105 protein-coding genes (1 of these 105 running past the window's edge) are annotated in these 115,343 nt (G+C 54.1%); 59 read left to right on the forward strand and 46 right to left on the reverse strand.

The genetic code is table 11. The features are described from left to right. Window positions 1-240 (reverse strand): 2Fe-2S iron-sulfur cluster-binding protein (locus Y017_RS13430; RefSeq protein WP_035461441.1); only part of this gene is annotated, 240 nt, incomplete at its 3' end. A gap of 127 nt (window positions 241-367) precedes the next feature. Here Y017_RS13430 and Y017_RS13435 point away from each other — a divergent pair. Next, complete coding sequence (locus Y017_RS13435) at window positions 368-1,411, forward strand: AraC family transcriptional regulator (RefSeq protein WP_035461443.1); 1,044 nt, start codon at window positions 368-370, stop codon at window positions 1,409-1,411. Window positions 1,412-1,587: 176 nt separating this feature from the next. Here the strand turns inward: Y017_RS13435 and Y017_RS13440 are convergent, their stop codons facing one another. Then, on the reverse strand, window positions 1,588-2,193 hold the full coding sequence (locus Y017_RS13440; protein ID WP_197017573.1) for a TetR/AcrR family transcriptional regulator: 606 nt from the start codon (window positions 2,191-2,193) through the stop codon (window positions 1,588-1,590). Between the two features lie 181 nt (window positions 2,194-2,374). Between Y017_RS13440 and Y017_RS13445 the strand changes: the two genes are divergently transcribed. From Y017_RS13445 to Y017_RS13490, 10 genes are all read left to right on the forward strand, one after another. Further along, window positions 2,375-3,307, forward strand: coding sequence for a metal-dependent hydrolase (locus Y017_RS13445; RefSeq protein ID WP_011587494.1), 933 nt, complete (start codon window positions 2,375-2,377; stop codon window positions 3,305-3,307). Continuing rightward, the gene (locus Y017_RS13450; RefSeq protein WP_197017574.1) at window positions 3,304-4,143 is read left to right on the forward strand and encodes an SDR family oxidoreductase; all 840 of its coding nucleotides are present in this window, start codon (window positions 3,304-3,306) and stop codon (window positions 4,141-4,143) included. The genes Y017_RS13445 and Y017_RS13450 overlap by 4 nt, the downstream gene beginning before the upstream one ends. Before the next feature lie 38 nt (window positions 4,144-4,181). Continuing rightward, entirely contained in the window at window positions 4,182-5,141 is a 960-nt protein-coding gene (locus tag Y017_RS13455; protein WP_035461449.1) for an alpha/beta hydrolase, read from the forward strand. Further along, window positions 5,138-6,736 carry an NAD(P)/FAD-dependent oxidoreductase gene (locus tag Y017_RS13460; RefSeq protein ID WP_011587491.1) on the forward strand — a complete coding sequence of 533 codons (1,599 nt, stop codon included), beginning with the start codon at window positions 5,138-5,140 and terminating at the stop codon, window positions 6,734-6,736. The genes Y017_RS13455 and Y017_RS13460 overlap by 4 nt, the downstream gene beginning before the upstream one ends. Before the next feature lie 393 nt (window positions 6,737-7,129). After that, complete coding sequence (locus Y017_RS13465; RefSeq protein ID WP_035461451.1) at window positions 7,130-8,494, forward strand: OmpP1/FadL family transporter; 1,365 nt, start codon at window positions 7,130-7,132, stop codon at window positions 8,492-8,494. A gap of 33 nt (window positions 8,495-8,527) precedes the next feature. Beyond that, window positions 8,528-11,614 carry an Ig-like domain-containing protein gene (locus Y017_RS13470; protein ID WP_035461453.1) on the forward strand — a complete coding sequence of 1,029 codons (3,087 nt, stop codon included), beginning with the start codon at window positions 8,528-8,530 and terminating at the stop codon, window positions 11,612-11,614. 266 nt (window positions 11,615-11,880) lie between these two features. Then, window positions 11,881-12,765 (forward strand): alpha/beta fold hydrolase, encoded by an 885-nt coding sequence (locus Y017_RS13475; protein WP_035461455.1) that lies wholly within the window; start codon window positions 11,881-11,883, stop codon window positions 12,763-12,765. After that, on the forward strand, window positions 12,762-14,288 hold the full coding sequence (locus Y017_RS13480) for an NAD(P)/FAD-dependent oxidoreductase (RefSeq protein WP_035461458.1): 1,527 nt from the start codon (window positions 12,762-12,764) through the stop codon (window positions 14,286-14,288). The genes Y017_RS13475 and Y017_RS13480 overlap by 4 nt, the downstream gene beginning before the upstream one ends. After that, the gene (locus Y017_RS13485) at window positions 14,285-15,151 is read left to right on the forward strand and encodes an SDR family oxidoreductase (protein WP_011587486.1); all 867 of its coding nucleotides are present in this window, start codon (window positions 14,285-14,287) and stop codon (window positions 15,149-15,151) included. The genes Y017_RS13480 and Y017_RS13485 overlap by 4 nt, the downstream gene beginning before the upstream one ends. Before the next feature lie 40 nt (window positions 15,152-15,191). Then, window positions 15,192-16,076: a metal-dependent hydrolase gene (locus Y017_RS13490; protein WP_035461460.1), complete on the forward strand. Its 885-nt coding sequence runs from the start codon at window positions 15,192-15,194 to the stop codon at window positions 16,074-16,076. A 788-nt stretch (window positions 16,077-16,864) separates the two neighbouring features. On the opposite strand, the gene Y017_RS13495 is transcribed toward Y017_RS13490, so the two are convergent. The 9 genes from Y017_RS13495 to doeB form a co-directional block, all read right to left on the reverse strand. Then, the gene (locus Y017_RS13495) at window positions 16,865-18,478 is read right to left on the reverse strand and encodes a GMC family oxidoreductase (RefSeq protein WP_035461462.1); all 1,614 of its coding nucleotides are present in this window, start codon (window positions 18,476-18,478) and stop codon (window positions 16,865-16,867) included. Then, complete coding sequence (locus Y017_RS13500) at window positions 18,465-19,580, reverse strand: acyl-CoA dehydrogenase family protein (protein ID WP_035461464.1); 1,116 nt, start codon at window positions 19,578-19,580, stop codon at window positions 18,465-18,467. The genes Y017_RS13495 and Y017_RS13500 overlap by 14 nt, the downstream gene beginning before the upstream one ends. A gap of 8 nt (window positions 19,581-19,588) precedes the next feature. Continuing rightward, on the reverse strand, window positions 19,589-20,749 hold the full coding sequence (locus Y017_RS13505) for an acyl-CoA dehydrogenase family protein (RefSeq protein ID WP_035461466.1): 1,161 nt from the start codon (window positions 20,747-20,749) through the stop codon (window positions 19,589-19,591). 50 nt (window positions 20,750-20,799) lie between these two features. Next, on the reverse strand, window positions 20,800-22,365 hold the full coding sequence (locus Y017_RS13510; protein ID WP_255346571.1) for a long-chain-fatty-acid--CoA ligase: 1,566 nt from the start codon (window positions 22,363-22,365) through the stop codon (window positions 20,800-20,802). Between the two features lie 32 nt (window positions 22,366-22,397). After that, window positions 22,398-23,333, reverse strand: a complete 936-nt coding sequence (locus Y017_RS13515) for a PaaI family thioesterase (RefSeq protein WP_035461470.1) — start codon at window positions 23,331-23,333, stop codon at window positions 22,398-22,400. 18 nt (window positions 23,334-23,351) lie between these two features. Next, window positions 23,352-24,332 carry a BtrH N-terminal domain-containing protein gene (locus tag Y017_RS13520; protein WP_035461473.1) on the reverse strand — a complete coding sequence of 327 codons (981 nt, stop codon included), beginning with the start codon at window positions 24,330-24,332 and terminating at the stop codon, window positions 23,352-23,354. A 29-nt stretch (window positions 24,333-24,361) separates the two neighbouring features. Then, window positions 24,362-25,240, reverse strand: a complete 879-nt coding sequence (locus tag Y017_RS13525) for a metal-dependent hydrolase (RefSeq protein WP_011587478.1) — start codon at window positions 25,238-25,240, stop codon at window positions 24,362-24,364. 182 nt (window positions 25,241-25,422) lie between these two features. Further along, window positions 25,423-27,108: a dihydroxy-acid dehydratase gene (gene ilvD / locus Y017_RS13530; protein ID WP_035461475.1), complete on the reverse strand. Its 1,686-nt coding sequence runs from the start codon at window positions 27,106-27,108 to the stop codon at window positions 25,423-25,425. 18 nt (window positions 27,109-27,126) lie between these two features. Next, complete coding sequence (gene doeB / locus Y017_RS13535; protein WP_035461477.1) at window positions 27,127-28,116, reverse strand: N(2)-acetyl-L-2,4-diaminobutanoate deacetylase DoeB; 990 nt, start codon at window positions 28,114-28,116, stop codon at window positions 27,127-27,129. Between the two features lie 101 nt (window positions 28,117-28,217). On the opposite strand from doeB, the gene gmk reads away from it, so the two are divergent. The 5 genes from gmk (at window position 28,218) to Y017_RS13560 (ending at window position 32,743) form a co-directional block, all read left to right on the forward strand. Beyond that, window positions 28,218-28,841 (forward strand): guanylate kinase, encoded by a 624-nt coding sequence (gmk, locus tag Y017_RS13540; protein ID WP_035461479.1) that lies wholly within the window; start codon window positions 28,218-28,220, stop codon window positions 28,839-28,841. Between the two features lie 150 nt (window positions 28,842-28,991). Next, window positions 28,992-29,255 carry a DNA-directed RNA polymerase subunit omega gene (gene rpoZ / locus Y017_RS13545; protein ID WP_011587474.1) on the forward strand — a complete coding sequence of 88 codons (264 nt, stop codon included), beginning with the start codon at window positions 28,992-28,994 and terminating at the stop codon, window positions 29,253-29,255. A 254-nt stretch (window positions 29,256-29,509) separates the two neighbouring features. Continuing rightward, a complete protein-coding gene (locus Y017_RS13550) occupies window positions 29,510-31,621 on the forward strand; it encodes a bifunctional (p)ppGpp synthetase/guanosine-3',5'-bis(diphosphate) 3'-pyrophosphohydrolase (RefSeq protein ID WP_035461481.1) in 2,112 nt (703 codons plus the stop codon). A gap of 319 nt (window positions 31,622-31,940) precedes the next feature. After that, window positions 31,941-32,327 (forward strand): RidA family protein, encoded by a 387-nt coding sequence (locus Y017_RS13555; protein ID WP_011587472.1) that lies wholly within the window; start codon window positions 31,941-31,943, stop codon window positions 32,325-32,327. 179 nt (window positions 32,328-32,506) lie between these two features. Next, on the forward strand, window positions 32,507-32,743 hold the full coding sequence (locus tag Y017_RS13560) for a DUF2789 domain-containing protein (protein WP_011587471.1): 237 nt from the start codon (window positions 32,507-32,509) through the stop codon (window positions 32,741-32,743). A 97-nt stretch (window positions 32,744-32,840) separates the two neighbouring features. Here the strand turns inward: Y017_RS13560 and Y017_RS13565 are convergent, their stop codons facing one another. The 4 genes from Y017_RS13565 to Y017_RS13580 all read right to left on the reverse strand — a co-directional run bounded on the left by Y017_RS13565 (window position 32,841) and on the right by Y017_RS13580 (window position 36,384). After that, complete coding sequence (locus Y017_RS13565) at window positions 32,841-33,419, reverse strand: TVP38/TMEM64 family protein (protein ID WP_035461613.1); 579 nt, start codon at window positions 33,417-33,419, stop codon at window positions 32,841-32,843. Window positions 33,420-33,537: 118 nt separating this feature from the next. Beyond that, window positions 33,538-34,644, reverse strand: coding sequence for an ATP-grasp domain-containing protein (locus tag Y017_RS13570; RefSeq protein ID WP_011587469.1), 1,107 nt, complete (start codon window positions 34,642-34,644; stop codon window positions 33,538-33,540). 44 nt (window positions 34,645-34,688) lie between these two features. Beyond that, window positions 34,689-35,180, reverse strand: coding sequence for a 5-(carboxyamino)imidazole ribonucleotide mutase (gene purE / locus Y017_RS13575; RefSeq protein WP_011587468.1), 492 nt, complete (start codon window positions 35,178-35,180; stop codon window positions 34,689-34,691). A gap of 376 nt (window positions 35,181-35,556) precedes the next feature. After that, a complete protein-coding gene (locus Y017_RS13580) occupies window positions 35,557-36,384 on the reverse strand; it encodes an NAD-dependent epimerase/dehydratase family protein (protein ID WP_035461483.1) in 828 nt (275 codons plus the stop codon). Between the two features lie 137 nt (window positions 36,385-36,521). On the opposite strand from Y017_RS13580, the gene Y017_RS13585 reads away from it, so the two are divergent. Both Y017_RS13585 and recG read left to right on the forward strand, forming a co-directional pair. After that, window positions 36,522-37,424 (forward strand): hydrogen peroxide-inducible genes activator, encoded by a 903-nt coding sequence (locus Y017_RS13585; RefSeq protein WP_035461615.1) that lies wholly within the window; start codon window positions 36,522-36,524, stop codon window positions 37,422-37,424. Between the two features lie 120 nt (window positions 37,425-37,544). Beyond that, window positions 37,545-39,656 carry an ATP-dependent DNA helicase RecG gene (gene recG / locus Y017_RS13590; RefSeq protein WP_035461485.1) on the forward strand — a complete coding sequence of 704 codons (2,112 nt, stop codon included), beginning with the start codon at window positions 37,545-37,547 and terminating at the stop codon, window positions 39,654-39,656. A 186-nt stretch (window positions 39,657-39,842) separates the two neighbouring features. On the opposite strand, the gene phoR is transcribed toward recG, so the two are convergent. The 4 genes from phoR to Y017_RS13610 all read right to left on the reverse strand — a co-directional run bounded on the left by phoR (window position 39,843) and on the right by Y017_RS13610 (window position 43,843). Then, entirely contained in the window at window positions 39,843-41,153 is a 1,311-nt protein-coding gene (phoR, locus tag Y017_RS13595) for a phosphate regulon sensor histidine kinase PhoR (protein WP_011587464.1), read from the reverse strand. Between the two features lie 90 nt (window positions 41,154-41,243). Continuing rightward, on the reverse strand, window positions 41,244-41,948 hold the full coding sequence (gene phoB / locus Y017_RS13600; protein WP_011587463.1) for a phosphate regulon transcriptional regulator PhoB: 705 nt from the start codon (window positions 41,946-41,948) through the stop codon (window positions 41,244-41,246). 325 nt (window positions 41,949-42,273) lie between these two features. Then, the gene (gene ubiA, locus Y017_RS13605; protein WP_011587462.1) at window positions 42,274-43,146 is read right to left on the reverse strand and encodes a 4-hydroxybenzoate octaprenyltransferase; all 873 of its coding nucleotides are present in this window, start codon (window positions 43,144-43,146) and stop codon (window positions 42,274-42,276) included. 82 nt (window positions 43,147-43,228) lie between these two features. After that, the gene (locus tag Y017_RS13610; protein WP_011587461.1) at window positions 43,229-43,843 is read right to left on the reverse strand and encodes a chorismate lyase; all 615 of its coding nucleotides are present in this window, start codon (window positions 43,841-43,843) and stop codon (window positions 43,229-43,231) included. Window positions 43,844-44,079: 236 nt separating this feature from the next. Between Y017_RS13610 and rd the strand changes: the two genes are divergently transcribed. The 5 genes from rd to Y017_RS13635 all read left to right on the forward strand — a co-directional run bounded on the left by rd (window position 44,080) and on the right by Y017_RS13635 (window position 48,149). After that, entirely contained in the window at window positions 44,080-44,244 is a 165-nt protein-coding gene (gene rd, locus Y017_RS13615; protein WP_011587460.1) for a rubredoxin, read from the forward strand. A 49-nt stretch (window positions 44,245-44,293) separates the two neighbouring features. Then, the gene (locus Y017_RS13620; protein WP_035461488.1) at window positions 44,294-45,442 is read left to right on the forward strand and encodes a rubredoxin--NAD(+) reductase; all 1,149 of its coding nucleotides are present in this window, start codon (window positions 44,294-44,296) and stop codon (window positions 45,440-45,442) included. Between the two features lie 161 nt (window positions 45,443-45,603). Further along, entirely contained in the window at window positions 45,604-45,981 is a 378-nt protein-coding gene (locus tag Y017_RS13625; protein WP_035461490.1) for a hypothetical protein, read from the forward strand. A 211-nt stretch (window positions 45,982-46,192) separates the two neighbouring features. Next, complete coding sequence (locus tag Y017_RS13630) at window positions 46,193-46,834, forward strand: hypothetical protein (protein WP_035461492.1); 642 nt, start codon at window positions 46,193-46,195, stop codon at window positions 46,832-46,834. A 211-nt stretch (window positions 46,835-47,045) separates the two neighbouring features. After that, complete coding sequence (locus Y017_RS13635; RefSeq protein ID WP_051428783.1) at window positions 47,046-48,149, forward strand: GGDEF domain-containing protein; 1,104 nt, start codon at window positions 47,046-47,048, stop codon at window positions 48,147-48,149. Here Y017_RS13635 and Y017_RS13640 read toward each other — a convergent pair. The 3 genes from Y017_RS13640 to znuC all read right to left on the reverse strand — a co-directional run bounded on the left by Y017_RS13640 (window position 48,106) and on the right by znuC (window position 51,141). Next, window positions 48,106-49,395, reverse strand: coding sequence for an MATE family efflux transporter (locus Y017_RS13640; RefSeq protein WP_035461494.1), 1,290 nt, complete (start codon window positions 49,393-49,395; stop codon window positions 48,106-48,108). The genes Y017_RS13635 and Y017_RS13640 overlap by 44 nt on opposite strands. Before the next feature lie 191 nt (window positions 49,396-49,586). Next, a complete protein-coding gene (znuB, locus tag Y017_RS13645) occupies window positions 49,587-50,369 on the reverse strand; it encodes a zinc ABC transporter permease subunit ZnuB (protein WP_035461496.1) in 783 nt (260 codons plus the stop codon). Continuing rightward, on the reverse strand, window positions 50,362-51,141 hold the full coding sequence (gene znuC / locus Y017_RS13650; RefSeq protein WP_011587453.1) for a zinc ABC transporter ATP-binding protein ZnuC: 780 nt from the start codon (window positions 51,139-51,141) through the stop codon (window positions 50,362-50,364). Before znuC ends, znuB begins: the two co-directional genes overlap by 8 nt. Before the next feature lie 238 nt (window positions 51,142-51,379). Here znuC and Y017_RS13655 point away from each other — a divergent pair, with 238 nt between their 5' ends. The 7 genes from Y017_RS13655 (at window position 51,380) to Y017_RS13680 (ending at window position 56,657) form a co-directional block, all read left to right on the forward strand. Continuing rightward, on the forward strand, window positions 51,380-52,243 hold the full coding sequence (locus Y017_RS13655; RefSeq protein WP_035461498.1) for a metal ABC transporter solute-binding protein, Zn/Mn family: 864 nt from the start codon (window positions 51,380-51,382) through the stop codon (window positions 52,241-52,243). Window positions 52,244-52,545: 302 nt separating this feature from the next. Further along, window positions 52,546-53,649, forward strand: a complete 1,104-nt coding sequence (locus tag Y017_RS13660; RefSeq protein ID WP_035461501.1) for a cellulase-like family protein — start codon at window positions 52,546-52,548, stop codon at window positions 53,647-53,649. 554 nt (window positions 53,650-54,203) lie between these two features. Then, window positions 54,204-54,410 (forward strand): cold-shock protein, encoded by a 207-nt coding sequence (locus tag Y017_RS13665; RefSeq protein WP_007149147.1) that lies wholly within the window; start codon window positions 54,204-54,206, stop codon window positions 54,408-54,410. 187 nt (window positions 54,411-54,597) lie between these two features. Then, window positions 54,598-54,768, forward strand: coding sequence for a hypothetical protein (locus Y017_RS15265; protein ID WP_155849272.1), 171 nt, complete (start codon window positions 54,598-54,600; stop codon window positions 54,766-54,768). Window positions 54,769-54,809: 41 nt separating this feature from the next. Continuing rightward, window positions 54,810-55,361 (forward strand): hypothetical protein, encoded by a 552-nt coding sequence (locus tag Y017_RS13670; protein ID WP_035461503.1) that lies wholly within the window; start codon window positions 54,810-54,812, stop codon window positions 55,359-55,361. Continuing rightward, entirely contained in the window at window positions 55,348-56,271 is a 924-nt protein-coding gene (locus Y017_RS13675) for a hypothetical protein (protein ID WP_011587448.1), read from the forward strand. Before Y017_RS13670 ends, Y017_RS13675 begins: the two co-directional genes overlap by 14 nt. Next, complete coding sequence (locus Y017_RS13680; protein WP_035461505.1) at window positions 56,268-56,657, forward strand: DUF393 domain-containing protein; 390 nt, start codon at window positions 56,268-56,270, stop codon at window positions 56,655-56,657. Before Y017_RS13675 ends, Y017_RS13680 begins: the two co-directional genes overlap by 4 nt. A 105-nt stretch (window positions 56,658-56,762) precedes the next feature. Here Y017_RS13680 and Y017_RS13685 read toward each other — a convergent pair whose 3' ends face one another. The 3 genes from Y017_RS13685 to Y017_RS13695 form a co-directional block, all read right to left on the reverse strand. Beyond that, complete coding sequence (locus Y017_RS13685) at window positions 56,763-57,617, reverse strand: crotonase/enoyl-CoA hydratase family protein (protein WP_035461510.1); 855 nt, start codon at window positions 57,615-57,617, stop codon at window positions 56,763-56,765. Window positions 57,618-57,886: 269 nt separating this feature from the next. After that, complete coding sequence (cobS, locus tag Y017_RS13690) at window positions 57,887-58,672, reverse strand: adenosylcobinamide-GDP ribazoletransferase (RefSeq protein ID WP_035461512.1); 786 nt, start codon at window positions 58,670-58,672, stop codon at window positions 57,887-57,889. A 195-nt stretch (window positions 58,673-58,867) separates the two neighbouring features. After that, window positions 58,868-59,752 (reverse strand): LysR family transcriptional regulator, encoded by an 885-nt coding sequence (locus Y017_RS13695; protein WP_035461514.1) that lies wholly within the window; start codon window positions 59,750-59,752, stop codon window positions 58,868-58,870. 151 nt (window positions 59,753-59,903) lie between these two features. On the opposite strand from Y017_RS13695, the gene Y017_RS13700 reads away from it, so the two are divergent. Then, entirely contained in the window at window positions 59,904-60,680 is a 777-nt protein-coding gene (locus tag Y017_RS13700; RefSeq protein WP_011587443.1) for a ferredoxin--NADP reductase, read from the forward strand. Window positions 60,681-60,789: 109 nt separating this feature from the next. Here Y017_RS13700 and Y017_RS13705 read toward each other — a convergent pair whose 3' ends face one another. Next, entirely contained in the window at window positions 60,790-61,779 is a 990-nt protein-coding gene (locus tag Y017_RS13705) for an AraC family transcriptional regulator (protein ID WP_231483522.1), read from the reverse strand. Window positions 61,780-61,960: 181 nt separating this feature from the next. Here Y017_RS13705 and Y017_RS13710 point away from each other — a divergent pair, with 181 nt between their 5' ends. Then, entirely contained in the window at window positions 61,961-62,821 is an 861-nt protein-coding gene (locus tag Y017_RS13710; RefSeq protein WP_011587441.1) for a metal-dependent hydrolase, read from the forward strand. Window positions 62,822-62,925: 104 nt separating this feature from the next. Here Y017_RS13710 and Y017_RS13715 read toward each other — a convergent pair whose 3' ends face one another. The 4 genes from Y017_RS13715 to Y017_RS15350 all read right to left on the reverse strand — a co-directional run bounded on the left by Y017_RS13715 (window position 62,926) and on the right by Y017_RS15350 (window position 66,379). Next, complete coding sequence (locus Y017_RS13715) at window positions 62,926-63,654, reverse strand: hypothetical protein (protein WP_155849273.1); 729 nt, start codon at window positions 63,652-63,654, stop codon at window positions 62,926-62,928. 247 nt (window positions 63,655-63,901) lie between these two features. Further along, window positions 63,902-64,102 carry a YheV family putative metal-binding protein gene (locus Y017_RS13720; protein WP_011587439.1) on the reverse strand — a complete coding sequence of 67 codons (201 nt, stop codon included), beginning with the start codon at window positions 64,100-64,102 and terminating at the stop codon, window positions 63,902-63,904. 74 nt (window positions 64,103-64,176) lie between these two features. Further along, the gene (gene prlC / locus Y017_RS13725) at window positions 64,177-66,210 is read right to left on the reverse strand and encodes an oligopeptidase A (protein WP_035461525.1); all 2,034 of its coding nucleotides are present in this window, start codon (window positions 66,208-66,210) and stop codon (window positions 64,177-64,179) included. Further along, entirely contained in the window at window positions 66,188-66,379 is a 192-nt protein-coding gene (locus Y017_RS15350) for a hypothetical protein (protein WP_035461527.1), read from the reverse strand. The genes prlC and Y017_RS15350 overlap by 23 nt, the downstream gene beginning before the upstream one ends. A gap of 43 nt (window positions 66,380-66,422) precedes the next feature. Here Y017_RS15350 and Y017_RS13735 point away from each other — a divergent pair, with 43 nt between their 5' ends. Beyond that, window positions 66,423-66,959, forward strand: a complete 537-nt coding sequence (locus tag Y017_RS13735; RefSeq protein ID WP_035461529.1) for a gamma carbonic anhydrase family protein — start codon at window positions 66,423-66,425, stop codon at window positions 66,957-66,959. A 96-nt stretch (window positions 66,960-67,055) separates the two neighbouring features. On the opposite strand, the gene Y017_RS13740 is transcribed toward Y017_RS13735, so the two are convergent. The 7 genes from Y017_RS13740 to Y017_RS13770 all read right to left on the reverse strand — a co-directional run bounded on the left by Y017_RS13740 (window position 67,056) and on the right by Y017_RS13770 (window position 73,165). Next, window positions 67,056-68,036 (reverse strand): lipid A deacylase LpxR family protein, encoded by a 981-nt coding sequence (locus Y017_RS13740; RefSeq protein ID WP_035461532.1) that lies wholly within the window; start codon window positions 68,034-68,036, stop codon window positions 67,056-67,058. 63 nt (window positions 68,037-68,099) lie between these two features. Next, complete coding sequence (locus Y017_RS13745) at window positions 68,100-68,546, reverse strand: ion channel (RefSeq protein ID WP_101235032.1); 447 nt, start codon at window positions 68,544-68,546, stop codon at window positions 68,100-68,102. Window positions 68,547-68,552: 6 nt separating this feature from the next. Beyond that, window positions 68,553-69,389, reverse strand: coding sequence for a shikimate dehydrogenase (aroE, locus tag Y017_RS13750; protein ID WP_035461534.1), 837 nt, complete (start codon window positions 69,387-69,389; stop codon window positions 68,553-68,555). Next, window positions 69,386-70,294 (reverse strand): oxygen-dependent coproporphyrinogen oxidase, encoded by a 909-nt coding sequence (gene hemF / locus Y017_RS13755; RefSeq protein WP_035461537.1) that lies wholly within the window; start codon window positions 70,292-70,294, stop codon window positions 69,386-69,388. The genes aroE and hemF overlap by 4 nt, the downstream gene beginning before the upstream one ends. A gap of 29 nt (window positions 70,295-70,323) precedes the next feature. Further along, window positions 70,324-70,872, reverse strand: coding sequence for an L-threonylcarbamoyladenylate synthase (locus Y017_RS13760; protein ID WP_035461539.1), 549 nt, complete (start codon window positions 70,870-70,872; stop codon window positions 70,324-70,326). Window positions 70,873-70,958: 86 nt separating this feature from the next. Next, window positions 70,959-72,020 carry a DNA-processing protein DprA gene (gene dprA / locus Y017_RS13765; RefSeq protein ID WP_011587431.1) on the reverse strand — a complete coding sequence of 354 codons (1,062 nt, stop codon included), beginning with the start codon at window positions 72,018-72,020 and terminating at the stop codon, window positions 70,959-70,961. 74 nt (window positions 72,021-72,094) lie between these two features. Next, entirely contained in the window at window positions 72,095-73,165 is a 1,071-nt protein-coding gene (locus tag Y017_RS13770; protein WP_231483530.1) for a LysM peptidoglycan-binding domain-containing protein, read from the reverse strand. Between the two features lie 148 nt (window positions 73,166-73,313). Between Y017_RS13770 and def the strand changes: the two genes are divergently transcribed. The 9 genes from def to Y017_RS13815 all read left to right on the forward strand — a co-directional run bounded on the left by def (window position 73,314) and on the right by Y017_RS13815 (window position 84,519). Next, window positions 73,314-73,820 (forward strand): peptide deformylase, encoded by a 507-nt coding sequence (gene def / locus Y017_RS13775; RefSeq protein ID WP_011587429.1) that lies wholly within the window; start codon window positions 73,314-73,316, stop codon window positions 73,818-73,820. 190 nt (window positions 73,821-74,010) lie between these two features. After that, window positions 74,011-75,003 (forward strand): methionyl-tRNA formyltransferase, encoded by a 993-nt coding sequence (fmt, locus tag Y017_RS13780; protein ID WP_035461541.1) that lies wholly within the window; start codon window positions 74,011-74,013, stop codon window positions 75,001-75,003. Continuing rightward, window positions 74,960-76,303, forward strand: coding sequence for a 16S rRNA (cytosine(967)-C(5))-methyltransferase RsmB (gene rsmB, locus Y017_RS13785; RefSeq protein WP_051428784.1), 1,344 nt, complete (start codon window positions 74,960-74,962; stop codon window positions 76,301-76,303). Before fmt ends, rsmB begins: the two co-directional genes overlap by 44 nt. Continuing rightward, entirely contained in the window at window positions 76,300-77,676 is a 1,377-nt protein-coding gene (trkA, locus tag Y017_RS13790) for a Trk system potassium transporter TrkA (protein ID WP_011587426.1), read from the forward strand. The genes rsmB and trkA overlap by 4 nt, the downstream gene beginning before the upstream one ends. Window positions 77,677-77,787: 111 nt before the next feature. Beyond that, window positions 77,788-79,239 (forward strand): TrkH family potassium uptake protein, encoded by a 1,452-nt coding sequence (locus tag Y017_RS13795; RefSeq protein WP_011587425.1) that lies wholly within the window; start codon window positions 77,788-77,790, stop codon window positions 79,237-79,239. A 409-nt stretch (window positions 79,240-79,648) separates the two neighbouring features. Next, complete coding sequence (locus Y017_RS13800) at window positions 79,649-80,194, forward strand: fimbrial protein (RefSeq protein WP_035461544.1); 546 nt, start codon at window positions 79,649-79,651, stop codon at window positions 80,192-80,194. Between the two features lie 55 nt (window positions 80,195-80,249). Further along, complete coding sequence (locus tag Y017_RS13805; RefSeq protein ID WP_035461546.1) at window positions 80,250-82,712, forward strand: fimbria/pilus outer membrane usher protein; 2,463 nt, start codon at window positions 80,250-80,252, stop codon at window positions 82,710-82,712. Next, window positions 82,712-83,422, forward strand: a complete 711-nt coding sequence (locus Y017_RS13810) for a molecular chaperone (RefSeq protein ID WP_050731492.1) — start codon at window positions 82,712-82,714, stop codon at window positions 83,420-83,422. Before Y017_RS13805 ends, Y017_RS13810 begins: the two co-directional genes overlap by 1 nt. Further along, on the forward strand, window positions 83,419-84,519 hold the full coding sequence (locus Y017_RS13815) for a fimbrial protein (protein ID WP_035461548.1): 1,101 nt from the start codon (window positions 83,419-83,421) through the stop codon (window positions 84,517-84,519). The genes Y017_RS13810 and Y017_RS13815 overlap by 4 nt, the downstream gene beginning before the upstream one ends. A gap of 87 nt (window positions 84,520-84,606) precedes the next feature. Here Y017_RS13815 and Y017_RS13820 read toward each other — a convergent pair whose 3' ends face one another. Next, window positions 84,607-85,755, reverse strand: a complete 1,149-nt coding sequence (locus Y017_RS13820) for an alkane 1-monooxygenase (RefSeq protein ID WP_011587420.1) — start codon at window positions 85,753-85,755, stop codon at window positions 84,607-84,609. Window positions 85,756-85,915: 160 nt separating this feature from the next. Between Y017_RS13820 and Y017_RS13825 the strand changes: the two genes are divergently transcribed. Beyond that, window positions 85,916-86,581, forward strand: coding sequence for a GntR family transcriptional regulator (locus tag Y017_RS13825; protein WP_035461551.1), 666 nt, complete (start codon window positions 85,916-85,918; stop codon window positions 86,579-86,581). A gap of 164 nt (window positions 86,582-86,745) precedes the next feature. Here the strand turns inward: Y017_RS13825 and Y017_RS13830 are convergent, their stop codons facing one another. The 3 genes from Y017_RS13830 to Y017_RS13840 form a co-directional block, all read right to left on the reverse strand. Next, on the reverse strand, window positions 86,746-88,161 hold the full coding sequence (locus Y017_RS13830; protein WP_035461553.1) for an amidase: 1,416 nt from the start codon (window positions 88,159-88,161) through the stop codon (window positions 86,746-86,748). A gap of 91 nt (window positions 88,162-88,252) precedes the next feature. After that, on the reverse strand, window positions 88,253-89,083 hold the full coding sequence (locus Y017_RS13835; protein WP_011587417.1) for an HAD family hydrolase: 831 nt from the start codon (window positions 89,081-89,083) through the stop codon (window positions 88,253-88,255). A gap of 627 nt (window positions 89,084-89,710) precedes the next feature. Further along, window positions 89,711-90,583 (reverse strand): LysR family transcriptional regulator, encoded by an 873-nt coding sequence (locus Y017_RS13840; RefSeq protein ID WP_035461555.1) that lies wholly within the window; start codon window positions 90,581-90,583, stop codon window positions 89,711-89,713. A gap of 101 nt (window positions 90,584-90,684) precedes the next feature. Here Y017_RS13840 and Y017_RS13845 point away from each other — a divergent pair, with 101 nt between their 5' ends. Together Y017_RS13845 and fghA are read left to right on the forward strand one after the other, a co-directional pair. Continuing rightward, a complete protein-coding gene (locus Y017_RS13845) occupies window positions 90,685-91,794 on the forward strand; it encodes an S-(hydroxymethyl)glutathione dehydrogenase/class III alcohol dehydrogenase (RefSeq protein ID WP_035461558.1) in 1,110 nt (369 codons plus the stop codon). Window positions 91,795-91,872: 78 nt separating this feature from the next. Continuing rightward, window positions 91,873-92,718, forward strand: a complete 846-nt coding sequence (fghA, locus tag Y017_RS13850) for an S-formylglutathione hydrolase (RefSeq protein WP_035461560.1) — start codon at window positions 91,873-91,875, stop codon at window positions 92,716-92,718. Between the two features lie 31 nt (window positions 92,719-92,749). On the opposite strand, the gene Y017_RS13855 is transcribed toward fghA, so the two are convergent. Beyond that, window positions 92,750-93,760 (reverse strand): AraC family transcriptional regulator, encoded by a 1,011-nt coding sequence (locus Y017_RS13855; RefSeq protein WP_035461562.1) that lies wholly within the window; start codon window positions 93,758-93,760, stop codon window positions 92,750-92,752. Window positions 93,761-93,893: 133 nt separating this feature from the next. Here Y017_RS13855 and Y017_RS13860 point away from each other — a divergent pair, with 133 nt between their 5' ends. Beyond that, the gene (locus Y017_RS13860) at window positions 93,894-94,814 is read left to right on the forward strand and encodes a sterol desaturase family protein (RefSeq protein ID WP_035461564.1); all 921 of its coding nucleotides are present in this window, start codon (window positions 93,894-93,896) and stop codon (window positions 94,812-94,814) included. A gap of 8 nt (window positions 94,815-94,822) precedes the next feature. Here the strand turns inward: Y017_RS13860 and ruvX are convergent, their stop codons facing one another. The 4 genes from ruvX to gshB form a co-directional block, all read right to left on the reverse strand. Continuing rightward, window positions 94,823-95,224 carry a Holliday junction resolvase RuvX gene (gene ruvX / locus Y017_RS13865; RefSeq protein ID WP_011587411.1) on the reverse strand — a complete coding sequence of 134 codons (402 nt, stop codon included), beginning with the start codon at window positions 95,222-95,224 and terminating at the stop codon, window positions 94,823-94,825. Window positions 95,225-95,303: 79 nt separating this feature from the next. Next, window positions 95,304-95,864: a YqgE/AlgH family protein gene (locus Y017_RS13870; protein ID WP_035461621.1), complete on the reverse strand. Its 561-nt coding sequence runs from the start codon at window positions 95,862-95,864 to the stop codon at window positions 95,304-95,306. A gap of 173 nt (window positions 95,865-96,037) precedes the next feature. Continuing rightward, entirely contained in the window at window positions 96,038-96,916 is an 879-nt protein-coding gene (locus Y017_RS13875; protein ID WP_011587409.1) for a TonB family protein, read from the reverse strand. Window positions 96,917-97,034: 118 nt separating this feature from the next. Continuing rightward, on the reverse strand, window positions 97,035-97,988 hold the full coding sequence (gene gshB, locus Y017_RS13880) for a glutathione synthase (RefSeq protein WP_011587408.1): 954 nt from the start codon (window positions 97,986-97,988) through the stop codon (window positions 97,035-97,037). Window positions 97,989-98,300: 312 nt separating this feature from the next. On the opposite strand from gshB, the gene pilG reads away from it, so the two are divergent. The 13 genes from pilG to Y017_RS13945 form a co-directional block, all read left to right on the forward strand. Then, the gene (gene pilG / locus Y017_RS13885; RefSeq protein ID WP_011587407.1) at window positions 98,301-98,684 is read left to right on the forward strand and encodes a twitching motility response regulator PilG; all 384 of its coding nucleotides are present in this window, start codon (window positions 98,301-98,303) and stop codon (window positions 98,682-98,684) included. Between the two features lie 32 nt (window positions 98,685-98,716). Continuing rightward, entirely contained in the window at window positions 98,717-99,085 is a 369-nt protein-coding gene (gene pilH / locus Y017_RS13890) for a twitching motility response regulator PilH (RefSeq protein ID WP_011587406.1), read from the forward strand. An 11-nt stretch (window positions 99,086-99,096) separates the two neighbouring features. Further along, entirely contained in the window at window positions 99,097-99,645 is a 549-nt protein-coding gene (locus Y017_RS13895) for a chemotaxis protein CheW (RefSeq protein WP_035461566.1), read from the forward strand. Between the two features lie 58 nt (window positions 99,646-99,703). Next, entirely contained in the window at window positions 99,704-101,731 is a 2,028-nt protein-coding gene (locus tag Y017_RS13900) for a methyl-accepting chemotaxis protein (protein ID WP_035461568.1), read from the forward strand. 31 nt (window positions 101,732-101,762) lie between these two features. Continuing rightward, window positions 101,763-102,641: a protein-glutamate O-methyltransferase CheR gene (locus Y017_RS13905; protein WP_035461570.1), complete on the forward strand. Its 879-nt coding sequence runs from the start codon at window positions 101,763-101,765 to the stop codon at window positions 102,639-102,641. 156 nt (window positions 102,642-102,797) lie between these two features. Continuing rightward, complete coding sequence (locus tag Y017_RS13910; RefSeq protein WP_035461572.1) at window positions 102,798-109,895, forward strand: Hpt domain-containing protein; 7,098 nt, start codon at window positions 102,798-102,800, stop codon at window positions 109,893-109,895. Further along, window positions 109,892-110,923 carry a chemotaxis protein CheB gene (locus Y017_RS13915; protein WP_035461574.1) on the forward strand — a complete coding sequence of 344 codons (1,032 nt, stop codon included), beginning with the start codon at window positions 109,892-109,894 and terminating at the stop codon, window positions 110,921-110,923. Before Y017_RS13910 ends, Y017_RS13915 begins: the two co-directional genes overlap by 4 nt. Before the next feature lie 72 nt (window positions 110,924-110,995). Continuing rightward, window positions 110,996-111,451 carry a chemotaxis protein CheW gene (locus tag Y017_RS13920; RefSeq protein ID WP_035461577.1) on the forward strand — a complete coding sequence of 152 codons (456 nt, stop codon included), beginning with the start codon at window positions 110,996-110,998 and terminating at the stop codon, window positions 111,449-111,451. Further along, window positions 111,448-112,455 (forward strand): MBL fold metallo-hydrolase, encoded by a 1,008-nt coding sequence (locus Y017_RS13925; protein WP_035461578.1) that lies wholly within the window; start codon window positions 111,448-111,450, stop codon window positions 112,453-112,455. Before Y017_RS13920 ends, Y017_RS13925 begins: the two co-directional genes overlap by 4 nt. Further along, a complete protein-coding gene (locus tag Y017_RS13930; protein WP_011587398.1) occupies window positions 112,448-113,446 on the forward strand; it encodes a lysophospholipid acyltransferase family protein in 999 nt (332 codons plus the stop codon). Before Y017_RS13925 ends, Y017_RS13930 begins: the two co-directional genes overlap by 8 nt. Window positions 113,447-113,509: 63 nt before the next feature. Beyond that, window positions 113,510-114,064, forward strand: coding sequence for a cytochrome b (locus Y017_RS13935; protein ID WP_035461579.1), 555 nt, complete (start codon window positions 113,510-113,512; stop codon window positions 114,062-114,064). Window positions 114,065-114,359: 295 nt separating this feature from the next. Further along, entirely contained in the window at window positions 114,360-114,848 is a 489-nt protein-coding gene (locus tag Y017_RS13940) for a peptidylprolyl isomerase (RefSeq protein ID WP_035461581.1), read from the forward strand. Between the two features lie 216 nt (window positions 114,849-115,064). Next, on the forward strand, window positions 115,065-115,343 hold the 5' portion of the coding sequence (locus Y017_RS13945) for an NfeD family protein (RefSeq protein ID WP_011587395.1). The gene runs 195 nt beyond the window's last position; 279 of the gene's 474 nt are visible here — the first part of the coding sequence; it begins with the start codon at window positions 115,065-115,067; its stop codon lies beyond the right edge, outside the window.

Below are 115,343 nucleotides of genomic sequence, written 5' to 3' on the forward strand. Positions count from 1 at the left end.
TTTTGCACGCTCAGGTGTCATGGACAACATTTGTTCTTCAGCATCATTAATCGGCCCGGTTTTATCGAACCATTCTTCTGGAACAATCAGGTGACAGGTACCACAGGCACACTCCCCGCCGCAATCCCCATCAATACCGGGAACGGCGTTGTCTAAGGCAACTTGCATCAAAGTAATACCTGCCTCAAATTCTGTTACATGTTCAGTTTTATCATTCTCAATAAAGGTGATTTTTCCCACAGCTGCATTCTCCTACCAAAAGTCTGTATGAAACCTAGCTTGTCGCTGTATAGCCATGCCGGCGAGGACATTTCTTGACAGCATGGGGACATTTCAAGACAATCAAGGTCATTCCCAAGGAGTGATTATGCCAAAAACATCACAGCAAGAGGGCCCCCAAACCCCCGAAGCTGACATTCCGTCGAATTATTCACGACTGATTGCACGTGAACTTGGTCTCGCTGCCCGGCAATTACCAAAGTTACTGCGCGGCACAGGCCTCGACGTTGAGCAGCTTTTGAAAGAAGACAGCTTACTCACTGCGACCCAGCAGATTCGCATCCTGCGCAATGCTCTGGCCTTGTCTGGCAAGCCTGAGTTCGGATTACGACTAGGCTCGCGCCTAACACCCGCAACCCATGGTGTAATGGGCTTGGTAGCCTATAGCAGCCCGGACCTACTGGCCGCACTACAGGCATTTCATACCTTCCTGCCCACGCGCGCAAGCTTCATCCAGTTACATTTGCAACAGGTTGATGATCTCCTCGTATGCTTGGCTAACTTCCAAGTGGTGGTAGATGAAGATGTTGAGCGATGTTTGGCGGAGGCCGTTATCAAAGCGTTCTTCGAAATGGGCGAATTCATCGTGGGGCACCCCTTATACGAAGCCGAGGTCTATTTTCGCCATCCAGCCCCCACATACCAAGCTGTATACCCAGATTATTTGCCTGGGTCGATTCATTTTGGCTCCAATCAGCTAAAACTCACTTTCCCGATGGAGTTATGCCGGATACCAAACGCTTCAGCGAACAATGAAAACTATAGCCTCGCCTTTCAGCAATGCGAATCTATGCTTGCTCGACTGCAAAACCATGAACCAGACTATCAAACCCTACTCAAAAAAATGATGCTGTCTCATCCAGCCGGCACACTATGCGAAGAAGAGGCGGCCGGCGCTTTATTCATTAGCAAGCGCACCCTCTCGCGTAAACTCAAAGAAGAAAATAGTAGTTTTCGAAAGGTTCGAGCTGAAATTCTTTCCCGTCAAGCTTCCGCTTACTTGCGCGATACCCAATTATCCGTAGAGGCTATCGCTTCACTGCTAAACTATCACGACACTGCAAGCTTTAGGCGAGCCTTTAAGCGCTGGTTTGGCATGCCGCCCGATCAGTACAGGCAGCGCACTGATTAGCAGGCTAAGAGGGGTCTGTGGACGACCAGGGGAGCGCCCCTCGCAGGCTACTGAAAACGAGCCCCTGCTCTACGGGGAAGGCGATCCCAAGATTCGTATGTTGATCGGATCGTACGCCGCGATATTCAGACACACCTTTGACCAACCGACCTCAATCCACAAACCAAAGCGCCCACCTACCGCTTAATTACCCCATCTTTTATTACCGCCCAGACAAAGTCACCGATATCCTTCACGGTATACCGGCCGTCTTCGTTAAACCACGTTGCCACCCAGTTTAACGCTCCGAGCCCAATAAGACGCAGAAGATCACGATCCACATCAGCACGAATAAGTCCTTGAGATGACAAGGATTTCAACATAGCAGACCATAGAAGTTCGTATCTGTCCCGGAGATCAATCATTTCTTGGCGTGACACACCATGTAAGGAGCGCCATTCAAAAAGCAACACATAGACCTTATCCGACCCACCAACCAGCAACTCAAGGTGGGCATTGATCCCCAGCCGCACCTGCTCAAGGGGATCACACTCCCCCTTAATTGCCTCAGACAAGGACCCCGACGCCTGCTCAAGTGCCAGCCGCATTAGGTCTACCAGGATGCTCTCTTTAGAGGGATAACGATAATGCAGGCTACCAGGCAACATGCCACAAGCTTCGGCGATCTCCTTTACGGTAGTTTTATCAAAGCCCTTTTGCCGAAACAGACGAGCTGCAGCTCCAAGCACAAACTCTCGATCCGTCTCGGCCACCGACATCGCCTGATTTTTTTTTCTTCCCACAAGCCACTCCCATGCTGTAAGTCTTTGATTCTAACATTCCTTTTGGAGGCGGCCCAGCCTTGCTCTCAGATCGCTCCACCTAGGCTATACATAAACAAGAACACTGTTTAGCCCATAATATTGAATTTGGTTGGTCATACAAATAAAGTCTAGATAATGAACTCTATATCGGAGCAATCCAATGGCCCTAGCAAATCGCAAGATCGGTTACGACGAGGTTGTAACCCGTGACATTCACTTTCCCATGAATATCGAAAACGTGGCCCGCCACTGGTTCGGTAATGACCCTTGGTCCACCCACTGGATGAACGCCATCCTTGCCGCCGTCCCAGACGGCGAGCGCTGGGTTATGAACTCAGCCAGGCGACAGCTTAGCAAGCTTGACGACCCGGAGGTGCTCAATGCCGCCAAGGAATTCATTCGCCAAGAGCGCATTCATGCTCGCGAGCACGACGAAATGAATGCCATCGGAGTGCAGCATGGGGTTCCCATCGACAAAGTCGAAGGCGTCTTCAAACTGATTCGAAAGCAACTCCAGCACCGTCTCAGTGACGACATGCAGAGCTCCATCGCTGCGGCGTTCGAGCATTTCACTGCGATTATCTCCTCGGTACTCCTTGAGCATCCGGAACTTTTTGACGAGACCCACCCAGAACTGCGCGCCATGCTCTATTGGCACTTTGTTGAAGAAACCGAGCACAAGAGTGTCAGCTACGACGTGTTCGTCGATGCCAGTGGCGGCGGCTTTCGCAGCTACCGGTTGCGCGCCAGTGGCATGCTACTAGCCATCGCCCTGGGTTTTCCCCTCATGATTGGCAACCAGACCTATCTACTCTACAAAGATCGCCAGATTCTGAATCTGCGCTCAGCAGCAAAAATGACCAAGGTGTTGTTCTGGCGGCCCGGCATTCTCTCCAAGGTCCTCGGTGGTGTAACACCCTACTTCTCACCCACCTTCCATCCTTGGGACGATGACAACCGTGATGTGATTCGTATCTGGAAGCGCGCCTACGAGAAAACCGGCGATGCCCAGAAGGCGTACCAGGCACTGCGAGATCACCGCGCCAAGCACGCACCGGAAACACTTTCTGCACCACAGGCTGAGCCCGCATGAGGAGAAGCATGAAAAAGAAACCGTTACCCCCGTCCACCCAAGCGGCCGCCGTCATCACCGGTGCCGGCAGTGGCATCGGTCGTAGCTTCGCCTACGAAGTGGCCCGCCGCGGTGGCTCGGTGCTGTGTGTCGATATCGATGCAGAATGTGCCGAACAGGTGGCCAGCAACCTGCGGGCTCTCGGCAATCACGCCATCGCGCAACAATGCGACGTGGGCGATCAAGCGCAGATGGAGTCCCTGGCGGAGAATGCCGAGTCCCTGCTCGGCCGGCCGGTGACACTGTTGATCAACAACGCGGGGGTCGGTCTCGGCGGTCCGATCGGTGAAGTGTCGCTTGAAGACTGGCACTGGTGCATGAACGTCAATCTCTGGGGCGCTATTCACGGCTGCCATTTTTTTGCCCCGGCCCTGCGCGATCTCGGTTACGGAGGCATCATCAATGTGGCCTCCGCGGCCGCCTTCGGATCTGCTCCGGAAATGACCGCCTACAATGTTACCAAAGCCGGCGTGCTAGCCTTATCGGAAACGCTTTCTTCCGAGCTGGCTGGAACCGGTGTGCAGGTCACCGCCCTGTGCCCAACGGTGGTTCCGACCAATATCGTCGAGAATGGGCGCCTGCCTGAACGTCGACGTGACTTTGCCAGTTCAGCGATGACCCGCTTTGCCCTGACCAACGCTGACCAAGTTGCTCGCCAGACCCTCAATGCCCTAGACCGTGGAGATCTGTACATGCTGCCACAAATCGACGGCCGCATTGCTTGGAGACTGAAACGCTTGACACCAAGACTATACGCCCGCGCCATTGGCGAAGCTTACCGAATACTGGCTGATTAACCGCATTCATGGGAAAGAAAAATTCAAGGAACTAACATATGGCCTCTATTCCCGCACACCTCATGAAGTTGCTTCTTCGTGCCGGGGTCAAGCGCGATATACGCGACCCGGACAAACTGGTAAAGCACCTGCGCAGAGCAATGAACGCTCCTTTGGCGCCCTCACCGCTTCCACGCGGAATACGGTTACAGCGAGGCAAGGTTGCCGGGACGGCAGGCCACTGGCTCAGCCCCACCGACCCACAAACAACCATACTCTACCTGCATGGTGGCGCGTTTATTGGTGGCCGCCTTGCAACCTATCACAACTTTTGTGGCCATCTGGCCCGCACGCTTAACGCGCGGGTTTTTCTTCCAGATTACAGACTCGCGCCAGAGCATCCGTTCCCGGCAGCGACGGATGATGCCTTTAATGTTTATCGTGAACTAATGGCTGATCCCCGCCCTATAGTCATTGCTGGAGACTCCGCAGGAGGCAACCTGACTCTGGTCACGCTACTACGCGCCCGAGATCACAAGCTGAGAATGCCGGCCTGTGCCGTAGCCATCTCCCCAGCATCAGATGCCCGAGGCAATTTGATGTCCCGACAGGCGAATAGCGACAGTGATGCCATGCTATCTCACTGCATGATTGAGGTCGCAACGGATGTCTACTTGGCAGGCGCTGATCCCGCCCACCCATATGCTTCACCAATCACCCAAGACTTTACCGGCTTGCCACCTCTACTTTTCACTGTAAGCAGCGAAGAGTGCCTGCGCGACGATGCCTATGCAGCCGCTCACTGCGCCCGACAAGCCGGCGTGCCTGTGCAGCTTCTGGAACGCAAAGATATGCCACACGTCTGGCCCGTATTCACTTTCCTGCTGCCGGAGGCAAAACAGGACCTTCCCACAATCGTCCGTTTTCTTCGCAAATATCTTGCCAGCACAGCCCCCTACGAGGAGGCATTTCACACTGCAAACGAGGGCGACACGACAATCCCGGAGATATCGTCATGAACATGGCTGCTTTTGCAACCCAGAATCCTCGCTATAACATTAGTCCCGATCATGAAGTAATCATCATTGGCGCTGGCATCTCCGGCATTGGTGCCGCCATCCAGCTACGTGCCGATGGCATCAAGGACATTCTGATCCTTGAGCGCAGTGAGGATGTGGGTGGCACATGGCGCGATAACCGTTATCCGGGGATCGCTGTCGACATTAGCTCTTTCACTTACTCATTTTCGTTCGAACAGAACGCAAATTGGTCGCGAGTATTCGCTCCGGGAAACGAGCTTTACCAGTACACTCGGCAGGTAACAAGCAAGTATGGCATCTACCCTCTTATTCGTTTTGGCGTCGAAGTCACTCGCGCCAGCTTCGATCTTGCTAACCATCTCTGGGTGCTTGAGCTTGGGGATGGGCGACAACTTCGAGCGCGGCATATTGTTTCGGCTTGCGGCGGGCTGATCTCGCCCAAAATGCCGGATATTGAGGGACTGGAGAAGTTCCAAGGCGAAGTCATTCACACTGCCCGCTGGCCGGACGATCTGGATCTCAGTGACAAGCGGGTTGCCGTGATAGGCACCGGAGCCACCGCAGTGCAACTGCTTCCGGAAATTGCCGTCAAGGCCCGCCAACTCGATGTCTACCAGCGCACCCCTATCTGGGTTCTAAAAAAACCGGATCACACCCTGCCCGGCTGGCTCAAGAGCCTGTTCCGAACCGTACCGGGTCTGCAACGCACCCTGCGCGGAGCCACCGATACCGCCAGTGAAACCCTGATGGTGCTTTCAACAATTTATTACCGCCAAGCCCCTTGGCTGGTGCGCATGTGCGAAAAAGCGGGCATCGCCAACATGCGTAAACAACTGCCCAACCGCAAGGACCTTTGGGAGAAACTGACACCGAAATACGGGTTCGGCTGTAAAAGGCCCACGTTCTCCAACGAATATTTCCGCACCTTCGCCCGGGACAACGTTGAGCTAGTCACTACGCCGATTAAACACATCACCTCCAGCGGCATTACCACCGATGATGGTCGCTCACGACGCATCGATACCTTGATCCTGGCCACCGGCTACAAAACTTTTGAGAAAGGAAACATCCCCTCTTTCGACGTAATCGGCAGCAACAGCATTAATTTGGGCGATTTTTGGCATGACCATCGCTACCAAGCCTACGAAGGCCTGACCATCCCAGGCTACCCGAACTTCTACATTATGCTCGGGCCCTATGCTCTTATCGGGACTTCTTATTTCAAGATGGTCGAGGGTAATGCTATCCACCTCTCACGCTGCATCCGCGAAGCCAACCGGCGTGGCGCCACCCAAGTGGAAATTCGCCAGTCAGTACATGACGATTATTTCCGCAATATTCAGAAGCGCCAGCAGAACACAGTGTTCCTCAACCACAATTGTGCGCAGTCAAACAGTTACTACTTCGACCACCACGGTGACGCGCCGATGCTGCGCCCATCTACCTCTTTAGAAATGCTGTGGCGGGCCAAACATTTGCCAATGAACCATTACCAGTTCAGTCGACTGGGCGATCACCCAAATCCCACCACCCCCAGCACAGTGGAAAGCAAACGGGTTAGTCGCATACCCTGACCCCCTGCAAAAGGCGCCCTGACGGAAAACAACCTTCTAACCTAGCGTGCCACTGGGCACGGCAAAATAACTAGGCTATTCTTCGGGGCTATGCTGATGCAAACTGCATTACTATTATAATTTGCTAACTCTTCTAACCACATCACAGACGTGAGGTACTGGATACGTTAGCCCGGTCGAGAAACCACGATTTAATCGACCGCTATCACTGTAACTGTTAGGCACTTCCACATACACTCTAGTCATCTGTCAATAATCATATGTGGGAGGGCAAAGACAGGCGCTGCGTAGACATAGACACAAGACAAGAAATCTGACAAATTTGAAATTTGCTTGGTTGTATGGCCAAACAAAATAAATAACCAAAAAAAAGACACCCCCCTTAAGGAGCCCATGATGCCTTCAACAAAAACAAAACGGTTGCCTCTCATTGCTGTTATTTGCGGCACCGCACTACTCTCTCCTAGCTTAACCATTGCTGGTGCTGGCGACGGAGCCTCCAACTACGGGCTTGGCCCCATGAATGTAGGCTCTGCCCTCGCATTCAGCCCTTTTACGTCCAACAGCTGGTCGGTTTACTATAACCCTGCAGCAATGGCCCGCTCAGAGGAAGGCGAACTGAGTATCGTTGCACAATATGGCGACCAAGAACTACGAGGCAAATCACTAGGGGGCTCCGCGCCTTTAGATCGCGAGAACGATGTACTCTCCGACAGCAGCTCCGAGTTGCTATTAATCGGCTTCAAAAGCCGCATAGCCGGCATCAGCAGCACCAAAAGACCGATCTATTTCGGGCTTAACGTTGGTACCGATGAATACACATCCAACCTCTTGCCATACCAAGCCAATACCTCACAAGAAGGGCAGTTCCTACGCTACGAGTCGCAACCACTTTATCTTGCGTTTGGTGGCGCTGTCAGCAATATCATAAGAGGCGTTGACGTCGGGGCCTCCGCCCGCCTGACCCTGGAAGCTAAAGCAAAGCTGGAAACAGTCTCCGACCTGGGCGGCAACACTGACTCGGAAAATCTTTCCCTTGAAGCGTCCCCCTCACTATCCCCAGCATTAGGTATCAATATCCGTTCTGGCGAAATGTTTTGCGGTTCCAGTGAATGCATGCCTTTTGGCATGGACAAACTCGAAGTTGCGCTATTTTGGCGTGATGAAAGCAGCTACGAGGTTTCCGTCGATGCAAACGTAGTCGTGCCTGGGGTTATACCTGAACCAGGGCTGAGTCTGGCATTGAGCACCATCGACACCTATCAACCCGAGGTTCTCGGCGCGGCACTCCTGCTTCCGGTAGGTAAATTCGAACTGACCGCCGGCATTGAGCAACATAAATGGTCTGCTCTTGAACGCGAGTTCGCCAGTGATACCATCCGTGACCAGGCCAACCTGGCATTTGACGACATCACTATTCCCCGTATTGGTGTCAGTTATCAGTGGTCGGAATCAATGAAACTATTTGCTGGTGCAGCCCTGGAGGACTCCCCCTTAAAGTCCAACCGGTCCCAAGATGTTAATTACCTAGACACCGATAAAAAAGTCTTCGGCTTAGGTGCAAGCTACCGCCTAGCAAACGCGCCGGTATTGCATATGCCGCTAGAACTTGCCTTCGCATACCAGTATCAAATGCTGGATGAAGCAGACTTTGAGTTAACGTCTATCAACTCCCCCTCTAACCCCAACTCTTACGAGACCCTACGAGCCGATGGCGAAATCCAAGTATTTTCTTCCTCTCTATCGCTGAAGTTTTAACAGCTGCCGTGCGATAATACCTGGAGAATAATAATGAATGAAAAAAAAACTAATATTTATCAATTATTTACCGCCCTTCTCATCGCAACCATAGCTAGCATCCTATATGGCTGCGGAGGCGATGATGAGGGCGATGTGACAACTACAACTACGTGGCAAGCTCCTGATAGCCTGATTTTCTCTTATCCTTACCCTGATCAAATAGAAGTACCATCTTCCGCCCCGGTGGTTTTGCGTTTTTCCACTGAGCTTGATCAAGAGGTGATTGACGACATTGATACCCGGCTGCTGTTGGTAAGTGATCTCGATGACAGCACAGTCGCGGTTGAATATCAGGTGACGGATAACGGCAGGGGGCTGGTTCTGCACCCCCTGTCCCCCCTGCTTCCAGCGGAAACTTACCACTTAGCCGTCAGCGGAGCCGGCCTCGGAGCCATTGATGGTGATTCCGTGGCCCGCGTGCAATTTAGTACCGCCGGCAACCAAGGTGGAGCAATGGACGCCATGGGTGTCGGCCCCTTCGCTTTACTCTCTGCCCCACCCTTAGACCAACCACAATTGCTCGCATCGAACGAGGACGCCAGTCGCCCCAACGACATGAGCACTTTCAGGATGTCATTCAACCAGACACTTGACCCTACCAGCACAAGTTATGGCGAAAACGGAACCGTCCAGCTGCGTGACAACCTGGGCAAGCTCGTTCCAGCCTCCATGTTCATGCGAGGCCGATACCTGACCCTTGACCCCTCCCAAGATCTGGAACCGGTCGAACACACATTGACTATTACTGGGCTGCGCGCTCAAACAACCGGTGCTGAGTTACCAGAATACAATCGTACGTTTGTTCCTATCTCAACACTTCCCCGCGCAACATCCATTCTCAAGGTAGGTAGCCTTGGCGCTGAGCAACCCGATCTGACCTCTGCATTAACCGGCAATCCAATCAACCAGGTCCCCGTTCAGTCTTTTGTGCTGGGCAACGACTCTTTTACGGCATTGAGTGGCGACCTTGCTGCCGACCTAGGCTTTGCTCCGGATTTTCCTGGTGCTGTGCCATTGCGAGTGCCCGCCGGCTCTGTGCTCCGAGGCTCTCCCGTCGATGTCAATATTTTGGGCAAAATACCCTCCGGCCTTGAGACGGGTGAAGTTACCATCACACTGCTCAGTGATGCCAACGGTTACCTGATTCCCAATCCGTTCAGTGACTCACCGTCAGTTCCCCGTTATGCCCTGCTTAATATGGACGCGGCAATGAGCGCAGAAGGACTGGCCCCGAACGGGGCCCTCAGCCAAAACCTGCTCAATGTACAGGTGGCCGGGCTAGCCGTTGTTGAAGATGGGGTGCTGGTACTGGATGCAGTCAGCGTAGTCGAACCCGAGGTGTTAGGCTTGGAGAGAGCATCAGGCTTACTTTCATTCCGCATGGAGGCCTACGAAAACCAACGCCAAGCGCCTTCACCAACCCCCGATGCACGCCCCCTGGAACTTCACTCTTGGGTACCGGGAATCTACCAACCCAATGCTCGTCCCGGCGATCCAATTATCTTGAACTTCAATAAACCACTGGACCCTGCATCAGTATTTCTAGACGGTGCCGTACAAATTACCGTGGATGGCGTACAACTGTCCTCATTCCCGATGAGGCATGACGGCGCTACCCTGGTTATCGGCGAAGACATTATTGAACATAACAAAGACATCCAGGTGACACTGACCAGCCTGCTTCGGGACACTCAGGGCAATTCACTTAGTCAGGATCAAACCCTCGATATTCGTCTGCCGGATTTTGACCTCCCTAATGACAACCCTGATGAGTTGCGAGCACCGCTGGTCGCCGCTGTTTTCCCCGGCTACCCTTGCGCGATGACCAACCCTATACTCACTGGTCCACGCGAAAACTGGCGCAATGGCCGCTGCACAGGTGGCAATGATACCGACCCTCTTACCCCGGTCTCCAACCTTTACAAAGACTTTAGCCTCCGGGCTGTCTTCAGCCGCAGCATTGACAAAGCCACCATCAATGACAACACCTTCGTTGTGGAACATTTCAACGACAACGCATGGCAACCAGTCGCCGGAAGATTGCAATTATTCGCACAGCGTGCGGAATTTTTCCCAGATAGCCCTTGGCGAATTGGTGACCTTTACCGTTTCACCTTACATTCCGAAGAAGGGACGCCGAATTGCGGTGTTAACGCCATTTGTTCGACAGATGGAGCCGCAATACAAACCCGTCAAATATCACAGTCGAGCTCCACCGCACCAGGGCTGAGGCAAGGGGGCCCAGACCTAACCAATCACTTTGTAGTTACCGGTGAAGATGATCGCATTACGCGGGTAACACTGCGTGGACTACCCACTTCCGATACGAACGCAAACCTTAGGCTCGATGATAGCGAACAAGGCGCCGTGCCAGATGGCAACGGTGGAGCCTCCGCAGAGGCCAACTTCCTACAACTTGGAATGAAAGATACCTCTGGGGTTGTTTCCGACGCAAACATTGGGTGTAGCATAGGTGAGGATTGCCCGGAAAAGCGGTTTTCGTTTATCGGTTCCGGCGGTTTGCAAGCGGGGGTAAGCTATTACGATCCAGATGTCGTCGTTAACCGCCGCCTCATCGATGGCAACCCTGACACTTCCAACGAAATCACAGGGAGTATGATAGCCAAGGTTTACCCGACCGTCCTCTCAACAACCAGTGTTTTCCTAGAAGCCCGAGCCTTGGGACTCATCACCATACCGCTAGATACCGGCCCCTTAGTGCTCCGTCTACAACACGAGAACAACCACGCCATTACTGGTTATGTTAGCGAAACGCCTGATGGCCCATGGTTCAGCACATCATTTGATCTTATGATCGATGCTCCTGAGCTAGAGCCCCGACTGCTCATTGAGCTTGGCCATGATCTGCGCAGCAAAGTGATTAAGAACGTCATCGTGGAAGGGCCGCTACGCTTCGTTGAGGACGGTCGACTCATCCTTAAAGTTCGCAATCCTGATCCTCTCGTTATAGCAGCGGAGATTGACCTTCTTGGTATAGGCCTAGGTGGGCTCGAATTGGAGGTACCCCCTCTAGGCGTAGACCTGACCTTTACCTTTTTGCCCGTGAAAAACTTCTAAATTAACTTCCCCTAGTGCTTATGCACTTTTAGCCCCCATTATTGGGGGCTTTTTTTGGCCCGGACAATATTAGCGAACCCTCGCTGATGTTATTCCAACAACACCCACCACCAACTATCTTGCATCGAACCCTACTTTCTTTCTAATCAATAAATTGCTATTGTTTGGTTGAGCAACCAAACAATAGGATGACAATGCTTAGTCGAGATAACCTCTCAGAACACAATCCTAGCCGTACCAATGAGCCCCTTGGGGTAGGCCAAGATATGCAGTTCGAGGGACATCAGGGCTTAAAGTTGAGCGCAACCCGATTCGGGGACCCTCAAGCTCCGCATGTTCTACTGCTGCACGGTGGGGGCCAAACACGCCATGCATGGACGCATACAGCAACCGTTCTAGCGAAGGCTGGGTATTGTGCCACCATCATAGACGCCAGAGGACATGGTCAAAGTCAATGGTGTCCACAGGGCGACTATAGTGCTACAGCCTTAATGGGGGATCTACGCGGGATCATCCAGTCTCTCCCGTCATCGCCCTATATTGTTGGCGCGTCAATGGGTGGACTCACAGCCATGCTCTTACTCGGTGAAGAGCCTGCTCTAGCTTGCCGCGGTTTAGTGCTTGTGGATGTGGCGCCTCGACTAGAGCCCAGCGGGGTCCGGCGGGTTATTGATTTCATGCGCCGCCACCCTGATGGATTTGACTCGCTTGAGCAGGTCCAGGATGCAGTGGCAGCCTATAACCCAACACGAACAAAACCCGCAAACCCAAACGGCCTTCGAAAAAACCTGCGCGAGAACGAAGACGGACGCCTTCATTGGCATTGGGACCCCGCGTTTCTTGATCATGCCGCGATACCTGATGCTGATGAAAGCATGTTTGGATACTTCCGGCTTAAGAACGCAAGTAGCCATCTTAACCTGCCCCTCTTGCTTCTCCGTGGCTATCACAGTGACGTACTCAGTGAAGCAGGAGCACAAGAGCTTTTAACCTTGGTCCCTCAAGCTCAATACCAGGTGATTGATCAAGCTGGCCATATGATCGCCGGTGACCGCAATAGCATTTTTACGGAAGCTGTGATGGATTTCCTTGAGTCGATTGATCCGCCCATTCAACAGATACGCTCCACTGAGCGGAGAATTAAAACATGAAGCACAAACATCTAGACGTCCTAATAATAGGTGCTGGCCTATCCGGCATAGGCGCAGCTTGCCATCTTAACCGCGACTGCCCTGATCTACGCTACGAAATTGTCGAGCGTCGTAAGCGAGTAGGCGGCACATGGGACCTATTTCGCTACCCCGGCATTCGTTCGGACTCAGATATGTTTACTCTCGGCTATAACTTTCGGCCTTGGACAGACACAAAAATGCTTGCCGACGGTCCCTCCATCCGCAAGTACATCGAAGAAACTGCCGAACAGCATCAGGTCGTTGACAAAATTCACTTCGGTCTCAAAGTTCTTTCCGAGGAGTGGAGTAGCGAGAGCAATCGCTGGACCGTCACCGCCCAGAACGAGGAAACCGGTGAAGAGGAAACCTTCACAGCCGGATTTGTGCTCAATTGCACTGGCTACTACAACTATGATGCTGGCCACACACCCAAAATACCCGGCATAACGCGCTTTGGGGGCGACGTCATTCATCCTCAGCACTGGCCTGAAAATTACGATTACAGTGGTAAACGGGTGGTCGTAATCGGTAGCGGAGCCACAGCTGTAACGCTGGTACCGGCAATGGCAGACAATGCCTCTCATGTGACCATGCTACAGCGTTCACCCAGCTATGTTGCATCCGTTCCGGAGCAAGATCTAATCTCTAAAAACCTGCGTCGTGTATTACCAGAAATGGTCGTTTACCGTATGGCTCGCGCGCGCAACGTTTTACTTCAGAGAAGCGTATTCCAACTGTCAATCCGAAAGCCCAAGGCTATCCGCAGATTACTGTTAGCCGCTGCCCGTAAGCAGCTTGGGCCAGATTTCGACATGAAGCATTTCCAACCGCACTACAATCCTTGGGAAGAGCGGTTGTGCGCGGTGCCAAAGGGCGATCTCTTCCGGGTTCTTCGTGAAGGCAAAGCCTCGGTGGTAACAGATCATATAGCTAGCGTGACTAAAACTGGCATAAAGCTTAAATCCGGAGAACTTCTTCCCGCAGATATCATCGTCACAGCCACCGGTCTGGATTTGCAAATGTTCGGCGGCGCAAGCATTCGTGTGGACGGTAAGGAACCCAGTATTTCAGACACCATGATGTACAAAGGGTTAATGCTTGAAAACATCCCCAATATGGCATTCGTCTTTGGTTATACCAATGCCTCCTGGACCCTAAAAGCCGATATCGCTTCCGAGTTTGTTTGTCGCCTACTCAAGCATATGCAGAAGACCGGCGCTGACAAGGTGACACCCGTTGACGAAGAGGACTGTGGAACTGACGTCAACTTCCTCAACCTTCGGTCAGGATACATTCAGCGTGCCGATGATCGCCTACCACGCCAAGGAACCAAACAGCCTTGGCAAACACTGAACGATTACCTGCGCGACCTTCCCGCCCTTCGTTATGGGAAGCTTGATGATGGCTACCTGCATTTCGAAGGCAAAAATCTCCATAAACCTAAGCGCAAACTGGTTCAACAACTACTCGGCAGCGCGCTAACCAAAGAGGCACAACGATGAAGTCATTTTCTGGAAAAGTTGCCGCCATTACAGGAGCGGGCTCCGGTATCGGCCAGGCCACAGCCATTGCACTGGCAAAAAAGGGATGCCATTTGGCTATCTCAGATATAAGCCAAGAAAGCCTCGAGAAAACCATCAAGATGCTTGCCCATTATCCTGTGAAAGTTAGCAGCCATGTCGTTGATGTCAGCGATCGCGAAGCGGTCTATAAATACGCGGACGACACCGTTACTGAGCACGGCAAGGTCAACATCATCATGAACAATGCGGGTGTTGGTCTTGGTGAAACCGTAGAAAACATGAGCTACGAGAACTTTGAATGGCTTATGAACATCAATTTTTGGGGTGTGGTATACGGCACCAAAGCATTCCTGCCGCACCTGAAGCGTGCTGATGAAGGGCACATCATCAATATCTCAAGCGTGTTCGGCATTATCGGCGTACCGACTCAATCTGCCTACAATGCCGCTAAATTTGCTGTACGCGGTTTTACAGAATCGCTGCGCGAAGAGCTTGATATAGAGGGCGGCCGCGTCAGCGCTACTTCAGTTCACCCTGGAGGGGTCAAAACCAATATCGCTCGCAACAGCCGCATGGGCGACATGGGTGACATGGGTATCGGCGACAAAGAAGATATTGCCGATATGTTTGAAAAAATCGCTATGACCACACCAGAAACCGCAGCAAAAACTATTCTAAAAGCTGTACGCAAGAACCGGCGGAGAGTATTGGTGGGCGGCGATGCCATCATGCTCGACACCACCCAGCGCCTGATGCCCACAGGCTATCAGCGGCTGCTCGAGGTTATGTTTAAAAAGCAGCAAGGCAAGAATAGCAAAACCGCCCGCAAGGGCATTGCTTAACATCCTTTAATTAACCATTACATTTAACACTGGAGGCGATATGCGCTCTTCAAACCCTGTCAAAAGCATAAAAAAACTCAGCGGAGCCCTCGTTGGCATTCCGCCTAGACATATTAATTTTAGTTTCCCAGAAACTATGCCGAAATACTTCTACGCAGGAAATGCAACTGCCACGACATTTTTCGCAATGCTTTCGGGATTTTTTCCGCCGGGCGAACGATACTTCATGGAATCGGTAAGACACTTTCGAAATGAAGTTAAAGACGAAACTCTGCGCGCAGAAATTTCAGGATTTATGGGTCAGGAAGCCATCCATGGTCGTGAACATGACCGACTCAACAACATCCTTTCTGAGTACGGCTTTGACATGCAGGCCCCGGACCGTTTCGTTAAAATTGGCCTAGCCATACTTGAAAAGTTACCCCCGAGCACGCGACTTGCGGCCACGACTTTTATGGAGCATTTCACTGCCCTTCTAGCCGAACAGCTCCTTAACGATGAACAATTCGTACAGCAAGCTGACCCTGAAATGATCAAGATATGGCAGTGGCATGCACTTGAAGAACTTGAACACAAATCTGTTGCTTATGACGTTTACGAGCTGATCGGGAACAGCCGTATCGAAAGAGCCGCCGCAGCACTGGCGTCCGTAGTAGTATTGCTTCCGATGCTAGGAGTAACTTGGAGCTGGATGCTGGCAAAAGACGGCCAGCTAGGTAATTTAAAAGATAATATCAAAGGTCTTAACGTATTATTGGGTCGCAATGGTTTTGTATCACGAATACTATCAAGGCTTCCCGAATTCGTAGAACCGAATTTCCACCCCAATCAACACAATACCAAACAGCTGGAGAGCAATTGGCGAGATAAGCTATTTGCCGTAGGCGGAGCATTGCATGATCAATATAGCAATTCAGCTGCCTGATTATGTTAGCCCGTCACCTGGACGTAGGTAGGGTGGCAGCATAAAAGATTCACCACGAAACCCCGGGAAAGCGGCTTTTATCCTCATTAAGATATAGTCACTATCCCGGGTATCACCACCATTTTATCTTGATAAAATGGTTCCAGTCGTTCATTTTTTACGCCTTCTTTTCTTTGGGAAACCCGCAAGCGGACTACGTTGATCCTGCTTCAAACTATCCGGGTTGCGAAACAGTAACAGCGCGATTACTTTACTCGTATTCGCGTAGCCTTGTTATTACATGGTTTTCTGGCTTGTCCCACCCTCCACGCGACCCAACACTACCCTGCCGAATTTGGCAATCACAAATCACATGGAACAGCTCATAAACCACAGAGGCACAGTGGGCAGAGCTCAGCATCCACTGCCACGCAGCCTTAATCAGGAATTTTGGAAAAGGGCATACTTATCTATGCACATGAATAACCTGTGCTCGCTCCAGACGTGCCTTTTCGATCGCTTTTAGAGTGTGCCAATATACGCTGTCAGGAGGTGATCTGTTTGAGTGGAAACCGCTGCGATGCGTGTAATCGAGATCAAGTTAGCGCTGAATTAAGCACTCAAAGACAGAAACGCGGGGTAAATACTGGGGAGAATACCTTTCTACCGGTTAACGAAAAATAACATGTGTCATATAGCGTAACAGCTGAGTTCTTATTCTGCTTGCTGCCTCTCATTTCATCCTAATACACGATGGTTTTAGCCCCAAGGCCTAGTAGCTAGCCTTGGGGCTAATTTTCGAAGAAAGCTTAACAAGCCGCCCCTTCAATATCGCTTAAGATAAACTGTGCCGCTCGCTCACCAATCATCATGCATGGTGCATTCGTATTACCACTGATCAATAATGGCATGATCGAAGCGTCCGCAACACGCAAACCCTTCACTCCGTTCACACGTAAACGAACATCCACCACCGCACGATCATCACTGCCCATTCGACAAGTACCAACCGGATGGTAAATGGTTTCAGCACGCTGACGAATATCAGCATCAATATCCGCATCGCTTACAATGCTTGAGTTAGGCTCATCGTCCCCCCCAAAAGCCGGCTGAAACGATTTGCTGTGGAAGACCTTTCTCGCCAATTTCACCCCCTCACGGAGCACACTGACATCCTCAGGATCAGAGAGGTAATTCGGATCAATGATTGGTGCTGCTAATGGATCGCTATTGGCTAAACGAATCCACCCTCGACTTTTGGGTCTAAGCTGGCAAACATGGATAGTGCAACCGAAACCCGGGGTCAACTGGCGGCCATGATCACGAAGGAACGCCGGCAAAAAGTGAAACTGAGCGTCGGGCCGATCCTCATCGCTGAGCAAACTAACAAAGGCCCCTGCTTCTGCAGCATTGCTGGCCAAAAATCCGCGCCGATGACGGAAATACTGGTAGAAAGCACGAATCAATCGGGGCAAAAAGAAAGGCGACATCCCAATAGACTGCCGACTTCGATCCTTTATTAAGACCGTCATATCCAGATGGTCCTGAAGATTAGCTCCAACCTCCGGCAAATGATGTAGGCAATTGATCCCGACTTCATTTAGGTGTTTTTTATCTCCAATACCCGACAACATAAGCAGCTGAGGAGTGTTGATCGCGCCACCGGACAGAACAACCTCTTTATGTGCGCCTATTTTCGTGACATTCCCATCACCATCACGTATTTCAACCCCAATCGCCCGGCCATCATCAAACAGCACTCTTCTTACCTGAATCTCAGTCATTATTGTCAGGTTTTTTCGGCCACGTGCTGGGTCCAAAAAGGCGCGCGCTGAACTCCAGCGCCGCCCATCCTTTTGTGTTACCTGAAAACGCCCAAAGCCTTTTTGATCTGGCCCGTTAAAATCATCATTACGGGGATAACCCAGCTCCTCGCCAGCGCGGATAAACATAGGGGTCAAGGGATTAATATCCTTCACCCGAGTTACATTTAGAGGCCCACCAACACCATGGAAGCTATCTTTGGGGTATTCTTCGTTGTTCTCGTGCGCGTTGAAAATAGGCTGCACATCCTTCCATGCCCAACCTGACGCGCCCTCCGCCGCCCAATCATCATAATCCTGCTGTTGTCCACGAATATAGACCATAGCATTAATTGAACTACTGCCACCCAGCGTTTTGCCACGGGGCCAATAGAGGCTTCTATTATTAAGATTCTTCTGTGGCGCTGTGTCATAACCCCAGTTTCGCTTGCCTTTTTTGATCAAACCAATAAGGCCAAAGGGAATATTTACGAAGCCACTATTGTCATGAGGGCCTGCTTCAATCAGGCACACGGAGTATTTCCCACTCTCGCTTAAACGGTTGGCAAGCACGCAGCCGGCCGAGCCCGCGCCCACAACGATGAAATCAAATGCCTCCATGTGCACTATCTCCTACTTGGCTAAAGCGCGTTATGTGATGTTCCCGGTCACCATGACTCAATGAACAATGAGTAATAAGGCGAAAGTAGTGCCCGATATTAAGCTCTTCAGTAACGCCAACCCCACCATGTATCTGGATGCCTTGTTGGGCAATAATCACCGCTTGGCTCGCGTAGTAGGCCTTTGCTCCCGCAGTAGCTCGAACACGCTCGGAAATGCAGTCACTTTCCGCTTTTACCGATACCATCAGAAGCATCGATTCAAGCTGCTGTAGATCGATAAAAAGATCGACAAGATAATGCTGTATCACCTGAAAACTGCCAATGGCAGTGCCAAATTGCTTCCGTGTTTGAGCATATTCCAGCGTTGACTGAAATACCTGACGAGAAGCCCCATACATGCGTGCACAATCCAGCGCACAGAGATAATCGTACCAAGCAAGAACAGCCTGCTTAGCGTCCTCTCCACGACACAAAATCATTTCTTCACTGATTTCGACATCATCGAGGGTCAAACTGGCAGCACGACTTCCGTCCAACAGCCGATACCGCTCAACATCACAAGCCTCAATAGGCAATGCGATAATCACCAGCTCATCACCAGACATCGCAGACAACAATACGGTATCCGCACAACCACCATCTGAGACGATATGCTTCTGGCCTGAAAGGCGCCCGCTATTAAGCCTTAATGAGGGCTTCAGTATATTGTAGCCGGCATGCCGATCGTAAAACCCACATGCCACTCGTGCATCACCGGCAATCACTTTCTCAAGCAATGACAGTGATGTTGATGTGTTTACGTGCTCCAGCAACTTTCCAGGGGAGACGATCAAATCGACATAAGGGTCAAGACAGAGAGCTGCCCCCATCTCCTGCACGATCGCTGACACATCCAATAGCGTGCCACCGTATCCGCCAACAGACTCCGCAAAAGGAAGACCGAACCAACCCAAATCTGTCATTGCCTGCCAACGGCCTTCGTCCAAATGGTTGCTCTCATCAAGCTGAGCAATATAGGTATCGAACGAGTAATTATCTTTTAGATAACGGCGCGCCGTATCGGCAATCATCGTGGTATTTTCAGGTAACTTGAAATCCATGCCTCACCTCACAATCCGAGCAGCATCTTTGCCAATACGTTTTTCTGAATCTCGTTAGATCCACCATAGATAGTGCAGGCACGCAGGAAGTTATAGCGGCGACTGGCTTGATTAAATACTTCGTCACCAATCGGTTGCTTATTATCCCATGGCAGAGACATCAGCCCACCGATCTCAACCATCGCCTGAGAAACCCTTTGCTGTAATTCGGTGCCTTTAATTTTCAGCCCTGAAGACTCTGGCCCAAATGGCTTACCCTCATCGGTCGCAGCTACGGTACGAAAATTGGTGTACTCCAATGCCATCAAGTCTATTTCCAGAGATGCCAAGCGCCGTTGAGCCTGCTGCCGCTCATTTTCAGTGGGCAGACTTTCCATGGCTGATTTGAGACGATTTATTTCATGATGAATATCAGCCACGCCAGCAATAGTCGTACGTTCGTGAGTAAGCAGGAACTTAGCGATGGTCCATCCCATCCCTTCCTTGCCCACAAGGTTTTCCACTGGAACCTTCACATCTGTGAAATACACTTCGTTAAGGTGGTGATGTCCATCGATCGAGTAAATCGGTCGCACCTCAAGCCCAGGCGTTTTCATGTCGATCAGTAGGAATGAGATGCCCTGTTGTTGCTTCACGGTGTTATCTGTACGCACTAGGCAGAACATCATGTCCGCCCAGTGTGCCTGCGTCGTCCAGATCTTCTGGCCATTTACCAAATAATGATCACCGTTAAGCGTGGCACGCGTTTTCAATGAGGCCAGATCCGAGCCAGCATTAGGTTCGGAATACCCTTGGCACCAGAGCGTTTCTCCACTTTGGATACCTGGCAACCAGCGCTCCTTCTGTTCTTCAGAGGCAAAGGTATAAAGCACCGGCCCAACCATGGCTACCCCAAAAGGACTCGTCGGTGGCGCACCGGCCAAAGCCCGCTCTAGGTCGAAAATATAGCGCTGAGTTGCGGTCCAGCCAGGGCCACCATATTGCTCTGGCCAAGTCGTTGTCAGCCAGCCTTTGCTTCCAAGCAAACGCTCCCAGCGCTGCTGCATGCTCTTATCCGGCATCGCCCCGCGGGCGGTACAGCTGCGAACATCTTCAGGGACGTTTTCAACCATCCATTGCCGGATGCTTTCACGAAATTTCTTTTCTTCTTCGTTGAAATCCAGATTCACGGAAGTCTCCAAGCTATTATCTGTTTCGTGATACGGGTGAAAAACTCAATTCAGTTAACCCGCATACTCTTATCTTCCCAGTAAGGGGATCGAAGTTCATTTTTTAATACTTTTCCTGCCCCACTGATGGGTAACGGCTCACTCCGAAACTCAATCGAACGAGGCACCTTATAGCCAGCTATTTTTTCTCTACAGTGATCAATGATATCTGTCTCACTGGCACTACTTCCTTCACATAACACCACTATCGCATGAACAGATTCTCCCCATTTTTCGTCAGGGATTCCGATCACTGCGCATTCTTGTACTGCCGAATGACTATATATAGCGCCTTCGACCTCAACCGAGAAAATGTTCTCACCGCCACTAATAACCATATCTTTGGCGCGATCAACAATGAAAACGAAACCATCCTCATCCATGTAAGCAAGATCCCCTGTATGCAACCATCCGTTGCGCAGAGTTTCTTCCGTGGTGGACTCCATACCCCAGTAACCACGCATGACATTGCCACCACGCACACAGATTTCACCAACTGTGCCACGAGGTACTTCTTCATCGTTTTCATTTACAACCATTACCTCAACACCCAAGGCCGCACGCCCTGCGCTCCGTAACTTTTCGCCACCAGCAACATGAAACTCAGGAGCAAGCGTGGTAATGATTGGTGAAGCTTCAGTCTGGCCATAGCCCTGGGCGAACGAGGCTTTCGGCATTTGCTCCATCGCGCTTATCAACACCGCTTCTGGCATCGGTGAGGCTCCATAAAGCATTCGTCTTATGCTGCTTACATCGTAATTAGCAATACGCCCAGATGAGGCAAGAAGATTAACCATGGTTGGCACAAGCAAGGCGTCTGTGATTTTCTCGCGTTCTATGAACGCCAAAACTTCATCAACATCAAAACGAGGCACAATTCCATGGGTTCCTGCTGCAAGGGTTACAGCAAAAGTGCTGGCCATGTCAGCCAGATGGAACATTGGAGCAGCATGCATATAGACAGTGTCACGCCCATACCCCATTTCTGCGACGACATTCAGTGCGTTGAATACTAGGTTGTCGTGACTAAGCATTACCCCTTTCGAGCGCCCCGTAGTACCGCCGGTATAAAAAAGGCCAGCAAGGTCATCTCCGCCCGCGTCTACATCACTCATTCGCTCGGATTGAACAATAAGCGATTCATAATCAATACAACCTTCCGGACACTCACCATCACCAATAAAAACCACATGCTTTATTGATTCAAGCAGTGGTCGGAGTATCGGAAGCAACGCTGAAAAGGTGTCATCAATGAACAGAATTTTCGAACCTGAATCATTTAACGTAAATGCAATTTCCGGCGGTGCGAGACGAATATTGATAGGGTTTACCGCAGCTCCCGCCCAGGGAACCGCATAAAAATACTCCATATAGCGGTCACTATTCAGCGATAGGATCGCAACCCTATCGCCCGACTCAACCCCCAGCCCTACCAGACCATTTGCAAGGCGTGCGATACGATCCTCAAACTTCTTCCAGGTTTGTCTCCGGCCAGCAAAAATAGTGGCCGTACCTTCTCCATTTAACTGAACAGCACGACGCAAGGTCTGTGTGATATACATGACTGGACGCTCCATTGAGGATTTTAAGAAAGTTTTATTGTAATAAATCAGATTGTTTCCAAGGCTCTCTTGTATATAAACCGACCCTGCGAAACTTTATTTTTTTCAATAAAGAGGTCCACGACAACGATAATGAAGCGTCTACCTTCTCTAATAATTCTTGGTTCGGCTCGCAATGTTCCGGCGAAGGCAGGCCTAAGATAATCAAAGGTCATGCTTGAGCATATCGACTTATCATTAATCCCATTATTCGATGTCAAATAGCTTCCAGCAACGATCTCTGCAAAGCTGGCCAAGATGCCGCCGTGGAAAGTTTTGATTAACGGATTACCGACATGTTTGTCGCGAAACGACATTTCGTAGGTTTTTACGCCATCATCATCACCTAACCATATGCCAAGAAATTTCGAGTATGGTGATTCATCAGGGAGTGCATGATGGGAAGGAGGATCCTCATTTCTTATATCAGAGCCAGCTTCCCCCGACTGCTCTTTCGGCACATCTTTTTTATTATCTTTTTCTTTTGCAATTGGTTTATCAAACGAAGGGCCTAATGTTCCGATCGCAAAGCTGCCAGAAACTGATGCCAACACATCATCTCCAGAACGGCCGAATGCCTCTCCACGGACATAGGCGATGTCCCCTTCAATAGCAAAGCATACGACTTTGCAATAAATCGCCTCATTGATACCCGGCATAGTGATGAAATCGACACGTAGATCGATAGTGGCGATTGGCCGCATATCTCCGAGACGAATAAAAATCGCCAAGCCACAAGTCGTATCCATCAATGTAGCAATTGCACCACGGTGTAACACACCGTTGCTATCACACATATCAGGCACACAGGGCATGCCCATAACCACCCCGTCAGGGGCAACTTCTTCCATCTCGATTCCGAAAGCCCCAAACAAAGGGTGTGAGGCACCAAAAAAACCACTCGCGGCAAGAAGATCTTTAGATATTGAATTTACAGCCGTCATATTAGCAACTTTCGTTCTTCATAATGTCAACGCGGCGTCCACATACCGCAATTCTGCTTCTCTCACCTTGGCTATGGCTTCACGGATCATCTCAGTAGGAAACGTCTCACTTTCAGAACCCAAGCGAAGACAATCAGCCAATGCAGACCACGCACTGGCAGAGTCGCGCATCAAATCAGACAGGCCCATTTTTTTGAGTGCGGGGATTACCTCCTCTGCCTCATCAATAAACTCTGCATACATAGTGCGGAAACCACCGCCGCCAGTACCGCGCTTCTCTATCACTTGATACGCAAAACGCAGCAACCAAGGCCATTTTTCAAAATCTTTCCAGCGATGAAGATCATTGATCCAAGTATTCAGTGCTTCAATACCCTGGTTTTTATCACCATCTTTAAGCGTTTGCGCATTACGAATAATCGCACTCTTGACCTGCTCGGGAGAGATTTCAACTGAGATATCTTCCGGAGCGAACAGAGAGCCGTGATGAATAAAAGGTGGCGTCAAAGAAAAGCGCGCCAGCGCCAGCTTATCGCGCGGCACCTCAAGAAGCTCAGGCCGCTCGGTATCACTCACCAAAACCGTTTTCCCATCATCAGTCCGCTGCCAAGCAACAATTGCATGACCGGGGAAATGGGTACTACTTTTAAAATAAGGAAGGTGATATATATCGGTTAACAAGAGAGCAGGACGACCAGCATCAAGATATCCATCTAACGCCTTCGCAGCGTCCTCTTTATCCTGCCAAGATTCCCAATGAAACGGCACTCCCAGTGTTGAGAACACCGCCTCTTCAAAACCCATTGAGCGAACATGAACAATAAAAGGCGTATCAGAATTTGGTATTTCCACATAGGTAATACCAAGCCCCGCACCCAGGCCAAAACAGAAAGCCTCAGTCAGGTTAAGCCCATGAAATTCGAGCAGATCTCTGATGGCTGAGCTACCACAATGACGTCCAGGCCTATGAGTGTGCTTATGATATTCGGCGCCACTCATGCCAGCCTCCTCCGGCTTTCTTTTCGGCATTAGGCCACCACTTTTAGGGAAACAGGACCAACAGGGCCGTAAATTGTTTCCGATGCCTGCATCGGGTCGCCATGCTCCTCATACTCCGAAAGCCAAGCAGCAACCTTTTCTGGCATACCCGTATCCCAGGGGTGAAAGCCTGGACGGAACCAATCTAAAAATTCAGGCAACATCCCAGTAAGAATGCCTTTTCGGCCATATAATTTGTTAAGGCCTCGCAGAATCACACCCGGCTTTCGCGTAGCACCGTCGAGCCTGAGCATATTCCAGAATACTGGAGCTACAACAAGATGAACCATCAGAGTAGCAACAATTAGCGCCGACGCGCGGGTTAGGTAACCGCCACCAGCAGCACTCTGGTAAAGATCGTAAGCAACAGCCTTGTGCTCCACTTCTTCTACGCCATGCCACAGGAAGAGTGCCCGCATGACCGGGTCAGCATCCCGAAACATATCACTATCTTCACTAACCATTGCCTCACCAAGGGTTGCAGTGAAGTGCTCAAATGCCGCAGTCATCGCTAATTGGTACTTTTTAGGCAGGTACTTTTGTGTAGTGCGGATAAATGTTCGCAGATTCGCAGTTACCTTCTCCACGTCCACACCCTGACCAACCATCACATCATTGAAACGATCATGGACAATCCCGTGCTGACCTTCCTGACGAATAAAATGACGAATATCTTCACGCAGACGGCTATCTGTTACTTGATCCTGAAAGTTACGCACAGATTGGATAAAAAACCGTTCGCCTTCCGGGAAATGCACTGACAGCGCGTCAAAAAAGCGAGTAAGAACGGGATCGCCCGCATTCCAGTGCCGCGGAACAGAGGAAACATCAAATGCGACCTTGCGCGGCTGGATAGGTACAGAATTCATAATTCCTCCGAATGAGCAGTTACCATTGCATGGTTTAATGCAATTATCTTATTTGGCCAAACGACCAAATGTCAACACCCAAGCCCATCCCCCTCTGACTGCTAGGGCTCTATCAGCGATCAAATCATCGGAGGGTGAGGCCTAAGTCGGCGGGAGCAAGGAGCCTCGAAAACGGCAACAGATTAACCTAAGTCCGTCAGCGCGCCTTCGCTGGCCGAACCCACCAGCCGTGCGTATTTGGCCAGCACACCACGGGTATAGCGTGGTGCTGGCTGTTGCCAGTTAGCACGGCGGCGTGCCAACTCCGCATCAGACAGCGCCACGACCAGGGTGTTGGCTTCGGCATCAATGGTAATTTGGTCACCGTTTTCCAATAATGCCAGCGGACCACCATCGAAAGCTTCTGGGGTCACGTGGCCTACCACGAAACCATGGCTGCCGCCGGAAAAGCGACCATCGGTAATCAGCGCCACCTCGTCACCCAGGCCGCGCCCCATGATGGCAGAGGTGGGGGTGAGCATTTCACGCATGCCTGGGCCGCCGCGGGGGCCTTCATAGCGGATCACCACCACATCCCCGGACACCACAGTGCCATCATTGATCCGCTGCTGCGCTTCTTCTTCCGAACCGAACACCCGGGCCGGGCCGGAAAAGTGGGTGCCTTCCTTGCCGGTGATCTTGGCCACTGCGCCATCCGGCGCCAAATTGCCATAAAGGATGCGCAGGTGACTTTCTGCTTTCAGCGGCGCAGACAGTGGCGCGATGATCGTCTGATCCAGTGGATAAGGACTGACATCCGCCAGGTTCTCAGCCAAGGTACGGCCGGTGACCGTCAGGCAATCACCCTGCAGCAAACCCGCCTCCAACAGCACCTTCATCAACGGCTGAATACCGCCGATGGCCACCAACTCGCTCATCATGTAATGGCCGCTGGGGCGCAGGTCCGCCAGCACCGGCACCCGCCTGCCGATCTCGGTAAAGTCATCCAGCGACAGCGGCACCCCCACGGTGCGCGCCATGGCGATCAGGTGCAGCACCGCATTGGTGGAACCGCCCAGGGCGATCACCACAGTGATGGCGTTCTCAAATGCCGCCCGGGTCATGATGTCCGAGGGCTTGATGTCCTGTTCCAGTAGCGCCAACACTGCTTCGCCGGCGCGCAGGCAATCATCACGCTTCTCTTCCGACACCGCATTCTGTGCGGAGCTGCCCGGCAGGCTCATGCCCAGCGCTTCAATAGCCGAGGCCATAGTGTTGGCCGTGTACATGCCGCCGCAGGCACCGGGCCCGGGAATGGCAGTTTCTTCTATCTGCTTGAGTTCGATTTTGTCCATGTCGCCGCGGGAATGGGCTCCCATGGCTTCGAACACAGAAACAATATCCGTGTGGCCCTTGCCGGGCATGATGGTGCCGCCGTAGACGAAGACGCTGGGGCGATTCAGCCGCGCCATGCCCATTAGGCAACCGGGCATGTTCTTATCGCAGCCACCAAGAGCTACCAGGCCGTCAAAGCCTTCACAAGCCGCCACGGTTTCAATGGAATCGGCAATCACCTCGCGGGAGACCAACGAATACTTCATCCCTTCGGTACCATTGGCGATGCCATCGGAGATGGTGATGGTATTGAAAATCACCCCTTTGCCGCCGGCCGCATCGGCTCCAGCGCAGGCTTTTTCGGCGAGCTCACCGATATGGCTATTGCACGGCGTCACCTGACTCCAAGTAGAAGCAATGCCCACCTGGGGTTTATGGAAATCCTCATCGGTAAACCCCACCGCCCGCAGCATGGCCCGGCTGGCGGATTTACCGGGGCCGTCCACGACCTTTGCTGAATGGCGGCGACGCGGATCGCCCTTTGAGTCACTCATATGTTCTCCTGATTCCAGTTAACGCTTCACCGCCAGCACGGCAAAGGTGTCGCCCACGTCCACCCGTGCCGGGTGGCGGCGGCCGATCAACATGCCCGCAAACGGCGCCCGATAGTCCACCGGTGGCTCACCGGTACGTTCCAGGGAGTACACGCGGGCAAGCACGTCACCCTGTTGCACCCAGTCACCCAGGTCCACCGCAAATTCCAGCAGGCCACGATGCTGACTGACACGGTAATAGTCTGCGCTGGGGATCTCCAACGCCTGCGATGCCACCGGCAGCGGATCACCGGGCAAGATGCCGGCAAAACGCAACACATTGTCCACGCCTTGCTCCGCCAATGCCACGGTGCCCGGGGTGGTGGTGCCGCCTCCACGCAGCTCGGTGCTGATGAAGACCCGGCCTAGGCTTTCCACCACGCTGTCGAATAGGGCGGCCTCTTCCAGCTCCGCCATAAACAGGGTGTACGGTGCGCCAAAAGCTTGGGCCCCGGCCAGGCAACAGGCGCCAAAGGTGGCGTCGGCCAGCCGATGGGTGGCCGCGAAGGGCAATAGATCCAGAGTACGCCCACCGGAATGCATATCCAGCACCACGTCAGCCAACGGCACCAAGTAGCGGGTGAAGTAATCGGCGATTTTTTCGGTAAGGGTTCCCACGGGGTTGCCTGGGAAGGCGCGGTTCAAATTGCCGCCATCCAACGGGGAGGTGCGTGTGCCGTTCAGCACCGCTGGGTGGTTCATCATTGGCACAATGATGACTCGGCCACTGATCTCTTCCGCGCCTAGCCGGTTGGCCAGCTTGAGCAGGGCGGTGATGCCTTCGTATTCATCACCGTGGTTGCCCCCGGTGAGCAGCGCGGTGGGGCCCTCGCCGTTACAAATCACCGTGATCGGGATCATCACATTGCCCCACGCCGACTGGTCATGGGAGTACGGCAGCTTGAGGAAACCATGTTGCACGCCGTCCTGATGGAAATCCACCGTGGCGCTGATCGCGCTGTCCTGCATAGCGAGTCCATTATCTCCGAATCAGAGTGCATATGACGCACCCGGTTCTTTACGCCTATAATGCGCGCTTTACCAGGATCGCGAACAGGACATTCCTTAATATGGCCGACAAAGGCACGCTGTACATCATTTCCGCCCCGTCCGGCGCCGGCAAAACCAGCCTGGTGGCCGCACTGGTCGACAAGCTTGCCCAGGTACGCATTTCCATTTCGCACACCACCCGGGCCATGCGCCCCGGTGAAAAAGACGGCGTGAACTACCACTTCACCGACCGCGACTGTTTTGTGCGCCAGGTGGAGCAGGGTCGTTTTCTGGAACATGCGCAAGTGTTCGGCAATCTCTACGGCACCAGCGCTGACTGGGTAGCCCAGACCCTGCGCACCGGCGACGATGTCATTCTGGAGATTGACTGGCAAGGCGCCACCCAAATACGCAAACAGCTCCCGGATTCAGTCAGCATCTTCATTCTTCCGCCCTCCCTGGAGGCACTGGCTGGCCGCCTGCGCGGCCGGGAAACCGACGACGAAAGGGTTATTCAGCAACGCCTAGACGGCGCACAAGAAGAGATGAGCCACTACGGAGAATTCGATTATCTGGTGGTCAACGATGACTTCCAGCGTGCCCTTTATGAGCTGGAAGCCATTGTCGAAGCTCGCCGGCTGGTGACAGCACGACAGGCCGCGCGCCAAGCCGCCACCCTGCAGAACCTGCTCGCCCGGCGCTGATCGCCCGGCGCCGCGCTTGCCACGGCACCGCCGTTCGGCGGCCGGCACTGGACTTGCCCCGCCCTCAGCCCGTAAAATCGCCTCCTTGCGAATTATCAGACGGCGCGGGCTCATGTCGAGCCCGCCTCGTCAGCTTGTCAGGAGAGCAACATGGCACGAGTTACCGTAGAAGATTGCCTGGAAAAACTGGATAACCGCTTTGAGCTGGTGCTGGTTGCCGGCAAGCGCGCCCATCAATTGCAGAGCGGCGGTAAAGAGCCACGTGTAGCTTGGGAAAACGACAAACCCACCGTTGTCGCCCTGCGCGAAATCGCAGAAGGCCTCGTCACCGCTGAATCCGTGGATAACCCCATCGCGGACCGCAGTGCCGACGTGGACGAGCTAGCGCTGCTGACCCAGTCTTTCGGCGAGTAATAAGTACCCGCCCCCCCTGTTTTATTGCGATAGCAAAAAGCAGACAGAGAAACGCAGAGGCTTAGATTAGAGCCTCTGCGTTTTTTTGTGGGCAGCACACGGTGCCCCCATTACTCTTTACGATCCCCCATTGTTTTTACCCAGCCGAATAATAGTTCGTCGCTATCCGCCTTATCGTAGACAAACCCCGCCCTCAAATCTAAGCTAAGAGTCATCTTAGAACCTGCTACTCGCCAAGGGCGTGACGAGGCCTTTTGCCCACCATTCATAATTTGGAAAAACGGTTACGTAGTTATCTGGACGATGATCAAATCGCCCAGGTCGTACACGCTTACCATTTTGCCGAGCAAGCCCATGAGGGCCAGTATCGTCGCACCGGCGACCCCTACATCACCCATCCACTGGCAGTCGCAAACATCCTTACCGACATGCACATGGACCATGCCTCGCTTATGGCGGCCATGCTGCACGACGTAATCGAAGACACAGGCATCAGCAAGGAGCAGCTGGCAAACGAGTTCAGCGAGGAAGTGGCCGAGCTGGTCGATGGCGTTTCCAAAATCGCCCAGATCAAGTTCGAATCCAAGGCCGAGCAACAGGCAGAAAACCTGCGCAAGATGATGCTGGCCATGACCCGGGATATCCGCGTTATTCTTATCAAGCTGGCCGACCGCCTGCACAACATGCGCACCCTGCATGTAATGCGCGCGGAAAAGCGTCGCCGTATCGCCACCGAAACCATAGAGCTGTACGCCCCCATCGCCTTCCGCTTGGGCATGTACAACATGCGGGTTGAATACGAAGACCTGGCCTTTCACGCCATCTACCCCATGCGAGCCAAGCTGATTGGGCAGGCTGTTAAGAAGGCTCGCGGCAACCGCAAGGAAATCCTCTCCACCATCAAGACTAGCCTCGAGCATTGCCTAGAAGAGGAAGGCATCGAAGCACGCGTGCTGGGCCGCGAGAAGCACCTGTTCAGCATTTACTGCAAAATGAAAGAGCAGCACAAACCGTTCGTGGATATCATGGATGTGTTCGGTTTTCGTATCATCGTGGACCGGGTAGATACCTGCTACCGCGTGCTTGGCGCCGCACACAACTACTTCACCCCGATTCCTGGGCGCTTTAAAGACTATATTGCCATCCCTAAGGCCAATGGCTACCAGTCCCTGCACACCACGCTGAAGGCTCGCTCCGGGATCCCGCTGGAAATGCAGATTCGTACCGAAGAAATGGAAGCCATGGCTAACAATGGAATCGCCGCCCATTGGCTTTACAAGTCCGATGACGAGCCTGGCTCGCCCACCCACAGCCGCACCCAGAGCTGGATGCAACGGTTACTTGAGCTGCAGCAAAAAACCGGCAATTCCATGGAGTTCATCGAAAATGTGAAGGTGGACCTATTCCCGGACGAAGCCTATGTGTTCACCCCCAAGGGGGATATCAAGGAACTCCCCGCCGGTGCCACAGCCGTGGACTTCGCCTACGCGGTGCACACCAAAGTGGGTAACAAATGCGTCGCAGCACGTATCGATGGCAAGCTTGCCGCTTTGTCCACACCACTGGAGTCCGGGCAGACCGTCAAAATCATCACCGCACCCAGCGCCACGCCAAACCCAGCATGGTTGAACTTCGTAGTTACTGGCAAGGCACGCACCAACATTCGCCATTTTCTCAAGAATCAACGCCGCGAAGATGCGGTCGAGTTGGGCCAACGGCTATTGGAAAAAGCCCTGCATTCCTACGAGATCGGCATGGATGATTTGCCTATCGGCCGCGTGGTCAGTGAACTGGCCGGTAACGGTTATGTGGAGCTGGATGGCCTACTAGAAGATATCGGCATGGGCAATCGCCTAGCGCCACTGGTCGCGCGCAAACTTGCCGGCGCCCGCGATGACGACGAACGCCAGCACGAAGAGGACCGACGCCCACTAGCCATCCGCGGCAGCGAAGGCCTGATGGTCAGCTACGCGAAGTGTTGCTGCCCTTTACCCGGCGACACCATCATCGGCCACCTTAGCGCCGGGCGCGGCATCGTAGTCCACCGTGACACCTGCAAAAACCTGCTGGCGGAAATGCGTAACGCCCCGGAGAAATGCATTGCCTTGCGTTGGGATAAACAGGTGGAACAGGAATTCACTGCCACCCTGCGTATCGAGCTAATCAACAAGCGCGGCGTGCTCGCCATCCTGGCCAACAGCGTGTCGGAACTGGGTTCCAACATCGACACCATCGACATGGCTGAGAAAGACCCCACCCTCACCATTCTCAATGTGACCATGACCGTAAAAGATCGGATCCACCTAGCGCGCATCATCAAAAAACTACGCACCCTAGACAGCATAGTAAGAATTCACCGGCTTTAAGAAACGCTTCTCGCAAGAGCTGAGCATACTCAAACGCTCCCTATTACGCGCTGATAGTTCGGAGCGTTCTGACGGTTACCGAGGCCTCCCACCTCATCACAGGCAACGTCCTTGTGGCATGAACGATAATATGGAGGCGGTCTCACTTTGAGAGCGGACAAGCAGTTTACCTGTACGTTCGCACCAACTTGACTCGGTGCTATCCTCTAACGCTCTTTTGGTTGCGCCTCAGGGCATCCCATGCAAGCATAACGGCCTTAAATTATTCTGCTCGCTCAATGGCATCCAGCCAACAGCTCAACTATTGAAGATTCAGACCATGTCCAACCATTCTGTAATCAGCACCGACAAGGCCCCACAAGCCATTGGCACCTATTCCCAGGCCATCAAGGCTGGCCCCACCGTTTACCTATCAGGCCAAATTCCACTGGTACCAGACACGATGGAACTGATTGATGGGGACATGGAAGCGCAGATTGAGCAGGTGTTTAGCAATCTGACAGCCGTCTGCGAAGCAGCCGGAGGCAGCCTGCAGGATATCGTAAAACTCAATATCTTCCTCACCGACCTGAGCCACTTTGCGCTTGTCAATGAAGTGATGGCACGACATTTTAGCCAGCCCTATCCGGCCCGAGCAGCCATCGGTGTGGCCGCACTACCCAAGGGCGCTGGCGTGGAAATGGACGGCATCCTGGATATCGCCTAGCCCCCCTGCTGAACACACTACTATGCCACGCACACGCTCGCCCATTACGAGCGTTTTTGTTAGCTCACCCCCTCCGAAAGGAGGGGGAGACAGTACGTTTCAAAAAGCGCAGCATAGTAAAAACGGTCAGCGGGCCAACGCCCGTTTTCGTTAATCGGGCAACATCTAGGGAGAGCGATATGGATACCGCGACCCGCGACCTCAACACCTTGTTTGATCAGCTCGGGCTCGCCAGCAGCGACCACGACATCGAAGATTTCATCCACCAGCATGGCGGCACGCTCGCCGACAGCATGCACCTACACCAGGCCCCTTTCTGGAACGAATCCCAGTCAAAGTTTCTCGTCGAAGCGGTTCGCGAAGACGCAGAGTGGGCAGAGACCGTAGATACCCTCAGCGCGCTGTTAAGGCACTGATAGTAGCCCAGCGGAGATTCCTTAGGTGTGCAGTTCTGCTAGGTAAGGCAAGCTTAAAAGCCCCTTCCCCGGTGCTACACCGTGTTGACGATTGCCACTAGTCAATCGGCAGTAGCAACAGTATTCGATCAAAGAATAGACAGTAGAGCAGCAGGGGCACCGGTAGCCCAATCACAGTACCCAGCATGTAGTGACGTAATTTTACTCCGCTGAGCGACAGCGTGTAATTAAGCGCAGGCATCGTCTGAAATAGTAAACGCAACAAGGCGACACTGCGTATTGGGTGGCTGTCCAAGCGTGCCAGAATTTGCCTAGCGAAAGGGTTCTGAATGTCGCGCAACGCACTCCCCCCAAGCCCACGCACCAGCACATAGGTTGCCAGACAAGAAATGCACGCTGCCACATAGGTTGCTAGCCCGCCCATCACCGTACCCAGAGCCAAAATGGCCGCCGCCAAGAAAATCCAGCCCGGTAGCTGTATAAGATTACCAATCACGAAAACCACAACAAAAGCGATAAACCCGCTCACCGGGTTGGCTTCAAGCTGCGCCCGCAGAAACGACACTGACATCTGCTCACGCAACCCTGACAGCTCCACCGTTATCAACACCAGCGCCAATATCACGACCAACATAATCAAACGGCGATAGCGAGCGAGTGAAAAAGAAAGCGCCACAGCAACAATTCCAGAAAGGGTCAGTAATTCAGTGTAAATCATTACAGACGGGGAAGAGCGTGAAGGAGTAAAACGCTATTGATTCCCAGCTTCACGCTGAAGCTGAGATCTTGGTTTTTCAGCCCAGAGCCCGCTCGGAATCCAGCACCTGCTGATACCCCTCCGGCAGGACATCAGCCCAGGCATCAAGCCCCTGGCGCAAATCGTCCAGAGAGGAGGCCGCGAGATTAGCATGGCCCACCTTGCGGCCCGGACGCACACTTTTACCATACCAGTGCACCACACCCGGATGCTGGAGCCAGGCGTTTTCAAATGGAGTACCGATCAGATTTACCATGGCAGACGAGCCATGCACATTCAGAGCATGGAGCGGTACGCCGGCCAAAGCATGAACGTGTAGGTCAAACTGAGACCAATCCGCACCTTCATGGGTCCAGTGCCCGGAGTTATGTACCCGCGGGGCAATTTCGTTGACCATCAGCTGGCCATCCACTTCAAAAAACTCCACCGCCATGACGCCGGCATAATCCAACTCTTCCATAATGCACTTGAGCATTATTTCCGCCGGCGCCTGCAGATCGGAACAGGCATTCGCCGGTGCCAGACTCAAGCGCAGAATACCATCCACATGCCAGTTTCGGGTCAACGGGTAGAACAATGTTTCGCCGGTAATACTGCGCGCGCCGACAATGGACAGCTCGCGGCGGAACGGAATTTTCTGTTCTACAATCGCTTTGCCAGCCAACTCAACAGCAGGCACTGCACTCAAATCACCACCTTCGCCGACGATCCAGGTGCCCCGCCCGTCATAACCGCCACTGCGGGCTTTTACCACTACACCACCAAAGTCCGCCACCGCACGAGGCAAATCTTCAGCCTGGTCCAGCATTACCCAAGGGGCAGTGGGAATGCCCAGCTTGTCCAACATGGTTTTCTGGGTAAATCGATCGGGAATGACCTGCAGGGCCCCGCGCGCTACACAACGATCACTCTGGGCTAATTCAGCGGAGAAACCGGTTTCTGGAAACGCTTCACGTTCCACGGTGATCACCGGGTAGCGCTCTTGGCACTCTTCCCAACTAATCGGCACAGCCAAATCAGAAGTACCCGGCAACAGCAGCGCCCGCTCGGGATCGTAACGGTCTACCACTAGACCCAAACGGGCCGCAGCTTCTGCCATCATCAAGCCAAGCTGGCCACCACCGAGAACAAGTACGCGATTCATAGCAGATCCGTCAGAGCAAACAAGGAAAGGAGCAGCGCAGGGAGTTAACCCTGCCCCAGCTCGGCATTGGCCAACACTTCATCCGCACGGGTGGCTTTCCAGTCGGCAATCGCCTGCAACAACGCCGGATTTTCCGTCGCCAGCATCTGCGAAGCTAACAGGCCCGCATTCCAGGCCCCCGCCGCGCCAATGGCCAACGTACCCACCGCCACGCCTTTGGGCATTTGCACGATAGACAGCAGGCTATCCCAACCGGATAGCGTGCGGCTTTTCACCGGCACACCCAGCACCGGCAGCGGGGTCAAAGACGCAATCATACCGGGCAAATGGGCCGCACCGCCGGCACCGGCAATGATCACCTTGTAGCCATTTTCATGGGCGCTTTTGGCAAAATCATACATGCGCTGGGGCGTGCGATGGGCCGAAACCACCTCGGCTTTCCAGCCCACATTGAAATGGGTCAGGGCGTCACAGGCTTCTTTCATGGTTTCCCAGTCAGATTGGGAGCCCATTACCACGGCAACCGGCGTGCTCATTCGCATTACTCCATTGCGCCCATTACAGGCTTTTGCGGGCGCATCAGAACCAAGCCACGCCAACACAGAAAAAATTGAGGCGCACACTTTACTAATGCCAGCGCCGGAGGCAAGTCTATCGACGAAAAAATGATCGACGATGAAGCTCTCAGCCGACAGATGGCGATTTTAGCGTGATTTGGTTGGGAATGCGCTTCTGCCCTTGCCGCCTGCCCACGCAACTCCCTTCAATTACAGAACAGAGGCGTAAGCGACAACCCACAAAACAAAACGGGCCATGATCATTATTTGAAATGCCGCCGCCGCATCATCCCGAATAAGAAATGATGCGCAGACACTGCATTGGATTCACTCAAGGATAAAGTCATGTGGCCGCTTACCTCCCTGCCAACACCTGAGCATAGCCGTCCTGATAGCCGGGATATTGCAGGGTGTAATGGCCCTGCTGGATATATAGGCTCGTCACCTGCTTGCCCACTGCCGGTTCATCCGGCACCGCCAAGGTCAACCCTTGCTGGTCTGCCAACCATTCCAATACATCCAGATTACGGCCGCCCACCGCATCGGTGCCAATCACCAACGGTGGCATTTCATGGCCACCCAGCCAGCCTAGCACCACGCTACGCAGTAGCCCCACGCAATCGTCACGGTGGATCCGATTGGTCCACTGGGGGGCAGGTAGACTTTCTTCGCCACGGGCCAATCTGGCTGCCTTGTCGATCTGCCGATATCGTCCCGGCCCGTAAATACCGGTAAAGCGCACCACAGTACTCAGACTACGAGTGCTAATTTCCTCTTCCGCCGCGAGCAGCACCTTGCCGTTATAGCGGCTCGGACGAGGAGGGGTTAGCTCATTGACCACCCCTTCCACGTCGCCAAACACCGCGCTACTGGAGACAAACACTACCGGGGACAGCGGCTGCTGGCCTTCCAGAGCATCCAATAACATTAGCGGCGCCCGTACATAGGCCTGCAAATACCCTTCTTCACTGTACTCGCTCGGAGTCATGATGATGACAAGTAAATCCACCGGATCCGGCGGTAGCATGGCCACCCCTACAGTCAAATCTTGGCTATACAATTCCACTCCACCCGGCGCCTGTTCACCGCGGCGAATGGCACTGATGCGATGCCCGTCTACGATTAATTGTTTGGCCAAGCCGCTGCCTAGGTCACCCAGACCGGCAATCAAAATATGAGACATGAAGGCTCCTTGCGTACCGCCAGTAACCCGATGCCGGATGGCGAACGCAGGCTGTTCTTACGTTAGTCATCCGGCACCTAGCGTACGACGCCGTTAATATGCACAATGGTATTCAATCGAATAAGCGTATCAATGCCATGACATTAACAGAACTTCGCTATCTGGTCGCCTTAGCCCGGGAACGCCACTTTGGCCACGCGGCCCAAGCCTGCAACGTAAGCCAGCCAACCCTGAGTGCTGCCATTAAAAAACTGGAAGAGCAGCTGGGCATGCCACTGTTCGAGCGCCGCCCCCGGGAAGTGGTGGTTACGCCTCAGGCCGAACCCATTATCGCGCAAGCCCAGCGCGTGCTGGAGCAGGCGGACCTACTTTCCCAGATGGCAATGAGCCAGCGCGATCAGCTTGGCTCACCGCTGCGGGTTGGCGCAATCTTTACCGTTGCCCCATATCTCTTTCCCACCATGGTGCCGCGGGTCCGCAAAGCCGCAGCGGAAATGCCGCTATTTATCGAAGAGAATTACACCCACGTATTGCGGCGCAAGTTAGAGCACGGCGAGCTGGACGCCATCATCGTTGCCCTGCCATTCTCCGGTGGTGGTTTGGTGCGTGCGCGCATGTACGAGGAGTCTTTTTCGGTATTGCTACCGGCAGACCACCCCTGGACCAAGCAAAAGAAAATTGCACCTGAACAGCTGCTTAGCGAGACTCTGCTATTGCTCGGTGAAGGCCACTGTTTCCGCGACCAAGTACTGGAACTGTGTCCCGCCATCGATTCTCAACACCAACGCAACCTGGTGCAAATCGAAGGCGGCTCGCTAGAGACTTTGCGGCATATGGTCGCGGGCGGCCTGGGCATCACCGTGCTGCCCAATTCTGCCTTGCACCAACATGGATACGACAAGCACACTTTTGCGGTTCGTCCATTTGAAGAACCAGTGCCCTCGCGGACCATCGCGCTAGTTTGGCGCGATAGCTTCCCACGCCCCAAAGCAATCGAAGTATTGCGACAGGCCGTACCCAAGGAAGGATTGTCAGGATAACAACGATGAACAGGCCGGTTTTTCCCTGTAAGAGCTCCTGTAGCGATGCGAACCGACTTGCCGGCACGCCTCCAAGCACCCTCTGCACCTCAACAGGTGCGGTTATGGCGACCTAACATCATGGCCGGTGACTCCCTCTCCAGCCTACCCCTGAGCCGCCTCAAGGGCGTCGGCCCCGCCGCTGCGGAAAAACTGGCCAAGCTGGGCCTGCATAACCTAGAAGATCTGCTCTTCCACCTACCGTTCCGTTACGAAGACCGCACTCGCATTTCCCCCATCGGCAGCCTGCGCCCGGAAACCGGCGTGGTCATCGAGGGTCAAGTAATGGCCGCCGATGTGATATTTGGCCGACGTCGCTCCCTGCTTTGCAAAGTGGCTGACGGCACCGGCATGGTGACGCTGCGTTTCTACCATTTCAGCGCAGCACAGAAGAACACCCTAGAGCGCGGGCGGACTATTCGCGTCTATGGCGAGCCCCGTCCTGGTTCCGCCGGGCTGGAATTTTATCATCCAGAATACCAGCTAGATTATGCTGACAGCGGCCTGCCGCCACTGGAAAAAGCATTGACCCCGGTCTACCCCACCACCGACGGTGTCAGTCAGAAAACCCTGCGCAACCTCACCGGGCAGGCCCTGAAATACCTACAGGCGCACCCTCCCCAAGAGCTGATTCCTGCCCAACTGCTGGATCAGAGCGGCCTGCCCAGCTTAGCCGACGCCTTGAGCAAACTGCATAATCCACGACCAGATGACCCGGTGAACTTACTGCTGGAAGGCAAACATCCGGCAGTAAAACGGCTGGTGATGGAAGAAATGGTGGCTCACCAATTAGGCATGCTGCAAAAACGCGCCGGACAGAAAGCCTTCCATGCCCCGCGCCTTGGCGGGCAGACACTGTTTGAAAAACTACAGGACAGCCTACCCTTTAACCTCACTGGCGCCCAAAAACGAGTCATCGGTGAGCTGATGGGCGACATGAAACAAGCCCACCCCATGTTACGTCTGGTACAAGGCGATGTGGGCTCAGGCAAAACCCTGGTAGCCGCCGCCGCCGCCCTTGCCGCCATTGAGTCCGGCTATCAGGTCGCGTTAATGGCACCTACGGAGCTGCTGGCGGAACAGCATCGAGAAAACTTCCACCACTGGCTGGCGCCACTGGGTATAAAAGTACACTGGCTGGCGGGCAGCCTCGGCGTAAAAGCCCGCCGGGAAACCAACGCAGCGCTAGCCGATGGCAGTGCGCACATCGTGGTCGGCACCCATGCTTTGTTTCAGGAGGCCGTACAGTTCCATCGCCTTGGGCTCACCATCATTGATGAGCAGCACCGCTTCGGTGTGCAGCAGCGGCTGGCCCTGCGTGAAAAAGGGCGCGAGGATAACGCCCATGGCATTCAGGTTCCCCACCAATTAGTCCTCACCGCCACGCCCATTCCCCGCACCCTGGCCATGAGCGTCTATAGCGATCTGGACACATCCGTGATCGACGAAATGCCACCGGGCCGCAAGCCCATCGACACCTTGGTGCTTCCCGAGAGCCGACGCCCCCAAGTAATCGAACGCATTAACGATGCCTGCCGTCCCTCTGCTAAAAAGAAAAACACTCAGGCCTACTGGGTCTGCACTTTAATTGAGGAGTCTGAAGAACTGCAGGCTCAGGCAGCGGAAGCAACATTTGCGGAATTACAGATCGCCTTGCCGGAGCTGAAGGTGGAGCTGGTACACGGGCGCATGAAGGCGAAAGAAAAAGCCGAGCGTATGGCACGTTTTTCGCGGGGAGAAGCGCAATTGCTGATTGCCACCACCGTCATCGAAGTGGGCGTGGATGTACCCAACGCCACCCTCATGGTAATGGAAAACGCCGAACGGTTGGGCCTCGCGCAGTTACACCAGTTACGCGGTCGCGTAGGCCGTGGAGCCGAGCAAAGCTACTGTTTACTGCTATACAAAAACCCTCTATCGCATACTGGCAAGCGACGCCTGGCGGTAATGCGCGATACCACCGACGGTTTTGTTATTGCCGAAGAAGATTTGAAACTACGTGGACCCGGCGAATGGCTGGGCACTCGCCAGACCGGCGACCTGGCCTTTCGCATCGCCGATCTGGTTCGTGATGAAGCGTTAATGGAGCCCGCCAAAGAGATCGCCAACAAACTAATGCAAGACTACCCACAGTGGATCGACCCCCTGTTACGTCGCTGGCTAAAGGGCGGGCAGAACTTTGCCGACATCTGACACAAACGAAGAATCCCCAAGATCAGGGGCGTTGTCACCGGGGAATGACAAAGGGGTCTTGCTCCTTTTTATAAAGCAAAAAAACCGAAGCCAAAACATACCATTCTCGAAAACAATAATGTTGAGAACGTCCTGACAAAAGAGATTTCAACAGCCGGCTAGAAACACACCTCTTGAACCTGAAATTCAACCCGCCACTGCCGTTGGCTTGCTAACCAGCCGCTCCGCCGGGAAATGACAGGTAAAGGTGCTGCCCTTGCTCAGTTCGCTGACGATTTCCAAGCGCCCATCATGGCGAATCATTACGTGTTTAACGATGGCGAGGCCCAGGCCGGTGCCCCCGGTTTCTGTAACGCGGCTATTGTCTGGCCGGTAAAAACGTTCCGTTAAGCGCGGGATGTGGGCGGGGTCGATGCCAATCCCGTTGTCTGTGACAGAAAAGTGCGCGCCGCAAGAATCTTGCCACCAACGGATACGGATGGTGCCGTTGGCCGGCGTATATTTCACTGCATTGGTAATCAGATTGCCGAAGGCACTTTCCAGTTCAGCCGGATTGGCGATCAAGCGTGCGTCGAGAGGAACATCCAGCTCGATCTGGTGATCCTTGTCGCTGCCTATAGCCAACGCATTTTCTTTCATCCGATTAAGCATGCCATGAACGGGTACCGCCTGACGTACACTGTCAGCTTCCGTTCCTTCTAATCGGGCCAGTAATAACAAATCGGCGACTAGGGCTTCCATGCGGTTGGATTGATTGTCCATTTGCATCAATGCGCGACGCAGACGGGCCTGTTCTTCCGGGAGGGTATCGAGCAGGGTTTCCAGGTAGCCTTTGAGCACGGTAAGCGGCGTCTTTAATTCATGGCTCACATTGGCTACAAAATCTTTGCGCATTTGTTCCAAGTGATGCAGCCGCGTAACGTCACGAGCAATCAATAATTGTTCGCCGATACCAAACTCAGTTACGCGGAACTGCAGGATACGGTTGTCATTCACCGGTGAAGGGATTTCCAGCGGGTCCTGAAAATCCCCTTTGCTTAGATAACCGGTAAACCGAGGATGGCGGATCAGGTTTGTCAGTGGCTGGCCCAGATCTTGGCTCGCATTAAAGCCCATGGCACGTTCGGCGGCATGGTTCCAATATTCCAGATAACCGTGTTGGTCGATGAGGATGACTACATCGTCAAGGGCGTTCACTGACTGTTGGGCGCGGTGGATGATGCCTTGCAGGTTTTCCTGGGCGCGACGTTCTTTTTGGAACAAGTGCTCAAGGCGGGTATAAAACTCACCCCACAGCCCGATACTGTCTGGTGGCTCGGTATGATCGTCGCGCACCAGCCAGCTGTACAGGGCGAACAGTTGCCGGGTGCTCCAAATAATATAGCCCCCCAGCCCTACCAGCAGTGGCCAAGTGTGGCCCACTGCCAGGGCAGCCAGAGCGGCCAGAAATATCAGGCCGGCAATGCGATTAACTTCCTTGGCCAAGCTGGCTTTCATGGGTATTCCACCGCAATTACTTTGCTCGTTAGCCGGTATCGGGGGGGGGCGACGGCGCTGCCTAGTATAGGCAGCCGCATGCCTGCCGTCTCAACCTGCCTTGGCCGATTTCACTGAAAACCGGTAGCCGGTACCGCGCACGGTCTGAATAAAACGATCGTAGCCGAAGGGAGCCAGCGCCTTACGCAGACGGCGGATATGCACGTCGATGGTACGGTCTTCCACATAGACGTTAGCACCCCATACTTGGTCCAGTAGCTGGGTGCGCGAATAGGCCCGCTCTTGGTGGCTCATGAAAAATTCCAACAGCCTGTATTCGGTGGGCCCCATGTCCACGGGAGAATCGTTGGCGCTAATGCGGTGACTCACCGGGTCCAGGCACAGACCTTCTACTTCAATGGCCTTTTCCGCCGCGACACTAGACGCGCGCCGCAGCACGGCTTTAATGCGGGAGATTAGTTCACGAGTGGAGAAGGGTTTGGTGATGTAATCATCGGCGCCAACGTCCAGCCCTTGAATCTTGTTATCTTCTTCGCTTTTCGCAGTGAGCATGATGATGGGCACCTCGTTGGTAGTCTCATCACGCTTCAGCCGGCGGGCCAGTTCGATACCCGTGACCGACGGCAGCATCCAATCCAGCAGCACCAGATCCGGGCGCTCATCGACGATGATCTCATGGCCACGTTGGGCATTCTCTGCCTCCAGCACATCGAAATCGGCCAGTTCAAGGGCGACGGCGACCATCTCACGAATAGCGGGCTCGTCATCAACAATCAATATACGGTTTCGGGACATGGCTTCCTTCCTTGCCTGTCTTGTGAGTGGCGTGTGCCGCTCGGGATGTTATCTATTAGATTGCTTTTTTATGACATGTGTATGACAGATAGAGCCCCGCCACGCAACAACGCAGGTTAAGACGAACGGAAGGCCTGCAACCATCTGGCGACAGCCCCAAGCCACAAACGACAACACACGCCAGGCCTTAAGATACGGTAATAATATGCCCTCGATTAGCCGCTCAGGTGGACCGAATTATCCCTTTCGTCCCCCTTGAATCGCGGCGCCGAACACCATTAGGTGGCACTCTAAGACACCCCCGCTATAGGGGACTTGTAGCGATTCAAAAATACTGAAAATACAACCCGATAAACACGCATGCTCCGGCCCAATGATTATTCAGAAATGCGTGAAAGCTGGGCCAGCGTTCACGGTAGCGGATCAAGCTGTGCTGAAAGGCAAAGCTAAGGCTCATTCCAACCAAACCAGCGTACCAGGGCCAGGAAAAACCCAGCCGGTGGCCGACCATAATCAATGCCAATAGTGTCAGGGCTTGAAGGATGGCGATCATCAGGCGGTCGGCATCGCCAAACAGGATGGCGGTGCTTTTGATGCCTAGTTTCAGGTCATCTTCACGGTCACACATAGCGTATTCAGTGTCGTAGGCCACCGTCCACAGCACATTGGCCACGTACAGCAGCCAAGCGATTTCCGGCACTTCACCGGTTTCAGCGGCAAACGCCATGGGGATGGCCCAGCTGAAGGCAGCGCCCAAGAAAAGCTGCGGCATAAAAGTGAAACGCTTGGTAAAGGGATAAAGCACTGCAAGGCCCAAGCCGCCGAAAGACAGCCAAAAGGTCAGCTCATTGAGAAACAGCACTAGCCCAAAAGCCAATAGACCTAAGCCGCCAAACAGGGCCAGAGCCTGTTTGGCGCTGAGTGCACCGGTGGCCAGCGGACGTCCCTGAGTACGTTCTACGTCGCCATCGAAATTCCGATCGGCAAAGTCATTAATCACACACCCCGCCGCCCGCATGATCACCACGCCCAGAAAGAAAACCACAATAACGGTCAGGCTCGGCGTACCGGCCCCAGCAATCCATACCGCCCACAGCGTGGGCCATAGCAGCAACAGCGTGCCGATGGGGCGATCAAGGCGCATTAACTGAATGTAGGGCCAGAGAGTCGGGTAACGCTGTTCAACAAAGGCAAACATGGGGCATCCGAGTTGTCAGGGCGAAGATGAGTTTCAAACGACAAGCGACAAGTTTCAAGACTCGAGCCAGGAGGATAACCAATTAAAAACGCGACAACCGCACCGCGTCCGTTGGCTCTCCCCTAATAGATGCATAGAGATAAGCTTTGTCGTGTAGCCACGACGCTTGCACACAACGTGCGACGTGCAGCTTCTCCCACAGCGCGGGCAGAAAATACTCCGCCACCAGCAGGGGCGCGCCGCGTTTGATAAAGCGCGATTGGCGACCCCAGCATAGCGAATGATGTTGGTCAGTCGAAGCGAGTCGGGCCCACACCTGATCCCGCTGGCAGATCGGGCGGTTATACAGTTCAAGGCCAAGGGAGCGGCTACCCATGTGCCCCAGGGAGCGGTTTGCACCGGCAAGGCTAGTGAGCGGCAGCACACTGCGGGCAGCAACCACCGGGGTATCATCCAGGTGCAGTGTCACTTCACGGATCAATGCAGCGCGCCTTACCGGCAGCGATAACAGCCTCCGTTCATCGGCTCGAGGCAAGGCAATAGCATGTAGGCCGGGAACCACACTGAAGTGGCCGTAGCGCTTGAGACGCCGTGTCAGAGAGTCTGGATCAGCCATCCAGTCCCGAATAATCGGGGGCAGTACCAGCTGTTCCAGTGGGCGCCAAAGGCTATCGGGGTGCAGGGCGGCAGGCAACATGGCTCTCTCATGATATCGCGCACTATCGCGGGCGGCAGGACTATGGCCCATGTCTTACGGTAGAGCAAGCGGCGCCCTAGTGCTTCAGGAATCAGAGAACAGCAACCTTGAGCTTATGTAAGACGGTGCCGGCTGGCATTGATTTTTTTGCCTTACGCCGATAGGTTAACGCCCCCTGAGAACGCCCTGTATGTAGCACAGTAAGTAAGAGCTTACTTTACCTGACGAGGTTCACAATGAAGAAGTGGGAATGTGTAGTGTGTGGTTTCATCTATGACGAAGCCGAAGGTCTGCCCGATGAGGGTATTGAGCCGGGTACCGCCTGGAACAACGTGCCGGAAGATTGGGTCTGCCCCGATTGCGGCGTGGGCAAGGACGACTTTGAAATGGTAGAAATTTAAACCACTACCTCAGTCACTCCGCCTGTCCATTAATTGTTAAGGATTACTCATGCATCCTATTGTCATCGTCGGCACCGGCTTGGCCGGTTTCAACACCGTCAAGGAATTCCGCAAGCTGGACAAAGAAACCCCCATCGTCATGCTCACCGCAGACGACGGTCGTAACTATTCCAAGCCTATGTTGTCTGCCGGCTTCAGCAAGGGGAAAACCGCCGATGACCTGTGCATGGCCACCCCGGAAAAAGTGGCTGAGCAACTTAATGTTGACGTTCGCACTGGCGTGCATGTAGCCGGCATTGATGCCGCTAACAAGCGCGTACTGCTGCCCGATGACCACCTGGACTACAGTAAACTGGTACTGGCGCTGGGTGCCGACACCTGGACACCGCCGCTGGAAGGCGATGCAGTGGGCGAAGTGTTTTCCGTCAACGATCTAATGGACTACGGTAAGTTCCGAGCAGCCGTGGAAGGCAAGAAGACCGTGACCATCCTCGGCGGCGGTCTGATCGGCTGTGAATTCGCCAACGACTTATCCAACGGCGGATTCAAGGTATCTTTGGTTGAGCCCATGGGCCGTTGCCTACCATTGCTACTGCCTGAGCAAGCCTCAGAGGCGGTGGGCCGTGGGCTGGCGGATCTGGGCGTGCAGTTCCACTTTGGCCCATTGGCCAAGGCGGTACATCATGGCGATAACGGCCAGTTGGTGACCGAATTGTCCGATGGTAGCCAACTGGAGTCCGACGTAGTGTTATCGGCTATCGGTCTACGCCCGCGTATCAGCCTGGCCAAGGAAGCAGGGCTGGATACCAATCGCGGCATCCTGACCGACAAGAGCCTGCGTACCAGCGCGGAGCATATCTATGCGCTGGGCGATTGCGCTGAGGTGCAGGGCCATGTGCTTCCCTACGTTCTACCGTTAATGGCGTCTGCCCGTGCCTTGGCAAAAACCCTCGCGGGTGAGACCACTGAAGTCAGCTACGGCGTCATGCCGGTAACCATTAAAACCCCGGCATGCCCAGTAGTGGTATGCCCTGCTGCAGAAGGCAGCGAAGGCGCCTGGGAAGTGGAAGCCGAGGGTAATACCGTGCAGGCTCTGTTCCGTAGCAAGGATGGCAGCCTGTTGGGTTATGCGCTCACCGGTGAAGCGGTCAAAGAGAAAATGAAGCTCAACAAGGAACTACCGGCAATAATGCCGTAACAGCCACAAGCTGTTAGCGACAGGGCGCGGGCGGGATAAGTAAGCGAGACGAATTCTCTTGCCCCGCGCTACACTATGGAACAGCCATAGAAGTCATTGGCTTGCATGGCCTATTTCCGTATTGCAGTTTGACGCTTGCCCCTGACAGACAAGGATTTCTCATGAAATTTGCACTGGTATTGCTGGTTCTTGGTTGGCGGTTACGCTGGTTGGCGTGGCGTAACACAGGCTTTCAAAAGCAGCTGGAGAACCGCAATGTGGTGATGCAGTGGCGCACCTTCGCGGGCAAGCCGGCGCGCAGTTTTCATTTCATGCCAGGCAAGGTCGTGTCCAAGGCGGGTATTCACGGCAAGCCCACGGTAACCCTAAATTTCAAAGACGCAGGCTATGCCTTCCGCACCTTGCAGGAAGCGGGCAAAAACCAGATGGCGTTCATGGAAGGCATGCAGGCCGGTAATATCAAGATCGAAGGCGATCCGGGCCAGCTTATGTGGTTTATGACTTTAATGAAATTCATCATGCCCGGTGGCAAAAAGTAAACGCTGCCCCCTTACTCTGCTCTTTGCGCGCAACCTAAGGCTACATGCTGGATTACGCACGTAAGGAGCTCTTGTAGCTCGCGTGCACCCAAAGGACACAGGCCCTAAAGGCGGAACGTCACAACCCGCCGCGCTCAGGCAAAGACCCTGGCCTGAACCGAGAGCCTCAGTAGCCAAACGCTCTCCAATCCATTTGCTTCAAGGACGGTATATGTTGATGGCTCAACGTGTTTTTGCATTCTGCTCGCTCCTATTGCTGGCGGCCTGCGCCACCACCACCGAAACCAATTCCACCTGGCAAACCAAAACCGACGAACCACGGCCGAGCTTTGCCCACCTGTATGTGCTGGTGCTGTCAGAAAACCCAGTGGCCTCTGCTGCTGTAGAACAGCAAGTAAAGAAGAGCCTGGCCAAGCGCAAGGTGGAGACCACCTTAGGCAGCACCACGTTGCCGGCAACTAACCGGCAGGCAGCGGATTTTCGAAGCAAGGTTGAGCAGGCTGTAAAAGATAGCGACGCCGATGGGGTCATGGTGGTGACACTATTAAAGAGCCAAGAGCGTGACGAATACATGCCGCCCACGGTGGATTACCTGCCTATGGCTTCGGCGCCCATGTATCTTGGCTATGGCCCCTATGTAAGCTACAGCCATCGCGCGCTGTACCAGCCAGGTTATTATCAGAGCGCCACTGACTATTACCTGCAAACCCAGCTTTACAGCGTCAAAACGGCGAAGCCCGTGTGGCAAGCTCAATCTCGCAGCATGAGTCCCTACAGTCTGAAAAGCGGTGCCGAGGGCTACGCCAAGAGCGTGGTAAGTAAGCTTGACCGTGATGGCGCCCTGAAAAGATGATCTTGCCTAGCCGGGAGCCAGAGCCCGGCCTAGCCCCCCCTTGCTTTGACTCTATCTCAAGCTCTACCTTCCGATTCTGATTCTGACCATTGGTCCCCCACCGTGATTCTATCTCGCTTGACGCTATGGCGATCACCATGCCGAGGGTATGATTAAGGGTACTAGTAAGTTTGCATGGGCCAGGAGGCCCGTTGAGGCCAGAGGGGACGGCATGCATTCAACCATGAAAACGCTGCTTGAGCAGATGCGAATCACCGAGATGGATATCGATGCTCGAAAGCGTCTGCTGGATTTCAATGATGATGATGTGGACGCGCTGCTACAGTGCCGACCCCATGTGGAGAGCCGCCTCGATGATATCGTTGAGATATTCTATGGCATTCAAACCAGCAACCCGGATATTGCTGCGCTGATTGGGGATGTCGATACTTTAGAGCGACTGGTGAACGCCCAGCGTCATTACATTCTGGACCTATTTTCCGGCGTCTACGACTTAGAATACACCAACAACCGCCTGCGAATTGGCTTGGTGCACAAGCGAATTGGCGTTGAGCCAAAATTCTACCTTTCCGCAGTGCATTTGCTGCACCGGTTGCTGGTAAAAAACATTACCGAAGCCATTGATGCCAGTGCAGAGCGAGACCGCGCCTTGAAGGCGCTGGACAAGCTAATTTACTTTGACGTCACCTTGGTGTTTGAAACATATATCTTAAGCTTAGTGTCGGAAATCGAAACGGCAAAGGATCGTACCGAAGAATATGCGCGGGCACTGGAAGAAACGGTTGCCATGCGTAATGGCCAATTACGTATCGATGCCCTCACCGGCCTGACAACCCGCCGTTACCTTAACGAAGTCCTGCACCGAACGGTGAAGGCCGCTCAACGCCGCAGAGAACCAGTAGCGCTGATTTTCGTGGACGTGGACGCCTTCAAAGAAATCAATGATCGGCGCGGTCATGCCTATGGTGATCGAGTCCTTGTTGAGCTTGGCAAGGTGCTAAAAGAAACCGCCCGAGGTGAAGATACTTGTGTGCGCTATGGTGGCGATGAGTTCTGCGTAGTGTTGGCCAACAGCACTGAAGAGCAAGCGGAACTTGCCTATTGCCAACGGACTCGACGACTGCTGGCGGAGCGATTGCCAGAGGTCAGTATTAGCATGGGCGTGGTGCAGACGGGGCCGGATCATTTCGAAGACGTGGATGCATTGCTGTACTCTGCTGACCAGCGCATGTATTTGAACAAACCTAGCCGGTGTGAACTAAACGCTGAGATCATGCATGATGGCGACGTCGACCCCATAACACCCAGGCCATGAATACTCCCCGGGCTGCCATGAAGCCATTCATGGTTAACCACAGGCCATGGTTATCCCAGCCACGGGAGCATACCCAAAGCATAAAGAAGACCCCCACTGACGCCAGCATGGTGTTGCGCATGGCGGTACCCCTGGTGGCGCCGACAAAGATCCCATCCAACCAAAATCCGGCGCTAGCGGTAACGGGCAGCAATAATACCCAAGGCAGATACTCGATGGCCGTGTCACGGATCGATTGCAGGTCGGTGAGTAAACCAATCAACGGTGCGCCGCCTAAGCAGAACCCCAGCAGGCCCACCAGCGCACAGCCGATGGTCCAGCGGCCGGTAGCCGCCACGGCGTCTGCAAAGGCTTGGTGATCCTGCCTGCCCTGAGCTTCCCCCACCAACGCTTCCGCAGCATTGGCAAACCCGTCCAGCAGGTTACTCAGGATTAGTAGAAAGGTAATCAGTACCGCATTGGCCGCTAGCGTAGCATCGCCGAGCCGTGCGCCTTGGGCGGTGAAGAAAAAGAAACACGTCAGCAGCGCCAAGCTACGAATAAAAATATCCCGGTTCACGGCCATCAGTGCCCACATAGCCACAGGCTGCCACACGGTTTCCCTATGCGCGGGCGGTCGCAGGGCAGCGCGCAGCCAGAACAGACCACCGGCCAAGCCCACATATTCTGCGCAGGCGCTCGCAATGGCCACACCACGGACATCCAGATTCCAGACCTGTACCAGCAATATATCCAGCAACGCATTGGTACTGTGCATCAACACCGTCATTTTTAAGGGCACGCGGGTGTTGTGGGTGCCGATGGCAAAGCCAATAAGGGCAAAATTGGCCAGCGCGGCAGGAGCACCGAGAATGCGGATGTTGATGTAATCCCGCGCCAGCCCCTGCACCGCATCACTGCCGCCCAGTAGCCACAGGCCCGCATCGCGCAGCAGCGGTGACAACAGAATCAGGGCAAACCCGAGCAGGGTCGATAGCAGCAAGCCACGCAGTAACACCACACGGGTGTCCCGCTTGCCTCCCTGCGCTTGAGAAGCAAAGCCGGTGGTACCCATGCGCAGGAAGTTGAATGAAAAATACAAGAACATGAAGAAATTGCTGCCCAACGCCACCGCCGCCAGGTAGCGAGGATGCGCCAGATGGCCTACCACCGCCGTATCCATAAGTCCCAGCAACGGGGCGGTCAAATTGGACAATAACAACGGCCAGGCCAGCATCCAGATACGTTGGTTGAGGGTCACACTCATTCAAACTCCGGAAAAACCCTTCTACTACGCCGCTGTAGGCATTCTCATTCAGGGGCATGAATCTTGCTCAGCACGGCATCAACCTGAAGGCCCATCAGTCATGCCAGGGTGCGACAGGTTCAGGCCGATATCCGATTGCTCGGCGAGGGTCTGGTTCGCACCTTAAGAGGTGCTCCTACCAAAGAGGCTTGTCATGACCCCCTGCGCAACAGCGTCAGCACAAACAAGCTGCTGGCGGCCACCACGATGGATGGACCCACCGGCGTGTTGGCGTACCAACTTACCGCCAACCCGACCAGCACCGACAAGGTGCCCAGCACGCTGGCCACCGCAGCCATCTGTGCTGGCGTATGGGTCAGACGGCGGGCGCTGGCGGCGGGAATCACCAGCAACGAGGTAATCAGCAGCACGCCCACGGTGCGGATGGCACCGGCGATCAGCAGGGCCAGCAACAACATCAGTAATAGCCGGGTGCGTTGTACTGCGATGCCTTCCACCTGGGCCAGTTCTTCGTTGACGGTAATGCTGAGCAGTGCCCGCCACTGCCACAGCATCAGCATCAGAATGACCATGGCGCCTACCCACAGGCCGGTCACATCCTGCCAGCCTACGGCGAGCAAATCCCCGAACAAGTAGGCGAACAGATCCACCTGGATGCCGGTTTGCAGGCTAATGGCGATGACCCCGAGTGCCAGGGTGGTGTGGGCGACAATGCCAAGCAGGGTGTCTCCGGCCAGTTGCCGTTGCCGCTGCAGGCCGCTGAGGGCGGCAGCCAGCCCCAGGCACACCGCCACCACCGCCACATACAGGCTGATATCCAGCGCTAGCGCCAGCGCTGCGCCCAATAGCGCGCCGTGGGCCAGGGTGTCGCCAAAAAACGCCATGCGCCGCCACACTACAAAGGCACCCATGGGGCCGGAGACCAATGCCACGGCCAGCCCGGCCAGTAATGGCGGCAGTAACAATTCAATCATGATTGCAGGGCCCGTTGTGATCGTGGGAATGCGTGGCATTGCCGTGCAGATCATGGTCGTGATCATGATCGTGGGTGTATAGCGCCAGGTTAGGTGTACCGGCACCGGGGCCGAACAACTCGTGGTAGGCCGGGTCCCGGCTTACCGACTCCGGGCTGCCGGAACAGCAAACGTGGCGCTGTAAGCAAATGACTTCATCGGTGGCCGCCATGACCAGATGCAGATCGTGTGAAATCAACAGGATGGCACAGCCCAGCTCGTCACGAACGGTCTTGAGCAGGCCATAGAGAGCATTCTGCCCGGCCACATCCACGCCCTGGGCAGGCTCGTCCAGTACCAACAGATCCGGCTTGCGCAGCAAGGCGCGGGCCAGCAGTACCCGCTGCATTTCTCCGCCGGACAGCTGCTGCACCCCGCGCCGACGCAGATGGGCCACCCCGGCCCGCTCCAAGGCCGCCCGGCGGGAGGCCGTAGGCCCCGGTGCCGCCAACCACAAAAAACGGTCCACTGTGAGCGGCAGGCTGTCGTCGATCTTGATGTGCTGGGGCATGTAACCCACCCGCAGGCCTTTACGGCGGATCACCGTGCCATGGTTACTGTCTGGCTGCACTAGCCCCAGTACAAGCCGCGCCAGCGTGCTCTTACCGGCGCCGTTGGGGCCAATCAGCGTAGTGATGCGACCGGGGGCCAGGCTCAGGCTGACGTCAGACAGCACAGCATTGCCTCCTAGCGTAACCGACACCGACTGCACAGTGACCAAAGGTTCTGGCATAAGAAAAGGGCCCGAAGTACAAAAACGTAATGATATACTGCCGCTCTTTCGCCTGCACTGAAGGGCGAGTTAACCGCAGCAAACGACAAGGTGCGCCATAGGCGATGCAGGCTGCCTCCGCCAGATAGGGTTTCTGTTGTCGGTGCGGCTGAGTCGTTATTCGAGTGGAGCTACGCCCATCCCGCACCTTGCGACTTGGAGGTTGCTCCTGCTGCGTCATTTCAATTCAAGGAACCCCATGCGTCATTTCTGGTTAATCCTTTTGTTATTCCTTGGCTCCCCCGCCTGGAGTCAGACCGTGGTAGCCAGCGTGGAGCCGTTGGCGAAGGTACTGCGCAGCCTCTATGGTGAAAAGATTACGGTCACTACTTTAATGCAGGGCAACCAGAATCCGCATCAGCTGGCATTATCCCCTCGCCAAGCGATGGCGGTGCAGCAGGCGGATCTGGTGGTGTGGTTGGGCGCGGACGTGGAGGCTCCACTGGCGCCTCTGGTGGCGCGCCGTAAAGGACGGACTGTGGCCTTACTGGAATTGGAAGGCGTGTACCGACGCAATGGTGAGCATCAGCACCATGAGGACCATGACCATGAGGGGCATGCTGCCAGCACCGACCCTCACCTGTGGTTATCCGTGGATAATATGGTGTTACTGGCGGGCGCCGTCGGTCAGCAATTTCCGCACGGGCTAACGCCGGGCCAGCCCCAATTGTGGCAGCAGGAGGCCAAGGCTCAGTTACAAGCCGAGAAAAAGCAGTTGATGCCATTGGCGCAGGTACCCTGGCTGAGCTATCACCAGCCTTGGGGTTATCTAACCGAAAGCCTTGGGTTGGCCAACCCGTTGGTGGTATCAGAACAACTGGGGGCCGGGCCGGGTAGCCGTCGTTTTGTCACCCTGGCGGGGCAGGTGCGAGACCAGCAAGTGCGTTGCGCGGTTCAGGAACCGGAAGCTCGGGCCGGCCTGCTCAAACGTCTGTGCCCAGACTGTTACGTACAGCCGTTGGATCCGTTAGGACGCGACTCCTTACAACAGAAGTACCTGCCCTGGTTGTCAGAATTGAGTAGTGGGTTTGCTCAATGCTTACAAGCCGCCAAAGACACCTGAGATTCCAGCTCACCGAGGGGACGTGTGGCGCAACATTGTCCGGCGGTGCGGTGTCTGAGCATTGTTGGGCAATCTAAGCCAGACCTGAGGCCAGAAGGAATGCTGCTAGTACCATTTTAATGTTTGCGATCATAGTGTTACTGGTCCAGCCGCACTATTTAATGGTAATTCGTAACGCGCCATTTTGGCCATGTGTCGGGAAGTCAGGGCGGGTCAATAGAGGGTAACAAAGAGTTGAGTCATTGAGGCAACCTCCGAAACGAGTATGCTGATGCGCTTGATCTAAAAAACGGTAAGCCTGGATGTCGCATAACAACACACAATCATTGGCGATCGCCTGCTGGGATTTATCCTGGCTGCTTCAGCGCGATATTCGCGATGGTGCTTTTGCTTCGCTGGAGCGTGTGTTCGATGAGACTCAACAACGGGGCTTTAATACCCTGCGGTTGGACCCCTGCCCCCACTTGATCGCTACCCCTGAAAACGGCATCCATATGGATCGCTGTGAACTGATGCCCCAAGGTGCGCCTGCGACTGAGGTAAAAATTCGTCATCAGCTCCAGCAGGTATTGCAATCGGCCCACGAGCGGGGACTGAAGGTTTGGTTCAGCAGCCGTTTCATTAATGACAGCCGCGCCCGCCGGTCCTTTGTGCGGCGCCCGGAAGATTATGTCCGGGTATGGAGCGAAACCCTCTCGCTGATAGAGCAGTGGGGCTATCTGCACGATGTAGCAGGGGTTGATTTCTGCTACCAGTTTCCTTCCCTACCCTATGCCCACGGCGTGGCCAGGCGGGTTTTCAAGCGCTCGCCAGAGCGCTCGTTGCCATCGCACTGGTCCGCTGCCGCCGGCGAGCGACTGGAGGATTACCTGCGCGAAGTCCCCCGCGCGTTGCATGCCTTGTTTCCGTCGGTACCCGTCGGCCTGAGCACCACCGTGGCGCTCAGCGAACAGTTTCGACAACTGGACACCAGTGAACTGGATTTCCTCGATTTCAGTGTGTGGCTAGATAATGATCCACGCTATCGACTAGCCAGCGGCGACGCCCTGCCGGCTTCCGGCATGCTAGGCAAACTGGCCAACCCTATGAAGCAGCTGTTGCTGGATGCCGGCGGTATGCACTGGCAGCGGCGGCTGGAAGATCAGCTGCAACGGCGCATGGCTTTTACTCGCTTGCGTCGGCTACAACCGGTAATCAGTGAAGGCTTCGTGCGCCAGCCGCAGAATCTGCACAAGCTGCCTACCGGCTGGGCAGACTTGCACGAAATGATGGTAGTAAATGCCTTGACCCAAGGGGTGGAAACGCTAACCCCGACCTCGTTAGCGTGTCCAGATTACCCCTGGTTGTGGCAGGAAGAAGAGTACCTCGCCCATCTGAATCACCTTATTCTATCTGGTCATTCATAGCCCCAAGCCACATCGTGCCAAGGTCTGGTGATTTACAATAGCCACTGGCGTCGCGCCAGAAACGTTAGGGCCTGTTTGCCATTGAAACCTGATCAAGCTGTTGGGGACCAAACACGCGGTCATCCAATATATTTGGCGCGTAGGAAGTCATAGCCTTATTTTAGAAGAACTAAAAATGCGTGGCGGTGAAAACGAAGCTTCTGTGAACAGCACGATCAAATCAACGCCGTTTGCCCCTCTGTTGGGCCGCCCAACCAGCATAGCGCCGATACTCGCACAGTGGGCGCAAGTCGTGGTGTGGGCACCGGAATCACCGGCCTGAATAGAAAAATCATCGTAAATCACCCCTCCAAGCATCTTTAAGATGCAATTTAGCTGTACACGAAGGAGGAATCCGGGTATCTTCACTCCCAGCTAAAAGATCGTACTTGAATCACGCACTTCATTTCGTTGTTTTCTCTGTATAACTCGTCCTGCAGTTCCGAAGTCCAAGTCCCCGTTTTTCAGCTACTTACGCCATTGAGGCGAAACTTCATTTTTTCAGGAATAGTGTTATGTCTACAGTTAAAGGCACCGTTAAGTGGTTCAACGAAGCAAAAGGTTTTGGTTTCCTAGAGCAGGAAAACGGCCCAGACGTTTTCGCTCACTTCAGCGCCATCACTGGTTCCGGTTTCAAAACCCTGGCTGAAGGCCAAGCGGTTGAGTTCACCGTAACCCAGGGCCCTAAAGGCCCACAGGCTGAGAACATCGTCGCTCTGTAAGCGATCGTTCCAGTTAAAAAAGGCGCCCTTGTGGCGCCTTTTTTGTGTCTAATTTGCTCTAACGCATAAGCATCTCATGGCATAACCCTTACCCACATTGCCCCATTTGGGGTATACCCTGGCTTAACACCAAGCGCCATAATCATCATTGCATTCGCCTGAACACTTATCTGATAGGGAACTTGTGATGAAGAAACTCACCTACGCCACCCTGGCTCTGGCCATTTTTGCTGGCGCCGCAATTGTGTCTGAAGTGCCTCTGGTCGATGAAGCTCGCGCAGAATGTAGCAGCATCTGGGCCAGCTGTTCCGAATCAGAAACATCTGAGCTGCAATCCGAGCTAGATAATGCCGGCTGACCTCTCCGGGCCGCCCGCTTGGGCGGCCCATCCCCGCCAAAATGAAACAGTTTTTTTCTAGCAGAAAGTATGCAGAAGCGCGCCTTTTCCTTTTACTGGTGGCGGGCTCTCTGGCGATTCTTTTCAACCATTTCTACCACGTAACCTATAGCGACCTGTCCCAGTGGAAAGGCGGAGGCATGGGCATGTTCTCCACCCAGGACGCCCCCGGCACCCGGGTAGTTTCGATTATGCTTGAAACCCCAGAGCAACAATTTCTTGCCAACAGCCAAGCTTTAGGTCGGCCACTTGCTCATTTCAATGCCATGCCGACGATAGAGAACCTTCTATCCCTTTGTCACTATGCAGCCAACAAAGTGTGGCTACCTAGTGGCACCGTGAGAACCGTTACCCTGAATGACCAAACCCTGCGCAGCTACGCTGTCGCCGGCCTTTCCGGAGACAAAACCAGCAGTCATCAGCCTCTAGCCGTAACAGGCTTGCAGCTGGTGGCATGGAAAACCTTGCTTGACGTGCCCACCGGCGCCCTTACCCGCACCCCTCTGGGCAGCGCCTACTGGAATAACGCGGAGGGCTGCCGTGTTAAACACTGACGCCATCAACCGGCGACTGAGCACCACCCTCACGTCGCCGCTATTGGAAAAGTTGTGTGGCCGGGAGCAACAGGATTTTCTTGCCGTCGTTGGGGCTTTAACTCTGGGCATCCTGATTTTTCATGGCTTTCCCCATGTCTATTTCGCCATCCCTTTCCAACTGTTGGTCATCAGTTACCTGGTCTGGCCAGCGCTACTGCGACAAGGCCCCTTCTGGTTTGTGGTCTTTTTATTCAGCTCCGCAGCCTTATGGTTGAACTGGACACACGCGGATAACCACAAATACCTGCTTTGTTACTGGGTATTCAGTCTGTTTCTAGCATTCGACAACACGATTGATCGGCCCGCTTTTCTAAGGCGCTGTGCTCGTTATCTGCTTTTCTTCACCATGATGATGGCCGTGGTACAGAAAACCCTCTCTCCGGATTACCTAAGTGGCGATTTCTTTGAGTTTATTCTCATGACAGATAGCCGCTTTAGTGCTCTGGGCTCACTGGTAACGGGGATGGATGGCGATATTTTCTCTGAAAACCGCCAACTTTATGTACGGGCACTAGACCCCTTACTTGCCGACCAACCCACCGCCACACTGCACAGCTCTGAGGCCTTGCATCGCTTGGCGTTGGTGATTACTTGGGTCAACTATGTAGACCAAATTGCCATTGCCGTCATGTTACTGCTTCCACTCTCCCGGCGCGGTGAAATTTTCAAACATCTGCTGTTGATGGCTTTTATCATTCCTGTTTACGCAGTAGCTCCGGTCATCGGGTTTGGCTGGTTGATCATCATTTGGGGATATTGTCTGGTGCCTAACGACGTGGCCGGCTTAAGGCTAGGCTACTTGGGGTTATTCCTGTTACTTTGTATCTACGAGTTTCCTTGGCTGAGCCTCTTGGTTTATTCCCCATGACCCCCAATCCAAACGACACCTATCTGGTTTACGATGGCGAATGTCCCGCCTGCCGTAACTATGTGCGCTTTATCCGTTTCCGTAACACGATTGGGCCATTACATCTAATTGATGCCCGCCAAGCGCCGCAATGGGTAGCCCATATGCAGGAAAAGGGCATTTCCTTGGATGACGGCATGGTATTACTCCTCAACGGTCACTATCTCCATGGCGCCGATGCGGTGCACCATATCGCCTTACTCAGCAGCCCAAGCGGCCTATTTAATCGCATTAATGCTTTTGTGTTTCGCTCCCGCAAGCTGTCTCGTTGCCTTTATCCTGTGCTTAAAATATGCCGCAACACACTGCTGTTTCTTATGGGGAAAAAGCCGCTAAATACCCACTAACCTCTACCCATTTACCCCGCTCCAAACCCCTTACCAGCATATCGAATACCGTGGTGCGCTAAACACAGATTTTCTATACTTAGCGGCTCACCGGTTCAGGGCGGATCAAGACTCAAACAATTCTTTGATGGGCATCAAATCCGGGTATTGCGCCTGTTCTTTCTTCGCCTGGGCCTGAAAGGTCAACATCATATCGTCGGGCCGGAACATACCCGCTTGCCATGTAGCCATGTATTTCAGGCTATCCTCAACACTGTGGTCACGGCTGTAATTAAGCATTTCCTTGCAGCCCATCACCGCCAGCGGAGAATTCGCAGCTATATCCGCAGCAATGCCCATCACGGCCGCTAGCATGTCATGCGTATTACCGTAAACACTATTGACCAGCCCTTGCTCCGCCGCCTCTTGGGCGCCAAACTTGCGACCGGTATAGGCCAGCTCCCTCACCAGGCCTTGGGGCATCAACTTAGGCAGACGCTGAAGTGTGCCCACATCCGCAGTCATACCTAGCGGGGTTTCCTTGATGGTAAAGAACGCGTCCTCTGTGCAGTAACGACTGTCCGCCGCACATACCAAATCCAATGCGCCACCAATACAGCCTCCCTGAATCGCCGCCAACACTGGAATTCGCACCTGCTCGAGCACACTCAGACAATCTTGCAGCTGCAGCACCACCCGGCGAAGGTTCTCTGCCATTCGTCCCGGATCCCCTCCCATTGGGACACCACTAGGATCCGAAAACACCGCCAAATCCATGCCCGCAGAAAAGTGTTTGCCTGTGGAAGAAATCACCACCACTCGAGCATCAGTGCTCGCCTCTATATCCCGCAAGCAACGGGGCAACTCCAGCCAAAAATCCTTGTTCATACTGTTCAGCGATTCAGGACGGCTGAATTGCACGTGGGCAATAAAATTTTGCACGGTAACATCAAACGAGCGGTATTCAGGTAACGCAGACATGCGTCTTCTCTCCCATTGTTATAAGCACCATTGCCAATGGCTTCCGGCATTTGCAACACAGCCTTACCCAATCTGCCCACATTGAACAGATCCGATCACGCACTAAACTGTGCTCATGACGACATTTTAGAATTCGCCCCCCACCATTAGTACCCAATCCATTAACCACCATTTAGTGTTCCTAGAAACACCATAAAAAACGGCGCGGGGAGCTGGCGCGCCGTTTTTCCTCTGCGTGCTTTCAAGGCACGCAATGATCAATTCATCTCTCATCCCCAAAGCAATAAGAACACCAGCTCGCACAACACCACGCTGGCCCCAAGCGTATCACCGGTATAGCCGCGTAGGTGTCGCCAAAGATATCCACCCCACAGCAACGCCACCACAACAACAGATAACAGCGCAGGAATTACCGCACCCGCCAGAGCCGCCACAACCACGGTCAGCGCGGTAGCCACACACAACCGTTGCGTACTAAACCCTTCTGCCACCGGTTTGCTTTTACTGGTATTTGGATCCGTTACATACGGCAAAAATCGCATTAACCACAATGGCGTTAACCGGCTAACGACCGGGCTCAGCAATAAGGCAAGCCAGACCGTTTTCGCCTCCGCCAGCAACAGGCCCTTTAACCCCAACGCCATGATCAGCGCCACCGTCCCATAGGTGCCAATGCGGCTATCTTTCATGATTTCAAGGCGCCGGGCCACGGTATAGCCACCCCCTAGCGCATCCACGCTGTCCGCCAGCCCATCCTCATGAAAAGCCCCGGTGATCCACAGGTGGAACACCAATATTAGCGCCACACAAATTCCAGTGGCCCAGAAAGCATCGAGCAATACAAATAAGCCCGCGTACAGCGCGCCCAGCAACAGCCCCACCAGAGGAAAATACACGCTGGAGCGATTCATTAAGGTCTGGCTGTAATCAATACGTACCAGCATCGGTATTCGGGTGAGAAAACCCACCGCCAGCCAGAACGCCTGCCACTCTTCTTGCCAGTCTCTGTGGGTAAACCTTTGCTGCGCGTGGTGATGACTTTGATGCTTCTTCATTAGGCTTCCTGCTATCAATCACGATAAGGCTATCTCTTTTCCCGCTGCGCGACGCCATACCGAACAAGGCGCACAACTAGGCGCCCAGGCTAATGATAAAATGCGACGTGGAGACGAGAAAGAACGCCTTCCTCTCGCCCTCGGGGGCATCCCCCCGCTGGCCAAAACAACGCAACGGCCTGGCGCTGTGACACATTACTGCACGGAAGCGCGGCATAACTCCAGCCATCGTTCGATCCCCGGGCTACGGTACTTTTGGCGGTGCAACACAAAATAGAATTCCCGATTGAAGTCACGGTGTGGCACCGACAACTCCACCAAAGACCCTCGCTTGAACGCCTCTTGCAAGCACACCCGCGACAGACAACTAATCCCCAACCCTGTTTCCACCGCCCGTTTAATGGCCTCAGTGTGTTCCAGCTCTAGGGCCAGATCTAACTCAGCCACCAGGCCATGCAAAGCCCGCTCGAAGGTCTGACGAGTACCCGAGCCCGACTCACGGACAATCCAGTGGGCCGCGCGCAGGTCCTCATCAGTAAGCGCTTGCTTACTTGATAGCGGATGATCCGGGCTACAGAAGACCACCAGCTCGTCCTCCCGCCAAGGTAACAGCTCCAGATCTGGATGATTCAGCTCACCCTCTATCAGGCCCAGATCCAGCTCAAAGCTCAGCACCCGATCAACAATGGAGCGAGTATTAGCCACCTCCAAGTGCACCCGGGCGCCGGGCTGCTGAGCCATGTAATCCGCCATAATCGCCACCGCCAGATAATTGCCAATGGTCAGAGTGGCGCCCACATTCAGACGTCCCAAGTCCCGGCGGGATTGCAGATCGGATTCCAGCTCACGGGCCTGGGCCAGCAGCGCTTCTGCACGGGGCCAGAACTGGCGGCCCAGCTCATTGAGCTTCAATCGCTTGCCGGCCCGCTCAAAAAATTTTATATCGTAAAGGCCTTCCAGTTCCTTAAGTGCCCCGGAAGCCGCCGACTGAGACATGCTCAGATGGAGAGCCGCATGGCTCACATTTTCAAAGTGCGCAATGGCCAGAAAGACTTCCAGCTGCCTGAGGGTATAGCGCATGACCATCTCCTTATGGTTGAATGAGAATTATTATTAAATATAATATATCGGATTTCCCGATAACATCTATCGGTATAACCCATTTTACCGATAACCTCCATTCGGTTAAATTTCCACCATCTGGAATTTTGGAATAAGCGCTGATTTAATTATGTCTAATTTGAATACCGAAACCGTCAAAAGCGTTCGCCACTGGAACGACACCCTGTTCAGCTTTACCACCAGCCGGGACCCGGGTTTCCGTTTCAAAAACGGACATTTCACCATGATTGGTCTGGAGCAGGACAACGGCCGCCCACTGCTGCGCGCCTATTCCATTGCCAGCGCGAACTATGAGGAAGAACTGGAATTTTTCAGCATCAAGGTGCAAGACGGCCCGCTGACGTCCCAGCTGCAAAACATTCAGCCGGGCGACAAGATCTACGTGAGCCGCAAGCCCACCGGCACGCTAGTCGCCGACCACTTGCTGCCGGGCAAAAACCTGTGGTTGCTATCCACTGGCACGGGCCTCGCACCGTTCATGAGCATCATCAAGGATCCGGAGGTGTACGAACAGTACGACCGCGTCATTCTCACCCACGGGGTGCGTCATGTCTCCGAGTTGGCCTACCAGGACACCATTGAACACGAGCTGCCAAACAACGAGTTCTTCGGTGAGTTCGTTAACGGCAAACTGCTCTATTACCCCACCGTCACTCGAGAGCCGTTCCGCAACGAAGGTCGCCTCACCGACCTGATGACCAGCGGCAAGATTTTCGAGGACCTGGGCCTGCCCAAACCAAGCCTGGAAAACGACCGCTTCATGCTGTGTGGTAGCCCGGCCATGCTCAAAGACACCACCAAGATCCTCGACGACTGGGGCTTCAAGGAAACCCGCGGTGGCGAGCTGGGTGAGTACGTGATCGAACGAGCGTTTGTAGAGAAATAACACAAGACGCAACATGTTTTTCGCTGTATTCAATACGCGATAGCAAGCGTTTGACGTTCACCGCCACTTTTTTGGGGTCTGCCTCATTCTACGCAACGCAAAAACTTCGTTAGGCATGCCGCTCTCGCCACTGGCTGGGCGTCATGCCCATCGAGACCTTAAAAGCGCGGGTGAAATTGGCCGGGTCGGCAAAGCCCAGCAACTGGCTAATACGCTGAATTTCCATATCGGACGCTGCCAGCAGATGGCAGCTGTCACGGCGTCGGGCTTCTTCTAGCAGCGACTGAAAGCCCAGCCCCCTTTCCTGCAAACGGCGCCGCAAGGTACGTGATGTTAGGTGTAGATGTTCGGCAAGCTGCTCCGGCGTCGGGTAGCCCTCAGCATCGAGAACTAACAGCTCACGCACCTGACGCAGCAGGGTATCGCCTGGGGCCAATAAGACACTCTCCCGCTCACATTGGATCAAAGCCTGACTCAATGCTTCCGGGTTTGCCGTGGGCAACGGGCTGTCCAGCCACCGCACCGCATCCGCCGCCCATATACCTGCCCTAGCCTGACGATAACGCACCAAAACCACACTATCGTCCAGGGTTTGGGCTGACGCCATCGGCTCGCCCTGCAACCAAATTTCCGGCATCAGCGACAGGCCCGGAAGGATAAACCGCATGCCACTGGCCATGCTGCCCAGCATGGAGCCCAGCACCAGATCTCGCACTGTGGCTGGCAACATCACTTCCGGCAGCAACTCAAAAAACAGGCCGCTACCTTCGACCTTTACTTCAAGGGCGGCACTACGGCCCCGCAGGTCCCAGAAACGTTCCAGCAGGCCAATCGCTTCCCGGGCGGTACCCGCACACATGAGCAGGTAGCCTAAGTTGCCATGGGCAGTCAGAGGCATACGCTGCCCCACGGCCAAGCCAATGCCGTTGTCGCCGGTCGAGGCTGCCGCGGCCGCAAATACCTGAACGGTCTCCTGCAAAGACACTTGCCCAGAGGGGTCGTCCAACCGTGACGGGGCTAACTCGGCCCGCGCCAGCAGCGTATCCCGATCGACTCCCCGCTGAACAGCCACATCCACACACATGCGTGGATAGGTCACCGGCTGATTCCTTTGGCGAGTCCAGTCGGGGAATTGTGTCCAGGGTATGGTTGTTTTCGGCTCAATCAATTTGGCCACCAATGACAAGTGCTTTGTCCGCCAAGCATCTCACGCTCCCACTGCACTCACCAGTACCGTATAGGCCATCTCCCACCGTTCCTTTTCCGCCAGGAGGCTCAATATGAATGCACCGGCAAAGCCGCTTCACGATAATCCCGCCGATAGCCGACCGGCCATGATGATTCCCACCGTCCGCCGCCCGGAGTTCGACCTAGCTGACGATGTGCCTAAATACTGGTGGGATAGCGACCCGGTTAAAACCTTGATGCTCAGCGCCCTGTCTGCCAGCTTTCCCGCCGGAGAGCGATTTTTCATCGACTCAGTGCGCCATTACCAAGACCGCATTAACGACCCGGAGCTGAAAACGGCGGTACACGCTTTTATCGGCCAAGAAGCCCACCACTCCAAAGAGCACAAACTGCTCAATGGCTACCTGGAAGAGCGAGGGGTTGGCCTTGGCCGCTTAGATCGTGAAATTCAGGTTTTTATGGACTGGATGCGCAAGAACCTGTCGCCGGAACGGCAGCTGGCCCACACCGTGGCAGTGGAACATCTCACCGCATTAATGGCCGAGGAGTTTCTGCTCAAGTATAGCGCTCTGGATGAAATGGATCCGCGCATGGCGCCGATCTGGGCTTGGCATGCCATTGAAGAGTCCGAGCACAAGGCAGTGGCGTTTGATGTGTACAAGCAAATCGGGGGCAGTGAACTCACCCGCATCACAGAAATGGCCTTCGTGAGCGTTCTATTCCCGCTCTTTTCTACCCTGCATTTGGCACAACTAATGAAGGAGCAGGGCGAGTTGACCAATGTGAAGTCGTGGCTGGGCGGCCTCAATTATATGTGGGGCAAACCTGGGGTATTCCGCAAGCTGCTGCCCTCCTACTTCAGATTCTACAGCCCGAGCTTCCATCCCTGGCAGCACGATTCCCGCGACCTTGTGGAAAAAGCCAAGAAAAAATGGCTCGGTAACTGGGCCTGATTTTCATTTTTTCGGGAGACCACACGTCCGGGTGCCTGATGCCTTAAATCACAGATACAAACTTAAAAAAATTGTGTTTTATGGCCTCCGGCGCCCGGGGAGTCTCATTCCACTTCGACCAGATCAAAGCTCTGTTTAATCTTCCCTCCCTCACGAATCGAGGTAAGCACGCTATTCAAGCGTGTCGGATCAAACGCCTGCGTCTGCAACTTGGCAATCTCGACATACAGGTTGGTTGCCGCTAGCACATTACTGGAGATGTCTTGGTCGCTATGTACCACGCCAAAACTCACGTCCGGGCCGATCAGGTCGATAGTCTTGTTATCCAGCAACAGAGTATCGAACTCTGAGACTAGCGCGTGGGTAACGGTGTATTGTCCAGCCGGAGTGGTAATTACCTGGGGCGTTTCAAATTCGATGGTTTCTCGTGATTTCACATAGGTCCCTGGCGCCGCTACCGCCATGGGCAAGGCAAGACCAAAGCGCACCGATTTCGCCTTGGCGGATTTCACGTTGCCCTCTTTGTCGATAACAAATTGACGGCGCAGACCCGGTTCCATGCCCAGCGCCATCACCCGCCCCGTTTCATCCTGCCAAGAGAGTCCTACTTCATAACCGTCATCAAATTCCTGCAACACTTCCCAGATAATAATCTGGTGTCCTCTGGCTGGATTTTTTATAACCGACTTGTCACCGACCTTTGCATCTTCATGGATATAAACGTGATCCGGCGCTTCCATTGCCGCAACCATGGGTACTTCCAGCAGGGAACAACCCTGCAGCATAGCCAGAGCAGAAAAACCTGCCATGTAGGCAAATCGACATTGCGTCATTAACCCCATACCTTCCCCCGATTAAAAATGCGCCGCAGCACTAAAAAGATAACATTACCGTATAATGTCGGACTACTGCGTTAATTTTTTATTCATTTTGTATGAGATCAGGTGGAGCAAGAGATCGCTATCACTTGTCCAACGACAAGCTCCACGTTTAGAGTCTGCAGAACACGGGGCATCACATAAAATGTTGGCGGGTAGCGAAGACGCATGCACACCGCGCCAGTTTATTCACCGGGTAGCGCTATTTTTTCGAGCTAGGCTGTAAGGTTACCGGCCGGGCTAATGCATCAGTGGCTTGCGGTGGTTTTTCGTCTAGGTCTTTTCGGGCGCCGCAGGCAACACATTCCATCCATTGCTGATCACCCTCTATGACGCGCTGTATCTTGTCCATCTGCCCACACTCAGGGCAGCTAGCACCAGCAATAAATTGGCGTTTCATCATCTCTCTCTAGTTAACGGCAAGCGCCCGGTGCCACACGTATTCGCGTCGACTCCGGGCGTTCGGTATCAGGTATTTTATCCATTAATCCCGCAATGACGTAGCAACGGTTCTACGCTCGGTTCACGACCACGGAACGCCTTGAAAAGCTCCATGGGTTCGCGGCTACCGCCTTTGGCAAGAATTTCCGTACGAAATGCCCGTCCGGTTTCTTCGTTGAACTCGCCCTCTTCTTCAAAGCGAGAATAGGCATCCGCCGATAACACTTCTGCCCATTTGTAACTGTAATAACCTGCGGCATAACCACCGGCGAAAATATGCCCGAAGCTATTGGGGAAACGGTTAAATGAGGGCGGCCGAATCACTGCTACTTGTTCGCGCACCTCATCCAATATCTGATAAATATTCAGCCCCGGCTGGTATTCAGCATGGATGCGCATGTCAAATAGAGAAAATTCAATCTGCCTCACCATCTGCATGGCACCCTGAAAGTTTTTTGCGGCAAGCATTTTTTCCAGCTTTTCCTTCGGTAACGGCTCGCCAGTTTGATAATGACCGGAAATCAGAGCAATGCCTTCCTCGGTCCAGCACCAGTTTTCCAAAAACTGGCTAGGCAGCTCCACCGCATCCCACGCCACACCATTAATCCCGGAAATACCGGACACATCTTGCTCGGTGAGCATGTGGTGTAAACCGTGGCCGAATTCATGGAACAGGGTCACGACTTCGTCGTGGGTCAACAAACCCGGCTTACCACCAGCCGGCGGGGCGAAATTACAGGTCAGGTAAGCCACCGGGGTCTGCACGCTGCCATCAGGCTGACGACGACGGATGCGAGCATCATCCATCCAAGCCCCCCCACGCTTGCCAGTACGGGCATACATATCCAGATAGAACGCCGCACGGACACCGCCATCGTCATCCACCAACTCGTAGAAGCGCACATCCTCATGCCAAGTGTCCACGTCTTTGCGTTGTTTAAACTGAATGCCGAACAGCTTGCCGACCACCGAAAACATGCCATTGATTACCGTGTCTGCCGGGAACCAGGGGCGCAACTCTTCTTCTGAAATGTCGTAGCGGGCTTCGCGTAAACGCTCACTCCAAAAACCAATATCCCATGGATTCAAATCCCCCACACCTTGCTCGGCAGCAAACGCTTTGAGTTCCGCTAGCTCCTGCTCCGCCTGGGGTTTGGCGCGGCGCGCCAAGTCTTCGAGAAACTGTACAACCTCACTAACATCTCTGGCCATTTTCGTCGCCAAAGACTTTTCCGCGTAGTTAGCGAAACCCAATAGCTGAGCCTGTTGATGTCGCAGCGCCAGGATCTCATCGATAATTTTCGCATTATCAAACTGGCCAGCTTGTGGACCTTGATCAGAGGCCTTGGTGGTCCAAGCGGTATATATCTCTTTACGCAGTTCTGCGTTCTTACAGTGGCTCATCACCGCAATAAAAACCGGGGCGTCCAGGGTCAGTAGCCAACCCTCTTTGTCCTCTGCTTTAGCCCGATCTGCGGCGCCGGCCTTCGCGCTTTCGGGCAAGCCATCGAGTTCATTTTCATCGGTGATGTGTTTGCTCCATGCTTGAGTAGCATCAAGCGCGTTATCCGAGAATTTGCTGGTCAACTCAGATAACCGTTTTGAATTTTCCATGTATTGCGTTTTCTTTTCTTCCGGCAAGTCCACACCGGACAAACGGAAATCGCGCAGAGTATTGTCGATATCTTTTTGCTGGGCTTCACTCAGCGTGGCCCACTGATCGCTATCGCGCAGCGCCTGATAGGCAGCACAAAGGGCCGTATTCTGCCCCACTTCAGTACCGTATTCGCTAAGCAGCGGCAGGCAACTATTATAGGCATTACGCAAGGTTTCATTCTGGGCCACGGCATTCAAATGCCCGGCCGGGCCAAATGCCTTGCCGAGACGGTCATCTTCCTGATCCAATGCCTGTACCAGGTGGTCATAATCGAAATCACCTTCGGCCAGCACCTGCTCGATACGGGCACGGCCCTCTGCTACCAGCTGCTCCACGGCAGGGAGAACATGTTCTGGCCGGATCTGTGAAAAAGGGGGAAGTGCTGGATAATCAATCAGCGGATTGTTGCTCATGGGTGTCCTGTCCTGCTTCGGGTTCAGCGTGTGTCTGCGCGGGCGGCAGCCGGTGACGAGCAGTGTCGTCCGGCTGCAACAGCATCTGGAATACCAGCCACTTGCTTAGCAGAAAAACGCCAAGCAAGATCAGTATGGCTAACATTATATGGGCGGGCTGGCGTTGCATGCTCGTCCCTGGCCATTGAAATGAACTATCGAGTGTATCAGTGATGGGGATTCGCCGCTTTGAAGACAAGGCCCCGCAGTTGGGGAAACGGGTATTTGTAGATGAGGACGCCACCGTGATTGGCGAGGTCATACTGGGCGACGATTGTTCGGTGTGGCCCAAGGCTGTGATTCGGGGCGACATGCACGCTATTCGTATCGGTAACCGGGTCAGCATTCAGGATAACGCTGTACTACACATCACTCACGACTCCCCGTTCAATCCCGGCGGCTTCGGGCTGCAGGTCGGCGACGATGTCACCCTGGCTCACCAAGCCATGTTGCACGGCTGCACCCTCGGCAACCGGGTCATGGTGGGTATGCAGGCAATCATTATGGACGGTGCTATTGTGGAAGACGATGTGATTGTCGCCGCCGGCTCATTGGTTGGGCCGGGCAAACACCTTGAAAGCGGCCACCTGTATCGCGGCCAACCCGCGCGCAAAATCCGCCCGCTCACCGAGAAAGAAAAAGCCTTTTTGCCTTATGTGGCGGGTAATTATGTGCGCTTGAAAGATCGATATTTGAAAAGCAGCCAATAATCAGAACATCTAGTAGCTGAGCAAAAATTAAGCGCTTCCTAATCGGTGATTATTCCCTTCGTTCACTTTCCTGATCGCACGTAAGCAAGCTCACAGCTAAATTTTCCACATGAACGACATGTTGCCAAAACTGGCGCTTTCATCCCGGCTGCGCAGAGGCGAGGTGGAGCTTTGTATTGCCAAAGTGAACGAAAAGGTATCCCAGTGAACGCCGCCGCCCGCGGTCACACCCAACACCCCGTCGCGCGTTTCCACGTTATATTGCCTAGCGTGGGTCTCCAGGTAGGAATATCCAATATACTCACCAAAAGTGGAGATAAAAACTTCCCAGCCGAAGCCTGTGCCATCAAACAGCCCAACCAATGAGCCGGCTGTACCAATACCCGCATAGTCAGGAATAAAATTACGCGGCAGATTGTGACCCACACGAAAGAAGCCACCGGCGGAACTGGTCCCGTGAAAATTGTTGGCATCTACACCCCAGGCATAACCGAGCTCACCCTGAAGCGCTGAATCCCACTGGAACTGTTTGAAACGGCGGGCATTAATGAAATAGAGGCCGCCAATCAAGTCCGTGCCCAACTGGTTATCCCACCCCTGCGGCTCATCAGACCCGGTGACCTTGTGGGCCAATTTTTGGCTTTGCTCCGCGCCCGAAGACGGACCCACTACACCAAGTCGCATGCCGTACCCTACCAGGCTATCGTCATCCCAACTGAACAGCCCCATTTCCAGGTTGCTGTATCCCGCATAAGGTAAATCATTGTAATTGGGGGCGGACTGACTGATATCCTTAGGCGTAATCATCATCTGTTCTAAGCTGAACGTCAGAGCATGTTGATCATCACGGAAGGCAATCCCCGGCAAGGGCGACATAAAACCCGCCACGCCACAGGTAACACTGCTATTACTCTCACAATGATCGTGAGCCTCGCCCACCCAACTGATACGCACGCCATTGGTGTAATGCCCGTCAGAACCAACAAACAAGTCATTATCCCAGGACAAGCCGAATGTAGAAGCTATAACACTTACTGGCAGCAATACGCCTAACAACAGAATAAAGCGCAGAAACATATTTCACTCGGCATCAATGTGAAGCGGCCCTGATGATGAGCCGTCCCCCAACGCACAGGGGGGTTAAAAACGCCAACGACGCTGCATGACCAAAAACGCAAACGATGCTGACCACGTTATCAATATCAAACCATTCAGGGCTTCTACCCCAGCAATCAGACGCAAGGTTCCCACTGGAAATAGATCCCCCAACCCCAAAGAGGTATAGCAAGCGGCAGAGAAATACAGGTGATCCAAAAAACTGCCGTTCACCGCCCCGCCAATGCTCATGGCAGTATCTCCCACGTCCAACAGCAGATACACCCAAGCATAGAGTGTTATTTCCACCATGTGAGCCGCGAACATAACAATCACCACCACCAGGATTTCGCCGCGGAAACTTTTCCAGCGCTTAAGTAAGCCTGACAGGCTAGCCAAGGTCCAATAATGCAACATCACCGTAGCCAGCACCATGATCAGACTGACCACAGACGCGTACACGACCTCATACATTACTGTACCGTCAGCCATGGGCTGCTAACGCAACGAGGCCATGACGGGCGCGGTATTCGGACGCCAGCCCCGCCAGATTTCAAATGCTTCCGCGGCCTGCTCAACTAACATACCCAAACCATCCGCTGTAGCCGCAGCCCCTTTCTGCTCTGCCCAGCGCATGAACGGGGTTGGCTCACTACCATAAACCATGTCGTAGGCCACCGCGCCCTCTGCCAGCAAACCATCAGGCAAGGCGGGCATCTCACCGTGCAAGCCCGCCGAAATCGCATTAATTACCAGATCAAACTGCCCCATGAGGTTATCCAGGCCACCCCCCAGCACGGGTGGGCCTTCTCCTTTCATGACGTTGCCCGCCAAGGCTTCGGCTTTCTCCTTGGTGCGATTAGCAATGCGCAACAAGGTGGGCTCTTGCGCCAGTATCGGCCCCAGCACACCGCGCACAGCACCCCCCGCACCCAGAATAAGCACCCGCTTCTTACGAATTGTCCAACCCTGATTATCACGGATATCTTTTACCAAGCCCGCGCCATCGGTGTTATCCCCATGCAGCTGATCGCCATCCCACCACAGGGTGTTCACCGCACCGGCCTGGTCTGCCCGCTCGGTGATGGCATCACACAGCGCAAAGGCTTGCTCCTTAAAAGGAACGGTGACATTTGCCCCCAGCCCGCCGGCCTCACGGAAGGCCTGCACCGCCCCTGCGAAATCATCCAAGGGCGCTTCGCGTTTTTCATATTGCACGGGGTCGCTATGCTGGGCAGCGAATGCATGGTGAATTTCTGGCGAACGCGAGTGACTTACCGGATTACCAAAGACACAATATAACCCGGTATCCGCCCTGTCTTTTTCTCCGCTCATACCCACTCCCGGTGAATCAAAAATTTATGGTAAAGCTCACTCTCGGCACTGTTCGGTTCGGGGTGGTAATCGTAGTCCCAGCGTACCAACGGCGGCAGCGACATTAGGATTGATTCGGTACGGCCACCAGACTGCAGGCCAAAGATAGTGCCGCGATCGTAGACTAGGTTGAACTCCACATAACGACCACGGCGGTACAGCTGAAACTGGCGTTCGCGATCGCCAAATTCATGATCTTTACGGCGCGCCAAAATCGGCTGATAGGCCGGAACATAGGCATCACCGATGCTGCGCATCAAGGCAAAGCTCGTATCGAAATCAAACCGGTTCAGATCATCAAAAAACAGCCCCCCCACCCCGCGCGGTTCATTGCGATGCTTGAGATAGAAGTAATCATCACACCAGGTTTTGAATTCCGGATAGATTTCCTTACCAAATGGTTGGCAGGCAGCTTTAGCAGTCTGGTGCCAATGCACCACGTCCTCCTCGAAGCCGTAATAAGGCGTTAGGTCAAAGCCGCCGCCAAACCACCACACAGGGGCTTCGCCTTCTTTTTCTGCTACAAAAAAGCGGACATTGGCATGGCTAGTAGGAACGTAGGGATTTTTCGGATGAATCACCAGTGACACGCCCATGGCCTGAAAACTACGGCCGGCCAACTCCGGGCGCGCCTCAGTAGCCGAGGGCGGCAACTGCTCACCGAACACATGGGAAAAATTCACTCCACCCTTTTCAATCACGGCACCATTTTCCAGCACCCGACTACGACCACCCCCGCCTTGCTCCCGCTCCCAGCTATCTTCACGGAAAGTGGCTGCGCCGTCTTCAGCGCCCAGCGCATCGCAAATTCGGTCCTGCAAATCCAACAGGTAGTCTTTCACCGCCTGCAGCGAAACCTCTGACATGGTGCTCTCCCCCGGGGCTATCGGTGTGTTCATGGTCGCAAGATGCGCCCACTTTCCAAGTCAATAATGGTAGAGGGTTTGGCTGCCCGGTCACAGGCACCACTGACAATAAAGTCGAGCTGGTTACCCAGCTGGCGAGCCACCTGATAACGATTACGCGCTGCCGGGCGGCCACTGATGTTGGCACTGGTGGAAATGATCGGCTGACCGGCCAGCTGGCATAACTGCCGCGCCAACGGGTGGTCCGGCACCCGCACCGCCACCTTACGGTGCTCCCCTCGCACCCAGGCAGGCAAGCGATCACTAGCATCAACCAGGTACGTTATCGGAGCCGGCCATTTTTTCTCCAACTGAGCCGATTGCTGTTCGTTCAGGTGCAAATACGGCGCCAACTGCGCCAAGCTCTCACCAATCAGAATCAGCCCTTTGCTCACCGGCCGATGTTTGATGGCTAGCAACTGCATAACCGCGTTTCGGTTAAAAGGGTCGCAGCCCAGACCATAAACGGACTCGGTAGGATAGGCCACAACGCCGCCTTCCTGAATGATCTGTGCCGCACTGAGCAGATGCTGATCCATGACAAAGCCCTGAAAGCAAAAGCGGCAAATTACCCTGCACAGCTCAGGGACTCAAGCGTGGGAATCCATGGAAAGACCTTGCCTGCTCAATCTTCGCTACCCTGACGCTTAAGATACCCGCCAGCCACCCGTTCCACCCAGCCCTCCAGCTCCAAATCCGCCAACTGCCCAGCGAGCGCCGCGACCGGCAAGCCAGTCCGCTCCTGTAGCGCGTCAAGAGAATTAACCCCACTGGTGAGCTGGGTCAGCAATGCTGGCGCTTCGCAGTGAATCCCGGCGGCCTCGACACTACGCTGAAAATCACCAAAAGCCTGAAATATATCGTCCACGGACTCCAGCCAGCTGGCGCCATCACGCAGTAGCTGGTGGCATCCCTTGCTGAGCGGATTATGGATGCTGCCCGGAATCGCAAAGACCTCTCGGTTTTGAGCCAGCGCGGTACGTGCAGTAATCAACGAACCACTTTTAATGGCGGCCTCCACCACAATAGTCGCCAGGCTGAGACCGCTGATAACACGATTACGCATTGGGAACTGTGCCGGAAGCGGACGCGCGCCCGGCGCGAATTCCGACACCAGCGCACCCCCAGTATCCACAATTTCTTCAGCCAACGAACCGTTACGGGGCGGGTAGATGCGATCCGGGCCATTACCCATTACTGCCACCGAGCGCCCAGCACTGACCGCACCACGATGTGCCGCAGCATCAATACCCAACGCCAACCCACTAGCAATTACAAATCCACTTGCCGCCAGTTTGCGAGCAAATCGGCGGCTATTATCTAGGCCATCGGCAGACGCATTACGCGCCCCCACGATCGCCAGAGCCGGTGAATTCAACGCCTCTACGTTACCGCGCACGGCGATTACGCCAGGAGGATCATGAATCTGTGCTAATAACGGCGGGTAATCTTCATCACCAAACGCAATCCAGCGCCAACCTTGTCCGCTCAATTGCTCATAATACGCCTGGAGATTACCCGTATTGTCCAACAGGCTGGCTCGCTCTTTCAGGCCGGCCGGTAACAGAGGAAGAAAATCAGAGGCCGCAGCAGAGACGCTCCGGTGTTGTTTCAAAGCGCGCCCCAAGGCCGCTGAAGAGGGGGAAAACAACGCCTGCAATAGAAGGCGCTTAAATTGTCCGTCCATTCGCCCACCTCCTTGTGTGCGTTGACGGTTTATCAGGCGTCGAAACGCCGGCGGTGAGCGCTACCGCATAGGAATCAGTAACTACCCGCCGGACTTTCAGCGATGTCGTTCATGTAAATAGGTCGAGTGGACTCCATAATCAAGCTGTAGCTGACCTTATCGAAAACCCGGAAGATCACCATGGAACCCGTTCTCTCGCGGGGCAGCTGAACCATGTCACCCTGCTGACGATCACGAACCACTTCGCCCTGACCATATATATCCAACACATTGCCTTCTTTCAGACCATCACGCAGGCCCTTGTTAATCACTACTACGTCGTTACGGGCCACACTGTTAAGACGATCGAAGAAGCGAATCACTTTCGCCTCAATCTTAGTATCTGGTGCAGACGGGTACAGTACGGCTCGAACACGGCGATCTTCCGTGGAGAACAGGCGGTCATCAATTCGCAGATCCTCACTGGAGTCGGTGACTCGTAGAGAAATCATGTCGTCATCGTGGCTGGACACTCGACCGAGGCCGATTTGACGAGCTTCGTAGCCCAGCACCTCATTGGTATCCGGGTCCACGTACTGTTCACCGGTCCGATAAAAACCGTAGCCCTGCTCCAAACCTTCCCATTGCGTTTTAGTGTCACGGGCATAGACCGTATCGCCTTCACCGAAGATGACACGTCGATCACGGCCACCCACCAGATAAGGCGCTTCAATGATTTCCTGGCGATCGACCACCAGCCCTTCCTTCAGATAGGACTGGATGGCACTAGCCGGAATAGCAGGAATAGCCTGGTCATTGGCAATTTCACGCACCCGCGGGGTGAGTTTCACTGTACCATTGGACATCACGGTCTCTTCCACGCCCCGCTTCACCGAAAGGCGCGGTTCACCGTCAACATAGGAAAGGCGGATTTCGTCACCGGGATATATCAGGTGAGGGTTACTGATTTCCTCATTAATCTGCCAGATTTCTGGCCATTGCCACGGTTCTTGTAAAAAACGGCCGCTGATATCCCAAAGGGTATCGCCGTTTTTCACGAAATACTTGCTGGGGTGCCCATCTTTGAGCACCACCGCTGCGGAGGCCATACCAGACACCGCCAGCACCAGGCCAAAGGTCAAGGCGCGCTGGACCGATTTCATCATCATCGGATTCCTTTTATCATTATTGGACTCATCCCCGAGAGCGACCGCGACCCCTTTATTGTAGACGCGGTTCCTTTTGGATATTAGCAATGCGATCATATATTTAGCAACCGAAATTCGAGTACTACTGCAACTTCTGAGAAGGTACATGGCTAAACTGGAAATACTGGAATTCCCCGATCCCCGGCTACGCACAGTAGCAAAGCCGGTGGAAAAGGTAGATGACGAGCTTCGCAAACTGATCGACGACATGTTCGAAACCATGTATGCGGCCCCAGGAATCGGCCTAGCAGCCACCCAAGTTGATGTGCATATCCAGCTGATCGTTATGGATCTGTCTGAAGATCACAATAAACCCATGGTATTCATCAACCCGCAGATCACCCCTCTCACCGAAGAACAGGCCCCGTACGAAGAAGGCTGCCTGTCGGTGCCCGGGTTCTACGAAAAGGTGACTCGCCCGGCACGGGTGCGCATTAATGCTTTGGACCGTGACGGCAACGCTTTTGAAGTGGAGGCAGACGAACTGCTCGCCACCTGTATCCAGCATGAAATGGATCATTTGGACGGCAAGCTGTTTGTGGACTACGTTTCCCGCCTGAAGCGAGACCGCATTAAGAAGAAGCTGGAAAAGATTCACCGGCAGCAGGGCTGAATTGAGAATTTAAATTTTAAAAGCGCGAAACAGCTTCCAAGGTAACGAACCGTCGTACCCGCGATTTCAACCTTACCGCGCGGCCATGACCTTAAACGTGAATTGCCTGAAGAGATGCCCGCTTGCGCTTTCAGCTTTGCTCTAGCCACGCATCTCCACCATTGACACTAACCGACCTAAAGGCCATTTTTTGAAACCCTTACGTCTCGCCTTCGCCGGCACCCCGGATTTCGCCGCCGCCAGCCTACAGGCCGTGCTGGATAACGGTCATCAGGTTGTGGCAGTGCTTACCCAGCCGGATCGCGCCGCCGGGCGCGGCAAGAAACTGCAGCAAAGCCCGGTCAAACAACTGGCCCATAGCCAAGGCATTACCGTACTGCAGCCGGAAAACCTCAAGGGCGAAGCCATTCACCAGCAGCTGCGTGACCTAAACCTGGATGCACTAGTAGTGGTGGCCTACGGCCTGATCATTCCTCAAGCAGTGCTGGACATGCCGCGGCTGGGCTGCCTGAATGTGCACGGCTCGCTATTGCCGCGCTGGCGCGGTGCCGCGCCCATCCAGCGGGCCATTACCGCTGGCGACACGGAAACCGGCAACACCATTATGCAAATGGAAGCCGGGCTCGATACCGGCCCCATGCTGCTGAGTGAATCACTGCCCATCGGCGATAGCGAAACCGGCGGCGAACTGCATGATCGATTGGCCGCCCAAGGCGCTCGCCTGCTAGTCACCGTGCTGCAGGACCTAGAAAAGTACCTGGCCAACGCCACGCCACAACCAGATGAAGGCATCACTTACGCCCATAAGCTAAGCAAGGCCGAAGCGCGGCTGGATTTTCGCCTGCCCACACGCGCGCTCTACAATCGCATTCGAGCTTTCAATCCTTTCCCGGTGAGCTGGGTGCCGCTGAACGGTCAGCCCATGCGCATCTGGCGCGCCAGTGAAAGCCCACAACCGGCACAAGCAAATGATGAACCGGGCTATATTCTCAGCGTGGACGACCAAGGTATCCATGTGGCCACCGGTGATGGCAGCCTGATACTTGAAGAACTGCAATTGCCCGGCAAACGACGGATGGCGGTATCCGACCTACTACGAGGCAACCCCACCTTGTTTTCGGTAGGCGAACCGCTGGGCGATGCCATTATCAATGAATCTGGTGACCACTGTGGCAACGCCTGACCCGCGCCTGAGCGCGGTACGCGCGCTAAACCGGGTACTGCCAGGCAAGGGCGACGGCGAAAGTCTCCGCGAGGTACTGCGCGACTTCCCATTGCAAGGTAGCGACGGCGGACAAATGCGCGATATTTGCTTTGGCGTCTGCCGCCATTTGCGTCCTCTCAATCACTGGCTTAATCAACAGCTATCCAAACCCCTCAAGGGCAGCGCCCAACCGGTACGCCTAGCCTTGCTGGCGGGCCTCTACGAGCTATGGTTCAGCAACCGGCCGGCCCACGCCATCGTCAACGCCTACCCGCAGCTATGCCGAAAGCTGAAAGCCCCCTGGGCTGCGGGTCTTAGCAATGCGGTGCTGCGCAAAGCTAGCCAGATCACCCTTGAGCAAGCCGTGGCCGACGCCCCCATCAATATCCAGTTAAGCCTGCCGGACTGGCTGTTTAAACGCTGGGAAAAGGATTGGCCCAACAACGCCGACGCCATGGCCCGCGCCAACCTGCAAACGCCCCCATTTACCTTGCGAGTAAATCGGCAGCAGCAACAACGAGCTGATGCCATCGCCGCCTTGGGCGAAGGCGCCCGCGCCGGCTACATCGCCCCTTACAGCATTTACCTGCAGCCCGCCCGCCCGGTGCTCCAACTGCCCGGCTTTGAGCAGGGCGCCCTGTCCGTTCAGGACGAGGCCGCCCAGTTGCCTGCTGAATTGCTGCAAGCCCCGGCAAAGGGTCGCATCCTGGATGCCTGCGCCGCCCCCGGGGGCAAAACTGGTCAACTACGTGAGAAATTCCCAGCCGCAGATCTCTCTGCGCTAGAACTAGAAGGTAAACGGCTAGCGCGCATCCGCGAGAACCTGGCGAGGCTGGGCACCGACGTGACCCTGCTGCAGGGTGACGCCAGCGATCCGAAAACCTGGTGGGACGGCACCCCCTTTGATGCCATTTTGCTGGACGCGCCCTGCTCCGCCACTGGCATCCTGCGCCGCCAGCCAGATGTGAAGTGGCATCGCAAAGCCTCGGACATCGGTGTACTGGTTGATTTACAAGCGCGCATGCTGGATGCACTATGGCCCCTGCTCAAACCTGGCGGCATGCTGGTGTATGCCACCTGTTCGGTACTGCGAGACGAGAACGATCATCAGGTGCGTAACTTCCTGCAACGTCAGCCACAGGCTAGAGATGTGACGCCACGGCCGGAAGGGGCCACAATGGTGGACGCAGGGTGGCAACTGTTCCCGGAACAACTCGGTCCGGACGGTTTCTACTTGGCTTGCCTGCGTAAAGAATCGGGGGCCCAACTCAGTTCATGAAAATTATTATTCTCGGTGCTGGCCAAGTCGGCGGTACTCTGGCCGAAAACCTGGCCAATGAACGCAACGACATCACCGTCATCGACACCGATGATGAGCGCCTGCGCGAGCTGGGCGACCGGCTAGATATCGGCACAGTACGCGGCATGGGCTGCTACCCGGCCGTACTCAAGAATGCCGGCGCTGAAGATGCGGACATGCTCATCGCGGTGACCAACTCTGACGAGGTCAACATGATTGCCTGTCAGGTGGCCTACTCCCTATTCCGCACACCCTCCAAGATCGCCCGCATTCGTACCGCCCACTACACCAGCCGCTCGGAAAAACTGTTCAACGAAAATGCCCTGCCCATTGATGTAATCATCAGCCCCGAACAGGTGGTAACCGATTACATCAAGCGTCTGATTGAACACCCAGGTGCCCTGCAGGTAGTAAACTTTGCCGGCGGCCGAGTACAACTGGTCGCTGTGCGGGCCTATTACGGCGGCCCACTGGTGGGCAACGAATTACGCGAATTGCGCACACACATGCCCAACGTGGATACCCGCGTGGCGGCTATTTTCCGTCGTGGCCGCCCCATCATCCCGGAAGGCAACACGGTTATCGAAGCCGATGATGAAGTGTTTTTCATCGCTGCCAAAAATGATATCCGTGCCGTTATGAGTGAACTGCGTCGGTTAGAACATAACTACAAGCGCATCATTATCGCTGGCGGCGGCAATATTGGTTACCGCCTAGCCAAAACTATTCAGCATCGCTACAACGTTAAAGTCCTTGAGCGCATGCCCAAACGGGCTGAATGGCTGGGTGAAAAACTACACCAAACAGTGGTGCTGCAAGGGTTGGCCACCGACCGAGACGAACTACTCAAAGCCAACATCGAAAACACCGATGTATTCTGCGCGCTGACCAACGATGACGAAGCCAACATCATGGCCTCACTGCTGGCAAAACGACTGGGCGCTCGTAAAGTGATGACCTTGATTTCCAACCCGGCCTATGTAGATCTGGTACAAGGGCATGACATTGACATCGCCATCTCGCCTCAGCAGTCCACCATTGGTAGTCTGCTTAGCCATGTGCGCCGAGGCGATGTAGTCAATGTTTATTCCCTTCGCCGGGGCGCGGCAGAAGCCATCGAAGCGATTGCCCACGGCGACGCCAAGTCATCCAAAGTGGTGGGGCGCGCCATTGATGAAATTGACCTGCCGGAAGGCACCACCATTGGTGCCGTAGTGCGCGGCGAAAAAGTGCTGATTGCCCACGACCATGTGGTGATCGAACCGAACGATCACGTCATTCTGTTCCTGATCGATAAACGCCGAACCCGAGACGTGGAAAAACTATTCCAGGTCGGCTTTACGTTTTTTTAGGAAACGCATGCACGCAAAAACGCAAAAATGCACTACGCACAAGCAAAGCCGTGGCTTCATCAGGTTGCCGCGTGATGCGTGGTCCGTGCCGGTTTGCCAGCAGGTACCCTCATGCACTTCGCGTTAATTTCGAAAATCCTCGGCCTGCTGCTCGTCGTCTTCAGCTTTACCATGATGCCGCCAGTGGCAGTGTCATATTGGTATCAGGAAGGCAGTGAAACCCCCTTTCTAATTTCCTTTGTGATTACCCTAGCGCTTGGGTTGAGCCTTTGGCTGCCGTTCTTTCGTAATAAATCAGAGTTACAGACCCGTGACGGCTTCCTGGTGGTCACTCTTTTCTGGTCGGTACTGGGTGTAATCGGGGCACTACCGCTAATCATCAGCGATGACGTGCCGGTGGGATTCACCGATGCGGTATTCGAATCCATATCCGGCCTAACCACCACCGGCGCCACCATTCTGTCGGGAATCGATTTCCTGCCCAAATCCATTCTGTACTACCGCCAGCAGCTGCAGTGGCTCGGCGGCATGGGCGTAGTAGTATTAGCCGTAGCGATTTTGCCCATGCTTGGCATCGGCGGCATGCAGCTATACAAGGCCGAAATTCCCGGCCCCATGAAAGATACCAAACTGACCCCGCGCATTGCGGAAACCGCCAAGGCGCTTTGGTTTATCTATCTGTTCATTACCATTGCTTGCGCCGTCCTTTACTGGGCGTTTGGCATGACTGTTTTTGATGCCATCTGCCACAGCTTTAGTACCGTCGCCACCGGAGGCTTTTCCACCCACGATGCCTCCATGGCCTACTGGGATAATGCCCTTATCGATTGGACAGCCACCATTTTTATTCTTATCGGCGGGCTCAACTTCGCCTTGCACTTTGCCGTATGGCGAGGCCGGTCACTGCTGGCTTATCTACGAGACCCAGAGTTCCGCTTTTTCATCGGCTTATTCCTGATCTACACCGCCATCATTACTGTCGGCCTGCTGTTCTTTCATTATGATTTTACCGTGGATGACGCCCTGCGCCATTCCGCCTTCCAAGTAGCCTCGTTCAGTACCGGTACCGGGCTGACCAGCACCAACGCTGCAGCCTTCCCTGGGTTTATTCCCTTCTTGTTGGTATTTACCAGCTTTATTGGCGGCTGTGCCGGCTCAACCGGCGGCGGCATGAAAGCCGTACGCGCAGCGCTGGTTTACCACCACAGCATTCGCGAACTACGTCGACTCATTTACCCCAACGGCGTGTTTGCTTTGCGCTTCGGACGTCAAACGATTCCCGACAGGGTGCTCCAAGCAGTATGGGGCTTTGTGGGTGTTTATATCGCTATTTCGGTTATTTTTACCCTACTGTTTACTATGACCGGCATGGACCTAACCACTGCTGTCAGCGCCGTGGCGGCCAGCCTCAACAACCTAGGAGTGGGTATCGGCCAGGTAGGTGGCGGCTTTGCCAATATCACCGACAGCGCCAAATGGATGATGACCGTACTAATGGTCGCCGGACGGCTGGAAATCTTTACTCTACTAGTGCTATTCACGCCGATGTTCTGGAAGCAGTAACACAAACTGCAACTAATCGTAACACTACGAGCACCCACCAAAGCCTCTCCCCACCCTCTTTAGTATGCGTATACAACGCTGAACGGGCTTTCTATCGCTATAGGCTTACATAACCCTCCCTTTTTAAGCCCGATTAGTTATCTTCCGCTCTCCATTGATGCCATAAAGGAATAAAAATACATCAAGTCAAAATTAACCCGTTTTCAAACCATTCTTTTAATGCCCTTAATAACAATAACTTAAACATAAAACAGCAATAGTTTCGCTTCATCATCTCTTGCGAATACCATTCAAGTATATAAACAAAGGGGGGAGGCACTTAAAATTTATAAGTAGCGACAGTCCAAATGTGATTTGGTTTACAGAAGGTTACGTTAAATAACCTAACAACAACATTTGGAGTACAAAAATGAACAATTTCACTCGCATCATATCCATCGCCGCTATCAGCGGCATCAGCTCAATCGCCATAGCCAACACCGGTGAAGTAATTTTCAACGGGGTGGTCAGCGACACAACGTGCACGTTGGATGTCTCCCAACAAGGGATCGCCCAAGCAGATAACACCGTCACTCTGGATCCAATTACTACCGCCGAGTTCCTAGCTTCAGATACCGCCTACAAGGCAACCGGGTTCTCCCTTGTTGCTACAGATGCAGGCTCTGCGACATGTAATCTGACCGGCAAAGGCGCCTCCGTACAGTGGACGGGTCAACTTTATGTCGGTCATAACATCCTGCAGAACATCGCTACTGGCGGTGCTGCCAATGTTGGCATGCAGCTACTTGAATCTGATGGCACAACACCAGTAACCATTAATGGCACTCCAGCGACCATTGCCGATGCCTCAGGTGCGAGTCTTGACTTTAATGTAGCCTACGCTGCCACCGACGCTACCGCGGTAACAGAGGGCCAAGTCCGCTCCATCGCCAACTACTCAATTGTTTTTAACTGAGTGAAGCACAGGGGGGAGGCCTGCCTCCTCCCCTTTACGGCGAAGGGCGTCCCAAATGGCACATCAGAAGAAGAGATATGCGGTTAACTCTTTAGGGCTATTCATTCTGATTGCCTCAGCGCAAGCGGCTAATGCCGAGCAAGAGACTCAAACAACAACCCGTTTCACATCCCATTTTTTTGTCAACCAGAACAATACCAACATAGACATTAGTCACCTTGAAAAGGGGCAAGGTCTGATACCGGGGATTTACCCTCTCAGCATTTCAGTTAACGGTACTCAAGTCACAGATACAGACGTGGAAGTCATCTCTCAAGAAAATGGCACAGCACCATGCATCACTCACCCTCTCGCTGTGCAATTGGGGATCAATACCGCCTACTATTCTCGTTACACAGATATAACCATGCGCTGCATCGATATAGCTGCTGCACCAAACAGTTTCTTAACACTGAACGCCAAACGCATGAATCTTGATATACGGGTCCCACAAATTGCATTAACCACAACCCGGCAGTTGATAGAGCCAAATTTATGGAATAAGGGTATCAACAACTTTCGGATGAACTATCTGGCTTCAGGAAGCAAGCAATCAAGAGACCAACAAAGCAGTAGGTCCCAATTTTATACTGACCTCAATCTGGGTGCAGATATCAATGGCATTCACTTTCGTAGCAACCTAAATTATTCAGACTCTACCGGACAAGAAGCTGACTGGCAGAGTAAAGAAAGCTATGCCTACACCGCAATACCCTCTTTGAGAAGCGAACTCACCGCGGGGGAAACCTTTCTTCGCAGCAATCTCATCGACGGGTTTGCCTTTACCGGAATCAGTCTAGGCACTGATCGCGCCATGCTAGAACCCCGATTTCAGGGTTATGCACCTGTCATTAGGGGCATTGCCCAGAGTAACGCCAGGGTATCAATTACGCAGAACAGCTATACCATTTATGAACAGTTTGTCCCACCGGGTGAATTTGCCATTGATGATATACCATCGCTGAGCAATGGCGACTTAACCGTCACTATTACTGAAGAAGATGGCTCGCAAAAACGTTTTGTTCAGCCCTACACTCAAATCCCGAATCTAGTCAGACCGGGGCTATGGGAGTATGCAATTACAGCAGGCAAATATCGTAACGATAATACCGACGAGCCTTGGTTCATCAATGCTGAAATCAGCCATGGTTTGGATAACGATGTTACCTTATTTGGCGCAAGCCTAGTAAGCCAAGAGTATTCGATACACACCATGGGAGTAGGCTTCAACCTGGGCAAACTGGGTGGATTTTCTGTGGATGCATCCAGATCATATTTCCGCCCCGACGAAATTGGAAAAGATGCGGATGGTAACAGTTACAGTTTTTTCTATGCCAAATCCCTAACCCGATCCACCAATATTCAGATTCTCGGTTATCGTTATTCTACCGAGGGGTTTCGCACCTTTAATGAAGCGGTAATCGAATCGAACGGCAGCATTATTTCGCAAAGAAAAAGTCGGACAGAAGCCACGCTCACCCAAAGTTTAGGAAGTTATGGCTCACTATACGTCACAGGGTCTCAGGAAAAATATTGGAAAACCAAAGGGGAGAGAAATTTTCTTGTTAGCGGTTACAGCAATAATTATAAGGATATGAACTATAGCTTATCTTTCTCACACAACGAAAACCTGAACGGTAAGCGTGACAATACCGTTAGCATCAGCGCCAGCCTGCCTTTGGGTTCGAAAAACAGGCGCCCCACTTATATCAATTATCAGCAAACCCACAGCGATGCCGGGACAGACTTCAATGCAGGCATATCAGGATTACTTTCCGATGAGCGTTTCTCATACAACGTAACCAGCGGCAGAAGCAACGACGACCTTGTAGAAAGCTCAGCTCGGCTATCTTATTCCGGTCAAAGCACAGGGATCACCGCTGGCACCTCACATAGCAAGTACCATGATCTTTACTTTGCTCAGGCAGGCGGCTCAGTTCTTGTTCATAAAGGTGGGATCATTTTCGGTCGCCGACTCGGCGAAACGGCGATCATTGCAGATACTGGAGGTGTAGAAGATGTTACCTTCCAAACCGGGGCTCTCCCTATAACCACCAACAGCAAAGGGATGGCTTTACTACCTCAAGTCCAACCCTACCGCCAGCAAGAAGTCTCCATGGATTTTTCCAAGCTTGATGCTAACCTGGAAACCAGTAATCGTAGCCACTTTATCACTCCCGAACGGGGTGCGGTGTCCCTTGCCAAGTTCAACATCTACCCAACCCAGCGGTTCCTGGTTCGTATAATGAGCGACAACGGTCAAGTCGCTCCTTTTGGCAGCCTTATTGTTGATGCTGGCGGTAACAATGTTTCCACTATTGATAGCAGCGGTTACGCGCTAATTAACCACACCCAGAATCAATCTAGTTATTTCATTCCCGGTACCGGTTGTACTTTCAGCCTGCCTGATCAAATTGAATCTGCGCCTGGCATTACGATCATTGATAAGCTGATATGTGTTACCAGCGGAGACAATTAATGAAAAAGACATTCATTTTTATCGTCGTTATCTTTATTTTTATCAGCAGCCACGCTCAAGCCGCTTTCGTGCTTGGCGGTACGCGAGTGGTCTACAACGCAGGCGACAATGACGTCACCCTCTCTGTTATGAATACCAGCTCGCTGCCCTATGCTGGGCAAGCATGGACTGATCCTTTCCATCAGGAAGCAGGAAATTCGATCCACAGCGACGCGCCGAATTTTGTTATTACCCCTCCGGTGTTTCGAGTAGAGCCAGGAGAAACCCAAAAACTACGTTTTATCCTGGCCACGCCCCCTCCAAGCGAAGAGGTGGAGTCAGTTTATTGGATCAATGTTCAGGAGATCCCACCGGAGCCTAAAAATTCCAACACGCTACAATTTGCTCAACGTATTCGGATCAAGCTTTTTTATCGGCCTGACGCACTAAATGAATTATCCGCCTCGGAGGCCCCGACATCCTTGAAAATCAGCCTCACCGAGGAAGGGGTGAGCATTAAAAACCCGGCCCCCTTTTCTGTTTCTTTTTTTTCTCCTCTACTGGAAGACAAGACGGGAAAAAAACATCCTCTAGACGAGTTATTAACCTTGCTACCTGGCGAGGAATTCATTGTTAAGTGCCAACCCTGTGGTTACACCCGATTCCATTTCCAAAGTATCAATGATTTCGGTGGCATTGATGACCATGAGCCGAGGGAGATCTCACCATGATTCGATTATTACTAGCCATCATGGGTGTTCTTTTTATGGGCTTATTTAGCCATTCGGCCAGTGCTGTCGGTTTCTGCCTGAACGGCCCCTTCGATCAGAACATCGTCTTTCAGAGATCATCAGGGTCCGTGGCCATTCCTGGCGATTCCTCTGACAGCTACTCTGTCGTCATTGAAGAAACATCAACCTATACCGGCTGTATTGCCGTTGGCCTCATCCCCACTATTTCCAGTGTCATCACCTCCCCTTTCACCAATACAGGAAATTTCCCACCGCCTTCAAGCGTATCGTTACCTGCTGGATTTAGTAGTCAAAGCGCATCGCGGTTACAAATTTCCCCTGGAGTACATCTACAAACTTTTTACAGCATTGAACGAGGCCCATTTATTCGCTATTGCGGACTCAATGGTAACGTTTGCTCTGGAGCGCTATTGAGCCTTGATGTTCTCTCCTCGATAACATTTCATACTTACACTGTTATCACATTTGATAACATGAACAACTTCATTGGTAGCAGCATCAATCAATCTGGCAAAATTGGTCTAATGGTAATGGAAACAGGCTTTCTAGGAAGTATCACTGTGAATCTTGAGGCCACCATCAACTACATTTTTGCTCGTTCAAGCTGCGACCTTTCCACTCCCTCACAAACCGTCACGCTGGACCCAGCAATGGCTTCCTCGCTAACACCCGGAAGCTATGTGTCCGCTACACCTTTTGATATTGATCTTTTTAACTGTGTGCCACCTCGCTCACTCTCAGATACAGGAAACAGCTTTTCCGGTTCGCTAATCCGGGTTGCCTTTCAACCCGCTTCTGGTCAGCTGGTAGCAGGTTCCATCACTGACCTCCGCCCCCTTGATCAAGGCATGCCCGGCGTTGCAGAAGGTGTCGCTTTTCAACTCAGGCAGCGCAGTACCGCTACTCCTGTCACACTGGATGGGCAAACCACGCTTACTGCCCCCCTTGGGACACGCAACCCTACCGATACCACGGAAACGTTCCAGCTGGAGGCGGGCCTGATAAAAGTGGACGGTGAGACAGTAACTGCTGGCAGCGTGTCTGGCGCGGTCACCTTCGAAGTCGAATACCGCTGACCCGAATCTTTCGGCTTCTCAAAATAAAAAAGCCTCGGCATAGTCGAGGCTTTTTTATTCAGCATTGATAAAGAACAGTTATCCGCATTAAGCGATATTGTTCACTCGCTTGCCATCGCGGAACAGTTGATCCAATTCACCCTCGTAATACGCTTCTACTCGAGGATTCATCACCTTTCTCCACAGTGGCGGTATCAAGGCCAACACATACATGGTGGCGTAACCTGCCGGCAACTGCGGACTTTCTTCATAATGGCGCAAGACTTGATAACGACGCTTGGCGTAAGCATGGTGGTCACTGTGGCGCTGTAGTTGAAACAGGGCCAAGTTAGTCAACAAGAAGTTGGAGTTCCAGCTATGTGCAGGTGTCACCCGCTCGAAACGCCCCTTGTCATTCACACGGCGATGCAAACCGTAGTGTTCAATGTAGTTAATGATCTCTAAGGCTAGGGCGGCAAAGAAACTCTGCCCCAGAAAGAACACCACCCCCTGCCAACCCCAAAGCAGTCCGAATGTGGCCGCGAACAACGCAGAAATGCTGTACCACCAGATAAGTTCATTATGAACACTAATGTTCTTCTTCCCTTTACGCTCCAGGTATTTTTTTTCCAGACTCCAGGCGTTAATGAAGTTATGTACAAACGCCTTGGGAAGAAAGTTATACAGACTTTGGTTATAACGGCTGGACGATGCGTCATCCGGGGTAGATACGTGGACGTGATGACCCCGTACATGCTCCACCTTGAAACCCGCATAGGTCACGCTAGACAGCAACAAACCACCCATCCAATTTTCCACTTTGGGATCTTTGTGGATCAACTCATGCCCCAAATTGATGGCGATAATGCCACCTACGGTGCCAATAGAGACAATCCAACCGATCTTGCCCAGCAGACCGTAGCCATTGTTCATGAAAATATGACCAGCGTAGAACAATACCGCGATCCATACGAAGCCCATGGCGATTGCAGAGACCCGGTAAAAAACTTCCTCACTCATAGTGGGAACCTGCACATCTTCACTGGGATTAGTCGGATCTTTACCCACCAAATAATCCAGTACCGGGATAATCCCGAAGATGAAGGCATACATAAACCAGGCCCAATAATCCTGCGTGCCACTTTCCACCCCCACGAAGGCAGAAAAAGGAACAAGCGGCACCATAATTGCCCAAAAAGCCAGGTAGCCATATTTTTTCATTTTTAGCATTACATCAGGATTCGTATTCTCGAACATGGCTCACACCTCGCTAGTTCAAGCCAAACAGTCACAGTCATCAATGTCACGGTGAGACTACCCATGAGTTCATGGATTGTCAAACAACTCAATTAATGAGATATTAGGCCCATGATGGATAATGGCCCAAATTAGACAAGGCCCCAGTAAGGACCCCACCATGTCGCTACAAGCCGTGAGCCTCAGTGAACAAATCGCCCGACATCTAAGCGAACAGATCATTACCGGCGAACTCGCCCCCGGCAGCCGGTTGCCGGAAAATGATCTTGCCAAGCAACTGGATGTGAGCACCAACTCACTCAGGGAAGCCTTTCGGCTCTTGGAAAAGCAGCACATAATTGAGCTTCAACCGCGCAAAGGCGCACGTGTTTGTGAGGTCACCGACAAGCAGGTACGCGATCTTTACGATTTCCTGTTTATGCTACTGTCAGGGCTCGCCGGGCAGGCCGCCGCCCGTTGGCAACCCGGCGATATCGAAGATTTAGTGGAAATGCTGCCACAGCTTGAGCAGCACTTTATGAATAACGATATGCGCTCTGCACATAAGCTAGCTTTCCATTTTGTGGAAATCGCCACCCGGCGCTTCGCCCATAACCGCTATTTGGCCAGCAACATTCTGAACCTCATCCCCCTCCTTAAACGCTATTCCTTTATCGCTCTGCAGGAAGATATCTCGGAATTCGATGTATCACTCCAGATTTTCAAGCGCCTGCAAGTCAATGTCGTCAGCCGCAACGTGGCCGATGCTGAAGCGGATATCCGCGAATACGGCGAGAATCAATGTCAAATCGTTCTGCGCGCCATTGCCAAACGCAATGTGGCTTAGCAAAGAAGCTAAAGGGTTAACCTTACGACGCCACGCATACAACGATTAAATAGCACCTTGTTTTCCTGGTGCCTCAGGCGCACTTCCCCCCTCGCTGATACCGACGCCGTAGACGACATTCTGCTAACGGCGGAGGAAGGGTATAGACCTTAACCCATACAGCATTAACACTGGCCTAGGTGACGAAACGGCTGCTGTTCCTCCAACTCAAAAGCCAACTCAATCAGAGTACGCTCATCACCAAGACGCCCATTCAGTTGTACTCCAATAGGCAGCCCATTTTCTGCTTTTCCAAGGGGGAGAGAGAGGCCCGGACTACCCGACGCGTTATTGGCAGGAGTGAAGGTAGAGTAGCGAAGTAGCCGTTCAAGCTGAGTGTCAAAATCCACATCAGCGCCAAGATACCCCAGTTCAGGGGTAGTATGGGCGAGCACAGGAGTAAGAACGACATCGTATTGGCTAAATACTTGGGCATAGTGGGCCTGGCTTTGTTTGAGTTGACGCAACATGCCGGGGGTCCTCACAAAGCGCTGTCGGTAATAGCGGGCCAGTCCCTGTGAGAGCGGGTCCAATTGCTTGCTATCGACCCCTTGGGGAAACAGGACCCGCCCGAATTTGCTCACAAAAAAAGCCAGCATGGCCCAGTAGAGCAAGAAATCATCCACGAAACGCCGCGGCAGATCGATATGGGCCACATCCACATGATGGCCCAGCCCAGCCAGCCGTTTACCCGTCGCCTCTACCGCTGCACGAGTCTGCGGGCACGTGGCGTCGCCGGCGATAGAATCCACCATCAGGCCAATACGTAGACGTTGCTTGCCAGGGCGACGAACGTGGCCGATAGGCGGCAGTTTGCGGTTACGGTAGTACTTTTCGGCTTCCGCAAAGAAATTGGCGGTGTCGCGCACGGTACGACTGAGTACGCCATCACTGATGATATTGATTGGCAAGGCTTTGCCAGCTTCCTGAGTAACCAAGCGACCACGAGTACTTTTCAAGCCCACCAAGCCGCAGACAGCGGCGGGGATGCGAATAGAGCCCCCACCATCGTTACCGTGGGCAATGGGCACAGCTCCAGCCGCCACTAAGGCTGCGCTGCCACCAGAGGAGCCGCCAGCAGAATACTTAAGGTGCCAAGGGTTACGAGTGGAGGAACCCTGGGCCCACTCCGTGGACGCAGTGAAACCAAAAGCCGGCAGGGTGGTTTTGCCTAGTATATTAAAACCTTGGGCCAGATATTGTTTGGCCAGCACGCTGGTTTTCTTCATGGGTTTAGCCCCAACCGCAGCACTGCCATGACCTGTAGGCAGCCCAGCCAAATCGATATTGTCTTTAATTAAGCTGGGAACACCGGAGAAAAAACCATTAAAGCCGCCTTCATTCGCTCTATCTCGGGCGTCGATGAATGTTTCCAAAGCCAAACCATTAATGGCAGGGTTAACCCGTTGCAAGCGGGCAATGGCGGCCTCCGTAACATCTTTAGTTGTGATGTGGCCTTTGCGCAAGCGTTCTGCCAAGGCCGTGGCGTCATCCGTGCCTAGGGCGTCATCACTAAAAGCATGCAGACGGTATTGGCTCATAGGGCTCTCGCGTGTTGAAAATACTATTGGTACGAATGTACCTTTTTGAGGCAAAGAAGACGGTGGCTGATTGGGCCAATCAGGCCTCTAATCACCCTCGGGCCCGTTCTACTCGTTTGTGCTGGGCAAGCAAATGGCGAGCCAGTGTTGTTAGCTCGGCAATGCTGCGAACCACAGCGTCAGGGCGATGGGGGTGTTTAACTGTATGTGGAAAGATCTTATCCAGCCATGCTTGATCCCAGTTAGCCCCATTATAGAAAACGGAAGTCACCCCAGCTTCCTTGGCCGCAATAACATCCGTGGTGCTGTCGCCTACATACCAGCAGCTTTCCGCGGGCGGTTTATCGAGGATTTTCATGGCTTCATATAGCATCTGAGGTGAAGGCTTACGCTCTTCGACATCGCTGCCGCATACCACCACATCAAACAGATCTTCCCAGCCGCTGCCGTCCACTAGAGCCAGTTCGTGTTCCAAAAATTCGCGTTTACGGTTGGAAATCAGGCCGAGCCGTATATTCAGCTGGCGAAGATGCTCAAGTTGCTCGCGAGTGTCCGGTTCTAGGGGGTGAACCTCTGCTACATATTTGCGATAGGCTTGATCAAAAACCCGGTGGGCACGCTCTTTAGCTTCCTGATCACTACCGAATAGCACTTCAAAAATGTCGGTGCGGGATATTTTTCGCTGGGAAACAATTTTGGGATGAAGTCGACGATGATCTTTAACGTAAATCAATAGCTTGGCATCTTCGATGGTCTTAGAGTCATCCGGATCCAGTAGCCGATTCCAAAGGTCAATTTCATGCAACTGAGGAAGAATATCATCTACCGCGTGATACATGGCGTCGTGGGTATCCACTAGGGTGGCATGCCAGTCAATGAGGATAACATCAGGGCGGGCATGGGGAAGTTGCAGAATGCTCATGATGACCTTGAATGTGAGAAGTGCGTGATTGTTGCTTATTTCCTTGTTGCTGTTTTGCCATGGCGTAGCGGTCTACTGCATCTAGACATCAACGTAGGGGGTAAAGTTGCCACTCTACGTGAGATGTCAGATGGCCAGGAAGCGACGTTTCTTTTCTTCTGATTTCAAACAGAAAACCACCAGGTTGATGCCCCATTCAGGCTACACCGTTCTCCACACCACTGCATCGTTGGAGGGGAACATCGAGCGCGCTACGATTATCTGGCATGAGAGAACGGCATTCTGTCGAAAAGCATTACCGCTCTGTTGGTATCAGGCAATCTGTAGCGTACGTATTGGAAGCCCCTTAACCAGCTTTCAACAGCCCGCTATATATGAACCGCGACGTTTGAGCTATTCGATTGCGGGGCTTACTCTCTACGCACAACGAGTCGTGGATTAGACTATGCCCAACAGTCCAAACCCAAACCTGATCATGAAGGCTCTGGGGCATACTTATGGACAACGATGCAAACCTTGAAACTCCAGAGCTCTTAAATCAAGACAGCCAGTTTGCCGTCGGTAAGTTCCAGCAACGGTTGTGGCTCTATCAGGTGAATGGCCACAATCAGTACGACCCTCACTCCTTCAACGCCCCATCTTCTCAACCAAAAAATCCACACACTGACGCACCTTCGGCGACAAATGCCGGTGGCGAGGGTAAACAACCCACACAGCGGTATGCGTGCAGGCGTACTGATCTAACACCGACACCAACTGACCACGCGCCAAGTCTTCCTCCACATAATAATCGGGTAATTGTGCCAGCCCGATGCCCTTGCGAGCCGCATCTAGCAAGGCGGCCCCAGAATTGCCTTTCCAGTTTCCCTGGACCTTGCTGTGGCGATGCTGGCCGTCCACATCAAAGGTCCACTGCTCCGACGAGCCCTGCAGACAATTATGGCCGCTTAACTCCCCCAACGTATGTGGGCGAGCATGGCGAGAAAAATAGCCCGGCGAGCCCACCACATATTCCCGTCGCGGGCAGAGCTTACGCGCAATCAGGGAGGAATCCGGCAAGGCCCCGGTGCGAATGGCTACATCGAAACCTTCATCCACGATGTCCACCCGCCGGTTGGTGAAATCCAGCTGCACGGATAATTGCGGGTGACGCGCCAGAAAGTCGTTCACCAGCGGCGCGATGAAACGCTCGCCAAAAGTGGTGGCGCAGGTCAGCCGCAACACCCCGGTGGGCTGTTGCTGGAAATCACTGATCGCATTCAGCGCCTCCTGAAACCCATCAAACAATTGGCAGCAATGCTCGAAATAGACCGTGCCCGCATCCGTGAGCGTTAACCGCCGGGTGGTGCGATACAAAAGCTGCGTCCCCAGCTGGGTTTCCAGCCGCGCCACCAACCGGCTCACATGGGAGCTGGACACGCCCAAGTGCCGGGCGGCCCGTGCAAATGAACCACCACGCACCACCTCCACAAAGGCCTCAATCCGGTCCCAATGCTGCATTGTTGCTCCTGAGCAATAATCTATTGCTGAATTGTGCCTTATTTCCCTATTGCATACCCAGTAGACTCAATGCTCGTTTAATTATGATCTGGAGACAGGGTATGAAATCGCGCGCCGCCGTGGCCTGGGAAGCAGGTAAACCTTTGGTTATCGAAGAAGTCGATGTGGCCGGCCCCAAGGCCGGCGAAGTGCTGGTACAGATCGTCGCCACCGGCGTCTGCCACACCGATGCCTACACCCTGTCCGGGAAAGATCCGGAAGGTCTATTCCCCTCCATCTTCGGCCATGAAGGCGCCGGCATCGTCCAGGAAGTGGGCGAAGGCGTCACCAGCCTGAAACCCGGTGACCATGTAATTCCGCTCTACACCGCCGAATGTCGCAAGTGTAAATTCTGCCTCAGCGGCAAGACCAACCTGTGCCAGGCCGTGCGTGCCACCCAAGGCAAGGGCCTAATGCCCGATAGCACCAGCCGCTTCTCTCTGAACGGCAAACTGCTGCACCATTACATGGGCACCAGCACCTTTTCTGAATACACCGTGGTGCCGGAAATTTCCCTAGCCAAGGTGAGCAAAGAAGCCCCGCTGGATAAAATCTGCCTGCTCGGCTGCGGGGTCACCACCGGTATTGGTGCCGTTCTTAATACCGCCAAGGTAGAAGCCGGCTCCACCGTGGCCGTATTCGGGCTCGGCGGCATCGGCCTGTCGGTGATTCAAGGCGCGGTGATGGCCAAGGCAGAGCGTATTATTGCCATCGACACCAACCCGGGCAAAGAAACCCTGGCGCGGCAATTTGGCGCCACCGACTTCATCAATCCCAAGGATTACAACGACTCTATTCAAGAAGTGATTGTCGAGCTCACCGACGGTGGCGTGGACTATTCCTTCGAGTGCATCGGCAATGTCAACGTGATGCGGTCTGCTCTGGAGTGCTGCCACAAAGGGTGGGGTGAATCCATTATTATTGGCGTAGCCGGTGCCGGTGAAGAAATCTCCACTCGCCCGTTCCAGCTGGTAACCGGTCGAGTCTGGAAAGGCTCTGCCTTCGGCGGCGTTAAAGGCCGCACAGAGCTGCCCGGTTATGTGGATCGTTACATGAAAGGCGAAATCAAGATTGATGAATTCGTTACCCACACCATGGGCCTGGAAGACATCAATACCGCCTTCGACCTACTTCACGAAGGCAAGAGCATTCGGTCCGTCATTCTTTTCTAGCCTTTACTGTGGCAGCCAGCCTGCTGGTGAAAATCGCTTGCAGGCGAGCTTCCACTACCGTTTTAGAGGGGTTTCCTCATGTCCGATATCGAACTGGTTTCTGCCACTAAATCCTTTGGTGGCTGGTTGAAACGCTATAAACATCACAGCCAGGCACTCAACTGCGAAATGATCTTTGCCCTCTACCTGCCTCCGGCAGCGGAGGGCAATGATGTGCCGCTACTGTGGTGGCTGTCCGGGCTAACCTGCACCGATGAAAATTTCATGCAGAAAGCCGGCGCTCACAGAACTGCAGCCGAACTAGGGCTGGCCATTGTTTGTCCGGATACCAGCCCGCGGGGCACAGACCTACCCGGTGAACACGACAGCTACGACTTTGGTTCCGGTGCCGGCTTCTATGTAAATGCCACCCAGTCGCCCTGGAGCCAGCACTACCGCATGTACGATTATGTAACGGAAGAATTGCCCGCGCTGGTTCAGGAACATTTCCCCCTCAACGGCAAGCAGGCCATCAGTGGTCATTCCATGGGCGGCCACGGCGCCCTGGTCTGTGCGATGAAGAACCCCGGCCGCTACACCTCAGTGTCGGCCTTTGCCCCGATCTGCAACCCCAGCCAATGCCCATGGGGCGAAAAAGCCCTAGGCGGCTATTTGGGTGAAGACAAGGAACGCTGGAAAGCGTGGGATAGCTGCGAGCTACTCAAACGCAGCGGCAGCCCGCTGCCGCTAATGGTAGATCAAGGAGACGCGGATAATTTCTACCGCGACGGCCAGCTTCGCCCGGAAGCATTAAGCGCCGCCTGCGAAGAAGCTGGCGTACCAATCACCCTACGCATGCAGCCCGGTTACGATCACTCCTATTTCTTTATCGCCAGCTTTATTGATGATCACCTCAGGTACCACTTTTATCACTTGAGCCAGTAAAGTCCGGCAAGGCGTGTTGCAACCACAACATTCATGGCTTGTATGCCTCCCCCACCTGCTTGCGGGTACGCGCCGGCGTCGTACCCGTCCAGCGCCGGTAGGCACGACTGAAAGCACTGTGTTCGGAAAACCCCAACAACAGGGCAATACTCCCCAAGGTCAGCGACCGGTCTGCCAGGTAATGGCGCGCCAACTGCTCGCGAGTACGATCCAGCAACTCTCGCCAGGTTAATTGCCTCTGCGTAAGGCGCCGCTGCAGCGTCCGCACAGACATATGCAGCTCAGCGGCCAGCCGCGGCAAGGTCACTGCCGCTTCCGGCATTAACCTCACCATGGCGTGTTGCAGTGCCCGATCAAAACTATCGGACCCCGGCAACGCCGACAGCATGGCCTGGGCTTGCCGGTCCAGCAGGCTACGCATGCTCGGGTCGCTGTGCGGCAAGGCAATGGCGAGAAAATGCACAGGAAAGGCCACGCAAGTATGTGCCTGTTCAAAAACCACTTCACAACCAAAGAAAGCCTCATACGCTGCCCGAACCGGCGCCGCGGGGGCGGCAAAGGCGAACGCTACCTGGGCCGGCACCGGGGGGGCGTCCACTTGCCGGCGTAGAAAGCTGATCAACGCCGCTATGGCGACGCTATCCGCCAGCTCCCCAGTGGTATTTTCGCCGGGCCAACGCACCAATATCTGATCGCCTTCCCCCACCACCTCCACCATGTCCTGGCCATAGAACAGGGTTTCATAGCGCTGGTAGGCGAGCATGGCCTCGCCCAAGGTCCGGCAGGTGAGAATCAGATATCCCAACATACCCACATGACGGGGCTGTATTAGGGCGCCAATTTCCAGCCCTGGCGCCAGCCGCTCCGGGCGCAACGCCACCGCCTGCTGCAATAAATCCCGCCATAACGGCAGCGGCACCAAATCCGCAGGGGATCGGCTGTCCAGCACGGCTCGCAATGTCGGAGCCGGCAGGTTTTCTCGATCAAGCCAGTCCGTGAGCAGTTGCACCCAAGCACCAGTAACGCGCATGGCGGTGGCCATGGGATCTCCTTATCGACAACGTTGCCCTATTGGCGCCAATTGTCAAAAATAAGGCACAGATCGTCAATACAGGAAGTCGTACTTGTCGCACACTGCCAGCTCTACCACGCTCCTCACCAATCTCGAGGCTCCCATGGCACTAATGGACTGGTTCAACAATGTCTGGCAAAACAGCGGCCTGGCACCACTCTGGAATGCGCTGCCCAACTGGCTAGCTCTGGATGCACGGCAACTGATTTTCGTGGTGGCAACGCCACTCTTTATCGGCCTGTTTCTGTGGGAGTACCGCAAGATTCGCCACAACAATCGGTTGGTGGATGGTCGTGAATCGTGGCTGAATTTCATGTTGGGAGCAGGCTATCAAACCACCGAACTGCTGTTCGCCGGGCTGGTTGCGTTTCCGGTGTATGCCTTTGCCTACCAACACCGTCTACTGGACGTGGAGTTGACCCTATTCACGGCCATTGGCCTGTGGTTGCTGGTGGACTTCTGTTACTACGGCTTCCATCGCACCTCTCACCGGGTGCGCTGGTTCTGGGCCGCCCATGTGACCCACCACTCTTCCGAGCGAATGAACTTCTCCACCGCCATGCGTCAAAACGCTACCAACATTTTTAATGGTGGCTGGCTGTTCTACGTGCCGCTGGCGTTCCTGGGCTTCAACCCGGTGTGGATCGGGGTGTGCTATGCGCTATCGCTGGTGTACCAATACCTTATTCACACCACTCTGGTGGGCAAGCTGCACCCGGCCATCGAATTCATTTTCAATACCCCCAGCCACCACCGTGTCCACCATGGCCGCAACCCGGAATACATCGACCAAAACTATGCCGGTGTCTTTATTATTTGGGACCGTCTGTTCGGCACCTTCGTGGAAGAAAAAAACGACCAGCCAGTGGAGTACGGCATCACCCGCCCGGTGTATAGCAACAGTCTGGTGGTGAACTGGTGCCACGAATACGTGGACATGTTCCGGGCCATGGGCCAGAAAGGCCCGCTAACGCAGCGCCTGAAACATCTATGGAAACCGCCGGAATGGGAACGGGAGCAGTAGCGCTAAAATTAAAAGACCTTTGCATCACCCGCAAAGAAACCTTCAGCAATAATCACCGCCGCCATAGAATCTACCCGGCTATCTGCTTTCTTAATACCGGTACGTTCGCGGGCTTCGCGGGTGCTCAGTCGCTCATCGATCAACCACACTTTTTTGCCGAAGCGTCCGTGCAAACGATTGGCAAATTTTCGCGCGCGGACAGTAGATTCACTGTCGCTGCCATCCATATTGAGCGGCAAACCAACCACCAATGCTTCCGGCTCCCACTCTTTTAGCAGCGCGGCAATGTCATCCCAGTTGGGCTGGGTGTTTTTGCAAGGCAAGGCTTTCAGAGGAGTGGCGGTACCCAGCAGCTCGTTACCGCTGGCCACTCCGATTTTTTGTGTACCGTAATCAAAGGCTAAAATCATAATGAGACGGCATACTCCACGCTAGACACCCAAGGCTGGCACCGGGTGTTGCATAGAACCTTCGGCATGTCAGCGTGAGTCAACAATGCCCCGCCTGCGTAGCGATCAGGCTCATATCAACACCAATGCGAGCAGCGGCAGCGTGCCAAGTTTGTTCAAAAGGTGTCTCAAGCACCAATTCGCGGCTGGCGGGAGTGCTGAGCCAGGCATTATCGACTAGCTCCTGTTCCAACTGACCGGCATCCCACCCAGCATAACCAAGACAAATGAGCGATTGTTCAGGGCCTTCACCAATAGCGATGGCTTCCAGGATATCGCGGCTAGTGGTGAGAATCAGTCCATCGCTGAGAGGAATGCTGGCGTGCCAGCGGGTAGCCGCGCTATGCAGTACAAAGCCGGCCTCCTGCTGTACTGGCCCACCGGCCACCACCCGATGTCGTTCCGACGGCGGCACTTCGATCTCGATATCCATGTCGCTGAGAATATCGCCCAGGCTGATTTGCACCGGACGATTAAGCGTCAGCCCCATGGCCCCTTCACTACTATGTTCAACGATATAGGTAACGGAATGTTCAAAATCCGGATCGGCCATTTGTGGCATGGCCACCAACAACTGGTATTTCAAAGGTGAGTTTTCCATGGACACAGTATCCGGGGCAGAAGAGTGGGCTGCAAGCGACAAGCCTATCGCCAATTCGATGCTATTGCCGAAACGTACCAGCAGCGCCACGGCCCTAGGTTGATTTTACTTCAGTGGCCAGCGAAACAACATGCACCCATGCCTAGCTCTACCCTATCTTTGTGTTGAAGCCACTACTTAGACGACACCCTGCGATTACTATCGAATTTCCAGGTACGGATAATTTCCAGCACATCCATCTTCCGGCTCATTTCAGTCGTGAATGTATCGAACGGTGCAGCCAATCGCACGCTCTGAATCGCCGCTTGATCAAGGAATTTATGGCCTGAGGATTTAAGCAGTCGCACTTCTTTTAGGGTGCCATCTTTCTGGATCGCCACCATCAGGCGCGCCGCTCCGTATGTGTTGCTGCTCAGTGCCCGGGCAGGAAAGTTACGGGTCCCCATCGTTTCCACTTTGCGACGAAAGCCATCGATGTAGACCGCTTCAAAGTGAGCCTTGGTAGAAACTGATGTCAGGCGACGTACCCGGGGACGTTTGGCGTAAGCCTGTTTCTGTTCATCCAGCCGTGCCTGCAAGCTGGCAATCTGCTGGCTCAGATCCTGCAGGTTTTCCTGTTTAGCCACTTTCAAAGGTTTAGGATCAGTCTTTTTTTTCTGGTCCGCACTAACCTTATCTTCACTGTCCTGGGCCGTGGTAATCACCAGCTCCTGGCTGACCCGATCCCTGCGTTCCTGGGTAGTCTTTTCCTTGAGCTGCACCTTTTCCAGCTGACTGTCAGCAAAATCAGCCTGCTCGGTAGTGGTAAGCTCCCGCTTGTCAGCCTGATCCCCGGAACCGTGCTGGTTACTCTGTGCAATGAAATCTGCTTCCTCTGGCTCACTATCGCTATGATGTTGAGCTAGGGTTACTTCCAAAGTATGGGGAGCCGCACGCTGCAGTTCCGGGGCAAAGCTCACCCCGAAGATCAAAATGCCATGAAATGCCAACGCAAGAAAAGCCGTGAAGGTGAGGCGATCAGAAGCGGTAGCAGATGCAGGGTTTGATTCCATATTATTGTTTTCACTACAACTCTTAGACGACTTTAGTTAACCATTGGATTCCAATCATGGCGGGCAACACCCGCCACACTAGGGTAGCAGCCAGTGTGTCCCGCCCCTGCGGTCGGATCTATGATGTCGACCGCAACTCGAGCAGAGCGTCAAATAACTGCCCGGCAATGTTGATATCAAAAATCGCATCCAACTCTCGGACACAAGTAGGGCTAGTCACATTGATTTCTGTGAGGTAGTCACCAATTACGTCGAGCCCCACAAAATAAAGTCCTTTGCGCTTCAGCGTCGGCCCCACCTGTTCACAAATCCAGCGATCCCTGTCACTCAACTCCCGGCCCTGCCCAGTCCCCCCCGCCGCCAGATTGCCTCGTAACTCGCCTTCTTTGGGAATCCGCGCCAACGCATAGGGCACCGGCTCTCCGTTGATCATCAGAATGCGCTTGTCCCCTTCAGTAATTTCCGGCACAAAGCGTTGCGCCATGATCGGCGTCTTACCGTGCTGGGTCAGTACCTCGATCACCACCGAAATGTTCGGGCTATCTTTGCGTACTCGGAAAATATTGCTACCGCCCATACCGTCCAGCGGCTTCATCACCGTATCACCAAACTCCTGTACAAAATCTCGCAGCAGGGTGGACTGACTCGATACCAGTGTCGGCGCACAACACTGCGGGAAATCAGTAGCGAACAGTTTTTCATTACTATCACGCACGCTGCCCGGACGATTCACCACCATCACCCCTTCCTGCTCTGCCTTTTCGAGCAGGTAGGTCGCATAGATGTATTCCGCATTAAACGGCGGATCCTGACGCATCAGAATAATATCCAAATCCGCTAGGTCGTGATTCACAGTATCGGCCAGGCGGTACCAATCGTCGTTATTGTCGGTGACAGACAGTGTCCGAGTGATGGCAAAGGTGCGACCATCACGTATGTACAGGTCCCCCGGCTCCATATAAAGCAGAGACCAGCCGCGCCGCTGTGCCTCCAGCAGCATGGCAAAGGTGGTATCTTTCCAGGGTTTGATTTTGGCGATAGGGTCCATCACCACACCAACACGCAGGCTCATGGGGTCTCCGTTCTATAAGGCGCAGGCAACTCAATCGCTGCCGGCGGGGGAATTGGTACGATCTGTGCTATGAACCAAGCAATGTTAGCAGCGCACAGAGCGGTTCGCTATTGGCGCCGACGCTTATTAAGTAAGGCCGTTAGCGGGACATTTTCTCAAGTTTCATAAGGCCTTATAGATTGAATATAGAATCTATGTTAAAAACTTCGCATGGGCTAACGACGCTACAAGTCCCGCTCAGAGAGTCATTAGAAAGGCTAAAAATTACAATAAGTTGCGGCCAATTACGGTCCACGGTTGAAGGCAGTTTCCATGACTGACAATTTCCAAGACCTCAAGGTAATGGTAATCGACGATTCCAAGACGATTCGTCGTACCGCCGAGACTTTGTTAAAGAAAGCAGGCTGTGAAGTAATCACCGCCACCGATGGCTTCGATGCCTTGGCCAAAATCGCCGACAGCAAGCCCCATATCATTTTCGTCGATATCATGATGCCGCGTCTCGATGGTTATCAGACCTGCGCGCTGATCAAAAATAATAGCGCCTTCAAGGCAACCCCGGTGATCATGCTGTCGTCCAAAGATGGCCTGTTTGACAAGGCCAAGGGACGCATCGTTGGTTCCGATGAGTACCTGACCAAGCCGTTTTCCAAAGACGAGCTTTTGGGTGCCATTCGTCAGCATATCAATGGTTAAGCGGTTAAGCCGCTAAACCTGAAGAGGAAAAGATGGCACGTATTCTGATTGTGGATGACTCGCCCACTGAAACTTACAAGTTGCGCGAGATTCTAGAAAGACATGGCCACGAGGTGATCGAGGCCGCCAACGGCGCTGATGGCGTTGCCACCGCGCGCTCCGAACTCCCCGAGCTGGTCTTGATGGATGTGGTAATGCCTGGCCTTAACGGTTTCCAAGCCACCCGACAACTCACTAAAGGCGCCGATACTGCCCATATCCCCATTGTTATCGTCACCACCAAAGATCAGGAAACGGACCGTGTCTGGGGGAAACGCCAAGGCGCTCGGGATTACCTGACCAAGCCGGTGGACGAAGACGTGCTCCTACAAACGGTCAACCGCATGCTGGACGACGCCTGAAGGAGCTCCTCATGAGCAACAATGCCTCCTCCGCATACATCAAACTGGCTGAATACAACCAGCGCTGTCGGGAGCAGGCCAAAGATCTGCCCATGCAGCAGGACGCGGTTAGCTACTGGAGTGGTGTGGGCTTTGTGCTTGATGGCAAGAAATTCGTGGCGCCACTGGATGAGGTTTCCGAAATCCTTTCCGTGCCAGCTTACACCCGGGTTCCCGGCGCACGAAGCTGGATGAAAGGAGTCGCTAACGTTCGAGGCCGCCTGATGACCGTGATGGACCTCTGCGGCTTTCTGGAAAAAAGTTCACCGGTTCAAGAACGGCGCCGTCGCTTGCTGGTGCTGGACCAGAACGACCTCTACACCGGCATGGCCGTGGATGAGGTATTGGGGATGCAGCACTTCCCCATTGATGAATTTGTGGAATCACTCCCGGTCAGCGATCCCGCCGTCACGAATTTCGTGCGCGGGGCCTACCGGCGGGAAGGGGAGTATTGGTCCGTGTTCAGCCTGACTCGGCTGGCAGAGGATCCACGTTTTATGCAGGTAGCCCATACTGGCTAATCGTATAAAGCAACTCGGGGATTATAAGAAGAGTGTACGCCAGGCCAGGAGCCAGATTATGAAGTTCAATTCAGGAGCATTGTTCGAAAAACTGCGGGGGGGCGCAGGCGAGGGCAACACGCTGAATATTGCCCTTTATGTAGGCCTAGCCATCTTTATCGTACTAGCACTGGCTAACTTTCTGCTGTCCGCCACTACGGCAAACCAGGCCCAGGAAAACATCACCCGCGCTTCCGAGATGCGGGTGATCTCCCAGCAAATTGCCAAAAACGCCCTGGAAGCGGCCGCCGGCAACGCCGACGCCTTTGAATTGCTGGATAAATCGCAGAAGAGCTTCCAGTCAGCCTGGAACGCCGTAAAAGACGAACAGGTTAGCGACCCTGAAGCCATGGCCCGTCTGCAAACCCTATGGGATGAAGTGAACGCCAACGCCGACGTGATTCTGAAAGGGGAGGACACAGTACTGGACCTGCACGAAGTGGCAGATACGCTGGCCCAGACCATCCCTTCCCTACAGGCCGAATACGAAGGCGTGGTGGAAATTCTAGTGACCACCGATGCCGCCCCAGAACAAATTGCTTTTGCACAGCGCCAGTCCTGGCTGGCTGAACGCATCGTTAGGTCCATCGCCAAAGTGCTAGAAGGCGGCGACGGCGCGGTAATCGCTGCAGATTCCTTCGGCCGTGATGCCAGCCTGTTTGGTCGTATCATGAACGGCATGATTGAGGGTGACGCAGCCATGGGCATTGTCCAGGTAAACGACCCCGATGCCCTGGATTATCTGGCTGAAATTGCTGATCTGTTCGATGAATTCGTTAACCAGTCCGTGGATGAAATTCTAGAAACGGCCCCCGAATTGTTCCAGGTACGTAACGCAGCTGACACCATCTTCCGCCGTTCTCAGGACCTGTTGGAAGAATCCACCAACCTGAACAACCAGTTTGAAAACACCACTAGCGGGCTGTTTCCATCCGTATGGCTAGGTGGCGTGTCCGCGGGTCTCGCGGTGCTGTTCTTCTTTATCATCATGGCCCAGCGGAACCGCCAAGCGGCAAAGCTGAAAGACGAACTGGAAAGTGAAAACCAGCGCAACCAAGCGGCAATTCTACGTCTGCTCGACGAACTGGGCGACCTAGCAGACGGTGACCTAACCGTACAGGCCACTGTCACCGAGGATTTTACCGGTGCCATTGCTGACTCCATCAACTATTCCATTGACCAACTGCGTAATCTGGTACAAACGATCAACAACTCGGCGGTACAAGTCGCTTCCGCAGCCCAAGAAACGCAGTCCACGGCGATGCACCTGGCCGAAGCCTCCGAGCACCAGGCCCAGGAAATTGCCGGCGCCTCCGCTGCGGTGAACGAAATGGCAGTGTCCATTGACCAGGTATCCGCCAACGCCGCCGAATCAGCCGCGGTAGCAGAGCGGGCAGTAGCCATCGCCAACAAGGGCGCCGAAGTCGTACAGGCCACCATCCACGGCATGGACACCATTCGCGAACAGATCCAGGAAACCTCCAAACGGATCAAGCGTTTGGGTGAGTCCTCCCAGGAAATTGGTGACATCGTATCCCTGATTAACGACATTGCCGACCAGACCAACATTCTCGCCTTGAACGCCGCCATTCAGGCATCCATGGCCGGCGAAGCCGGCCGAGGCTTTGCGGTCGTTGCGGATGAGGTACAGCGCCTCGCAGAACGCTCCGCCGCCGCCACCAAACAAATTGAAACCTTGGTAAAAACTATTCAGACCGATACCAACGAAGCCGTTATTTCCATGGAAGCCACCACTGCCGAGGTCGTAAAAGGCGCGCGCTTGGCACAGGATGCGGGCGTGGCACTGGAAGAAATTGAAAGCGTATCCAAAACCTTGGCAGACCTGATCCAGAACATTTCCAACGCGGCGCGCCAGCAAGCGGCCTCCGCGGGACATATCTCCAACACCATGAACGTGATTCAGGAAATCACCTCACAGACCTCTGCCGGTACTACTGCCACGGCTCGCTCCATTGGTAACTTGGCTGAAATGGCCCAAGACATGCGTAATTCCGTTGCCGGCTTCCGCCTACCGGAGCACTCCTGATCCGGCTTAAGCCGGGCTCAGGAGCAATGCCATGGGTGCTGCAATGACAGATCGCTGGTCGATCAAACGCATGCCCACTATGAATGCGGAGCAATTCCAGCTGTGGCAAACGCTGCTGGAAGACCGCACCGGCATGACGCTGTCTAACGAACGCAAGACCTTCCTCGAAACCAGCTTAAACATGCGCATGCGCGAGCTGGGCATTGAAGACTACGAGACTTATTACGAACACTTAGTTATGGGTTCGACCCAGTCACGGGTCATGGAGTGGTCGGTACTGGTGGACCGCTTAACCGTCCAGGAAACCAGCTTCTTTCGGCATCCAGGCTCTTACGCACTGGTGGAAGAATTTAGCCAACGCTTCATGGCCGAGCAACCGGGTGGGGCCAGCCTAGACGTGTGGAGCGTGGGCTGCTCCACCGGCGAGGAGGCTTACTCCCTCGCCATTATAATTAACGAACAATTTTCCACTAGCGAACAAAAACTGTTTTACGGTATCACCGCCACGGATATCAGCCTGCCCACCTTAGCAAAAGCCCGCAAAGGCGAATATGCAGCGCGCCGAGTGCTGCAGGTTGACCCGTTGATACGGCAGAAATATTTCACGCCTAGCAACAACGGGCAAACAGTAGAAATCACCCGCGACCTGCGCGAACGCATTTGTTTTGCTCGACTGAACGTGCTGGATCTTAGCACTGCGCCAATGAACAACATGGACCTAATTTTTTGTCAGAACATGCTGATTTATTTTCGCCGTTGGCGTAAGCGCCAGATCCTGAACCGACTGGCAGAACGGCTCGCACCGGGAGGCATTCTGATACTTGGCCCCGGTGAAGTTACCGACTGGCAACACCCGGACCTGGAGCGGGTCCATTTTGCCGATACACTGGCATTTCGGCGCTGTAAATAACAAACACAGAAAGAAATAAAACAACACGCGGCACGCATAAAAGAAAAAAACTTGGGGTAGCACTAAGCAGCAATCATCAACACGAGGATGCTGCATGTTGCGCATTAAAAAAGCCGTCCCACCCAAAAGGCGGGTTTATATATGACAGGAGACGTCATGAGTGACCGTCACGATTATCTGGCTCTGGACTGGGTTCGCGGGGAAATCCAGGAAACCCTGAACCAAGCGCAGCAGACATTGGAATCTTTCGAGAACAATCCGAACGACACCACTCGTATGCGCTTCTGTCAGACCCACCTGCATCAGGTGTACGGCACCTTGCAGATGGTTGAGTTCTACGGTGCGGCACTGTTCGCCGAGGAAATGGAGAAACTAGCCCAAGCCCTGCTCAACGGCAACGTGAGCAATGTGGCTGACAGTCAGGAAACCCTGATGCGGGCGATCCTGCAGCTGCCTCCGTACCTGGACCGAGTCGCCAGCAACCGCCGTGACCTGCCGGTGGTCCTGCTGCCGCTGCTCAATGATCTGCGCGCAGCGCGCGGTGAATCGCTATTGTCGGAAACCGCCCTATTCAAGCCGGACCTCAGCGAAGCAACCGGCCAAGGCCAGATTCGTGACGACAAGCTCAACGATCCCCACTTTACCCAGCTGGCGAAAAAGATCCGCCAGATGTTCCAAACCGCCCTGCTAGGCATTCTGCGTAACGATAATATAGGCAAGAACCTGGGCTACATGGCCAAGGTTTTCACCAAGCTGGAGCAAGTCACCGGCGACGCGCCTCGTGCACCGCTATGGTCGATTAGTAATGCACTGGTAGAAGGCCTTTCAGAAGACGCCATTATCCTTGGCTCTTCGGTGAAACTCATGCTCGGCCACGTCGACCGCAATCTACGGGAGCTGGCTGTGGACGGCGCCGCCAGCCTCAACCGCCCCGCCCCCACCGATCTGATCAAGAACCTTCTTTACTACGTGGCCAAAGCCGACGTGGACAGCCCCCGCATCCGTGATGTCCAGGCCCGTTTTCGGCTGGACGAGGCACTGCCCTCCGATGACCTAGTCAACACAGAGCGCCAGCGGATGACCGGCCCGGACGCCCAGGCCATGAGCTCCGTGGTGCAGGCGCTTTCCGAAGAACTCACTACCGTCAAAGACACCCTAGAGCGTTTTGTTCACAGCGGCGACACCGACACCAGCAAGCTGCAGCCCCTTACCCTTACCCTGAAACAGGTGGCCGACACCGTGGCCGTACTGGGCCTTGGCCAACCTCGCGCGCTGGTGGAAGAACAACTGCACGCTATGGAAGGTATCGTGGCCGGCAAAGCACCTGCCGAACGTGAAACCCTGATGGATATCGCCGGCGCGCTGCTCTATGTAGAAGCGACCTTGGCGGGTATCGGCGGCGACCGCCGTAACGCCAGCCACAGTCGCCAAGGCGACGATATGCCTAGCCATGTAGGCCAAGCGATGGATGCTGTACTTCGCGAATGCCGCGCTGGACTGGAAGAAGCCAAAGACGGCATCGTGGAATTCATCGCCTCACAATGGAACCCCGAGCCTCTGCAAGAGGTACCAGCACGCCTGAATGCCGTGCGCGGCGGTCTGGAGGTGATTCAGCTGGGCAAACCCGCGCTGATTTTGCAGCAGTGCGTGCAATTCATCGAAGAAAAGCTTCTCGCCGTAGATCAGCCCAAGCCTGACTGGCGCAGCATGGACACCCTAGCTGACGCCATTACCTCAGTAGAATATTACCTAGAGCGTCTGAGTGACGACCCGGAAACCACCGATGATATCCTCCAGCTGGCCCGTTCCAGTGTGGAAATTCTGGGCTATCCACTGCTAGAAGAACAAAACTTTGTCGATAGTGATGTTAAATCCATTGAACTAGCCACTTCGGACATGGGTAGCAGCGCCCTGGAACATGATATGGACGCCTGGTCCGGTTTTACTGATAAAGCCGAACCGCAAGATAACAATAGCAGCAACGATGAGGCGCGGATCAATTCCCCCCTGGAAATCACCGTACCGGCTGAACCAGAAGAGGAACCGCAAACACCGGCTACAGCGGCTACCGAAACTCAGGCGCAAGACGATGATCTGATTGATGACGAAATCATTGAGATCTTTCAGGAAGAAGTAGGCGAGGTGCTGGACGCACTAGACCAGTACTTCCCTCGCTGGGTCGCCAACACCAGCGATGACGAATCCTTGGTAGAATTCCGCCGCGCCTTCCACACGCTGAAAGGATCTGGCCGCATGGTCGGCGCCAGCACCGTGGGCGAACTGGGCTGGTCCGTGGAAAATATGCTCAACCGGGTTATCGACCGAACCATTGAGCCCAGCGCCGTGCTGATTGCCCTGGTGCAGGAAGTCCGTAACCGAGTACCTGCATTGGTCGATGCTTTTACGCTGCGCCAAACCGACCCATTCGACGTACAGCCTTTAATCGACGCCGCCGACACCCTAGCCAATGGTGGCCAGATCGGGCAGGTCCCCACCTTGGGCGGTGCGGCTAGCAACACCACCCACAGTAATGACAACGCAGGAATTCTCGACGACATCGTCATGGACACCGCCGCCGATGCCACTCTTGACAGCCCTGCGGACGCTGAATACATCACTCTAGACAACGCCAGCGAAAACGAGAACCTAGAACTAACCGAACCAGCACTAACCGACAGCGCTAATTGCGAGCCTGCCGACAATGACCTGTCCACTGAGGACCTGGCCGCCTTTGAAGCTGCTGCCAGCGAAGACGCCCTCAATCCTTGGGAGACAGAGAGCAGCAGGGATGATGTATACCTGCTTCCAGCGGACAACGATCCCACTGGAATCGACGAAGGCATCAGCCTGGATTTACCAGAACAGGAACCCGCTGACGACGCTGATAGCGATACCAGCAATGCATCCATAGAAAGCCTATCCGACATCCCGGACATGAGCTGCGCCCCCTTTGAAGAGGACAGCAACGAAAGTGGCCCAGACCCCATGTTGCTGGAAATCTTTTCCAGCGAAGCCCGTCGCAGCCTGGCACTAATTGCTCAATGGCTGGCCAACAACGACACCGACCTGTCCGAGCACCCGGTGGATGACGGTGTCCACCGTGCCCTACATACTCTTATGGGCAGCGCGCGGATGGCCGAAATCGAAGCAGTAGCCGAAGTAGCCGAGCCAGCAGAAAAACTGACACGGGATCTGATTAGCAGCAACCGCCGGGCCAACCAGCAGCAGATAACTCTACTGGCTAAAACCCATGACTTGATTCTCGCCAGCCTGGATAAAATCACCTCGCGCCCCCCAGGTCATCTACCTGGCGCCGACGAATTGGTCCACTCCCTGAATCAGCAACGCGATCAACTGCAAGATAGCAGCAGCAACGATCCAGACCCGCACATTCTTTCTATTTTCCTGTCCGAAGGCATGGATCTGATCGTAGATTCGGAGCCACTACTAAGCCAGTGGGCACAGCACCCCGAGCACACCGATGAACTGTTGCACCTGAGCGATGCATTGGAACGGCTTGCCAACAGCGCTGCCACCGCCGACCTCAACGAAATCCACGATCTGGCCGCAGCGCTGACGGGCTGTTACAGCGCGGTGCAGAGCGCTCATCTGGCTTACAGCGAGCGTCTATTCACCTTAGCCAGTGAAGGCCAAGAAGCGCTGATGAATATGATGGACTGCCTAGCCGCCGGCCAGACCGTCCGCGCGAAACAAGAATTAGTAGAGGCCCTGCGTAAGCTGACGGGAGGCGACGACCCTAACGGCGGCCTGGCCGACAGCAGCAGCGACATTACACTGGGCAGCACAGTTGTAGTGACCGAACGGGCTGAACACACCACGGATAGTCACCGCTACGAAGCCCACATGGACCCGGAGCTAATGGCGCTGTTCCTGGAAGAGGCCGAGGAAATCCTCGAGTCCGCCAGCCACAGCCTCGACCAGTGGGAGGCCGGCGACAACAGCAACGTCAGCAGCCTGCAGCGTGACCTGCACACCCTGAAAGGCGGCGCGCGCATGGCCGGTGTCGCTCCGGTGGGAGACCTGGCCCACGAACTGGAAAACCTTTACGAAAGCTATAACGCGGGGCAACTGGAATCCCACGCGGCGCTGTTCCACCTACTGCACCAATGCCACGACAGCCTGGCAATGATGATCGAAAATCTGCAGGCCAACACTCCCCCTGCCGATGCCCCGGCACTCATGGCTGCCATTCAGGCGTTCATCCGTGGCGATGCCCCCAAGCCTGACACTCCCTCAGGCCGCGACGAGGGTGGCACTCAACCCGCCGATCATGCTGAACATAGCGAGCAAAAAAACAGCTTGGCCACCCCACAACCCAACACCACTGGCGCCCCCATTACGATTGAGGACGCACCCGCGTCCATTGATGTGCCCCCTCAACCGAAGCGCGACCCAGAGTTGGTGGAAATTTTTCTGGAAGAAGCGGATGAAATTCTTGAGTCTGCCGGCAACAGTCTGGAATTGTGGATCAGTCAACAGGACAACCTGATTGAACTGCAATCCCTACAACGGGATCTGCACACCCTCAAAGGGGGGGCTCGCATGGCCGAAGTCCCGGAGCTGGGAGACCTAGGCCATGAACTGGAAACCCTGTACGAAGGACTGGCCCAAAGCCAACTGGCTATCGAACCCAGCTTATTTGATTTGCTTCACCGCTGTCATGACCAACTGGCTGAGATGGTGGAGGCACTGAGAACCAACCAACCGCTGCCAAATGGCGGGGTACTGATCGCCGCTATCCACGACTATATGGCTAACCCCGTAACCTTTGCCTTGCCCGCATTATCAGCCATACAAACGGTACACCCCAGCCCCCCCTCTGCCGACGTGGTTGAGCAAAACCCTCCCGCGACCAGCCATGAATCCGCATCATCAACCCCGGCGGCTGATGATGCATGGCAAGCGGACAGCGACCCTGAGATTCTGAATATTTTCCTGGAGGAGTCCGAAGAACTATCGGAAATCATTGATGCCTGCCTAACCTCCTGGAGGGATAATCCGCAAAGCACAGACTTCACCGACGACTTAAAACGGGCGCTACATACCCTTAAAGGCGGTGCACGGCTGGCCGGGCTCAAGCAACTGGGTGATATCAGCCACAATTTTGAAAACTATTTACTGGCGCTGGAGCGTCGTCGTCAAACCCCGGCACCAAGCGATTTCCAGCCCATGCTCCGCTGGCATGATCAAATCAACCGGGGCATGGAGTCCGTCGCGGCGGCGGCACGAGCCAATACGCCCGCCGCCCAGGGGGCAAACACCACCGATCAGCTTAATACCTTACTAACCGCCCCTCCTCAGCCGGCCCCCCAGCAACCGCAAAAAGACGCCCGCCGTCAGCGACAGGCTCAAGCGCAACCACAGGAAATGGTTCGAGTCGGCGCCGATGTTCTTGAAGCATTGGTAAACCTAGCCGGGGAAACCTCTATCAACCGTGGCCGGGTCGAGCAGGGCATCACTGAGTTTGCCTTCAACGTAGAAGAGATGGGCAACACCGTACAGCGCCTCTACGAACAATTACGCCGATTGGACTCGGAAACAGAAGCGCACATCATGTCCAACTATCAGAAGGGCGTGGATCTCGGCGAACACGACGAGGACTTCGATCCGCTGGAAATGGACCAGTACTCCGAACTGCACCAGATTGCCAAGCAGCTCTCCGAGTCCGCCTCTGACTTGCTAGACCTGAAGAACACCCTGCTGGACCGTAATAAAGACACGGAAACCTTGCTACTACAGCAAGCGCGCATTAATACCGAGCTGCAGGAAAAGCTGATGCGCACCCGCATGGTGCCATTCAGCCGTTTGGTGCCACGGCTGCGCCGTATTGTTCGCCAAATCTCCGGTGAAGTGGATAAGCGGGTAGACTTCGATGTGATCAATCCGGAAGGGGAACTGGATCGCTCCCTGATGGAGCGCGTGGTCGCCCCACTAGAGCATATGCTCCGTAATGCCGTGGATCATGGCATCGAAACCGGTGATGCTCGCAATGCCGCAGGCAAGAACCCTACTGGACATATAAACCTCGAACTGGGCCGCGAAGGAGGAGAGGTTGTCATCACCCTCTCCGATGATGGCAAGGGTATCGACACCGATGCGGTGCGCGAGAAAGCAATAGAACAAGGCCTAATCGCCGAAGACGCCCAACTCTGCGAACAGGAAATCCAACAATTCATCTTCCACGCCGGTTTCTCTACTGCCGCCGCAGTAACTCAGATCTCAGGCCGCGGAGTAGGCATGGACGTGGTGGCCAGCGAAATCAAGCAAATGGGGGGTTCAGTCGCCATCGACTCCCATAAAGGGCAAGGTACACGCTTCATCATTCGGCTGCCGTTCACCTTGGCCATGAACCGCGCCTTGATGGTAAAAGCCGCCGACGATTCCTACGCAATCCCGTTGAATCAGATCGAAGGCATCGTGCGAATCAGCCCCTTCGAATTACAGCACTACTTCGAAGAAGAGAATCCGGTCTATACCTATGTGGGCCAAGATTACCAGTTACAGTATCTGGGGCACTTTGTTCACGGCAACCGTGTACCGCATTTGGAGAATCAAACCACCCCCATGCCGGTACTGCTAATTCGCAGTACCGAACATACCGTGGCTATTGTGGTAGATGAACTAGTTGGTTCCCGGGAAGTGGTGGTCAAAGCCGTAGGCCCGCAGCTAGCGACCATAGCCGGCATCAGCGGCGCCACCATCCTCGGGGATGGTTCCGTAGTCATCATTCTTGATATCCATTCCCTGATTCGTGCCGCTCATGTGCAAACCACTGCCCTTATCTCGGATGAGGCGGTTCCGGCCCTGCCTCAAGAACCCGAAGAAGAAGCCCTACCCCAACGCGAAACTCCGCTGGTCATGGTCACTGATGACTCGGTTACCGTGCGCAAAGTGACCACCCGCCTGCTGGAACGTAATGGCTACGAAGTGGTCACCGCCAAGGACGGCATGGATGCCATTGCCAAGCTGGAAGATATTCGTCCGGATGTAATGCTGCTGGATATCGAAATGCCCCGCATGGACGGTTTCGAAGTGGCCAGCCATGTGCGGCACGACAGCCGCTTACAAAATGTGCCAATCATCATGATCACCTCCCGTACCGGCGAGAAGCACCGCGAACGGGCCTTCGATATTGGCGTGAACTGCTACATCGGCAAACCGTTCCAAGAGAACGAACTGCTTTCCACCATTCGCGAGCTGCTTGGTGAACTGCAGGAAGTGGATAACGGATGACCGCGCCCGGGCGTGTTGGCGTTATTGCCGACAGCACATTGCAAGGGCACCTGCTCTCCAGCGCAGTGAAAAGCCAGGGTTATCAGGTCGTAGTCAGCACCGAACCCGAAACCTTGGAGGATCGCTGGCTGGAAACTGACGCGCTGGATCTGCTGGTTGTTGATCTGTCCAGTGAAGATCGCTGGCAGCAGTTTCTTGATGACCTGCTGGAGCGAGCTGAAGTGCCGATCCTGTTTTGTGACGGCCAGGCACCGGCTCGCACCGACGTCCTCTATCCCAAATGGGAACGGCGCCTAGTCACCAAACTGGTGAGTTTTATCGGCAAACCGGCAGCAGAAGAGCGGCTTGAGGTAATTCCCGCGCGCCCGCCCCAAGTACGCATTCCCCAGCCTCGGGAGTTTCATGCCATTCGCCCCGGCGACCGGCCCCGGCAAGTGTGGGTACTGGGCGCCAGCTTGGGCGGACCGGCCGCGGTGAAACGGTTTCTTGACTGCCTGCCGGCCAATCTGCCAGTGGCCTTTGTTCTGGCACAACACATTGACGGGCGCTTTCTAGATACCCTGTGCGGGGTGCTGGGCCGAGACAACTCGATTCACTGCAAGATCGGGGTTGATGGTGAAGCCCTGCGCCACGGAGAGCTGGCCATTGTGCCGGTGAAATATGCGGTACGCTTTCGTCACGACGGCCGTATCCAGTCAACCGGTGCACCCTGGGAAGGCCCCTATGCGCCGTCCATCGACCAGGTGATCCAGTATGGGGGCGAAGGCTTTGCTCGCGCATGCGGGGCCATTCTATTTTCCGGAATGGGCAACGACGGTGCTATCGCCGCCCCGCGTCTGGCAGCCACTGGCTGCCCGGTATGGGCACAAAGCGCAGAAACCTGCGCGGTCAGCAGCCAACCGGATTCGGTACGCGAAACCGGCTGCGTGAGCTTTAGCGGCTCACCAGAACAACTTGCACTACAACTGGTGGAACGAGTAAGAAGGGAACTGACACAAAACCCATTCCCAAAGCATCCAGAGTATTAACAACCGTAACGGCTCGTGCTCGGCCCCGCAGCCCGCGACGAGAGACACGATGACAAAAGAAGGAACAGCACTATGGCGCAGTTGCCCTCCGATATTTCCAGTCTGCTGATCCCTATGCAGGGGCGCCCTTGGCTGGTGCCCAATATTGTGGTGGCTGAGGTGATTCCACTGCGCCAACCAGATCGCCCTGGCCATGGACCGGAGTGGCTGCTGGGTTGGCTAAGTTGGCGCGACCAGCAAATCCCGCTGCTGTCATTCGAAAAGCTCAACGAGTCAGGCCAGGTCACCATTGGTCAGGATGCTCGTATAGCAGTGCTGAATACGGTGACTAGCCAAGTACCCTTTTATGCCGTGATAGTGCAAGGGATTCCTCGTCTACTGAAAGTGAGCAAAGATGACCCGGTGGAAGAACCGATGGATACCGGACCTGCTGAAACCATGTACATTCAGGCCGGTGGCGACCTAGCGGTGATTCCTGATCTAGACGCCATTGAAGGCGCCGTGGCGGGGCTGCAGAAACCGGCATGATTGATCGTGACAGACTAGCCATCCTGGCGGCGGAAGAGTCCACCAGCCCCCGCAGCGGGAAACCGTTTCGCAACCGCTTTGCCACCCCACACCACGGCCTCGGTGCTTTTTTGCGCTGGCAATGGGACTCCCGAGGGCGCTTCCCGGCGCACCAGTCCTTCCCATTACACAGACCCGACCCGGAGCAATTGCACAAGCCAGGCCATCGGCCTCAGATCACCTGGATCGGTCACGCTACTTACCTGTTTCAGCACCATGGCTGGAACCTGCTCACCGACCCGGTATTCTCCAACCGCTGCTCATCCTTTAGCTTTGCGGGGCCGAAACGGGCGGTACCGCCGGCACTGACCGTGGATCAGCTGCCCGACATCAATGCGGTATTGATATCGCACAACCACTATGACCACCTAGATAAAGCCTCAGTAAAACAATTACAGAAACGTTTCGGCCGCGATATTCTTTGGTTCGTGCCCGAAGGTATTGCTCCCTGGCTGCGCAAACTGGGGGTAGAAAGAATCATCGAGCTAGGCTGGTGGCAAAATGACTATCACGGCCAGGTCGAGGCTTTCTGCCTGCCCGCCCAGCACTTCAGCGGGCGCGGCCCTAACGACCATAACCAAACACTGTGGTGCAGCTGGCGCCTAAATTTCCCGGATTTCAGCCTCTATTTTGCGGGCGACACCGGTTATGCACCATTATTTAACGAAATTGCTCAGGTATTCGGACCGGTAGATCTGGCATTATTGCCCATTGGAGCCTATGAGCCGCGCTGGTTTATGTCCCCTGTGCACATTAATCCCGCGGAGGCGGTAAAAATTCATCAAGATATCCAGGCTCGTCAGTCTCTCGCCATGCATTGGGGCACCTTCGTGCTGACGGATGAACCCATGGATGCACCGCCGAAAGCCTTGGCCAAAGCACTCTCAGAGCAACACATCGAATACGTACATTTTCAGGTTCCGCAACACGGCGAAACCCTGACCATTGAACTAACACATGAATAAACAATATCAAGGCCGCCGCCTATGGCTGGTGGTTCGTCTACTGGCTTGGTTACCATTACCCTTGGCCACCGCTTTCGGCGCCTTTGTAGCCACCCTGATTACCCTGGCGCCGCTACGCTACGCCAGCGCCTATCGAGTGGTGCTAATTAACTTGCTTGCGACCCACCCAAGCATGTCCTTGGCCGAAGCCAAACGCATCGGTCGCCGTAGCATGGCGGAACTGGGGCGCACCCTCACCGAATTCAGCCATGTCTGGCACCGCCCGGTCCAAGAGACCCTTGCCCGAGTTACCCAGATCCACGGCGAACAAGCCTTTCTCGATGCTTGCGCTAGCGAGCGCCCCGTACTCATGTTGTCCTTGCACCAGGGGAGCTGGGAAATCAGCAATCTGTATTTAGGCGATAAGGGAAACCGCGAAAAGACCTTAATCATGTACCAACCCCACCCGGCCACCTTAATGGATGCCATGGTCAAAGCGGCCCGGGAGCGCACCGGCTCCGTCCTCATTCCCACCAATAGTCAGGGGGTCAAAAAAGCGCTGGCGGCCATGAAAGCTGGCGGCACCTTAGGCATTCTCTCCGACCATAACCCGGGAAACCGCAGCAATCCGGTGGTTCCTTTTTTTGGCTATGAGGTGCCCACCCCTGCCCTGATCGATAAACTGGTACAACGCTATCGGCCCCATGTATTTATCGTTTCGTGCATCCGTGGCGAGGGTGGGGTGAAAGATATCCAGCTCCATTTCGAGGAGGCCCCGGAAATCGAACAGGCTAGCGATACCATGGAAATCCTCACCACCATGAACGCTGGCCTGCAGCGTTGTATTGACCGCAATCCGGGCCAATACCAATGGACATACAAGCGCTTCAAATGGGGCCCACGCGGTCGGCGCAATTGGTACAGACACTCCCTGCAATTGCTTCACCGCATCCGACAAGGGGAGGACCGCAAGTCTCTCGGCTTGCACCCTGACACTGACAAAGATCAGTAAAACAGTCTTAAGCATTGGTTAACCTTCTACTAGTAAACTTCGGTTAACAAAAAGGGGGGCACTATGGCAACTAAACCGACGAACTGGCACCCATTACATAAAGGGCTTCACTGGCTAGTGGTTTTGCTACTGGTGACGGTCTGGGGTGCCGTAGAGCTTCATGAGTTCTACGAGAAAAGTGACCCCATGCGCGAATGGTGGAAAATGCTACACTTTTCCTTAGGGCTAACCGCCCTAGTCGTTATACTCATTCGGCTTTATGGCCGCGCCCTTTACCCTAGGCCGACGCCGATTGGTGCTGTTTGGCAGCGTCAATTATCCAGCCTTGTGCATGGGCTGCTATACATAGTCATCTTGGCCATGCCCCTCAGCGGCTTTGCCATGCGTCAGCTTGCTGGCAAGAGCATCGAAATTTTTGGCGCTCTCACTGTACCTCAACTGGTAACGGTGAATATGGATCTAGCCAAGCAAATCGCGTTCATTCACAAAGACGTGCTGTGGACCATTCTGCTAACGCTAGTTGTCATTCATATCGCAGGGGCACTGTGGCACCATTTCATCAACAGAGATACGACCCTACAGCGCATGCTCCCAGGCAAACACAATGACACGCTGTAATAGACTTCATTTCCCTCTATCCGTGCAGTGTAGGAGACAACGTGCAGTCGAGTGGAAAAGGGCTCGCCTGCTAACGGTCTCCTACCAACGCTAACGCTCCCCATCTAAACAAACAGCACCGGCCACCCTCGCCTCCCGAATCCTTCTGCACAGACTGTAGACCCGCCCCTCACTGGTCGGAAAACTATTGTGCAAGCAAGAGGGCAGATTGCCTGTACCCCGCTGTGGCGGCACAATGCCTGTGCACTGGGCCGTCCAACGGCTCCTCACATTTTTTCCCCCAAGAGAAGCTTGCATGACTATCCAAAATGACAAGGTCGCCACCTTGCACTACCGCCTCTTCAACGCCGACGATGGTAGCGAAATTGAAAATTCCCGAGACAACGGCGAGCCTATGGCCTACCTGCATGGTTACAACAATATCATCAAGGGCTTGGAATCAGCGCTGGAAGGAAGAGCGACCGGCGACAACGTGGATGTGACCATCAGCCCTGAAGACGGCTATGGTGAGTACGACAACACGCTGTTCCAACGCATCTCCCGCAAGTACCTGAAACACGCTGGTAAGCTTGAGCCAGGCAAAGTCGTCACCGTCTCCACCGACGAAGGCCCACGTATGCTCACCATCCTGAAGGTGGGCCTAAAAACTGTCGACGTGGACGCCAATCACCCCTTGGCGGGTAAGGCTCTGCGTTTCGTTGTCGACATCACAGATATTCGTGATGCCACCGACGAGGAAATAGCCCATAAGCATGCCCATGGCGCTGGTGGGCACCAGCACTAAAATTGGCGTCAAGCCACTGAGCTACAACGCGGGGTAAGCTTTCCAGGTTGATCCACTTGCGCCCGCGCTTTTACCGTGAACCGCACAAAACCATAGATTTAGGGCCGCGTTCTAGCTCGTAGCTTGTCGCTATATCATTTTCAGTCTTTTCCTACCGACGTACCTGCCATCAACATGCTATCTTTGTGCATCAGAATAATACAAAGGGGCACAGGCATGGATCTTCCGGAGTACAGTTACTGGATCATCGCAGGACTCGCGTTGGTGATTGCCGAATTTGCCATTTCCGGTCTGGTTGTGATTTTCTTCGGCATTGCCGCTTTGTTGGTGGGCAGCCTTAAATTTATTGGCCTGCTCGACGACACCACCTGGGAGCTCACCGTTTTCGCGATCACCAGCCTGTTATCACTGGTCTTTGTGCGACGCGTTCTTAACGACAAACTGATGGGCCGCGAACAGCAACGAGAAGGCGAAGAAGACAGCGCTGGCTTGATC

The organism is Alcanivorax sp. 97CO-5, from assembly GCF_000524665.1.
Lineage (GTDB): Bacteria > Pseudomonadota > Gammaproteobacteria > Pseudomonadales > Alcanivoracaceae > Alcanivorax > Alcanivorax borkumensis.

What these genes read in the sequence shown, in the direction of transcription:
- Y017_RS13620 (WP_035461488.1), top strand. Translation starts at nt 44,294, where the DNA reads ATGCATCCTATTGTCATCGTCGGCACCGGCTTGGCCGGTTTCAACACC.
- Y017_RS13665 (WP_007149147.1), top strand. Translation starts at nt 54,204, where the DNA reads ATGTCTACAGTTAAAGGCACCGTTAAGTGGTTCAACGAAGCAAAAGGT.
- Y017_RS13710 (WP_011587441.1), top strand. Translation starts at nt 61,961, where the DNA reads ATGAATGCACCGGCAAAGCCGCTTCACGATAATCCCGCCGATAGCCGA.
- Y017_RS13610 (WP_011587461.1), bottom strand. Translation starts at nt 43,843, where the DNA reads ATGTTGCCTGCCGCCCTGCACCCCGATAGCCTTTGGCGCCCACTGGAA.
- Y017_RS13855 (WP_035461562.1), bottom strand. Translation starts at nt 93,760, where the DNA reads ATGGCCACCGCCATGCGCGTTACTGGTGCTTGGGTGCAACTGCTCACG.
- Y017_RS13640 (WP_035461494.1), bottom strand. Translation starts at nt 49,395, where the DNA reads ATGAGTGTGACCCTCAACCAACGTATCTGGATGCTGGCCTGGCCGTTG.
- Y017_RS13915 (WP_035461574.1), top strand. Translation starts at nt 109,892, where the DNA reads ATGACCGCGCCCGGGCGTGTTGGCGTTATTGCCGACAGCACATTGCAA.
- doeB (WP_035461477.1), bottom strand. Translation starts at nt 28,116, where the DNA reads ATGCAGGACAGCGCGATCAGCGCCACGGTGGATTTCCATCAGGACGGC.
- Y017_RS13800 (WP_035461544.1), top strand. Translation starts at nt 79,649, where the DNA reads ATGAACAATTTCACTCGCATCATATCCATCGCCGCTATCAGCGGCATC.
- Y017_RS13820 (WP_011587420.1), bottom strand. Translation starts at nt 85,755, where the DNA reads ATGTTCGAGAATACGAATCCTGATGTAATGCTAAAAATGAAAAAATAT.
- Y017_RS13655 (WP_035461498.1), top strand. Translation starts at nt 51,380, where the DNA reads ATGCGTCATTTCTGGTTAATCCTTTTGTTATTCCTTGGCTCCCCCGCC.
- Y017_RS13520 (WP_035461473.1), bottom strand. Translation starts at nt 24,332, where the DNA reads ATGAGTGGCGCCGAATATCATAAGCACACTCATAGGCCTGGACGTCAT.
- Y017_RS13455 (WP_035461449.1), top strand. Translation starts at nt 4,182, where the DNA reads ATGGCCTCTATTCCCGCACACCTCATGAAGTTGCTTCTTCGTGCCGGG.
- Y017_RS13925 (WP_035461578.1), top strand. Translation starts at nt 111,448, where the DNA reads ATGATTGATCGTGACAGACTAGCCATCCTGGCGGCGGAAGAGTCCACC.
- Y017_RS13845 (WP_035461558.1), top strand. Translation starts at nt 90,685, where the DNA reads ATGAAATCGCGCGCCGCCGTGGCCTGGGAAGCAGGTAAACCTTTGGTT.
- Y017_RS13930 (WP_011587398.1), top strand. Translation starts at nt 112,448, where the DNA reads ATGAATAAACAATATCAAGGCCGCCGCCTATGGCTGGTGGTTCGTCTA.
- hemF (WP_035461537.1), bottom strand. Translation starts at nt 70,294, where the DNA reads ATGTCAGAGGTTTCGCTGCAGGCGGTGAAAGACTACCTGTTGGATTTG.
- Y017_RS13830 (WP_035461553.1), bottom strand. Translation starts at nt 88,161, where the DNA reads ATGAGCCAATACCGTCTGCATGCTTTTAGTGATGACGCCCTAGGCACG.
- cobS (WP_035461512.1), bottom strand. Translation starts at nt 58,672, where the DNA reads ATGAAGAAGCATCAAAGTCATCACCACGCGCAGCAAAGGTTTACCCAC.
- Y017_RS13910 (WP_035461572.1), top strand. Translation starts at nt 102,798, where the DNA reads ATGAGTGACCGTCACGATTATCTGGCTCTGGACTGGGTTCGCGGGGAA.
- Y017_RS13585 (WP_035461615.1), top strand. Translation starts at nt 36,522, where the DNA reads ATGACATTAACAGAACTTCGCTATCTGGTCGCCTTAGCCCGGGAACGC.
- ubiA (WP_011587462.1), bottom strand. Translation starts at nt 43,146, where the DNA reads ATGTTTGCCTTTGTTGAACAGCGTTACCCGACTCTCTGGCCCTACATT.
- Y017_RS13470 (WP_035461453.1), top strand. Translation starts at nt 8,528, where the DNA reads ATGAATGAAAAAAAAACTAATATTTATCAATTATTTACCGCCCTTCTC.
- Y017_RS15265 (WP_155849272.1), top strand. Translation starts at nt 54,598, where the DNA reads ATGAAGAAACTCACCTACGCCACCCTGGCTCTGGCCATTTTTGCTGGC.
- fghA (WP_035461560.1), top strand. Translation starts at nt 91,873, where the DNA reads ATGTCCGATATCGAACTGGTTTCTGCCACTAAATCCTTTGGTGGCTGG.
- Y017_RS13515 (WP_035461470.1), bottom strand. Translation starts at nt 23,333, where the DNA reads ATGACGGCTGTAAATTCAATATCTAAAGATCTTCTTGCCGCGAGTGGT.
- Y017_RS13560 (WP_011587471.1), top strand. Translation starts at nt 32,507, where the DNA reads ATGGATACCGCGACCCGCGACCTCAACACCTTGTTTGATCAGCTCGGG.
- Y017_RS13450 (WP_197017574.1), top strand. Translation starts at nt 3,304, where the DNA reads ATGAGGAGAAGCATGAAAAAGAAACCGTTACCCCCGTCCACCCAAGCG.
- Y017_RS13870 (WP_035461621.1), bottom strand. Translation starts at nt 95,864, where the DNA reads ATGGAAAACTCACCTTTGAAATACCAGTTGTTGGTGGCCATGCCACAA.
- Y017_RS13795 (WP_011587425.1), top strand. Translation starts at nt 77,788, where the DNA reads ATGCACTTCGCGTTAATTTCGAAAATCCTCGGCCTGCTGCTCGTCGTC.
- Y017_RS13630 (WP_035461492.1), top strand. Translation starts at nt 46,193, where the DNA reads ATGTTGATGGCTCAACGTGTTTTTGCATTCTGCTCGCTCCTATTGCTG.
- Y017_RS13695 (WP_035461514.1), bottom strand. Translation starts at nt 59,752, where the DNA reads ATGCGCTATACCCTCAGGCAGCTGGAAGTCTTTCTGGCCATTGCGCAC.
- Y017_RS13435 (WP_035461443.1), top strand. Translation starts at nt 368, where the DNA reads ATGCCAAAAACATCACAGCAAGAGGGCCCCCAAACCCCCGAAGCTGAC.
- purE (WP_011587468.1), bottom strand. Translation starts at nt 35,180, where the DNA reads ATGAGCACGCCGGTTGCCGTGGTAATGGGCTCCCAATCTGACTGGGAA.
- Y017_RS13500 (WP_035461464.1), bottom strand. Translation starts at nt 19,580, where the DNA reads ATGGATTTCAAGTTACCTGAAAATACCACGATGATTGCCGATACGGCG.
- Y017_RS13570 (WP_011587469.1), bottom strand. Translation starts at nt 34,644, where the DNA reads ATGAATCGCGTACTTGTTCTCGGTGGTGGCCAGCTTGGCTTGATGATG.
- aroE (WP_035461534.1), bottom strand. Translation starts at nt 69,389, where the DNA reads ATGAGCGGAGAAAAAGACAGGGCGGATACCGGGTTATATTGTGTCTTT.
- Y017_RS13900 (WP_035461568.1), top strand. Translation starts at nt 99,704, where the DNA reads ATGAAGTTCAATTCAGGAGCATTGTTCGAAAAACTGCGGGGGGGCGCA.
- Y017_RS13480 (WP_035461458.1), top strand. Translation starts at nt 12,762, where the DNA reads ATGAAGCACAAACATCTAGACGTCCTAATAATAGGTGCTGGCCTATCC.
- Y017_RS13555 (WP_011587472.1), top strand. Translation starts at nt 31,941, where the DNA reads ATGTCCAACCATTCTGTAATCAGCACCGACAAGGCCCCACAAGCCATT.
- Y017_RS13680 (WP_035461505.1), top strand. Translation starts at nt 56,268, where the DNA reads ATGACCCCCAATCCAAACGACACCTATCTGGTTTACGATGGCGAATGT.
- pilH (WP_011587406.1), top strand. Translation starts at nt 98,717, where the DNA reads ATGGCACGTATTCTGATTGTGGATGACTCGCCCACTGAAACTTACAAG.
- Y017_RS13840 (WP_035461555.1), bottom strand. Translation starts at nt 90,583, where the DNA reads ATGCAGCATTGGGACCGGATTGAGGCCTTTGTGGAGGTGGTGCGTGGT.
- Y017_RS13460 (WP_011587491.1), top strand. Translation starts at nt 5,138, where the DNA reads ATGAACATGGCTGCTTTTGCAACCCAGAATCCTCGCTATAACATTAGT.
- Y017_RS13815 (WP_035461548.1), top strand. Translation starts at nt 83,419, where the DNA reads ATGATTCGATTATTACTAGCCATCATGGGTGTTCTTTTTATGGGCTTA.
- Y017_RS13495 (WP_035461462.1), bottom strand. Translation starts at nt 18,478, where the DNA reads ATGGAGGCATTTGATTTCATCGTTGTGGGCGCGGGCTCGGCCGGCTGC.
- pilG (WP_011587407.1), top strand. Translation starts at nt 98,301, where the DNA reads ATGACTGACAATTTCCAAGACCTCAAGGTAATGGTAATCGACGATTCC.
- znuC (WP_011587453.1), bottom strand. Translation starts at nt 51,141, where the DNA reads ATGCCAGAACCTTTGGTCACTGTGCAGTCGGTGTCGGTTACGCTAGGA.
- Y017_RS13875 (WP_011587409.1), bottom strand. Translation starts at nt 96,916, where the DNA reads ATGGAATCAAACCCTGCATCTGCTACCGCTTCTGATCGCCTCACCTTC.
- gshB (WP_011587408.1), bottom strand. Translation starts at nt 97,988, where the DNA reads ATGAGCCTGCGTGTTGGTGTGGTGATGGACCCTATCGCCAAAATCAAA.
- Y017_RS13580 (WP_035461483.1), bottom strand. Translation starts at nt 36,384, where the DNA reads ATGTCTCATATTTTGATTGCCGGTCTGGGTGACCTAGGCAGCGGCTTG.
- Y017_RS13760 (WP_035461539.1), bottom strand. Translation starts at nt 70,872, where the DNA reads ATGGATCAGCATCTGCTCAGTGCGGCACAGATCATTCAGGAAGGCGGC.
- trkA (WP_011587426.1), top strand. Translation starts at nt 76,300, where the DNA reads ATGAAAATTATTATTCTCGGTGCTGGCCAAGTCGGCGGTACTCTGGCC.
- Y017_RS13685 (WP_035461510.1), bottom strand. Translation starts at nt 57,617, where the DNA reads ATGTCTGCGTTACCTGAATACCGCTCGTTTGATGTTACCGTGCAAAAT.
- phoR (WP_011587464.1), bottom strand. Translation starts at nt 41,153, where the DNA reads ATGAAAGCCAGCTTGGCCAAGGAAGTTAATCGCATTGCCGGCCTGATA.
- Y017_RS13860 (WP_035461564.1), top strand. Translation starts at nt 93,894, where the DNA reads ATGGCACTAATGGACTGGTTCAACAATGTCTGGCAAAACAGCGGCCTG.
- Y017_RS13660 (WP_035461501.1), top strand. Translation starts at nt 52,546, where the DNA reads ATGTCGCATAACAACACACAATCATTGGCGATCGCCTGCTGGGATTTA.
- Y017_RS13510 (WP_255346571.1), bottom strand. Translation starts at nt 22,365, where the DNA reads ATGGAGCGTCCAGTCATGTATATCACACAGACCTTGCGTCGTGCTGTT.
- znuB (WP_035461496.1), bottom strand. Translation starts at nt 50,369, where the DNA reads ATGATTGAATTGTTACTGCCGCCATTACTGGCCGGGCTGGCCGTGGCA.
- def (WP_011587429.1), top strand. Translation starts at nt 73,314, where the DNA reads ATGGCTAAACTGGAAATACTGGAATTCCCCGATCCCCGGCTACGCACA.
- Y017_RS13835 (WP_011587417.1), bottom strand. Translation starts at nt 89,083, where the DNA reads ATGAGCATTCTGCAACTTCCCCATGCCCGCCCTGATGTTATCCTCATT.
- dprA (WP_011587431.1), bottom strand. Translation starts at nt 72,020, where the DNA reads ATGGACGGACAATTTAAGCGCCTTCTATTGCAGGCGTTGTTTTCCCCC.
- Y017_RS13625 (WP_035461490.1), top strand. Translation starts at nt 45,604, where the DNA reads ATGAAATTTGCACTGGTATTGCTGGTTCTTGGTTGGCGGTTACGCTGG.
- Y017_RS13720 (WP_011587439.1), bottom strand. Translation starts at nt 64,102, where the DNA reads ATGATGAAACGCCAATTTATTGCTGGTGCTAGCTGCCCTGAGTGTGGG.
- Y017_RS13445 (WP_011587494.1), top strand. Translation starts at nt 2,375, where the DNA reads ATGGCCCTAGCAAATCGCAAGATCGGTTACGACGAGGTTGTAACCCGT.
- Y017_RS13810 (WP_050731492.1), top strand. Translation starts at nt 82,712, where the DNA reads ATGAAAAAGACATTCATTTTTATCGTCGTTATCTTTATTTTTATCAGC.
- Y017_RS13905 (WP_035461570.1), top strand. Translation starts at nt 101,763, where the DNA reads ATGGGTGCTGCAATGACAGATCGCTGGTCGATCAAACGCATGCCCACT.
- rsmB (WP_051428784.1), top strand. Translation starts at nt 74,960, where the DNA reads ATGCCATTATCAATGAATCTGGTGACCACTGTGGCAACGCCTGACCCG.
- Y017_RS13745 (WP_101235032.1), bottom strand. Translation starts at nt 68,546, where the DNA reads ATGGCTGACGGTACAGTAATGTATGAGGTCGTGTACGCGTCTGTGGTC.
- Y017_RS13825 (WP_035461551.1), top strand. Translation starts at nt 85,916, where the DNA reads ATGTCGCTACAAGCCGTGAGCCTCAGTGAACAAATCGCCCGACATCTA.
- ruvX (WP_011587411.1), bottom strand. Translation starts at nt 95,224, where the DNA reads ATGATTTTAGCCTTTGATTACGGTACACAAAAAATCGGAGTGGCCAGC.
- Y017_RS13475 (WP_035461455.1), top strand. Translation starts at nt 11,881, where the DNA reads ATGCAGTTCGAGGGACATCAGGGCTTAAAGTTGAGCGCAACCCGATTC.
- rd (WP_011587460.1), top strand. Translation starts at nt 44,080, where the DNA reads ATGAAGAAGTGGGAATGTGTAGTGTGTGGTTTCATCTATGACGAAGCC.
- Y017_RS13895 (WP_035461566.1), top strand. Translation starts at nt 99,097, where the DNA reads ATGAGCAACAATGCCTCCTCCGCATACATCAAACTGGCTGAATACAAC.
- gmk (WP_035461479.1), top strand. Translation starts at nt 28,218, where the DNA reads ATGGCCGACAAAGGCACGCTGTACATCATTTCCGCCCCGTCCGGCGCC.
- Y017_RS13805 (WP_035461546.1), top strand. Translation starts at nt 80,250, where the DNA reads ATGGCACATCAGAAGAAGAGATATGCGGTTAACTCTTTAGGGCTATTC.
- rpoZ (WP_011587474.1), top strand. Translation starts at nt 28,992, where the DNA reads ATGGCACGAGTTACCGTAGAAGATTGCCTGGAAAAACTGGATAACCGC.
- phoB (WP_011587463.1), bottom strand. Translation starts at nt 41,948, where the DNA reads ATGTCCCGAAACCGTATATTGATTGTTGATGACGAGCCCGCTATTCGT.
- Y017_RS15350 (WP_035461527.1), bottom strand. Translation starts at nt 66,379, where the DNA reads ATGCAACGCCAGCCCGCCCATATAATGTTAGCCATACTGATCTTGCTT.
- Y017_RS13670 (WP_035461503.1), top strand. Translation starts at nt 54,810, where the DNA reads ATGAAACAGTTTTTTTCTAGCAGAAAGTATGCAGAAGCGCGCCTTTTC.
- Y017_RS13700 (WP_011587443.1), top strand. Translation starts at nt 59,904, where the DNA reads ATGTCTAATTTGAATACCGAAACCGTCAAAAGCGTTCGCCACTGGAAC.
- Y017_RS13525 (WP_011587478.1), bottom strand. Translation starts at nt 25,240, where the DNA reads ATGAATTCTGTACCTATCCAGCCGCGCAAGGTCGCATTTGATGTTTCC.
- Y017_RS13770 (WP_231483530.1), bottom strand. Translation starts at nt 73,165, where the DNA reads ATGATGAAATCGGTCCAGCGCGCCTTGACCTTTGGCCTGGTGCTGGCG.
- recG (WP_035461485.1), top strand. Translation starts at nt 37,545, where the DNA reads ATGGCCGGTGACTCCCTCTCCAGCCTACCCCTGAGCCGCCTCAAGGGC.
- Y017_RS13490 (WP_035461460.1), top strand. Translation starts at nt 15,192, where the DNA reads ATGCGCTCTTCAAACCCTGTCAAAAGCATAAAAAAACTCAGCGGAGCC.
- Y017_RS13465 (WP_035461451.1), top strand. Translation starts at nt 7,130, where the DNA reads ATGATGCCTTCAACAAAAACAAAACGGTTGCCTCTCATTGCTGTTATT.
- prlC (WP_035461525.1), bottom strand. Translation starts at nt 66,210, where the DNA reads ATGAGCAACAATCCGCTGATTGATTATCCAGCACTTCCCCCTTTTTCA.
- Y017_RS13920 (WP_035461577.1), top strand. Translation starts at nt 110,996, where the DNA reads ATGGCGCAGTTGCCCTCCGATATTTCCAGTCTGCTGATCCCTATGCAG.
- Y017_RS13740 (WP_035461532.1), bottom strand. Translation starts at nt 68,036, where the DNA reads ATGTTTCTGCGCTTTATTCTGTTGTTAGGCGTATTGCTGCCAGTAAGT.
- Y017_RS13485 (WP_011587486.1), top strand. Translation starts at nt 14,285, where the DNA reads ATGAAGTCATTTTCTGGAAAAGTTGCCGCCATTACAGGAGCGGGCTCC.
- Y017_RS13940 (WP_035461581.1), top strand. Translation starts at nt 114,360, where the DNA reads ATGACTATCCAAAATGACAAGGTCGCCACCTTGCACTACCGCCTCTTC.
- Y017_RS13715 (WP_155849273.1), bottom strand. Translation starts at nt 63,654, where the DNA reads ATGACGCAATGTCGATTTGCCTACATGGCAGGTTTTTCTGCTCTGGCT.
- Y017_RS13735 (WP_035461529.1), top strand. Translation starts at nt 66,423, where the DNA reads ATGGGGATTCGCCGCTTTGAAGACAAGGCCCCGCAGTTGGGGAAACGG.
- Y017_RS13635 (WP_051428783.1), top strand. Translation starts at nt 47,046, where the DNA reads ATGCATTCAACCATGAAAACGCTGCTTGAGCAGATGCGAATCACCGAG.
- ilvD (WP_035461475.1), bottom strand. Translation starts at nt 27,108, where the DNA reads ATGAGTGACTCAAAGGGCGATCCGCGTCGCCGCCATTCAGCAAAGGTC.
- Y017_RS13935 (WP_035461579.1), top strand. Translation starts at nt 113,510, where the DNA reads ATGGCAACTAAACCGACGAACTGGCACCCATTACATAAAGGGCTTCAC.